Origin of the sequence: Petrotoga sp. 8T1HF07.NaAc.6.1 (assembly GCF_016772115.1) — a bacterium.
In the GTDB taxonomy this organism is placed as follows: domain Bacteria; phylum Thermotogota; class Thermotogae; order Petrotogales; family Petrotogaceae; genus Petrotoga; species Petrotoga mobilis.
Genome location: NZ_AUPG01000001.1, coordinates 1 through 115,343, shown reverse-complemented (window position 1 = coordinate 115,343; position 115,343 = coordinate 1). Strand labels below are relative to the sequence as shown.

Genomic DNA, 115,343 nt, shown 5'->3' with positions numbered 1-115,343 from the left:
CAAACCAAACTCCTTCTCTTAGATCTCCAACGTCAACCATATAGATGACTTTAGATCTCTTGTTGAACTTAGAAGAAACGTTCCCCAATCTCTTAGTGATTTCTAAGTCACTCACTAAAGTATAATCAACATAATTTGCGACGTCATCAAGTTCAGAAATCATAGGTATTCGAAGTAACATAAAAGGTCCTTTTATACCAGAATTACTCATTTTCTTTATGTTTTGAATCCTTGAATCACCCAGTATTTCAATTCCAGATTCTTTAAGTGCACGAGCAATTGTAGGTTCACCACAAACTACTTTAGTGACACCTACCATTTCTACACCTGAATCATCACACAATGATTTTAAAAATCTTGCATTTTCTTGAATCCTTTCTAAGTAAGCGTAAACCTTTGGATACAAGGAAAATCCTCCTTTATTTAAAATTGCGGGCAATCTTGGCCCGCAATTATGAAAATTTTACTTACGTTAAAACGTCTAAATTTTGACCCTGATACAGTTCACCAACGGTTCTAACTAATTTCATCGAAATTCCAGTTTGTTTGTAAATTACAAAAGATAAAAGTTTTTCCATCTCTTCCTTGGACATTGTAGGACTCTGGTTAATGTTTTGACTACTCGTGTGAGGAAGTTGATCACTTCCATAATCAAAACTACTTAGATAAAGTGGCTTGTATTGTTGAGAGGATATAGGATCGATCAATTTGATCCCCCCTTTTTAATTCTGTTTTAGTACTTTTAAAATTTTAGAATCGTCTTCCCCGCTTTCTTCATATATTTTGTTCAATTCGTCAACAGACATCTTAGATATTTTCTCCAAAAGTTCTGGGACACCTTGAGATTTGCCAGGAACACAACCGTCTTTTCCAACCTCACCTTTGACAAACGCCTTTGCGAAGGCTGCACATCCAGGATAACCACAAGATCCACAGTCATTACCTGGCAATACGGCTTTAACAATAGCTTCTCTTGGATCTTCCTTTACTTCAAATTTTTTTGCAGCAAATGCTAAAAAAGTACCGGAAGCAAACCCTAAAATCCCTAATAATAACACCGAATAAACTATTGTGAGCACTGCAAAAAACACCTCCAAAGAAATTCTTTCTAATATTATTATATCACATATTAGTTATATGTTAATTTAAAAGTGTCGACAGTATTTCACTTATTTTCTTTCCATCGGCCCTTCCTTGAACCTTTTGAATTACTAATTTCATAACTTTGCCAAAATCTTTTTTTGATGTTGCATTAACTTCGTTTATAGTTTCTTCTATTATTTTTCTCAATTCTTCGTCAGAAAGCTGCTCAGGAAGGTAATCTTGCAAGATCTCAACTTCTTTTCTTTCTTTTTCAGCAAGATCTTTCCTATCTGCTTTTTCGAATTGTTCAATGGAATCTTCTCTCATTTTTATTTGTTTTTTTATCAACTGGACTATTTCTTCCTCTGTTAATTCAGAACCTTTTTCAACCTCTTTATTCTTAATCTCTGATATTATCGATCTAACCGCATTTAAAGCAAGGGTATTTTTTTCTTTCATATATTTTTTTAAATCATTATTTAATATATCTTTTAACATTTATCGTTCCTCCTTATTCAATGCTTCATTTCTTTTTTTTCTTAGATACCTCAATTCTAAAAAGAATATGATTATGCTTAGTATACCAAAGATTATAACATAAATATTTAAATTTATTTCAGAAAATTCACCCGCAAGCATAGTGAACAAAATATCCAAGATTTCATAAGCTAAAAGAAATAGACCGATAAAAGAAGAAACTATTATATGAGCAGATTTATGATACCATATTCTATTATCATTAGAAAAACCGTAGATCGAAATTAAGAATATAACAAAAAAAGAAAAGACGTAGAAAAAGTTTTTCTGTATATTTAGCAACATGAAAATAATCGATAATATTGCTATCAAAGAAAGTGTCAAGTTTTTGTGCTTCATAGGAAAATACCTCCCACAAAAAACACCAAATTAGCTATAAGATAAGCAACGACAGTGGTGTAAATAAAACTAAAAATAGCCCATTTCCACCCATTTGTCTCCGCTTTAATCGTGGCTAACGTTGCAAAACAAGGAATATAAGCCATAACGAAGAATATGAGTGCTAAAGCAGATGCTGGGGTTAATGCATTTTGTAAGGCATAGGTTAAAGAGCCTTCTCCAACATTAAAAATTGTGGCATAGGAAGACACAACTATTTCTTTTGCAGCGACACCAAAAATCAAGCCGGTGTTTATTCTCCAATCCCATCCCAAGTGATTGGTTAAAGGTTCAAACACTCTCCCTATAGAAGCGGCAAAACTACTGTTTATATCTGTTCCAAAATTAGGGAAGAAAGATAAAAGCCAAATTAGTACGGTGGCTATTAAAATTATGCCTCCAGCTTTTTGTAAAAAGTGCTTTCCTCTGTTCCATGTATAAATGGATAAATTTTTTAAAGTAGGCATCCTAAACCTCGGCAGTTCTATGATGAAGGGGATATCTTCTGATTGGGTAATGAATCTTTGTAAAAATTTTGAGGATATTAAGACTAACGCTATACTCGATAAATAGACTAGCAGCATTATAGTGGCTGCATGTGTTGAAAAGAATGCACTTATTAAAAGAATGTAAACGGGTAACCTTGCACTACACGATGCAAAGGGAAGGCTAAGAATTAAAGCCAATCTTTCTTTTTTATTGGCAATCGTTTTAGTAGAGATAATGGCTGGAACGTTACAACCAAAACCTAAAATAATAGACATAAAAGATCTACCACTTAATCCAAAATTCCTGGCAATTCTGTCAACTAAAAAGGCCGCCCTTGGTAAATATCCCGATTCTTCCAAGAATCCTAAGAAGAAAAATAAGATAAAAATCTGTGGAATAAAAACTAAAACACCACCAACGCCAGCTATAACCCCATCAACTAGTAGTGATTCCAACCAAGGAATAGTTACAAATTCGCTGATAGAATTACCCAAAAAAGTAAAAGCCGAATCCAGCAAATCCGATAACGGTTGAGCGAGGCTGAATGTTAGAGAAAACACTGCAAACAAAGCAAAAACATATATCAATATTCCCAAAATCTTATGTGTAAAAACGTGGTCTAAAATATCTCTCAAAGACCAGTCTATACCCTCTTTTATTATCGAAGAACTAACTAGATAAGAAATGAAATTAAACTTCCAATTTAAATATTTGTTTTTAAGATCTTCTATATCAAAATTTTCTTTTAACTCAGTCAAAAAATCTTGGGGAAGTTCTAAATCTTCACTTCCAAACTCTAAAAAATATATTGGTAACCAACTACTATCTATATAATTTTGATATTTTGAACTTATTTTAGGATACTTTGAAACTTTGTCTTGAAAAAAATTGATAAAATTCTCTATTTCTTCTGGATACATTATTTTCTTTTTTGTAAGATTTTTTTCTTTTGAAAGCTTATATGCTTCTTCTAAAAGTTCTTCCTTACCTTCACCTGTCTTGGCGGAAGTCAATATGACAGGGATGTTTAAAGTTTTGGAAATAGGGGATGGATCGATGATTCGTCCTTTTTCTCGAGCTTCATCTACGGAGTTTATAACCAAAATAGTCTTCACGCCTATTTCTATAAGTTGAAACAATAAAAACATAGAACTTTCCAAGTTCAAGGCATCTGCTACGACAATTACTATCTCTGAAGTATTACTTATTAAGTAATCTTTAGCAACTCTTTCATCTTCACTTTTAGCTGAAAGGGTGTAAACACCTGGAAGATCAACTAATTTAAAGGTTTTACCTTTATACTTAAAACTTCCTATTTTCTTCTCTACTGTAACCCCTGGCCAATTGGCAACATATTGTTTTGTGCCCGTTAAAAGGTTGAATAGAGAAGTCTTTCCAACGTTAGGATTTCCAATTATTGAAATCTCAGCTTCCTTGTCAACGGTTTCAACGTTATCTTTGAGGGTATCCTTGCTCATTCAAGCTCCTCCCTGTATTAAATTTGTTTTGTAGAGTTATTATTATAATAACAGTTATTTAACAGGCCTTTTCCACATTTATCTGACAATGGACAACTTTTACATACAGGTTCTATTTTATTTATTTTTTTAATTTCAACATCCATTATTCTTAAAAAAGGAATCAAAATATTAGTTTCACTTTGATTTAAGTGAAATTTCTCTTTTAATTCCAAAATATCTACTTCTTTATTATTTCTTACGTATTCTTCTATAAGCGATATATTCATTAATTATTCCACCTTTTTACAAAATATCTTGGAAGCTCTTCCCCTGCCCAATTCGTATTTTTTCCCATCAACATCTATAATTATCCTATTCCCAAGCTTATTAACTAAATTAATATTAACTCCTTTATACAACCCCATACTTTTCATTTCTTCTACAAAATTCCTTCCGCCTTTAATATCGATAATTTCATATTTCCCAATTTCACTTTCCAAAAGGTTGAATACTTTGTAAGGAACATCTACAATGATCCTAGAAGCTTCGCTCCTTCTTAAAACTACTTTTTTTTCGCCAATTTTAAATACTAAAGGATCCCCAAAAGGAGAAACATGGGCTAATTCTATAAATTTACCTGGAGTAATTCCCATTGCGATAAGACGATTTTTAGTACTTACTTCTTCAATGTTTAAACTCATTATCTTTCCCTTTTGTCCAATAAACAGGTTGTGTAAAGGAATTAGCAAATTATAATCACCTCTTTCAGTTATTTCATATCAATTATAACATTTTTTAAAAGAGTTAGCTGTGCCTAAAATTAACAATAAAATGAATTATTATAACGTAATAGTTAAATTATATACGGATATATGGTTTGTAGCAACTTCACTGATATTATTAGACAATTTATTATTTCTCAATTTTTTATTAGTCTTCACTTCGATTCAAAAATATGATAAAATCAATTATGGAATAATAAGAATTCGGGGCGTAGCGCAGTTGGTAGCGCGTTGGTTTCGGGAACCAAAGGTCGCTGGTTCAAGTCCAGTCGTCCCGACCATTACCAAACTTTTCTTTCTTTGAAAGCTCAAAAATCTTTTTTCGGATTTTTGAGCTTTTTGTTTTTTATTTAAAAATTATTGGTAGAATGCGTTAACTTGACTTTATAATATTTCTATGGCATGATTGAAATAAAAATTATAATCATAGAAAAGGAGAAGAAGAATTTTGCTTACCCTCATAAAGAATGCAACGGTTTACTCACCGAAAGCTTTAGGGAAAAAAGATATATTAATTGGTGGAGAAAAAATCTTAGAACTAGTCGATTCGATAGAATTAAATTCTAATCTTAAAGTTGAGATTATCGATGCTGAGGATTATATAGTAGTTCCAGGTTTTATAGACTCTCACGTTCATATAGCAGGAGGAGGTGGAGAAGGAGGATACAACACAAGAACCCCAGAGATATTTGCTTCTAAGATAGTAAGTTCTGGAATTACTACCGTAGTAGGTGTTTTGGGAACCGACAACGCAACTCGAAGTATGCAAAACTTAATCGCAAAAGCAAAAGCATTAAAACAAGAAGGAATAAGCTGCTACACGTATACGGGTTCTTATCATTTTCCTATAAAAACTTTTACCGGCAGAATTATAGACGATTTGGTTTTCATTGAAGAAATAATAGGTGTTGGAGAAGTCGCTATTTCAGACCATAGAGGTTCCCAACCAACCTTAGAAGAACTGATAAGATTAACTTCAGAAGCTCGAGTGGGTGGAATTTTATCAAAAAAGGCAGGGATAGTAAATATTCATGTTGGAAGAGGAGAAAAATTCATTCAGATATTGATAGATGTTGTTGAAAATTCAGAATTACCTATTACACAGTTCCTTCCAACTCACATGAACAAGGGAGAAAAAGCTCTTAAAACATGTAAAAATTTTATAGAAATGGGTGGAAGGATAGATTTCACAACTAGTTCGTCAAAAAAGAAAGACAAAGAGGATCCATCAAAACCATCTAAAGCCTTGAAACTTTTGTTGGAAGATGGGGTAAATATTGACAATATATCATTCTCATCCGATGGACAGGGGAGTTTACCACAGTTCGATGACAAAGGGAATTATTTAGGTTTAACAGTTGCGGATGTAGCTACACTCTTTGAAGAGGTTAAGGATTGTGTAATACAAGAAGATATCCCTTTAGAAGAAGCTTTGAAGGTTATCACTATCAATCCTGCTAATTTTCTTAAATTAGAAAACAAAGGCCAAATAAATGAAAACTTTGATGCAGATATAGTGTTCTTAGATAAAAGTACTCTGGAAATAAAAAAAGTTATGGTAAAGGGTCGCACCATTTAAAAATCTAATGGAGGGCAGAGAAATGAAAATAACAGATTTAAAATTTGAAAAAATCAAAATTAAACTCAAAAAACCTTTTGTTATTTCGCGAGGAGCAACGGAGTATTGTGAATCGGTGCTTGTAAAAATAACTACTGATGAAGGATACTACGGTTTTGGAGAAGCTACTCCTTCTCGTTCGGTAACGGGGGAAAGCATCGATAGTGTAACATTTGTTCTTAAAACATTCAAAGAAATATTAATAGGACAGGATCCACTCGCTATAGAAAGAATCCATTATATATTGAACAAAGCAATCGCAGGAAATACAGCAGCAAAAGCAGCGGTTGATATCGCTCTCTACGATATAAAAGGAAAAGTGATGCAAGAACCTCTTTATAAGCTTCTTGGTGGATTTGAAAACAAAGTACAGACAGATATTACGATAGGGATTGGTGCGCCACAAGAAATGGCAAATGAAGCCAAAGAGAGCGTAGATAAAGGATTTAATATATTAAAAATCAAAACTGGCGTTGATCTTAAAAAAGACGTTGAAGCTATCAGGCTAATAAGAAATAGCGTGGGAGATAAAGTAAGATTGAAAATAGATGCCAACCAGGGATGGAATGTACACGATACGTTAACCGCAATCAAGATGATGGAAAATTACAACGTTGAAGCCGTTGAACAGCCGTTAGCCGATTGGGATTTTGATGGGTCTGCACTTTTGCGAAAAAAGGCTGATATGAAGATAATTTTAGATGAATCAATTCATAACGCTCATGATGCAATACATGCAATGAAAAAAGATAGTGCCGATATGATCAACATAAAACTGATGAAAAGTGGAGGGCTTTACGAAGCTGAAAAGATTGACGCAATTGCAGAATCTGCTGGAATTAATTGTATGGTTGGATGTATGGTAGAAACAAAGGTGGCCCTTACTGCGGGAGCAAGCTTAGTTGCAGCTAAAAGAAATATAACAGATGCTGATTTAGATTCTTTCATGTATTATGAAGAATTCGAAGGAATAAAAGGAGGATTTGAAGTAAAAGGAGATACAATAATTCTTTCGGACAAACCTGGTTTAGGAATAGAAATCAATATGTGAAAAAGAAGAGGGGGGTAGATCTTGATTGTGACAAGATCTAGATTGACTGTATATCCCCCTCCATTTCTAACGTTGAAAAATCGATTGGAAATTTCACAGGTCTGTCCAAAAGGGCAGACTTGTAAATTCCTAAAACAGCTTCTACAGCCTTTTTCCCTTCTTCACCGTTAATAAAGGGATCTCGATCTTCTTCTATCGATTGATAAAAATCTCTGTAAAGTGGAATGTGCCCGCTCCCATAAACCGTATCAGGATCTGGGAGATTTTGAAATGGATGTCCATCTTCTCCTTCAAATCTCCAATGTTTTATCTTATTCACCGCTAAGCCACCGATAACCACTGTGCCTTTTTCTCCAAATATCGATAGAGTTTCTTCCAAGTTTTTTGGATATATATTTGCTGATCCTTCTATAATTCCTACAGAACCGTTTTTAAATTTTACTATTGCCCCTCCAAAATCCTCGGCTTCTATATAAGGATGCGTGAAGTTCTTAATAACACCGTATATTTCATCTATTTCAGAGCCCATATTCCACAATAGCAAGTCTATATTGTGCGTACATTGGTTCATCAACGTGCCCCCGTCGTATTCCCAAGTGCCCCTCCATTTTGCCTGCTTATAATATTCTTCGTTTCTATTCCACCTAATGGAAGCTTGACCATGGAGAATCCTTCCAAATGAATCTGTTGTAATTTTTTTTCTTAATTCTTGTATAGGTGGATTGAACCGATTTTGAAAACAAACCCCTAACTTTAAATTTTTCCTTTTTGCAAACTCTATCATCTCGTTCATATGTTTTGTTGATAGGGCCATTGGTTTTTCCACTAACACATGTTTGTTGTTTTGCAGGGCTTCCATGGTGATTTCATAGTGATTTCCACTTTCGGTGGCTATTGCCACGGCATCTATATCGGTTCTTTTCAATAATTTACTGTAATCCGTGTATATTTCTGGTTTGTTTAATCCAGAATTTTCTACCTTACTGGCAAATTGTTTTGCTCTTTCTTCTTTTAAATCGCAAACAGCCACGTTTTCAATAATATCAGAATTTTTTATGATCGCTTCTGTGTGTTTTTTTTGAGCAATTCTTCCACAACCTATTACAGCCAATTTAAGCACGGAATATCACCTACTTTTAAACTTTTTATAATAGAGAAACTTTTTCTGGATACTTCTCTCTAAGTCCTTTTGTGATATTTTTTGTATCAAAAACTATATCGGCATTTTCCAAAACAAAATTGTAATCCACCTTTTTATGTCCGGTAGTAATTAAGACCGCATCTGATTCCTCTAACAATTCTTTTGTTAAATCTACCGTTTTATACTCTATTCCTTTGTGAGAAAAATTTTTTATATAAGGATCATGAATTTTCACTTCTGCTCCCTTTTTTTCTAAAAGCTCCAGAATTTTCAACGCAGGAGACTCTCTTAAATCGTCGATATCGTTTTTATAACTCACCCCTAACATCAATATTTTGGAACCATTCAAACACTTTTTATTTTCGTTTAAAATGTCCATTAGTCTTTCGATTACGTACTCGGGCATATAATCGTTTATTTCCCCTGCCAATTCTATTATCCTTGTGTGATAGTCAAACTCTCTAGCTTTATACGTTAAATAAAAAGGATCTATTGGAATACAATGGCCGCCCACACCTGGTCCGGGATAAAAAGGCATGAACCCAAAAGGCTTTGTAGCAGCTGCGTCTATTACCTGCCAGATATTTATTCCCATTTTCTTTGCTAAAATAGCCATTTCATTGATGAGACCAATATTCACTATTCTAAAGGTATTTTCCAGAATTTTTGACATCTCTGCTTCCTTAGGGGACGATACGGTGAAAACACCAGCGTTTAATACGTTTTCATAGAGGGTTTTTGCATGTAAAGTACATTTTTCGGTAACTCCACCGACTACTTTTGGTGTATTTTTGGTCTTGTAAATCAAATTTCCTGGATCTACCCTCTCTGGGCTAAAAGCTAAATAAAAATCTTTTCCAACCTTAAACCCATATTCTTGTAATAATGGCAGAATTACTTCTTCGGTGGTTCCTGGATATGTAGTGCTTTCTAAAACAATCAACATTTCTGGGTGAAGCCTTTTTGCTACCTCTTTTGTTGAATCAACAACAAAACTTAAATCAGGTTGTTTGTATTTATTCAAAGGAGTTGGAACACATATCATAACACAATCGCATTCCCTTATTCTATCATAATCAGTTGTGGCGCTTAGATAACCATCTTCAACTAGCTTTTCTAACTCTGAATTTACAATATCTCCAATATAATTTATTCCTTTGTTGACCTTTTCAACCTTTTCTTTTTGAATATCGAACCCTAAAACATGGTACCCTGCCTTTGCCTTTTCTACCGCAAGAGGTAAACCCACATAACCTAAACCTATTACCCCTACCTTTGCCGTTTTATCTTTTATTTTGTCTAGTAATGCCATTTTTCAGTCCTCCCCTTTCTAAAATAACACTGTTTTTATGAATTCTAAAACTATTTTGAAAAAAACTCTTTAATACATTTAACTACGTATTCCTGCTCTTTTTTGGTGAGCTCTGGAAACATCGGCAAAGCTATCGTCGATTTAGATGCCTTTTCAGCTACAGGGAAGTTCCCTTCTTTATAACCCAAGTTCTCAAAACACTTTTGAAGGTGCAAACCCAGGGGATAGTATATCGATGTTCCAACGCCTTTATTTTCTAAAAATTTCTTCAATTTATCCCTATCTTTGGGGTTATTCAAAGTAACAACGTATTGGTGATAAACATGGGTTCTATCATTAAAATAAGCAGGATAACTTAAATCTTCGTTGAGGTTATGTAATTCAAATAATTCTTCATAATTTTTTGCCTTTTTTATTCTTTTATCAATGTATTCATCTAAATTGTTTAGTTTTATTCTCAATATTGAGGCTTGAACTTCGTCTAATCTTGAATTGTAACCAACTTCATCGTGATAATATTTTTTTGCTGCACCATGGACTCTTAGTTTTCTGACCCTATCTGCCAAATCCGCGTCGTTTGTAACAACCATTCCACCATCACCATAACCACCCAGATTTTTTGTTGGGAAGAAAGAAAAAATACCCAAATCTCCTATACTACCACTAAATTTTCTTTCGCCATTCTTATACTGCCATACAGACCCAATAGATTGAGCGGCATCTTCTATGATTTTTACGTTGTAATTCTCTCTTATTTTTTCCAATCTCTCTAAATCAACGGTTTTTCCAAAAAGGTGTACAGGAATAATTGCTTTAATTTTTTCTTTTTCCGGATGATTTTCAAGCAAATCTTCGACTTTATCCAAATCAAGGTTGTAGTATTTATCTTCTACATCCACGAATATAGGAGTGGCTCCATTCAGTACAATTGCACTTGCAGTTGCAAAAAAAGTATATGGTGTGGTGATGACATAATCCCCTTCTTTTATACCCAGAGCTTGAACCGATATTCTTAGGGCATCAGAACCATTGGCAACACCGATAGCATACTTTACGTTTATATACTTCGCAATTTCCTCTTCTAAGGCTTTTACATTACTTCCCATAACCACGTTTCCAGAAGTGAAAACAGCATCCAACTTCTTCAGAACATCTTTTCTCAATTTTTCATATTGCCTTGTTAAATCAAAAAGAGGAACCTCCATCTTATCTTTCATTTCATATCCCCCTCCAAAGAAATATTGCCTTCCTCATCTATCTTAAAAACGTACAATTTTTCCAAATTTCTTTCCGTTGCCTTTTCCAATATTTTTTCTGACTTCCTGAACGAAGCTATTATGAGGGCATCATAGGTTAACTCTTTGGCTTTTTCCGGCGGGTAAATATCTATTCCTTGAAGCTTATCTCCTTGCTTTGAAGGAGAATCATCCAAAAATCCAATTATATTAATATTTTCATCCTTCAAAACCTTTAGTACAATCCCTCCAACAACCCCTGCACCATACAAAAGAATATCCTTTAAATTATCTTTTTTAAGAGTTTGAAAAACTTTTTTGAAGGAGTCTTTGGTTTCTGTGTACAGCTCAGAAACCTCATCAACGAAACTAAGGGTTAAAAATTGCAACCTCTTTTTTCCCGCCTCTGTAAGTTCATAACTCATATTACGTTTGTTTTCACCGCTTTTTATAATATTTCCATTCTCTTCAAAATCCTTTAAATACTTGTTTATCATCGATGGGACAACCCCTACTTTTTTCGCCATCGTTTCTTGAGAAATATCGTTTTCTTGAGAAATTAACTTTAAGATCATCATTTCTCGAAAGTTTGGAGAGGGGTTGAAAAAAATGTAATTTTGAATATTTAGCATTGGGAAGATCACCTCTAATCATTTCATTCATACACCAAGTGAATAATCATAATTAATTATAACAATTATTTTTTTAAAAGTCAATTGAAGTTTTAAATTCAAAAAAAATAAAGACGCACAATTTGTGCGCCTTCAAAAATTTTCAAAAGTTTCTTAAAGCCGATATTGTACTCCTTGAGTTTATTCTCCAAAATATCAACCAAAAAGCTTTTTTGCTATTTCAGCTACTCTTCTTCCCTGACTTTTGGCAATATTAAGTTCTATTTCATTAGGTCTATTTTCATCGCTCTGGGTGATAATTGCCGAGGCGCCATACGGTGAACCCCCATGAATATTCGATACATCGCTCAGATCTGGCTCAGTAAAGGGAATTCCAACAATAATCATTCCATGGTGCAATAACGTTGTGTGAAAATTTAAAATAGTAGATTCTTGACCTCCATGTTGAGTGCTACTAGAAGTAAAGACACTACCTATTTTTCCAACCAAACTTCCCTTTGCCCAAAGTGGACCTGTTGTATCAAGGAATTGCCTCATTTGCGCCGCCATCATGCCAAATCTGGTGGGAGTACCAAAAATTATCGCATCAGCTTCAACTAGAGAATCCATATTTGCTATTGGAATATGTGAAAATTGTTCTTGTGCCTTTTTAGCTCCAGATTGGATTAGAATATCTTCAGGAACGGTTTCAGGCACTCTGTAGATCTTGACATCCGTTCCTTCTACTTCTTTTGCGCCTTCCGCTTCGGCTTTAGCCATTTGATAGATATGGCCATACATACTGTAGAATATAACGTTGACTTTTGCCATCTAAAGTCCTCCTTCAATTAGGATAAATTTAGTCCCTTTTATTATACAAGTAATTTATTAACAAGATTTGAATAATATTATAAATCTGCCATTTCACGTTAGCATTTCATTGCCTTAGATCATATTAGATGTCGCATTGTTAAAGTCGATTAGAGGCGATTAGGAATTAAAAGCTTAAAAATTCTTAATTTTTCATTTTTTTGCTAAAATTTCAAAAAAATGGAAAAATAGACGATAATATAGAAGCTTTAGAGATTAAACAATTAGCATCGCTAAAGAGAGTAATCGATTATAAAAAAGGAGTTTGAAATTTTGAGATGATATCTAAGCGTGAAATATTCGAAAAGTTATCAAACCATATAGTACAGGTCAATGAAACGATAAATCCAGAAGTAAAAACTTACATAGACGGATACAATGGTCCGTTTTCTCAAGCGCTAAAAGAAAATTATAAGATTGCAGAAGCTGAAAAATTACCCCTCTGTCAAGATACAGGCATTGTTGAATTTTTTGTTTTTCTAGGGAACGAAGTTATTCTTGAAGACCCGATATTTTCCACGTTAAGTGAGGTGGTTGAAAAGGTATATACGGAAAATCCCTTCCGATTTTCACTGGTGAGTGATCCCCTTTTTGAAAGAAAAAACACTAAAAACAACACTCCACCTGTGGTACACATATTCCAAGTCTCTGGGAAGAGTTTAGAGATCAAATTTTTGGTGAAAGGCGGGGGAAGTGAAAATCTCTCAGCCTTGTTCATGTTAAAGCCATCAATCGGGGTCCAAGAATTAAAAGATGTAATAATTGGGCATGTGAAAGAAAACGGAGCAAAAGGTTGTCCGCCTTTACATGTTGGAATAGGAATAGGTGGAACTTCTGATAAAGCAATGGTTTTATCCAAATTAGCATTGACCAAGAGTTTCAAAGAAAGAAATCAAAACCCTGTATATGCGGATTTTGAGGAAGCGCTTTTGAAAGATTTAAATACTTTAAAAATAGGATTTCAAGGACTAAAAGAAGGGGTTTCGGTTTTTTCTGTACATGTAGAATATGCTCCCACCCATATTGCAACACTTCCGGTTGGGGTTTCTTTAGATTGTTACCTTTGTAGAAAAGGTGTGATAAAATTTGAAGATAGATGAAATTGAAAAATTAAGAATCGGAGAACTCTTACAATACACTGGTGAATTGATAGTTATGAGGGATGCTGCACACCAAAAACTTTTAGAATTACTTTCAAAAAATTCGCAGCTTCCTGTAGATTTAAATGAAAAAATTGTATTTTATGCAGGCCCTGCAAATCCTCCAAAGAACTCTAAGATAGGTGCTATAGGTCCGACAACGAGTGAAAGAATGGATAAATATCTTGAAATGATCTTTAAATTAGGTGTGCTAGGAACTGTTGGAAAGGGAAAAAGAAGTGATTTGGCAGTAAAGTTATGTATAAAATACAAGCGAGTTTATTTTATAACTCCAAGTGGTGCAGCTGCGTACCTTTCTAAGTGTGTGAAGGATATAAAGATTCTAGCCTTCCCAGAATTAGGCCCCGAAGCTATTTACAACATAAACGTGGAGGATTTTCCTTTAATGGTGGCAATAGATACAAACGGCAGTCAGATATTCTAACTTTTAAGGAGAGTTAATCTTGGACGCAAAAGAATTACACAAAATACTCAGAGGAAAAATCAAGACAATTTCAAATGTTGACAATTTGAACAAAGAATCGTTATCCCTACTATACACTCCAGGTGTAGCAGATGTTGCAGAAGAATGCTCTAAAGATCCAGAAAACACATTTTTATACACAAGACGTTGGAACACCGTTGGTATCATTTCAGACGGGAGTGCCGTATTAGGGCTTGGTAATATAGGCCCATATGGTGCGCTTCCTGTTATGGAAGGTAAAGCCTTGCTTTTTAATCTTTTTGGTCAACTTGATGCCTTCCCAATTTGCCTTAATACACAGGATCCAGAAGAAATTGTTTCAATTGTGAAAAACTTGGAACCTTCTTTTGGAGGTATAAACTTAGAAGACATCTCTGCTCCCAGATGTTTTCAAATATTAGAAGAATTGAATAAAACAATGAATATTCCGGTTTTTCATGATGATCAGCAGGGGACTGCTGTCGTAGTGACTGCCGGATTGTTGAATGCATTGAAATTAACGGGGAAAGAAGCAAAAAATATTAAAGTTGTTATTAATGGTATAGGGGCAGCGGGATACAATATAGCCAAGTTTTTAATGGATTTTGGGGTCATAAATCTTGTTTTAGTTGACAAAAATGGGGTCTTGAATAAAAATGTTCCAGAAAGTTGTTTACATGAATATCATCAAGAATTAGCAAAGATAACGAATCCAGAGAATATAAGTGGGGATCTCTCAGATGCTCTTTTTGGTGCAGATGTGTTCATAGGAGTATCCAGGGGGAATATTTTGAACGAAGAGATGGTAAAAAAGATGAATAAAAATCCTATAATATTTGCACTTGCCAACCCTTTACCGGAAATAGATCCAATATTAGCAAAAAGCTTCGGGGCAAGTATAGTGGCAACTGGCAGATCAGATTATCCTAACCAAATCAACAATCTCATAGCCTTTCCAGGAATAATGAAAGGAGCGATAGAGGAAAAATCAAAAATAACTAAAAAAATGCTCCATTCTGCAATACTTGCAATTTCAAATTCATGTATTCCTACACCTAACAGAATTTTACCCGAAGCTTATGATAAAAGATTACATTTAAACGTATACGAAGCGGTTAAAAATGCTTCTAGTTCGAACTAAATGTTTCTATAATCCGTTTATGACTTCACTTTCTAATTTCTTTTGGACTTAGCTTGTACTACAAGTGGTCTTTTTCTATTTGATTTTTGCTTAAATATCTCTATTATTGCTTCAGCTTGTTCAGAAGGAACCGTTACAAAAGAAAATTTTTCCATTACTTGTATATCTTTTATTTTTTTAATGGTTACACCAGTTTCCCTTTCGATGAATTCAGCAAGCTTTTTCGGTGTCATTTTGCTTGAACTACCTAATGCAACAAACAATCGTTGGTCCTTGCTTTTTGAAGAATTTTTAACTTCCTTTATTTTGTTATAATTTTCTTCTTTCAAGATTCCGCCATAAAAATACTTTAAAATAGAAGCAATTATTTGGCTAGGCTCTTGATCAGTTTCTTCTAAGATTGTTTCCGCCAAGATTTCATAAATGGGATCTATATCTTTGGCAAGATTAGATTTGATCTCATCTTTTATTTTTTCAACTTTTGCGTTAACAATATCTTTGGCTTGTGGTATTTTAGCTTCTTCTATTATGGCTTTTGAAGAATGCTTGATAAACATAAATCTTCTGTACTCTGTTGGTGTGACAAAAGTAATAGCTGTACCCTCATTCCCAGCCCTCGCAGTTCTTCCTATACGGTGTATGTAATTTTCTGGATTTTGTGGAAGAGAATAATTGATCACGTATTTAAGATTGTCTATATCTATACCTCTGGCTGCAACATCTGTGGATATTAAAATTTTTATTCGTTTGCTCTTAAATCTATCCATTATTCTTTCTCTTTGATTTTGAGAGACATCTCCATTTAAAGCTTCTGCTTCGTAACCTTTTTTGATTAATTCATTTGCAATTTCTTCTGATTGGACTTTTGTTTTAGTAAATACAAGACCGTAAAAATTAGTGTCTATATCTATAAGCCTACTCAAAAGTTCTATTTTATTAGACTCAGAAATCATGTAATAAATTTGTTTTGCCTTCTTTACAGTTATGTCCTCTTTGTTTTCTTGAACTGTTGTTACCGTTTCAAAATTCCCCATATGCTTTCTAGCGAGGGTAACAATCCTTTGAGGCATCGTGGCTGAAAACATCAAAATCTGCTTTTCTTTATTAGTTTTTGAGAGAATCATCTCCACATCTTCTATAAAACCCATATCTAACATTTCATCGGCTTCATCAATGACTAAATACTTGATTTTAGTAATATCTAAAGTACCTCTGTTCAAATGGTCTATTATTCTTCCAGGTGTACCTACTACTAAATCTACTCTTCTCTTAAGGGCTCTAATTTGATTTCCAATTGAGACCCCTCCATACACAGGAAGAAGATTCAATCTTTTGTTTCCTTTCAATGAGTCGATTTCGTTACAAACCTGCAAAGCTAACTCTCTCGTGGGTGTTAATACTAAAGCTTGAACGTCGTTTGCTTTTTCGTCTAATCTTTCAATTAGAGGTATACCAAATGCTGCAGTTTTTCCTGTACCAGTTTGAGCCTGACCGATTACATTATTCTTACCAGATAAAAGAAGGGGGATAACCTTTTCTTGGATAGGAGTTGGTTCTTCGTACCCTTTTCTATCAATCGCGCTGAGTATGTTATCAGAAAGGCCCATTTGTTGAAATTTTGTCATGTTTTTACTCCTTTTTTATTTTTTTGGGCCAAAATAACCTTTTAGATTATACCATAAGTTTCGTGAACAAATGATATTTGTTTAAGAATTTAAATAACAATTACCTTAAAAATCTTTATCTTCACAGTGAGCTGAAGGGTTTAGGTATTATTATCAGCAATTTGCTAAAATTATTCCTATTTATTTTTAAAATACTAAGAAAATGAGGGTTATTTGTCTTTAATTGAAAATAATCGTATATAATTACCCATAATCACAACTGTTGAAAGTTGACAATTTTTGTTATTTGTTGTAGAATTTTGTAGAATATTGTTGTTTTTTAATTTTGGATCTATAAGTAAGAACAATTTTCATAAGGGGAGGTCATTAAAATGAAAAAAGTGGTAAGTATTTTATTTGTTTTATTAGTCGTTTTAGGTATCTCTGTTTTTAGTCAAGTTGAAATTACTATGTGGTTTCACTCTGGAAGAGGTGAAGAAAGAGAAGTTATAGAAGATCAAGTGAAACGATTTAATGCCATGCAGAACGAAGTTAAAGTTGTTGCTGTTCAATTGCCCGAAGGTAGTTACAACGATCAAGTGAACGCCGCTGCTTTGGCTGGAGATTTACCGGATATATTAGATCTGGATGGACCATTTGTTTCAAATTATGCGTGGGCGGGTTATTTGAGACCTTTAGATGAATTTATGTCCTCAGAGTTGAAACAAGATTTCTTACCCTCTATTATTGCCCAAGGGACTTACAATGGAAAAATATACGCGTTGGGAACCTTTGACTCAGGTTTAGCCTTGTGGGGAAATAAAGCCTTGCTGGAAAAAGCCAATGTAAGAATCCCAAAAAACGTAGAAGATGCCTGGACATTTATCGAATTTATGGATATACTAAGAAGATTGAAAGAATTACCAGAAGTTACTTATTCATTAGACCTTAAAGCCAACGATAGAGGCGAATGGTACACTTACGGATTATCGCCATTTTTCCAAGGATTTGGAGCTGATTTAATAAATAGAGAAACCTACATGAGTGCAGAAGGAGTATTAAACGGTCCTGAAGCTGTTGCGGCTGCATCTTGGTTACAGGCTCTGTTTGAACAAGGATTTGTCAATTCAAATCCTCCAGGATATAATGTAGAATTTTTGAACGGTGAAATCCCATTGGAATGGGCTGGGCACTGGGAATATCCACAAGGTAAAGCAGCGTTGGGAGATGATCTTGTTTTAATTCCTGCTCCAAAATTTTTCAAACATGTTAGTGGTATGGGATCTTGGGCATGGGCAATAACAACCAACTCTAAAAATCCTCAAGCCGCATGGAAATTCTTGGAATTCCTCTTGAAACCAGAAGAAATTGTTAAAATGTCCAATGCTAATGGAGCTGTCCCATCTAGATTTTCAGCAATTGAACTTTCTGAGCTATACAAAGAGGGAGGGCCACTCAACATTTATGCTCAACAATTAAATACAATAGCCGTTCCTCGACCAGTTACTCCTGCTTACCCAGCTATTACTTTAGCGTTCCAAGACATGATAGGAGATTTAATCAGAGGTGCAGATGTCCAAGAAATTCTGGACAGAGCAGTTAGGGTGATAGATCAGGATATCGAATCTAACCAAGGTTACCCCATATATTAAATGTTACAAACTTCATGAACAGGGTGAGAAAACTCACCCTGTTTTTAAAATTGTTGGGAAACTTTTCAATTGAGAAGAGGATAAAGAGGTGAATAAAGTTGAAAAAAGTAGAAAAAAGTATTAAAAAAGGTTATAAACAAAGAGGGTTTAAACAGGCTTTACCTTTTTTATTACCTGCAAGTATTTTACTGATCATATTTTTAATAGTTCCTTTCTTTTTTGCTTTTTATTTATCCTTTACGAATACTCGTTTAATTTCTCCTATTCCACCTAGATTTGTTGGATTTAGCAATTATGTTAGAATGTTAGGCGATGACCTTTTTGGAAAAGCCCTATTAAATAATTTTTATTTTGTAGCCATAGTTGTTCCTCTTCAAACCATTTTTGCCTTGTTTTTAGCGATACTCGTAAACCAAAAAATAAAGGGGAGTACAACGTTTAGGACTATATACTTTTTACCTACGGTAACCACGATGGTAGTTGTTGCAGTAATATGGACATTTTTATATCATCCTCAGGGGACGATAAACGCCATCCTTTCTTTCATTACATTTGGGAACTGGGAGCCTATAGATTTTCTTAACACCGAAAGAATCGCTTTTCCGGCAATAATGTTGTTATCTGTTTGGCAAGGGGTAGGTTTTCAAATGCTGATATTTCTTGCTGGATTGCAAGAAATTCCCGAGTCATTGTATGAAGCGGCAACGATAGATGGGGCAAACAAATGGAAACAATTTATATATATCACTCTTCCCCAACTAAAAAATACGAGTATCTTTGTAATTATCTCTACCACAATACTCGCTTTCAAATTATTCGATCAAGTATACATTATGACAAGCGGTGGTCCAAATTATTCCACATATACAGTAATGTTACATATATATAATCAAGGATTTAGGATGCAAAACGTTGGTTATGCATCTTCTTTAACGGTTGTATTTTTTCTCATTATTTTAGGGGTTTCTTTAATTCAAAGAATTCTCCTGAGAGAGGAAAGAGAGGTGTTTTGATGAGGCAAAGAAGTAGAAAAAGAATGATAATTATTAATAGAATTATTAGTTATATTTTAATGATAATTCTTGCCATCTTTTTTTTTATTTCCTCTTTTGTACATGATCTCGGTGTCTCTTAATCCCAGTGAGATAGACATAGTCAATCAAATGTCATCAATAAAAGGTTTCATCCCCACTACGATTAGTATAGAAAATTTCAAAGATGTTTTTGATCGGATGCCTTTTCAAAGATTCTTATTCAATTCTGTGTTGATCGTTGGTACAACTATAGTTGCAGGTTTAATTGTGAACAGCATGATGGCGTATGGACTTGCCAGGTTCTCTTTCAAAGGTAGAAAAATGCTAGTTTCAATAATTGTAGCCCTAATTATTATTCCCTTTGAAGCGATTGCTATTCCTTTATTGCTCATAACTAACAAAATGGGGTGGTTGGATAGTTACCAAGTTCAAATAATTCCATTTATTGCTAATCCCCTTTATATCTTTCTTCTTTATCAATTTTTCATAAATTTTCCCAAGGATTTGGAAGAAGCAGCTCTAATAGATGGAGCGGGTTGGTTTAAAATTTATTGGAAAATCGTTTTACCTCTTTCTAGACCAGTTTTGGCAAGTGTAGCAATTCTTCATTTTCTTATGCAATGGGGTTCTTTTTTGTGGCCATTGATGGTTACGAGGGGATACACATATAGGCCTTTAACGGTTGCAATGCAAACGTTCTTTGGACAGGCTCCAATCTACTGGGGAGATATCATGGCTTTTGCTACGATGATGACTATTCCAGTTATAATATTATTTATTTTCCTACAAAACCAGTTTGTGAAAAGCGTTGCTACCACGGGAATAAAGTAGGAGGTATGTTTTATGGTGAAAAATTCATCATGCTTTAAATTGAAAAACAAATACATATGGGATCTCTGGTTTTTCAAGGACAAAGAAGGTAGTTGGTTCAAATATTTTTTAGAATCCCCTAGCACAAAAGACCCTGAAGACAGACATTTTCATTCTTCAATAGGTTTAGCCAAAAGCAGAGATTTAATTAATTGGGAATATGAAGGTATTATATTGTCCGCAAATCAAAACAAATGGGACGATACCTCTATTTGGACGGGAAGTACATTTTATTACAACAACGAATACTATCTATTTTACACTTCAAGAAACAGTAAAAAGCCTAAAGAGCAACTCATAGGATTAATAACTTCAAAATCCCCTGACTTCAAAAACTATACAAGAATTTCAGACAACGAACCACTTTTAAGAATAGATCCAAATCTTTATGAAACTAATTCTTACGATGGTATGACACATTTCAGAGACCCATATGTTTTTCAAGAAGGTTCTGATTTTTACATGCTTTTCTGTAGTAGAAGAAAGGATGGGGAGATCAAAGCAAGAGGAACTGTAGGAATAGCTACCTCTAAAAACTTGATAGATTGGAAAATTCTCGAACCGTTATCTATACCTAAATGGTTTGACAATACCGAATGTCCATATATTATTAAAAAAGATGGCATATATTATTTGCATTTTTGTTCTAATTCATTTTCGGATAACTTCAAGGAACTAACAAAATCCGATCCTATTCCTGGAGATTATTTCTTAGTAAGCGAAAATTTAAAAGGGCCATACACAAAGACCGCAAATGGACCAGCACTGTTTAAACCGCAAATCGAAAAAATTGCCTACAATACGCAAATTGTTTCGCAAAAAAACGATAATTTTATCTTTTTTTGGCAAAAAAGTGAATCAGAGTTATGTCCAATATTTTCACACAGGGGACCTTACAAAATATGGTACAATAATTATGAAATATCTATCGAGAAAGAGGAGTTTATTAAATGAAAACAAATAGTACTAAATTAATTCCAGAAGAAAGGCGAAGAAGAATACTTCAATTGCTTGAAAAAGAGGGAAGCATCACAGTTTTTGATCTCTCTCAAATATTAAAAGTTTCCTTTTCCACAGTTCGAAATGATTTAAATTATTTGGAAAGGGAGGGACTTATAAAAAGAACGCATGGTGGAGCCATTGCTAAAGAAAGGTTTAATCCTCTATTTCAAAAAGAAATTGCAGGACATTCAAAAGAAAAATTGGAAATTGCAAAGTATGCGGTTCAATTTGTAGAAAACGATGACACAATATTTATCGATGCGGGAAGCACCACCCTTGCTTTTACTGAAGAGTTAATCAACTCTAATAAAAAATGCCACATAGTTACGAACTCATTATATATTATAAACACCCTTTCTAATTCCACTGAAATCAACGTACACGTTTTAGGCGGAGAATTTATCCGCAGTAATATGAACTTTATTGATTTAGAGCAAAACTTCGAAAAATATAAGTTTAAAAAAGCCTTTATGGGAATTAACGGATTCAACGAGGAGGGCTTCTATGTCCATGAACTGAGTGAAGCAAATTTTAAAAAGAAAATTATAAAATCAGCAAAAGTTGCATATATCCTAGCAGACCATTCCAAATACAGTAAAATCTGTGCTAACTTGGTTGAAAAATGGAAACAAAATTATGTTTTAGTTACAGATGATAGAAAAATAGAAATATAAGAGAGTTAATCACCCGTTTAACCAATCTTTTTTACAGACATTCAATATGATCGAATGCTGAGGATTAAGATAATAAATATGATATAATTAACTGAAAACAGAGTTACAACATGAAAGAGGTGAAAAAGAGTTGAAAGGATTTTTAGAAATCCTCCTTCCATTTGCAATAATTCTTTTGCTTTTTGGTTTTTCTTCACAAAAAGCCTCGACAACAGCTCAGCCATCTCCCTCAACAGCCCCAGAAATACCTTCATTTTCAGAAGAAGATGAAAATTTGTTCGAGGTCACTTTTATAATCACTTCCGTTCCAGAAGATACACCAGAAGATGCTTCAATTTATATGATGGGAAACTTCAACAATTGGTTGGTGGGAGATGAAAATTATAGGTTTGATAAAATGGATGACGGAACGTACCAATTAACTATAAAAATGCCTCCAAATACTGAAATAGAATACAAATATAACCTTGGCAACTATGATTATATAGAGAAGGATTTCTTTGGGAACGAAAGAGAAAATAGGACTTACAAATTTGAATACAACTTCGATGAAGTGAGAAACGAAATAGAAAGCTGGTAGAAAAAATGAAAAAGGTCTATTTATTTGACTTAAATCCTGAACATTTTAAAAACGTTGGAGATCTTATACTTCCTTTTTACAACGAAGACCCTCTGAACTTTTTGTTTCTAGGGCCTTCTGGTTTTTATGTGAAGCAAGTGGCTGAATATATTGCATCACAAACAAAAAAAACTATAAATCGTGATGCCTTCAGGGTTATAAACCAATATGTGACTGAGACGCTAAAAACATACCAACCACAATCTGTAATACTGGATAGAGATTTTTTGAAGGTATACATCGAAAATGAGATAATGGATTTAATAGAAGAAGAGAAAAAAGACGAAGAATTTTCTGAATATCTAAACGTTATATCCAAATCTCAAAAATCAGTGGAGTACATATTAGATATTTTCGAGAAAAAATGGGAAATTTCAAGGGTTGAAGATGAAAAAATCGTTGAATCCTCTGAAGAATACAAGTTGCTTGATGATTCTATAGATAACAATTCCAATTTGTACATACTTTACACTAAATTAGAAAAAAAACTCGAAGATATTTTAGAAACGAAGTTCGATATGTCTATTAAATACCAAAGAAATTACGATCCCGTTAGTGTGTACAAATGGTTTTATGAGATTTTACCTAACAGATTGAAAGAAGAGGGGAAAAAATATATAGGGAAAAGGGTCGTTATTTCCGGATTTTTTGATATTTCTCCAGCCGTTAATAAAACACTTAAAGCTTTCTTTGATCTCTTTGAAGAGGTCCATTTTATTACTTGGGTCAACATAGAAGACAGAAGTTTTGATTCAATAACTAACATACACAACTTTTTAAAAAATGAAGGGTTTGAGTTCCAATCGAAAAGGAAAGGTTTAAAACGGATTTTTGAAAATACTAATATTGAAATCTTTCCCATGAACAACGATGTTTCTGAAATAGAAATCCTTACAAAAGAAATAAAAAGAAGATTGATAAGTGAAAATCTTTCGCCTGATGATTTGGGGATCGTTGTTCCCAATAATTCAACTGCAAAATTATTGGCGGATTATATGGAAGATGCCAAGATACCTTACAGGTTCAAAAATGATGTTTCGTTAAACGAAAGCCAAATAGTTTTGATTCTTCTTCAACCAATTAAAACACTGGTCAGAGGTTGCGAAGTTGAAGATATTTTGGCGATGATTGAAAGTGGTTACGGAGGAGTAACTGAGCTGACAATGGAGCAGATAGAAAATTATCTAAAGCATTTAAACTTATTCTATGACATACAAAAATCCTCACTCAAAAACCGAAAAGAAAAATGGCTGAATACTATTGAGAAAGAAATAGAAAAAAGAAATTCTCAACTTAAAGGCACAGAAGAAATAGAAAGGATAAGCGAAGAACTCAAAGACTTAAGGGAATTAAAAAAATGTCTGGGAAACATATTTTCTCTTTTAGAAGATATCCAAAAAAGCAAAGATCGAAAAAGGTACTTCAGTGTTTCTGATTACAGAGAGTTGGTGAAAGAATGGATAGATACTTACCTATCTCATTTCAACATACTGAAAACATACGAGGATGTAATCCCCATTGAGAGTCAATTAAATGCATTAAAAGCCTTCGAAGCACTAGTATTCAACGTTGAAGAAAATTTGGGAAAAATTCTAAAGTCAGATAAAAATTTAGGAATTGAAAAGTTCTACAAAATACTTTCTTCTCTAATTCAAATTGAAACGTATAGAGAATCCGAAAGGTACGATAATACGGTAGAAATAATGAGCCTTGAGGACTCAAGATTTGTAAAGAAAAAATACAAATATTTTGTCGGCTTTACCGAAGAAAACTATCCTTCAATAAAGGTCAATCCTTTCATCACATCTATGAGTAACGAAGGGACCTTAATCGCCAGACATTCAGAAAAGATTAGTAGAAGAAACTTGTTTATCTCCATGATTTTCGCTGATAATATTATATTTACATATCCAAACGCTAAACTAAGTGGAGAACCAATACTACCCTCTCCATACGAAAAAGAGTTTAGGAACAACTTTAAAAACGTTAAATATTCCAGTGAGTTTCTCTCTAAAAAAGAGATCCTACCAACAGATCCAGAAAATATATTCTCTGATACAGAAGCTACTATTTATTACATATTGAACGGGAAGAAAGAATTTTTACAGAGTAAACACTACACTGATATTGAGAGATTAAAAAAAGAGATAACTAATCCAAGCTGGCAATTGTATAAAAATACCGATCTTGGACGGTTAAGCCATACAAAAATTACTACTTATGTGGATTGCCCGTTTAAGTATTACCTAGGTATAGAAGGTCGATTAAATGGAGATAAAGATTTTGGGAAGTTTTTCGATGGACTTATAAAGCACAGGGTGATGAAAGAGATATTTTCCAAATACAAAAATTATGAAGTTATGTCCCAAAAAATTCTCAACAAAGAAGAATTGAAAGAAGAAATAAAAAATATCATTGAAGATATTTGGGAAGAGTATACAGACGATTTTTTACAAACCTATCAAGCTATAAAAGATGTGGAAAGTGAAATAATAACAGAAGATATTTTAGATAGTATAGAAGACATACATCGAAATTATATCCATTTCAAAAAAGGTATAGATCTCACTTATTCTCAAGTTATAGCTACAGAGTTGGAGGTAAATTCAAAGATAAATATCGGAAATTTTCATGATGTAGACTTAACATCGAGAATAGACAGGTAGATCTTTTAAACGGTAACTACGCATACCTTCTTGATGAATTCGACGAACAACTATTGCCAGGAACGTACTCAATTATGGATTACAAAAGATCAAAAAATTTCCAAAGTGAACAATTGCTAATTTATTACCTAACCTTATTAAATAGCGAAGAATGGAAAAACAAATTAACAAATTCTGATGTATATCTAAAATTTCAAGTAGTATCAAAGAAAAAAGATCATAAAAATGATAATTTTATAAAAATACAGAAAGGCCAGATTATATATAAAGAGCACAAGTCTAAAGCAAAATACGTATCTTTTGATATTAAAGAATTCTACACATGGCTAGAAAAAGTTTTTCAAAACATCAACAGATCTAATTTCACTCCTATAGCAGTAAAAGAAAGAGAAATACGAAGGTTCTTAGAAGAAATGCATGATAAATACAACAACGCAAAAACAGGGGAAAAATATTACGACTGCTCTTCTTGCCAATTCAGAAGTTTATGCGAGTTGATGCTGTACAAAAAGGATTTTAATATTAACATAAAAAAATACCTTTGAAATAAGTCAGCCATATGGTAGAATATTTTGCATAGAACAAAATAAAGGGGCGCTAAAAAGGCTTTTAGAATTTCTAAACACAGTAAAAAAATAACTAAAAATTGGAGGATGGAAATGGAAGAAGAAAGAGAACTAACCTTTTCAGACATACTCAGAATTTTTAAAAGAAGAAAATGGACTTTTCTAATTATTTTCCTCTTAACTATCTTTTTAACAGCGTTTTATCTGTTTTTCGTTGCAACTCCCACGTATGAAGCAAAGCAGGTTATAGAGTACAAATCAAGTTCTTCACAACCAAGTGTCTCTTTAGGGTCTATGTCTTCTGCAGCAAACTTGTTAGGAATCAGCCAACCCTCTGATTCAGGTTTAACTACCGAAATTGAAAGGATGAAAGCCGATTGGGTGTTAGCAAACGTTGTAAAAGAGCTCAACCTTGTAGAAAAAGCAAACGAAAACAAAGGGCTAATTGCTACATTGAGAGGTACAGAAGTAACAGAAAGAGACCTCATTGATTCACTAAAAGAAGGTATAAATATACAAAATGTTCAAGATACTAATATGATAGAAATAAGTTATCAAAGTTCTGATCCAACTATGGCTGCTTCGGTTGTCTCACTTGTGTATTCTTACTACACCGATTATGCAAAAAACCTTTATTTTGAGGATTCACAGTCTTATTTGAATCAAGTTGAAACGTTATTTGAAGATGTATCTCAGCAATATGATCAGATAAATAAAGAGGTTTTGGATTTCCAAACTAAAAATAAATTATTAGCCTCTTCCTCCACTTCATCTCAAACATTTGATAGTTTAATTAGTTATTATTCAGAAACCTATATGAATATACTAAAATTAGACGCCGATAAAAACCAATTAGAAATCAGGAAGCAGGCTATTGAAAATAATATTTTCAAACTGAGTCCAGAAACTAAAGAGTTTATACTAACAAACACAGAAAAAGACACACCTGTTAAGGATATAAAATCTAAATTAGTAAGTGACAGAATAGAATTAGAAACTTTAAAGTTAAATTCCCCTAGTTCTCCTAAAATTGGTGCTTTGGAAGCTGAAATAACCGTTTTAGAAAATGAATTGGAAAATAACCTTGAAGCAATTTTTTCCAACGATTTAAACTTTCTTGCATCTATCGATATGGGAACTTTTAATGAATACACTGGGATAATTACACAATTACAACTGTTTGATGTAACCAAGCAGGTGTATGAAAACATGCTTCAAGTTATAGATGATGAGATCTCGAAAAGCTCTCCCATTCTTTACGAATATTTTCTTTTAAAACAACAGCAAACTATCCTTCAAGCTAGATATAATACATTATTAAGTGCCTTAGAGCAAGAAAGGATGAAGGCATCACTGTACGATAACAAATTCAAAGTAATAACCTCAGCCTACATACCAGAAAATCCTGTATCACCAAATACTACCCTCACTTTAGCTATTGGAGGGGTATTGGCAATATTCTTGGGAATTTTGGGTGTTTTTGTGAAGGAAGCAAACGACAAAACAGTGAAAGATCTATACGAATTTGAAAGTTTATTTGGGGTTCCTGACATCATTTTAGATGATTCAAACGATGCTGAGAAAATAGTTAATTATGTTTATAAAAAAGATTTTAAAAAGTTCGGGTTGCTATTTTTGGGAAATTTCTCAGTTGCCCAGAACCTATCTCAAAGAATTTACAACATCTTAAATACCGTAAAACCTAATAAAACAGAGTATTTTACTTCAAAGGAAAACGAAGATTACAAAGAAAAGTTTGAAAAGTTTGAAAAGTTTAAAAACACTAATGAGGCTTTTATTATGTTTGACAATTTCAACAACAGTGATTATATACTATACAGAGATGATTTAGAAAAAATTATTATATTTATAGAAGAAAAAACAACCAATTTGGAAGATATAAAGGAGATTTTAAAAAAAGAAAAGGATCCCACCGTTGTTTATGTGAAAAAGAAAAGATAACATCCTTTGGAGGTGTCGGTAACGAAGCTCGAATTGATGAGCAAAGAAGAGTTTGAAATATACAAAAAGAAAATGTATGAAGAATATGCAAAAGTTTTGGCTGAGAATTTGTTGATTCCATACGAGGAAGCCTTGGCAAGAGCTGAGGATCAAATCGATACCATCTGGAACGAAGATATTAAAAAAGGGAAAAACTGTGGCTATAATGTTATAACTGGTAATAACGAACACGTCGGAAGAATATGGGTTTTTGTTAATTATAGTTCTAAAAAGGCGTTTATCTACGATATTAGGATTTTTCCACAGTATCAAAAAAAGGGACTTGCAAAGAGTGCTATAAAAGAATTAGAAGAAACATTAAAGAAAGAAAACGTAAAATCTCTTGAATTGAATGTCTTTGGGAACAACAAAGTTGCGTATAATTTGTATAAAAATCTTGGATTCACCGAGACATACATTAATCTGATGAAAGGCTTTCAAAAACAGAGAATTGTAACTTTGCCAAAATTTTTGAAATTTTTAGAAACTCTCTTTTTAAAATCAGGGTATAGAATAGTCGCTATCGAAATGAGAAAAAAATTAAAATAAAAAACCTCCGTAAGGAGGTTTTTAAGTTATTTTGTTTACTTTTAAATTAGAATTGTACGCCTGCGTAAACCTTGAATTTTGGTCTCAACTGGAACTCACTCTTATAAATTTCGTCGTAATCCTCAGCTACTGTTGGTTTTTCAAATAAGACATCTGCGCCTACATTCATATTGAGGTTTTGAACTACGAAGTTTGCTCCAGCACCACCACCGAAATCCAAACTGCTTGCTACAACCTTAGCATCTCCTAATCCCATTGAATAGTTAAACAAGCCTTGTACATACATTCCGAATGGTAAGTCTGGCAAGAAAGCATTTAAGCTCTGTCTGTAACCAACGTTGAGACCTAAACTCATTTGAGTTAAATTTGTAGCGCTGAGAGTTTCATCAACAAATTCTTGTTCAAAATAATAATCAAAAGAACCGCCGACTAACAACGCTCCACCTTCTACACCTAATTCATCGTACAGATAGTTTGCGCCAACACTAACCCCATGCATTGTTACATTTTCTACATTGTCTGGATCAGCAGCCTCTAAAGAAGCATTTACATAACCACCTGTAACTTCAAATGCAGCGAAACTAAATACAGCTAACATACCTACCAACAATGTTGCGAAAACCTTTTTCATCTTTATTCCCTCCTCTCTGAGATTTTGTAGAAATTATGATAAAAAACTAAGTAATATCCTGTTTTTATTGTATCATGCTTAATTTGTAATTCTATGAAAAAATAAATACATTTTGTTGAATTTCGATGAAATCTGGTGTACTTTGTTTAAAAAGATTAAGAGAAACTATGTAATCTAACCTACTGTTTTTTTGAACAAACTTGTTTGTTAAATCGTTTTTATAAGAGTAATCGTTTTTATAATTTTTGTTTTTGACGTTTAGATCTGATTTGATAAATTTGTCAGAATGACTTTTAGATCGGTTGTGTGATGTACTTGCCATTGCATTAAAAGCTGAATTATAGTCTTGGTGATAGTTGAGATCAGTTAACTCTTTAATTTTCATTGTGTAATCATCAGTAGAAGCTAAATGATAGACCCCTATAGTAATCGTTGATTTCTCATTTTGATCCATTTCTGACTCGCCAATCAATTCCATTAAATTGAGATTACCGTGAATAGAAGAAACTAAAGACAAATTATCCAAATCTGTGAATCGATTGTAAGACGTATTACTTGCGAAAGACGAAAATATAAACAATAGAAAAATTAATAGAATGCTAGTGAATTTCGTAGCTTTTATCATAATTACTTCACCTCCTGAAATTAACCCGTTATATCGTCATAAAAAATCTGTATCTACGCCCCTTTAATTTGTTTGCTTTCAATGGTATAATAGACTACGTTCCTTAAAATTAGATTAAAAGAAAGGGGTAGTTCAGATGTTTGATCCATTAAAATTTGCTTATCCATCAAGAAGGATCCCCATTTATGCGAAAAACGGGATGGTAACAACAACAAACCCATTAGCTTCTGAGATAGGTATAGATATTTTAAAAAAAGGTGGTAATGCCTTCGATGCGGCTGTTGCAGTGGCAGCAGGCTTGACCGTCTTGGAACCTACTTCCAACGGTATAGGTAGCGATGCCTTCGCTATACTTTACAAAGACGGTAAACTATATGGATTGAATTCCAGCGGATACGCTCCAAAAAATCTCACCTTGGAACTAATGAAAGAAAAAGGGTTTGAAAAAATACCTCCGTTTGGTTGGGAATCAGTAACTGTTCCAGGTGCTCCGGCTGCTTGGGCAACTTTGTCTGATAGATTTGGTGTCCTTCCTTTTGAAGACTTATTAGAACCATCCATAAAATATGCAAATGAAGGTTTCCCCGTTTCGCCTGTGACAGCAAAATCATGGCAGAGTGCTTTTAAAAGGTATAAAAAAGAGTTTAAGGGAGAAATTTTTAAAACATGGTTTGAAGTATTTGCCGCGAATGGGAAGGCACCTGATGTTGGAGAAATTTGGAAATCAACTTATCACGCAAAGACTCTAAAATTAATTGCTGAGACAAAAGCAAAAAGTTTTTATTCTGGAAAGTTGGCACAAAGGATGGTTACATTTTCAAAAAAGACGGGGGGCTACTTTTGCCAAGAAGATTTAGAAAGTTTTGAACCTATATGGGTAGAACCACTTAGTGTAAATTACAGAGGATTTGACGTATGGGAATTACCACCAAATGGACAAGGTATAATTGTTTTGATGGCTTTGAACATACTAAAAGGGTTTGAAATGAGATGTAAAGAAGATCCAGAAAGTTACCACAAACAAATAGAAGCCTTAAAGTTGGCTTTTAGCGATGGTTTAAAATATATTACGGATATAGAAGAGATGAAAATATCAGTAGAATCGCTTTTATCAGAAGAATATGCAAACCAACGAAGGAATCTTATTGGTGAATATGCACTGTTACCACAAGCAGGAGATCCATATTCCGGAGGAACGGTTTACTTTGCAACTGCGGATAAAGATGGAAATATGGTTTCTTACATTCAAAGTAACTATATGGGATTTGGCTCTGGAATAGTGGTTCCGAATACAGGGATAAGCCTTCAAAACCGAGGAACAAGCTTTTCTTTGAATGAAGAGGATCACAACTGTTTAAAACCATTAAAAAGGCCATACCATACCATTATCCCGGGCTTTATAACAAAAGAGAACAAAGCGATAGGGCCTTTTGGAGTTATGGGAGGATACATGCAACCACAGGGCCATATACAATTCCTTAATAATTTTATCGATTTTCATTTAAATCCTCAGTCAGCTTTGGATGCGCCAAGATGGCAATGGATGAAAGGCAAAGAAATCATGGTAGAAAATGAATTTCCAAAGTATATCCTTGAGTCTTTAATAGATAAAGGTCATCAAATAGAAGTTTCACTAAATTCTTCTAATTTTGGAAGGGGACAATTTATATATAGAAGCGACGATGGTGTTCTGATAGGAGGCACCGAACCAAGAGCGGATAGTAACATATCTTGCTTTTAAAAGAAATTTAATGTAAATTCCAAAAAGATTCTAAAAAATGGTGGTACAATATAGTTAGATAAGCTAACTATATTGAGGTGAGTAAACTGACGCAAAAGGTTATTAATCTGCTTATTTTTTCGTCCATAAGTAGCTCTTTTTGGGCAATTTATAGGGTTGTTTTTAATTTATTTTTAAGAGATTTGGGTTATACAAATCAGTTCATTGGTCGAATGACCTCTTTAGAGATGTTGGGTGCTGCCATTCTAGGGATCTTAATAGGGATCCTGGGGGATAGAATCGGAAAGAAAAAAATGATAATTATATCTTCCATAAGTTTTGGCATTCTATTATTGATCAGAAGTACGTTTCCCTATAAAAATATTTTATTAATCCTTGGATTTTTGAATGGTGGATTCATGACCTCTAGGAGATTACTTTTGGATTCTTACCTGATGGATGTTACAGATAGTTCAATCCGAGGGGCTGCTTTTGGATACAATTTTGCTATTTTTATGGCTAGCGGTGTTTTAGGGAATTTCGTAGGTGGTTTTATGGGAGAATATCTGGGTTTAGGGTTGACTCTTTACATAACAGGGATATGTTATGCCATATCACCCATATTATTAAGAAAATTACCCGAAAGCGTTAGAGATAAAAGAGTCACCCTTCAAAAAGTTTTAGACTTTTCCCAATACAACAAAGAAGAAAAATACATTTTAAAGTACTATCTTTTAAGAACGGCAGCAATATCTTTTGGAGCGGGATTGTTTGTCAATTTTGGGAATATTATATACAAAGACCTCTTCAACATGTCTCCTTCCTTGATAGGTATATCTCTGTCAATTGCACAATTTGGGGCGGCTGCTGGCTCTGCCCTTTCACCAGTACTTGGTAAAAGATTTGGTCCTTTTAAATATACATTCATTTTAAATGGTATAGTTATTCCGTTGATTATATGTTTAGGTTTCATCCGAAATCCTTTTGTTTTTGTTGTTATTTATGCACTAAGATTTACTTTCACAAATATGACCAACCCTGTGGAAACATCCTCTGTTTTGAGTGCTCTACCAAAGAATAGAGTCACATCGATATATAGCCTTAGAAACGCCGCCAATTTTTTGACAAGGTCTTTGGCTGCATTTATATTTGGAATCGTAAGTGTATTACCAAGTGGTTATACTTACTTGTTCTTAATTAGTTCAGTGTTTTATACGCTCGCACTAATTTTCATGTATAAATTATTCGTTCCTTTGAGGAAAAACGGTGTTTTGCATCAATTGTACAGTAATAATTCATAAAAAGCGTTTTAATACTTCTTCCTTTTTAGGGATTGAAGACTGAGCTCCTTTTCTTTCAACAGAAATTGCGGCGGCGGTATTGGCAAAGTTAAGGCTTTTCTTTAAATCTTTTGTTTCTGAAAAAGCTACGGCAAATGCTCCATTAAAGATGTCTCCTGCACCGGTACTATCAACAGCTTTTACTTTTAGAGGTTTAATTTTCGCTAAGTTTTCATCTTCATCAATGTATATAACGCCTTTATCTCCCATCTTTACAATCAAATTTTTTACCTTGCTAATTCTTTTAAATTCAAGCATTGATTTGTCGAGGTTGTTTTCGTCGAAATCTATCTTTTCTTTTTCACAAAGGAACATAAACTCTTTAATATTGGGAGTTAAAAAATCTATACCGTTTAAACTTTCTATCTTTGTATTTCCAACAGGGGCAGGATCGTAAATAATAGTTATCCTTTTTTCTTTTAACTTAGAAATAGCGTACTCAACGCTTTGCATGGGAATTTCATTCTGCAATAAACAAATATCTATTTCATCACCATATTGATCAAAAAACTTATCTATTTTCTCTTTGTCCACATTATCGTTGGCACCCGAGAAGATAATTATTCTATTTTCTCCGTTTTTATCAACCTCTATATAAGCCCTACCTGTTTTTTCATTCTTTTGCACGTAATAACCTTCTGTTTTATACTTTTTAAAGTTTTGAGAAATTTGATTCCCATATTCGTCATCACCTAGGCAGCTACAAAAGTAAACAGGCTTTTCAGATAACTTAGCGGCTGCAACTGCTTGATTTGCCCCTTTGCCCCCAAAATAAAAGTCCAAGGAAAGGGCTTTTTGGGTTTCTCCAGGAAGTGTAAAATGTTCAACGTTGAATACAATATCCATGTTACTGCTACCAATTACAGCGATCATTGGGCTATCTCTCCTTTGGATAGTTTCAGTAAAAGGGGCATAAAGCCCCTTTTTAAGTTATTTTGTTACCAATTGAAGTGGAACGGGGAAGTAAATTGTCTCTGTGGTCAAATATTCATAAGCTTTTTCAACTGCCAGTTCCCCCATTGTGTAAGGTTGTTGAGCTATTGTTGCACTAAGTTCACCACTTTCAACAGAAGCTAATGCATCGGGAGTGGCATCAAACCCAACAACGATTATATCCTGTAATTTCCCAGCAGCCTTTATTGCTTCCAATGCACCTAAAGCCATTTCATCGTTATGAGCAAAAACGGCGTCTACATCAGGATAGGCCTGAAGTAGGTTTTCCATAACGGTTAGCCCTTCAGCCCTGTTGTAGTTTGCTGTTTGTCTGGCTACTACTTCAATACCAGGATATTTCGATATTTCTTCGTTGAAACCTTGACCTCTTTCTCTTGCGGAAGAAGTTCCAGGAACTCCGACCAATTCTATAACCTTTCCTTCTCCTCCTAATTGTTCAGCAATAAAACTACCTGCCATCATTCCTCCAGCAACGTTGTCTGAAGCTATATGGAGCAAAACTTTTCCACCATTGGCACTTCTATCAACAGTTATTACTGGGATTTTAGCATCGTTTGCTTCTTCAATAGCTGATACAATAGCGTCGCTGTCCGTGGGATTTACTAAAATCATGTCGACTCTCTGTAATATCAGATCTTCTATGTCGTTTAGTTGTTTTGCTGGATCGTCTCGGGCATCAACTACCAACAGTTCTACCCCTAATTCATTTGCTTTATCTTCAGCACCGTTTGCTAAGTCAACAAAAAATGGGTTGTTCAATGTTGAAACCGATAAACCTATCTTTACTCCAAAACTAAACGTTGAAACAAACAACACTAACAATACAAATACTAATACCTTTCTCATCTTTCTCTACCTCCTTTGATATGTTTTTCTCAGCGCCCTTCCCCCGCTCCCCACCCAAAAGGAAAGGGAAAGCATTATCCCTTCGCCTATCGAAAAATGTTTTTATTCCTCTTTTTCTGAAAGAACAGCTAACAGTATTATGACTCCTTTAACTAAATCTTGATAAAATGGGGAAATATTCATCAAGTTCATTCCGTTGTTAATTGTTCCCAGAAGAAGGGCACCAAACAACGTTCCTAACACTCCACCTTTTCCTCCAGCTAAACTTGCTCCACCCAAAACGACTGTTGCTATTGCGTCAAGTTCATACCCTTGCCCAAAAGTGGCTTGAGCGCTGTTCAATCTTGCTGTCAAGATTATTGCGCTGATCGCACTAAAAAGTCCACTCAACATATAAACAACGGTTTTATATCTATCTACGTTTACTCCACTGAGTTTCGTGGCTTCCTCATTTCCTCCAATTGCGTATATATACAATCCCAATTTTGTTTTTTTCAGTATGTAAAGGGAAAGAAAAAATATACCTAACATAATCAAAATGGGGACTGGTATACCAAATATATCCCCTCTACCCAAAAATCTAAAACTATCTGGGAAAAGTGAGATGGGGATTCCTTCAGTGTATGCTAAGGTTAAGCTCCTTCCTATAGCCATTGTAGCTAATGTTACAATGAAAGGTTGGATTTTGCCTTTCGATATGACAATTCCATTAAATGCCCCTATCGCTGCGCCAATTAATAAGCCTACAATTATTCCTAATAGGACTCTTCCATCTTTGACTATGGAAGCCATAACAACAGCACTAAAAGCAAAGGTTGAACCAACAGATAGATCTATTCCTCCAGAAATTATTACAAGTGTCATTCCGAAACCGAGGATAGCCATTATTGAAACTTGTCTAATGACATTAACGATATTATAGAGATTAAAAAAGCTGTCTGTAAAAATTGAAAGTACCACAAACAAAATGATAAAACCAACAAGGGCAGGATTTTTTCTCATAAAAACTAAGAGAGTTTTAAACAATTTCAACCAACCCCATTCCAGCTTTTAGTATATTTTCTGGTGTCATTTCTTCCTTTTCCAATAAAGCTGTTTTCTTTCCTCTGTGCATTATCAGAGTTCTGTCACATAACCCCAAAATTTCCGGAATCTCTGAAGTCACTAATATCACTCCCATTCCTCTATTAGCTAAATCGTTTATGAGCTTATAAACTTCAATTTTAGCTCCAACATCTATTCCCCGAGTAGGTTCTACAAGGATGGCAATTTTTGGTTGTTTTAATAAGAATTTTGCTAATACAACCTTCTGTTGGTTACCGCCAGATAAGTTTTTCACCTTTTGTTTGTTAGACGATACTTTTATATTATATTTTTGGACCTGATTTTTAGTTTCTTCTATAGCTTTTTTCCAATCAATATTGAAAATAGGAGCAAATTCTTCAGCATTGGGAATGGTTATGTTCTCAACAACAGTCAATAGCTGAACTAGCCCTTGGGTTTTTCTATCCTCAGGAACCAAAACTATACCCCTTTTCAAAGCTTGAGAGGGAGACTTGAGCTCTTCTACCTTTTGGTTTTCTACAATAAGGTTTTTGAAAGTTGATTTGTATGCCCCAAAAAGTCCTAATGCCAGTTCTGATTTTCCACAACCAACCAATCCTGTTATTCCAAATATTTCCCCTTCCCTAACTTCAAAAGAAAGTGGGTAGACCTTTCCAGGAATTTCAAATTCCTCAACTTTTAGGGCAATTTTGTCTCTTACCTTATTAAACTTGGGGAACATATCTTTTATTTCTCTTCCTACCATCATCTTTATCAGGTCATCTTGGTTTAGTTCTTCTAAATTTCCAGAACCAACCAATTTACCATCTCTAAGAACGGTTACTCTATCGGCAATTTGATAAACTTCCTCGAGTTTGTGGGTTATAAAAATAATAGAAATCCCCTTTTCTTTAAGATCCCGCATAACCTTAAATAAAGTACGTGTCTCGTGCTCGGTAATTGTAGCAGTAGGTTCGTCCATAACGATAATTTTGGCTTGTGATGCTATAGCTTTAGCAATTTCTACCAACTGTTTTTCTGATACGTTTAGATTAGAAACCTTTATTTTTGGGTCAATATCAAAATCAAGCATATTTAGATATTTTTTTGCTTCGATAGCCATAGATTTAAAATCGATATTCAAGAAATTACCTTTCTCTTTTCCTAAAAATATATTTTCTGCAATCGATAAATTTTCAGCCAGCATTAATTCTTGATGTATTATAGATATTCCTCTTTTTTTGGCTTCTATTGGGGAACGAAAGGTTATTTTTTCCCCACTTAAAATTATCTCACCGTTATCTGGCTGATAAATTCCACCAAGTATTTTGATTAACGTACTTTTGCCAGCCCCATTTTCTCCAAGTAAGGCGTGTATTTCTTTTTCTTTTAAATTGAAACTGACTTTGTCAAGCGCTAAAACCCCTGGAAAGGTTTTGGTAATATCTACCATCTCTAATAACATTAAAAAATCACCCCTGAAACCAATATAATGTTTGAAAAGGGGGTACATTCTCCAGTTCTTATAAAAAATTTGGAATTTTTTGCTATATCTTTAAACTCTTCATGTGATTTTTTCTCTATCTCAATATTTGAAAATATATCGAGCACTTTTTGATAATTTTTAAGATTATTTACTTCCATCTCACCAGCAATAATAACTTTCTCAACTTCTAATTCGTATAAAACCATTTTTATGGTATCGATAAAATTTGGTATACCTTTATCAAAAACCAAGTCAACAAATGTGACATCTTTTGGTATTGGATAACCCATGTCAACTATACTTAACATATCTTTATGCCCCATCGATGCAACAAAATATGATATCTGAGAATTAAATATGCCTTGCTTTTTCAAATTAGTTTCTCCTCCTCGTACTTTCTCGAATTATTATCTCGTTCTCAAACTGTTTCACAGGAATGTGATCGATTGTTTTTGAAAGTATTGTAAAGATCATTTCTCCGGCCGTTTTTCCCATTTCATATATTGGTTGTTTCACAGTGGTTAAAGGTGGCGAGAACATTTTACTAAAGGCGATGTCATCGTAGCCTGTGACGCTTACATCTTTTGGAACTTTCAAACCTTTTGTTTTAAAATGTTCTATAACTCCATAAGCCAACAAGTCATTTGCACATACCACAACGTCGGGAAGACTTTTAATCTTTTTAGCCACCGAAATCCCCGATTCATGAGTGTACTCTCCCTCAAATATTTTGTAATCTATCTTGTATTCATTTGCAAAATCTTGGAAGGCTCTTAGTCTCTCGGCTGCACTGAATATTTCTCTCTTGCCGCTTATAAATATGAATTTTCTGTGATTTGAATTGTATAGATATTCAAGTAATTTATACATTCCATTGTAGTTGTTTGAACAAACGTAAGAAAATTTATTGTTTTTAATGACTCTGTCTATGAAAACGGTTTTTATATTCCTATTGATGAGACTTTCAACATGGTCACCAATGCCTGAGTATAAAATCCCGTCGACTTTCTTTTCGATCAATGTTTTAAATAATTTTTTTTCTTCAGCAATGTTGTTATCAGAATTGCATATAATCAAAGAAAAGCCTTTTGATCTTAGAAAATCTTCTGCTCCTCTTACTATAGTTGCAAAAAAAGGGTTGGCAATATTTGGAATGATAATACCTATTGTCTTGGTGTATCCAACTCTTAAACTCCTGGCGAGAGAATCGGGATAATAATTCAACTTTTCAATTGCCTTTAAGACTTTTTCTTTTGTTTCTTTTTTTACCGGTAAGGAACTGTTTACTACCCTTGAAACAGTTGATATGGAAACCCCTGCTTCTTTTGCTATATCTTTTATGGTTATTTGCTTATTCATAAAAAACCACCTTGTTACAATTATTATGCAAACGTTTTCGGAACTGCTCATTCATAGTATATCCCTAAATAATTTAAATTGCAAACTTGATTATGGGGGATTAGAGGAGATTAGACGGAATTATAGTCAATTAACTCAATTTTTCTTCTGTTTTCTTAATTTTATTCATTTTTTTCTTTGCTTTTGTTGGAACTGTATAAGAATAAGACCACCAGAGTAATTACATAAGGTAACATGGAAGTGATTTGTGGTGGGATATTGAAGTTTTGAAGAGTGAAAGTCACACTTTCAAAAAATCCGAACAGCAAAGACATTAAAAGTATTCCTAAAGGACGACCTTTTACCAAGATTATTATAGCCAAAGATATCCATCCTCTACCGTTTGACATATTTTCGCTGAAAAGGGTAACGTAGCCTAAGGATAAGTATGTTCCAGCCATGGAAGAAAGTATACCTGAAAGTAGTATAGAGGTAAACTTCATTTTATTAGGGCTAATGCCTAAAGATCTTGTGGTTTCTGGATCTTCCCCTGTTGCCCTAAGTCTGAGACCAAATTTCGTGTGAAATATTATAACTTCTAACAACAAGGCTAAAAGTATTGTTATGTAAACAATAAAAGGATGATTGTTCAATATTTGTGAAAGAATAGGAATTTGATTTAAAATGGGTATGTCCCATGTTGGAAGAGATTCTATCCTTGGGGATATGAAGGCGCCTTTTACTTCGAAAATGTTCCTTAAAAGATACGTAGTTCCACCCAAAGCGAGCATATTTATACCGATTCCTGTCAAGAATTCGTCTGTTTTAAGGGACAATGCAAATGCCGAAAAAATCAGGGCAACAACAGCTCCGGAAATCACTGCAAACAACATGCCCATTGCCCAACTTTGAAAAAGATAGCTTCCCAAAACTCCGAAGAAAGCCCCGATAAGCATCATACCTTCCATAGCGATGTTGAATACGTTAGCGTAATAGGTAAAAGTGCCCCCCAACGCTGCAAGAAGTATAGGAGTTGCACTGCTAAAGCTGTCCCTAATTAATAAAGAAATTATATCAGTCAGAGGATTTCACCACTCTTTTTGCTTTCAGAGAAGCCTTGATTTTATCGCTGTAGTAAGATATCGTACTCCTTGTTGCAACAACCAATAAAACGATTATAGCCTGAAGAACCATTGTGAATTCAGAAGGTATTGATACCTCGAATTCCATACCTATTCCACCTGCTTTAAGAAACCCGAAGAATATGGCAAAAACTGATGTTTCAACTACTCCGTTACCTCCCACTATGGCAAGCATTACTCCATCCCAGCCATAGTTTGCTCCTATCCCTTTAATAAACCTATGTTGAGTTCCACCCAATATCAATAAAGCGCCCGCTAAGCCGGAAAGGAACCCTGTGTAAAACATAACCCAGATTAAATTTTCTTCATTTTTACATCCACCTATCTTTGAAAAATCATAATTATGTCCCATCATACGCCATTCGTAACCTTTTTTTAGATAAGTCACAACAAAAAATGAAACAAAGACCATAAAAATCGCTATGAAGAAACTGATATTTATTCCGTTTATAGTGGGAAGAAAAAATTCTCTTTTTATCATATGAGTGGCGGGGACGTAGGATTTTTCATCCAAAAATGGGTAGGTCGCCAAGTACAAAGTCAAGTAATCAGCTATAAAATTCAGCATTAAAGTGGTTATAAATTCATCCATTTTATAATACTTTTTTAGTACACCAGCCAAGCCGCCATATAAGCCCCCAACGATACCAGAAATTACCAAAATAACAAATATCCCCAAGATTCCTGGTATGGGTAGATAGTATCCTAAAAGCGCAGCGGTCAAAGCTCCAACAATTAGTTGTCCTGGTTCTCCAAGGTTCACCACGTTTGAACTGAATGCTATTGCTGCAGCCATACCCGTTAATATCAATGGGGTAGCGTTGTTTAAAGTTGAAGAAAGAGAAAACCATGAAGCTAATCCGTAATTAAATAATGCTCGATAAGCTTCGATAGGGGAATTTCCCTGGAGTTTTATCAAAACCGCAGCTGCAAGAAAAGACAAGGCTATACCAATGATTCCTGTTAATATTTTATTTAAACTTTTCATAGTTTAGCCCCCAACATGTATTCGCCCACTTCTTCTTTTGAGTGAATTTTGGGGTCTAATTCAGCCACTATTTCTCCTTTTCGTACCACGTACAACCTATCGCACATAGATAAAAGTTCATCCAGATCTGCAGAGATCATCAGAATCCCTTTCCCTTTTTCTCTCATTTCAAGGATAACGTTATGAACATATTCGATTGAACCAACATCTAATCCTCTGGTTGGTTGGTCCAAAAGCAAAAAAGGCGCATCGAGGCTGAATTCACGTGCAACTATTAATTTCTGCTGATTTCCTCCGGAAAGACTTTTAGGAACATCGTTTATACTTCTTGAAAGGATGTTGTATTGATTGATCAAATCTTTCGCAAATTTTTTAGCCTTTTTCCAATCCATGATGTATTTGAATTTTGATAATCTTTCACCTAAGTGGTGAGTCATTGAAAGATTTTCTACTAAAACAGCGTTCAAAGCTAATCCAAATCTTTTTCTATCGGCAGGAATATAACTTATTAGTCTTCTTCTTTTTCTAATAGGGAACTCTGTGATATTTTGATCTTCTATAAAAATTTTTCCGTGATCCGGATAAATTTCACCGATTATTGTTTGTACAATCTCGTATTGACCGTTGCCTTCGACACCTGCTAAACCAACTATCTCACCTGATCTAATAACAATATTGATGTTTGACAATAGGTTTATCTTTGTTTTATTCGAAGCAACGGTCAAATTTTCACATTTAAAAACCTCTTTACCTGGTTCTTTTGGGACCTTCTTCACTGTTAGCATGACCTCTTTACCCACCATCATTTTTGCCAATTCACCTTTTGAAAGGTTATCGTTCTTTAAAGTTGAGATAATTTTTCCTCTTCTCATAACTGTTATGATGTCTGAGATTTCCAATACTTCTTCCAATTTATGACTGATAAAAACAATGGTTTTACCGGTATCTCTAATATTTCTTATCTCTTTGAATAGTTGCTGAGTTTCTTGAGGTGTTAATACCGCTGTTGGTTCATCAAAAATCAATGTGTCAACCTTTCTGTACAACAATTTTAGAATCTCCACTTTTTGTTGGGCTGCGACAGAGAGGTTAGAAGTAGTTGCTTGTAAATCAACAGCCAAACTAAACTTTTTGGTAATCTCTTCTAACTCATTTAATATTTTTTCTTTATCTAAGAAGCCGAAATTTTTTGTCTTTTCCATACCCAGAACAACGTTCTCGTATACCTTAAAAGAAGGAACGAGCATAAATTCTTGGTGAACCATACCTATCCCAAGTTTAATAGCTACGTTTGGGTTAGTTATTTTTTGTTCTTGACTATTGATAAAGATCTCCCCACTGGATGGAGGTACCATACCGTATAAGATCTTCATCAACGTGCTTTTTCCGGCTCCGTTTTCGCCAATAATAGAGTGAATTTCTCCTTTTTCTAAGGAGAAATTCACTCCTTCCAAGGCTAAAACATCAGGTGGGTATACTTTATAAATATCTTTTATTTGTATATATGACATTTAGAACCACCTATGGATTATTATTATCTATACTCTTTGACCACAATCTTTCCATCCGCTACATCTTGCTGGATCTGTAATATTTTTTCTACAGTTTCTTGAGGAAGAATCTGATATGTATATTCATCGATAGCCAATCCTACCGCTCCGGCTTTTAATCCGAGCTTGTACAACGTACCGGGTTCATATCTCCCCTCTACTATGTCTTTAAATACTAGTTCAATGGATTTTCCAACTTCTTTAAGATCGCTGGTGATCACGTGGCCTGGGGCAAGGCCATTTTGATTTGAATCTACGCCAATAGCATATTTCCCTTCTTCCTGGGCGGCTTGTAATACACCAGTACCGGTTAAACTTGCGATTTGAAATATTATATCCACACCCTGAGAATAAAGTTGTAAAGCGGCTTGTTTCCCTTTGGCAGGGTCATCCCAACTTCCCACGTATATCGTTCTTACTTCAATTTCCGGATCTATGTAATGTGCCCCTTGTTCATAACCATATACAAAGGATCTGATGACTATATCGTCATCTCCGCCTACAGCCCCTATTAGTTTTTGGGGATTTATCCCTTCCAATTCAGTCATTGTTGTAACGATACCTGCTACAACTCCAGCCATGAAAGCCCCTTCTTCTTCAACGTAATCAACGTTTGATATTATACCCTGTTTATCTTCAACTACGGTGTCAATATTAACGAATATCTTATTGGGAAATTGTGCTGCTATGGTTTTTAATTCTTCTTCAAAACCATAAGAGATTACGAATATAACATCTGCCCAATTTGCGGCTGTGAGTAAACTTTGATAATAGAGCGAAGGATCAAAGTTGCATTCAATTACCCTTGTTTGAACCCCATAATCAGTTTCAAGTTGTTTTATGCCAGCGTAACCAGAGTCATAAAAGGATTGGTCCCCAAGGGAACCGTTTATTACGTATGCTACCCTTTGTGGTACGGCAAAAGCTGTGAAAGAAAAGAGAATAACAATGAACACAAAAAATGTGAATCTTTTCATATTTTACACCTCCCCATACGATTTATTATACTATTTTTATGAACTTTGCTATCTGCTTTAGCGCCCCCTTCGCCCCGCTGTCCACCCATAATCTTTACGATCTATTAATTCCCTTTTGTACTTAATTTAAATGTCCATTGTGCTAATGTAGAGATTTTTATCTTTGAAAAATCTGGTAAATAGGTTTCCAACGTGTCTTTCAAAGGGTCTGACCAATAAGAAGGGAAATCGTTTGCACCATACATGATCCCCAATATCGTACCTACCTCACCAGCATTACAATCAACGTCGTAACCGAAAGAAGATACGATCTTCATTGTTTTATCAAAATCCCCTTCTCCAAACCACAGAGAAGTCAAAACAGAGGCGGTATTGGGATACAGATGTACCCAATTATACCTTTGGAAATTGTCCTCTGTTTTTCTGAGGACGTTGATCCAATCATTATTTGCTTGACAATATTTTACTACATTATCTACGACTTTTTTAAATTCGGTATTTTTGGGGATATAATCCAATGACTTTTCTATTATTTTTCTTGGATCTTTTTCAGAAAAAGCCAAAGATGTCATAACCGCACTATGTATGCCACCGTATATACCGTTACCACTATGGGATACTTGTGAATCTATAAACGATAACTTTGCGGCATTATATGGATCGCCAGGTTGCAATAAACCATGAACCATGCATCTCATCTGTGCTCCTATCCATTCTTGAAATGGGTTATTAAAAAATCCTGATTCGGGTGGGAATATTCCTCTTTTAATATTTTCAAGGGCTATCAACTCAGCACTCCATCCAAATGGTATGTACGATATCCAATTTTTTGCTAAATCCTTTGAAGTGATCCTTCCCCACTTCTCTTCGTAAGTTTTGAGAAAAATTAATTCATAGGTCACATCGTCGTTGATCGTTGAAACCTCACCTATGTAAGTACCCAATTGGTCAGAATATGTTTCTTCCAACGCATCGTGGGTATACCCTTCAAGTTTGGTTCCCATAGATCCACCTGCAAGTTGGCCTAACCAACCACCATGAATCTTGTCTTTTAGATTATCAATATTGTTAAATTTTTGCTTAGGAAAAGAGTTAGAGATATCTTCCCAGTCCAAAGGTCTATCATACTTTTCGTATGCGTTATTGTCCAATGAATCGGCTTTAGAAAGAGAAAAGAAAATTTCTGAAGTTATAGCCTTTAATTTAGAGTAATCTTTATTTTTTAATGCTTCGAATCCTTTATCCAGCAGTAACTCCGCTTGGTTTACGTTTTTACCCATATTTTCTACAGATTGGACTGCACCAACGATGAGAGATTCCGGGGCGTTAGAACCTGGAACTTTACTATCCCAAAGGGTTACCAATATCTCTTTTGGGAAAACATTCATTTTTTCTACATCTTCCCATTTTTCGATGTGATCTTTTTTTGGTTTGGCGTTTCTTCTTCTATTAAATTCGTTTTCCCATGCCTTCATAATTTTTCTCCTTTCTTGAAACAAGAGGAGCTCTAATGATATAATTATTTTATCACATCTGTCGGTTAGGAGGATGATTAAAAAATTATGAATGAATTTGTAATTTTAGGGCATAGGGGTTACAGGGCAAAATTTGTCGAAAATACGATCGAAGCCTTTAAAAAAGCCAGAGAATATGGTGCCGATGGTATTGAGTATGACTCGAGATTAACTAAAGATGGGACGTTAGTTGTTCTTCACGACGATAGTATTGAAAACAGAAAGTTGAAGGAACTAACTTACGATGAGTTAAAACAAATACATTTTAAAAATGGAGAGACCGTTCCAACAGTCGAAGAAGTTATATCTATTTTAGATGAGCGAGCTATTCTTAATTTAGAAATCAAAGAGGTTGAGGCGGCTGTTCCTTCCTACGAAATAACTAAAAGAATAAATGCAGTTGATAGAACCCTATTTTCTTCTTTCAAAATTGACGCTTTGAGAAAGGTCAGAAGTTTAGATAAAAGTGCAAAAGTTGGATTACTCAGTGAATATAATACTTTAAAATACGTAGATGAATTGAATAACGAGATCGGTCTTTATTCTTTGAATCTTTGGATTGATGCTTTAAAAGAAAATATAGAACTTTCTAAAGAGCTAATGCATAAATGGAAAGAAAAAGGTTTAAAAATATTTTTATGGACGGTGAATGATCCTAAATATTTGCACACATTCAAGGGTTTGTACGATGGTATAATTACCGATGAGGTTGAAAAAATAGTTGAGGCACGAAAACAAATCACAAAAGAGAAACGTTAGAGATTGATGTGTCGAGGTATGGGGATGTTATATGGTTCTTCCGTTGGTTTTTCATTGTAAAAAGGACGTGTACACCATGGACATCCTGAGGTTTTTTTAGCTTCTTCCATATCCACCTTCACTTCGGGCAATTTTTGAAGGTTACCGTTTGAATCAAAAAGAAAATCGGTTTTTTCTACATCGTGTTGTAAGATGATTTCTCTAGCGATCTGGATTTTTCTGTACCTAGATAAAGAAGGTGGTAAAAGGTTTTCAAACCTTGTCCCCTTTATGGGGGTAAAAGAAAATAAACTTACCAATATCTTAAACTTTTTCATTTTTAATAAAAACTCTATAATATTTTCGTCTGTTTCTCCCAATCCAACGATTATATGTGTTGTAATTCTGTTGGGGAAATCATTTGAAGCGTTTATGAGCATATTTTCATAGACTTCGTATCTACCGCCCCTGATTTTTGAGAAAAGTTCTTTGTTTGCTACATCTATAGCCATTCCAACCCTATCAACGTTGTACTTTTTAAACAAGGTTCTAACTTCTTCAATATTTCTTGGCCTTATAGAAACAGAGATAGGTATTTCTGTTTCTTTCAATAAAGATAATAATTCGTTTAATTCGTTCCAGTAATCTAAAGAAGAAACAACTTGTACACAAATACGTTTGAATTTTGTTGGGATGAAGATACTTTTAAAAGTTTCTAGAGATATTTCAGGCCATTTGATTCTTGATAATAGATCTGCGTTACTTTCAGCCTTCCTAGCTTGTGCACAATAAGCACAGTTGAAAAGGCACTTTTCCCCGATCATGAGATAAGCTGTGTAGTTTGGGAAGTCAATTTTTCCTTTTTTTAAACCGAGTTCTACAGCTGTAGCATAGGATAAACGCAATTTAAATATTCCTCCATTCACCTATTGTTTCGATATATTTGTTACTTAGCGTGTATTTTCGATGTATACGAAGTCATATCCCTTATATTCAAAAACATGAATAGTCGCTTCTTTCGTTGTTGTCGATATTGTTTGTTTAATTTCATAACTATTCAAAAACTCTTGAGGCGTTAACGCAAAGATTTCTTCCACTTCATTTATTAATTCAAAGGCTTCTGTGATTTCCTTTTCTTTCAAATTTCTGTATTCAAGGATCCGATAGGTATATTCATATGAAAGCACAGAAAAGATCAACGTTGGGATCATAATAACAAAAGTCAACACTACTTTCAAATTAGAACGACCCCAGTAGTATAATAATTAAGATTATCAAAAGTATACCTATTATTGAGAAACCAGCTATTATCAGTACATCTAATGAACCTATTTTTTTATCAATAGGTATACTTTTATCATTTTTCATTTGGACGTATAAATCTCCGATAGTTTTTGTTTCGTTTTCGTGTTCAGTTTTTTCTTGAGACTTTCTTAAAATTTGAAGTCGATTTTGGTCTACTGAAACCTTTAACTCTCTATGAACTACCGCTTTACCCAAAACCCCATTCCCTAGATCTACTTTTAAAAATATATAGTCGCTTGAAGGAATCAACTCTTTAGATATAATTTTTCCCTCTACTACTTCTCCCATTTTTTTTTTCGCCTTCATTTTTATTTTCAATTGGTAAAACTATTATAGGTTCACCTATATCCAATTTAGAAACGGAATAACCTTCTATGGGGTCTATTATTGGATAGATTTCGGTTGCATTTTTAACGTCTTCTCTAGTTAAGTATTCTTTTAAACCTTCTTCACCTTTTTCTTTAACGGCTGTTATCCAGGTTAGATCCTTATAATCAAATTTTTGGGCTACAAGCTTGATCTTTGTATCTCCAGACCATTCACTTAAAATATCGCTCAAAATTGATTTTAAAACATAAACATCTTCATCTTCTATAGCCATAAAGATTTTTGTCCCTGTGACCTCGAATTTCATTTTTTTTAGCATGCTGTAGAAGTAGGCTTTGAACTGAGTTAAAAGGTTATTATTTTTTTCCTTAGACAATTGATAATACAGCATATCGATGTCTGATTTAAAATCGAGATAATCTTTTGTTATATCAGGAAGATCTATTTCTCTAAGTTGAGCCCTACTCAACAAAAGAACATTAAAATAAGGGGTTTGAGCCTTTTTACCAAACATATATCCCACATACGTTTCACCAGTTAAATTTGAAGTTGCTAAAAATTTTAATGCATAAAAGTCCATATTTTTTCCCCTTTTCTTGAATATACGTTTTTTCTAAAATTTTTTGTTCACTTCAATATTCCTTCCCCACTTTTTATTTCTTCCACATCATAATCATTTAAATCTATCTCGTTGTCTATTACACAATTTTTCCCTATTATCATCTTGTCTTTTATCTTCGAGTTGAAGCCTATTACAGTTATATCTGAATTATAGATCTTTTTATCGACTTTTGATTCTGAAAATTTGCCTTTTCCTATCTCAACCGAATCACCGATAATAGTGTTTTCAGCAATAATTGTTTTTTCTATATACGAATTTTTACCGATAAATACGTTATTCATTATTATGGAATCTTTTACATAAGTTCCCTCTGAAACGGTTACCCCCTGGAAAATTACTGAATTTTCAACTGTACCATATATTTCTGATCCTTCACTAACAAAGCTTTTTATTACACTAGATCCCTTTGCAATGAAAGCAGGTGGTAACTCTTCCGATTGAGTGTATATTTTCCAATTTTCATCATGAAGGTCTAACGGAGGCAAGGGAGAAATTATCTCAAGATTACAGTCAAGATAAGATTCTAAAGTTCCAACGTCTCTCCAATACCCTTCAAAGTTGAAAGCATACAGTTGAGAATTTTCTACTAGCGATTTGGGAATAATATTTTTTCCAAAATCATGTTCAGAAGTATTATCTTTGGCATCTCTTATTAGAGCATCTTTTAGAAAATTCCATTTGAATACATATATACCCAAAGAAGCCAAGGTTCCTCTTGGTTCTTTGGGCTTTTCTTGAAATTCGATTATTCTATCGAAAGGGTCAGTGACCATTATACCAAATCTATGTGCTTCGCTCACTGGTACTTCCATACAGGCTATAGTACCATCGGCATCTTTTTCTATATGATAATCTATTATATCGTTGTAATCCATTTTATATACATGATCCCCTGACAACAGTAACACAAAATCAGGTTTATACCTTTCTATGAATTCTATGTTTTGATAAACCGCATCGGCTGTTCCTTGGTACCAAGAAGTTCCTGATCTGCTTAGATAAGGGGGCAAAATATGTAAACCTCCGCCTTTTATGTCCAAGTCCCAGGGTTTTCCTATCCCCAAATGTTCTACCAGCCTATGTGGCATATATTGAGTGACAACACCTACTGTATTTATATTTGAATTAACGCAATTACTTAAAGTGAAATCGATCATACGATATTTTCCACCGAAGGGTACGGCGGGCTTTGCTAAATTGTTTGTAATTACCCCAAGTCTTGTTCCTTGACCTCCAGCTAAAATGATAGCTAAAACACGCATTTCAATGCCTCCTTTATAGAACAGCCCCTTTTTCTATAACGTTGATCTCGTTACCTATGCCTTCCAACTTTCTCCCTGATCTTATCCTTACGTTTTTATCAATTATTGTCTTTCTAATTACACTTCCTTCCTCTAAATAACTTCCTTGAAGTACTATACAATTTTCTATTACTGAACCCGCTCCAACGTACACATCCCTAGAAAGGACAGAATTTCTAACAACTCCATTTATTATACAACCATCAGATATAAATGAATTGGAGACTTCGGCGTTAACGTTAATCTTCGGTGGAGCCGAATCTTTGAGCTTAGTATATATTTTTCTTTCTGGTGAATAAAACAATTCATTTCTGACCTCTTCTTTTAGAATATCCATATTAATATTATAATAATCTTCCACAGATTTTTTTATATTTTTCCAATAACCATCAAAATCGTAAGAAAAAACTCTCATCCTGGATAAATTGGGAATGATTATATCTTTTAATAGATCGAATTTACCGTTTGATACGTTGGCATATAGAATTTCCATCAAAAACGCTTTGTTTATAAAATAAACACCCAAAAAAATCTTATCAGAGCGATATTGGGAGTCCTTTTCATAGATTTGTGTGATTCTGTTATTTTCGTCTGTAATGACTTGTCCATATTGGCTAAAATTTACTCCCTCTTCTACAGTTTTTGTTAGCAACGTAATATCTGCGCCGTTTTTTACATGGTATTTGAAAAGCGGTCTAAAATCAATATTATATATATGATCTCCAGAACCAATTAAAACAAAATCTTCGTATGATCTTCTCAAAAAGGTCAAATTTTGAAATATTGCATCCGCTGTTCCTTCATAGTACATTTTATGACTTTGAGGGCTTATAAATGGCTGAAGTATGAATAATCCCCCTCTTTTTCTATCCAAGTTCCATTCTTTACCGCTTCCCAAATGATCCATGAGAGACCTAGGATTGTATTGAGTAAATACTCCTACGTTTGTGATGCCAGAATTTACCATATTGCTTAACGTAAAATCTATCGCTCTGTACTTACCAAAAACAGGAACGGCTGCGCTAGTTCTTTTTAAAGTTAATTTATCTAAATTATCTTTGGTGGATCCAGAAAGAATAAGACCTACAACCCTCATAAACCTCACCTCTTTGATGTTTACAACTCGTTTTCAAACCCGCATAGATATTCAAAAATCTCATTTTCTTCAAAGAAAATTTTCCACTCTTGTTCAGCACTTTGAATCGAATCTGAGGCATGTACAATGTTCTTTCTGACACTTATCCCAAATTCTCCACGAATGCTTCCTGCTTGAGCTTTTAGGGGATCCGTTTCACCGTTTATACTTCTAACAGCTTCAATAACCCTTGGGCCTTCTATAATCATAACAACCACAGGTCCAGATAGTATGAATTCTATCAATGGTTGATAAAAATCCTTACCTTGGTGTACTTTGTAGAGCTCTTCAGCTTGTGCTTTTTTCATCTTTATCATCTTCATAGCAACTACTTTTAGGCCTTTTTGTTCATATCTTTTGATTATTTCACCAATTAGTCCTCTTTTAACAGCGTTAGGTTTTATCATCACAAATGCTTTTTCCGCCAAATTAAGCTCCCCCTTCTATTCATCTTTTAAAGATTCGACAATATTGAAGCTCGCTGCTCGCCTTGATGCGACATAACTAAAAAAAATGGATACAAAACTGTTTATTAAAAAGGCTATCAAAAAAGAGCTGGCTGTTATCTTAATGGGTAAATATTCCACATAAAAGAGGCCTTCGGGTAATGGGATCTTTAAAATAATTAGAAACCAGCAGGTTAAAACACCGGCAATAACTCCAAGTACAAATCCTACTAGAGATATTAAAAAAGTTTCTAAGATAAAAATAGTAGTTACTTGTCTTCTTTGAAAACCAAGAGCCCTTAAAATAGCTATCTCTTTCTTTCTAGTAAAGACAGAGAAAGAAACCGAGTTTGATATACTGAATCCAGAAATCAAAAGAATGAAAAAAGTTATCATAAAAGCTATCAAGCTATCAAATTGGACTGCCTTAGCCAAAGTTTCATTGGACTCTTCCCAAGTGAGGGCGGAGTAACTAGAAAGATATTTTTCTTTAAATTGTTGAGCCTTGTTTGGATTTTTTAAAAAAATGCCGGTATATTCTTTTGGGTTTGAATTTTGAGACAATATGAAAGTTGAATCGTACGAATATACCCCAGAATCGAATATTCCTGTAATGGTACTTTCTTGGAAAATCGGTAATAGGCCCTTTGTTCTAACAGTTATTATGGTATCACCAATTTCAACATTGAGATTATTCGCTAATTTATTTCCTAATATAAGGCCTTCGGTACCCTTTTCCTCATTTATAAATCCTTCATAGATTGATAGATCATCCAATTCCATAAGTTGAGAGAAGGCAATTTTAGATTGGTTTATAATTGCAACAGATGTGATGTTGAAATTTACAATTTTGTCTATTTCTGATGAGGTTTGAGTGTAATTTCCTCTAACAACTAGATGAGGATAAAAATTAGTTATTGAATCTATTAACAAGCTATCGAAACCATTTATTATTGAAGTAACTACTATAATACCCCATACCCCTATTATCATAGCGATGAGTGAGAATTTAAAGTTTTTTTTCGACCTTGTGAAAAAAGAAATAGCCAAAAGTAAAACCGGATTATTTCTTTTACCACCTTTCATTGAGAACCACCAGAGCATCGTAATCCGTTGGATCGTTCAAATTTTCTGAAATAAAATCTATCAACTGGAAATATTTGTACTTATCTTCTATTTCGATGAAATTTGTTCCGAACGTCTCTTTCAAATCTGCCTTTATCTTTTCCTTAGTTTCTTCTTCGACGTTCCTAAAAAAAACATATGAATATTGGTCACTTAAACCATCAAAAGTTTCATCCAACACCTTAATCTGATACCCCGGTTTTTTCCATACGTCAAAAACATATGTATAAAAATTATATAATTTACTAGAAAAATTTTTGGTTATGAGAATTTTTGGTTTATCATTGCTTTGGTCAGAATATGTTTCAAAGGTTTTCAACTTGTATTGAATTTGGGGTATTTTACTTTCATCAACAACTACATAGCTATCTTTGATTAGATAGGGGAATGAGATAAATTCCATCTGGGCATCCTTCGCTTGGTTATACAAAAAAAGTAGATCTTGGATTTCAAAAGAATTAATCGTGTCAGATAAACCTATATTAATAGCTTCAAGGAGTTTATTTATTCCAGCAGATTGAACTTCATCCAATAAAGCCAATACAACATTTTTTTGACGTTCCATCCTTCCTAAATCTCCCGATGTATCTCTATACCTTACATAATATAACAATTCTTCACCGTTTAACTTATTATACCCTTTTTTAAAATCTATGTGTAAATTTTGATGGTAATCTGAGTAACTCATATCTGATTCTATGTATATATCTATTGGAGCAAACAAGTCACCAATACTTTTAAATATAGAATAATCAAAAATTATGTAATCTGAAATCTGAACACCGCTTAATTTTTCGACCTCTTCTTTTAGCCTGTCTATGCCGTAAATTTCATAAACAGAGTTAATTCTTCTTTCACTTTGATCGATACTGATCAAAAGATCCCTTGGTATGGGTAGAAAAACGATTTTTCCTTTATCGATTCCCCCTAAGATTATGACATCAGTTCTTGTTGAACTTTCGATGTTCTCGTCCATTCCCAGGACTAAGAAATAGTAAGGAAATTCTATGGGGGATAAATCTAATTGAATATTCTTACGTAAAGGTATTATAAAACTGAGTGTCAAAAAAATCAGAAAAATGAAAGATAATATTCTTAAGATATGTATTTTCAAATAATAATCACTCCACGATCTCTTTGACCCTTTCAAAAGCCTCTACATCCGCGTATTTTCTTTCGATTGTTTGATTTGCTATATTGATTTGAATAGGTTCATTTAAAAGGAGTGGAACGGTTAATTTATCGTAATTGGTAATAGAGTACTTTGAAAAGCCATCAATGAGGGCATAAATACCTTCTTCGTCTAAATTGGTCGACCTATCGTAATTTTTGACTATATCTACGTATCCTCCCAAACTGAAAACTTGCCAAAATCTTATCTCACTATTCTTCAAAACGTCAAAAAATCCATCGATACCTTTTAAGTTGCTGCCTCCTAATTTACTTATAAACTCGTTGGCAACTTCATCATTTAGGTAGAAATAGTAATTAAAATTTGAGTTAAGATCAAACAACTCCAAAAAATCGTTTGTCACTTTATCTAAATTTTCAGAAGATAGAGTAATGTAAGACTCTGGAAATGTAGTTCCATCTTCTACTTTGACTATCATTATCTTTCTGTTATCGTTCAGAACCCTTATAAAATATAGCCCATTGTCATAAGATGCTGTATAAGTTACACTGCTCGAAGCTGCTACAGGATTGTTGATGAATTGGTTGTATCTATATAACATGAAGCCTAAAAAAGCCGCGATTATAGCGATAATTATTATCAAGATAAGCCATATTCTTCTGCCTCTTTTTCTTTTTCCTCCAACATACACATTTGCCACAAAACACACCTCCAACATGCGAATTCCTTAGATAATTTAGAAATTAAAAAACATCAACGAGAGATGCTCTCAATGAGCATCTCTCAATCATTTTATTTATTTTCTAAAAAATTACTTAAAACTTCTTCTAAATCAGGTTTACCGATTTCTTGCAACTCGTAAGTTACCCTAACTGTAGGTTTTTTTATGTCCATAATTCTTGTTAGATCAATTGGTGTACCTATAACCACAACTTCGGCATCGGATTTATTGATGCTTTCTTCCAGTTCTTTTATCTGTTTTTTTCCATAACCCATTGCGGGAAGTATTTTATCAAGATGAGTATATTTCTTATAAGTATTTACTATTGAACCAACTGCATAAGGTCTTGGGTCAATTATTTCAGAAGCTCCAAACTTTTTGGCAGCTATGAAACCGGCTCCATAGGTCATTTCGCCGTGAGTTAAGGTTGGACCATCTTCAATAACAAGGCATCTCTTTCCTCTTATAATAGAAGGATTTTTGACGAACAAAGGAGATGCGGCATCAATCACTGTTGCGTTTGGATTCCATTTTTCTATATTTGCTCTTACTTTTTCAATGCCTTCCAATGTTGCTGTTTCTTCTTTATTGATAACTAGAACATCTGCCATAATAAGATTCGTCATTCCAGGGAAATAGGATACTTCATGACCGGCTCTGTGTGGATCGACTACAACGATAGATAAATCGGGTTTATAGAATGAAAAATCGTTGTTTCCACCATCCCATAATATAACATCGGGATTTTCTTCTTCCGCCTGTCTCAATATCTCTTCATAATCAACACCTGCATAGATGACAGAGTTCCTATCTATATGAGGTTCATACTCCTCTCTTTCTTCAATTGTACATTCGTGTTTATCTAGATCTTCGTAAGTGGCAAACCTTTGTACCTTTTGCTTTACTAGGTTCCCATATGGCATTGGATGTCTGATTGAAACTACTTTTAAACCTTTATTTTTTAGAATATCCAAAACTCTCCTCGTTGTTTGACTTTTTCCTGAACCGGTTCTAACGGCACAAATCGAGATAATAGGTTTTTTGGATTTCAACATAGAATTATTGGGGCCCAGAAGTTTAAAATCTGCGCCACTAGCAAGCACCAAAGAAGCCTTTTCCATTACATACGAAAACGGCAAATCGCTGTAGGATAACACAACTTCGTCGATGTTGTTTTCTTTGATAAGATTGACTAGGTTTGCTTCTGATTCTATGGGTATCCCATTGGGATACAACTCTCCAGCGAGTTCTTTGGGATAAAGCCTTCCTTCGATATCAGGAATCTGTGTGGCTGTGAAGCAAACAACTTCGTAGTCAGGATTATCGCGATAATAAACGTTGAAATTGTGAAAATCTCTACCTGCTGCTCCCATTATCAAAACTTTTTTTCTCAAGAGTATCTCCTCCTTATAAGTGGCATACTAGCGCACCTAGGGCCTCCCCTTCCTCTAGATAATTCACTGGACGGTATGGTTAAAACTTCTATCCCCGATTTTTCTAATTCTCTGTTGGTGATGTAATTTCGATCGTAGGTGATAACCTTTCCAGGTTCTATTGCCAAACTGTTGGAGCCATCATTCCACTGTTCCCTGTGTGATGCTATTATATCAGCGTTTCCACATTTAATAATTTCGACATGATCTAAATTAAGATGTTTTTTTAATATGTTTTCCAAACTTTCTTCTTCTTCATAAAAATCAAATCCCTCTTTAGACTTAGTAATAATGAAAGTATCTATATCTTCTTTTAAATTTGCATGTACTAGAAATTTATCGTAATCAACCATTGTGAATATGGTGTCTAAATGCATATAAGCCCTATTATCAGGTATTATAAAAGCAATTATCTTCTCAAAGGTATCTTTATTTTCTTTTAGAAACTTCTTAGCTAGGATTTCAACAGCTTCTGGTGAGGTTCTTTGAGAAATCCCTACCGCTAAAACTTTTTCGCTTAACACTAAGATATCCCCACCCTCTATTGGATAAGGGTAATCTTTCTCGTAATACAATGGGGTGCCTTCAAATTTTGTGTTGTATTTTATGACATATTCCATAAGCATAACTTCTCTTCTTCTTGCTGAGGTTTTCATTCTGTTCACGCAGGCACCTTTTCCCAAAATCGCCACAGGATCCCTTTGAAAATATAAGTTTGGCATAGGGGGAAGGAAAAAAGGTAACTCTATATCCGCTCTTCTAACCCTCAAGGAGAAGATGTTTCTGTTAATTTCTAGTTCATCAGAACGTATACCCGATATTATAGTATCCACCATTTCTTTGGTATCTAGGGAAAACAAATAATCTTTTAAAAGAGCATAAATGAAGCTATTGTATATTTCTGAGAATTGTAAAAACTCTTTGACAAATTTTTCTTTTAAATCCAAATCATTAAGCGTTTCCGTCAACAATTCTGTAAGATACAAAACTTCTACACCATTCTCTCTTAAAACATTTGCAAAGTAATCATGTTCTTCTTGCGCTTTATACAAAAAGGAATATCGTCAAATAACAGATCAGAAAGATAATGAGGAGATAAATTTTCTAACTCTTTTCCCGGTCTATGTAGAAGGATTTTTTCTAATTTTCCGATTTCTGAATACACAGATAAATTCATGACTTTTAAGCACCAACCTTTTCCTTTCTAATATTATACAACAAAAACTCTTCTAAAAAATCTCATAGCTTTGTAAAAGTGTTGGGGCGTTCAAAGTATCAAGCACTTTTTCTAAAAGTATGCCTTCCCTTTGGGGATATTTATAACCATAACTAGCTTTTAAACACGTAGACACGAATTGAGTAGCCCTGTCTATTGCCATTGGTACACTGTCTCCGTTTAAAAGACTACCAACGATAACGCTTGCAAAGGAGTCCCCTGTACCAGGGTATAAGGCTTTTATATAGTTATTGGTGATTTTCCAAAACCTATTATTTGTCCTTTCATAAGCTAATACCCCTATTTTTGATTTAGATTCATCAGGAACACTTGTTATAATAACGACTTCTGGGCCCATGTCTGACAAACGTTTTAACCAGCTTTTCAACATCTCTTCACTAATATCTTGGTCGTACTTTTCATCCAAAAGAAAACAAGCTTCCGTTAAATTTGGTGTTATTACATGAGACTTGGAAACTAGTTTTTTCATATCTTTGACCATGCCTTCAGTAATGGTAGCGTAAAGTCTCCCGTCATCCCCCATTACTGGATCAACGACTACTAGAGTTTCATTTTTCTGTGAAAAATATTGTATAAATTCCATTACAATATCGATCTGTTTTTCTGAACCTAAAAAACCACTATAAATGGCATCAAAACTCAGGTCTAATTTTTTCCAATGCGATATTATATCTTTCATATTGTCTGTTAGATCCAAAAAAGAGTAATCCTCAAACCCCCCTGTATGGGTTGATAGTATGGCAGTGGGAAGTGGGCAGACTTGAATCTCCATAGAAGATAATATAGGAATTACAACGGTTAAAGAAGCTTTTCCAAAACCTGAAAGATCGTGAATTGCCGCAACTCTTTTGATGGGTTTCTCTTTCAAATACATCATTCCTTTCCCCTAAGATAGGATGTTAAACTCTTTTGCTATTTCTGCACCAAGTTGGGCATTGTTGTAGACTAATTCAATATTTGCTTTTAAACTTTCCCCTTTTGTTAATTCGTTTATTTTTGAAAGTAGAAAGGGGGTTAATTCCTTACCTTTTATTTTTCGCCTTTTAGCCTCTTCTATTGCGTTTTCTATTGTTTTATCTATTTCCTCAAAATCCAGTGAATACTCTTTAGGAATAGGATTTGCAATAAAAATGCCCCCTTGTAGGCCCAAGTCCCACTTTGTCTTCATTATTGATGCGATTTCTTTAGGAGTTTCAACTCTATAAGGTACATTTATCCCACTTTCCCTCGAAAAAAAGCATGGAAGTTCGTCTGTTTGATAGCCAATCACTGGGACACCGAAAGTTTCCAAATATTCTTTGGTTAATTGAAGATCTAATATAGCTTTAGGTCCAGCAGATATCACCGCCACGTTGGTTTTCGCAAGCTCTTGCAGGTCTGCGGAGATATCAAAAGTTTCTTGAGCGTTTCTATGTACACCTCCTATTCCTCCCGTTACGAAGACCTTTATTCCAGCAAGTTCAGCTATAATCATAGTTGCTGCAACCGTGGTAGCGGCGTTAAAACCTTTTGCAAGGATAACGGGGAGATCCATCCTGCTTGCTTTCAATATGTTTTTGGAGGTGGCCATGAATTCTAATTCTTCTTTTGATAATCCTACTTTCATTTTGCCATCTATTATTGCGATAGTTGCTGGAACTGCTCCCCTTTCTCTTATTGTTTCTTCTACATTTTTTGCCACTTCTACATTTTGTGGATAAGGCATTCCATGAGAAATTATAGTTGATTCCAAGGCAACGATAGGTCTATTTTCTTTCAAAGCTTGGTACACTTCTTCTTTTATTTCTAAATATAGGGTTGTATTCATATTAGTTTTCCTCCAAAAGCTGTATTTTTATTGTTTTACAAACTTTCTATAGCGCCACTTTGCCCGGCAGCCCTTTTAATTAATCAAAAATTTTAGAAGATAACTCATCTGCCACTGTTTTTGGACTTTTTAGGGTAATTTGAGAGGCTTTTATTCCGTATTCAATGCTTTTTTCTATATCAGCATCTTTGTAAATGCCGTAGATAAATCCAGCGGTGAAAGCATCTCCGGCACCATTGGAATCGACTATTTCGGAGTCTTCGACTTCATCTACAGAAAAGAAATCTGCTTTTTTAATGCGATTGTTTAAAAGGAGAACCCCCTCTTCCCCGTTTGTTACAATTAAATTAAAAATATTGGGGAATTTTTCTGAAAAAGTCTTTTGTATACTTTTATAATCAAAAAAATTCAAGTTTTCTTGTTCTCTTAAGGATTTCAATTCTGAGAAGTTTAGGGTCAGATAATCTATTTTTCCAGTTATATTTTTTTAATTTTTTTACTTTTAGATTTGATACGGCGTTAAAAACTGTGTAAACATTCGTGTTTTCAAGGATTTTAAGTATATATTCTATCGTCTGAGGTTCTAAATTTGCTTCAAGAAAGACAATTTTTGATTGGAGTAACGTATCTTTGTGTTTTTTTATATAATTTATATTTATCTCATTAATAATATCCATGTCTGATATAGAGACAAACATATCTTTTTTTTCGTCTAAAATAGCCAGGTAAACACCCGTTCTGCTATTATCACAAATCTTGATAAAATTAGTATTTACCTTTAGATTATTTAATTCGGCTAAAATTATTTCACCAAATACATCGTTCCCAACTGCTCCAAATAAATTAACAGGGACTTCTAATTTGCATAAATTGTGGGCAACGTTCCTAGCTACACCTCCTGAAGAATAAAAGATACGTCCAGGGTTTGAAGTCTTGAGAGATAATTTTTCGTAAGAAGATCCTTTGAAATCTGTATTTATTCCTCCTATTACTGATACATACATAAAATTTCTCCTCAAATGTTTTTAGGGTTAAAAACTTTTCCTAGATCTTCACAACTTTTTCGCAAATTTTCTTCTTCTTCTATATCAAGTGGTGTGAATTCGTCTGCTGCTTTTATTAACCATTCTAAAAGGTTTATGTGGCTAGAGCATAATATAGAGGTTATTGGCTTAGTAAGAGAAAATCTTATCGTTGTCTTCACTTCTTCATAACTTTCAGAAGGAATATAAAGAAGGTCCGATATCCCTTTTTCTGCATTTATCTTCGTTATCTTTTTTATAAGATTTTGTTTACTTATTACGCCAGTTCCTTTTTCCTTGGCTTTAGAAATTACTTTTCTTCCATAACCAGTGTACCAATTCATCCAATCTATGGGAAAGGTAATCGAATCAAAATCATAACTTTCTAAAAGTTGTAAAGCTATGCTTTCTTTGTTTGTTGAAAAACCTATGTATTTTACTAAGCCCAAATTTTTAGCGGCAAAGAATCCCTCTAACGCGCCTTCAGGACCTAGAATTCTATGAATATCCTCTTGGGTATTTGCAACAATTTGGATCAAGTCTAGATATTGAAGATTGAATTTAGCTAAGAGTTCTTTTATGTCCAGTTGTATCTCATCACTGCTTTTGGAGAAAGACTTACCCGCAATAAAAAGTTTATCCCTATGCAAATTTATTGGAAAAATAGTCGCTTCGTCTTTAGGTTCCAATGTAGGCGAAATTTCAAAGAAATTTACACCACCTAGAATAAACTTTTCTAAAAACCTTTTAATTTCATAATTATATTCGCTTACGAGCAGCTTTTCCAAATCCAAACCTATGATAGAGAGTTCTTCTTGCGTCTTACCTAAAATCCTTCTCTCCATATCTTGTTCCTCCTTTCAATGGTACCCCCTGGAAGGTGATCAACACTTAAAAAAGATATGAAAAATTGCATATTCAATTATACCATAAAAAATAAATACTATAGAAAATTAGCGATTAGGAATAATTAGAGGTAATTAAGGACGATTAAAAACGATTAGAAAGTTGTTTTTTGATTTTGAAATTATACCAATTACTGGTATAATGTATGGGTATATTATTTATATTGTGTCAAGTATGAGTTTTTTTTCACAAACTATATAAAGTGGAGGGATTGTTGTGAAGAAGTTTGTTTCAACTTTTGTTGTTCTTCTAGTAATTTGGCTGTTTTTGACTTCTTTTAACCTTTCTGAATTGATCGTAGGGTTCTTAGTTTCAATTGTTTTAGCAGGAGTCATTGCAGGTCTTGTGGATTATGAGTTTGATCTTTCCATTGTTTACAAACTACCTTTGTTTGTGGTTGTATACGTACCTGTTTTCGTCTACAAAATGTTTTTATCAAATATCGATGTTGCAAGGAGGGTTTTAACACCAAAAATACCTTTAAACCCAGGTTTTGTGAAAATTCCTATTGATTTGAAGGGAGATGTTGGTAAGTTAACTTTAGCCAATTCCGTTACTTTAACCCCTGGGACACTAGCAATTGATGCTGATGATGAAAACCTATACATCCATTGGATAGATATAAAAGGTGAAAACGAAAAAGATTACAAAAAGCATGTTACAGGGACTTTCGAAAAAATTTTGGGGAGGATATACAAATGATAGAGATTGTCGTATTTAGCCTCATTGGAATAGGTGTGTTTTTTTCGATCTTGAGAATGATAATTGGTCCTGAAGTAACAGATAGAATCGTCTCTTTGGATACTATGAACGTAATGATCACAGGAATTATTGTTTTGCTGTCGCATATTTTTAAAAATGAAATTTATTTGGATATTGCAATAGTTTACGGAGTTCTGTCCTTTTTGGAAACGGTTGTTCTTTCCAGATATTTGGAGGCGAAAAAATGAAGGTGATCGGAGACGTTTTAATAATAATTGGAGGGATTTTCTATCTATTGGGAGGTTTAGGTATATTCAGAATGCCGGATGTTTTCAATAGAATACAGGCAGGTACGAAAGCCACGACTTTAGGTGCGTTTTCTTTAATTTTAGGAGTTGGATTTTTAAACCCAACGTGGTTTTTGAAGTCACTAATCTTAGTCGTTTTTATGACTATCACCAATCCCGTTGGAAGTTCCGTTTTAGCTCGCGCCTCCTACTTACATGGTGCAAAAATAGCAAAATTGCAAAAAGATGATTTAAAAAGTTTGTATGAGAAAGAGGAGATGAGCCAAGATGATTGAAATAATAGCTGTAATCATTGGTTTTACAATGATTCTCTTCGCTTTGATGGCAATTGAATCGAAAAAGTTGTTGAATTCCATCGTTTTTTTATCTATAACGTCTTTGCTCTCAGTTGTGGAATTCATAATCATGAAAGCTCCGGATGTTGCTATAACTCAAGCTGTTATAGGTTCGGGTTTGATGACCTCGCTCTTCGTTTTTACTTTGATGACTATGAAAAAGAGTGGTGAAAAATAATGAAGAAGTTTATTTCAGCTTTAATGACGCTTGCCCTTGCCTTTTTTTATTTTTTCATTATTGTACGATTCGGAAAGTTTCTTTCCAAAGTACGGTGAGAGAGATTTAAATAACACCGTTTCACAAGGATACATAGAGAAAAACGTCGATGAAACCAGACCTTATCCGGAAACAGGATCGGCTAATATTGTTACTTCTGTAGTCGTTAATTACAGAGGATTTGATACCTTAGGAGAATTAACAGTCCTTTTTATTTCGGCAATGGGGGTAGCCTTGCTTTTAAATGTAGGGAAAGAAAGGATTATCTTTCGAGTAAAACCAAATTTCATTCTCAAAGCTGGTGTTCGAATTATAACAGGCATTATATTGATCGTTGGGATTTATATCTTCGTTCACGGTCATCTAACCCCAGGTGGAGGATTCCCGGGTGGTGCAATGATAGCCTCATCGGTTTTATTGATGTACATAAGCGATGATAAATTTAAAGAGAAGATGAAAGCCTTCAATGTACTTGAAGGCACCTCGGGAGTTTTGGTTATAGTCTTAGGGTTAATAGGACTTTTTGCTTTTAATTCATTTTTATACAACTTTTTGCCTTCGGGCGAGATTGGTCAACTTTTCAGCGCAGGATTGACACCTATACTATACGTTTTGATAGGTTTAAAAGTTGGTTCTGAATTATCAAATATCATTGGCAACTTTTTAACACAGGGGGGAGAAGAATGATTCAGTATTTATTTTTAGCACTGTTTTTTGTTGGAATCTACGGCTTACTCTCATCGAAGAATTTGATTAAGATGCTTATTTCACTGAACCTTTTAGAATTAGGTTTGAATCTTTTCATTATATCTGTTGGATACATTAAAGGTGGTAACGCACCGATTATAACTCCTGAATCTGTTTCAAATTATGTTGATCCACTCCCTCAAGCGTTGGTATTAACAGCCATTGTTATCGGTTTTGGGACTACCGCTTTAGGCTTGGCTTTTATTAGAAAGGTATACTTTGAAAAGGGTTCTATCGAAATAGATGAAATTAGAGGTGGTTCAGATGATTAATCCAGTACTTTTAATAGTTATCCCTCTACTTCTAGCGTTCGTTGGGGTAATGTTTAAAAACCTTTCAAAATCTCTTTTGTTTTTTGGGTTGATTTTAAACACCATCTTTGCTTTTTTTGTACAAAAAGGAAGTTACGAACTTGGAGGCTGGCAACCGCCATTTGGTATTAACATGTTGGTGGATAATTATTCTTTATTTGGGATAGTATTAATTAATGTTTTGTTTCTCGTTTCCTCTCTGATTGGAATAAGGAAGATTGAAAAATATTCATTGCCTCTGTTAATATCTTTAGCCGGTTTAAATGGAATGGTGTTAACTAATGATTTATTCAACTTCTACGTTTTCTTTGAAATAGCCACTATTTCAGCTTATATAATATCAACGTTACATGGAAAGTACCATCATACGTTTAATTATTTGGTTTTAGGTTCCGTGGGATCTAGTTTGTATTTACTTGGAATAATTATTGTATACGCCGTTGTTGGAAGTCTTAACATGTCTGATTTGTCCATGCATTTTTCGGAACTTTCAGCAAATATTCAACTGATAGTTTCCATTTTAATTTTTTCAGGTTTAGCGGTTGAGGCAAAACTTATACCTTTTAATAGTTGGGTTAGAGGTATTTATTCTAATGTGAACACCTTGACTGCCCCATTATTTTCTGCTGTTTATGCGTCAACAGTTTTTTTGGTATTTGGAAGGTTCTTTTCCAATTTAATTACCATTAGTGGGCCTTTGTTTAATATTTTTATCGCGATTACTTTCATCACCTTTATATTTGCCGAAGCTTCTGCGACCGCCACAAAGAATATGAGAGAAATACTTACTTTCTCAAGTATTGGACAGGCAGGATTGATCACTGGACTATTTTTAATAGGTGGGGGGTACGCAGCAATTTTACAAATTATAAACAATGCTTTTGCTAAGATAGTTATGTTTTCTACTGCCGCGAACGTTTATGAGAATAATTCAAGTGATTCTATCGATCAGGCTGCGGGGATATTTAGAAAGTATCCTCTAATAGGTTTTGGATTTACTGTTTCTGCTTTGTCTTTGATAGGTCTTCCTTTGTTCTTCGGTTTTTATGCGAAATTCAATATTATAAACACTGCTTTCAATACCAACTGGATTATTCCATTAGTAATATTGTTGGGAAGTTTGTTGGAAGGTGTTTATTATATAAGGATGCTAGTTAAACTATGGGTACCAGGTGAAGAACACGAGGAGGCAACTGAAAAATTGACCACCAAATTTTCCATGAACAAATTATTTGTTATAAGTGTCGTAGCGGTAGTTGTTGGATTCTTATTCATTATTGGAGGAATCTACCCAGAATTACTCGGAGATTTTGTACAGAATGTATCTGAACCTTTGAAGGAATCCTTATCTTATTTGTCAGTGGGAGTGATGTAGATGGCGTTAAACTCTCTGTTAATTACAGGTTTGTTGTTATCGATTTTGACTTTTTTCTTAACAAAGATAAACAAAAAGTTGGGTAGCTACTTTACCATTTTTTCAACATTGTTTGTTTTAGTTTTTTTGTTTGGATATATGAACGATGTTGGAACAGTATTTAACCTTTGGTCTTTTGGAGGATTTTCATTGCAATTGGTGAGTTCTAATTATGGTTGGTTCTTTTCCATAATAATGGTTTTAACTTATTTTCTTGTGTCTTTTTTTAATCCATATTGGATAGAAAAAATGGTTAATCCTGCTTCATACAACATGCTCTACGTGTTTTCTGTAGTTTCTACGTTGGGGGTTTTCTTTGCCAAGGATTTTCTTACGTTATTCATATTTTGGGAGATGGTAGTTTGGTCTTCCTTGTTCATAATTCCCCTTGGTAAATCAAGGAAGGCCTCTGTAGTTTATTACGCAATCAGTACGATCGGTTCTTTTTCAATGTTTTTTGCTGTGATGTATTTATACTCATTGTATCAAACTTTTGATATAGAAAGTATCTCACAGAATTTAATTAGCAGTCCCAATACAGCCGTGATGGCTTATTTTGTAATTATTATCGCAGGACTAGCAAAACTCGGAATTTTCCCATTTCACACGTGGCTCCCCATTGCCCATGGGAACGCTCCTCATACTTTTTCTCCAGTTCTTTCGGGAGGATTAGTTAAAATGGGGGCATTTATAGCGTTGTTGGTTAGCGCAATTATACCCACTTCGCAGATTTTTTCTAACCATATTCATATAATCGGTGTTCCTTATGAAAATTATATAATCATGGTTTTAGGAGCAATAAGCATTATAGTTGGAACCCTTATGGCAATAAAACAAGAAGACGCTAAAAGATTGATAGCTTATTCCACCGTTGCAAATGGTGGATACATATTGATCGGTATCTCGCTTTTAGATCAAGTAGGATTCGCGGGTGGAATGATGCATATTTTCAATCACGCAATGGCATCAGCCGCTATGTTTTTAACTATTGGAGCGGTTGCTTATAGGACTGGTACAACAAATATGAGTGAACTGGGTGGGTTGATAAAGAAAATGCCTGTAACCTTTGCCGCTTATTTAGTTGCCATAATTTCCATTGCGGGGATACCACCCACGAGTGGATTCGCATCAAAGTGGTTGATCTTCCAAGGTTTAGCGAGCAAAGGACTTATGTTTATAGCTTTTGCCACCTTTTTTGGAAGTATAGGGTCTTTCATGTACGTATTTAGGCCTCTTGCTACCGTATTTTTAGGTCAATTGTCACCTAAACACAACGATGTGAAAGAAGTTCCCTTTATGATGCAGATTCCAATGCTTGTGATGTCTTTACTTACAATATATTTTGGCGTGTTTCCTTCTCACATGTTAGGATTTATTTCTAAGATTCAGGCTTCTCTGAATCTTGTTCCAATCAGTGTAGAAGGTTCTAAGATATACTCCTTCAGTGGCATGTGGGATTCTTTAGTGATTACGGCCGTCTTCGTAATAGGTTTCATTATAGCCGCATTGATTTTTTATACACATAAAAAGGCTCAGCCCGTTGATCAAATGAACACTTACACTGCTGGCGAATTTATATACGATCCTGAATCGTATCATTATGCCAAAAACTATTACGCTCCTTTTGAAAGATTGTATAAGAATCATCCATCAGTGGAAAAATTTTATGATGCCATAGCTTTAAGAGTAAACGAATTTGGCCGTCTTGTCAGAAGTTGGTTCTTTTCTTCAAACGCTTCTGTAGGTGTCTTTTGGATTTCTGTGATAATAACAATAGCCTTTTTCTGGGGTGATAAAATATGAGTTATTTGATAGCCTTGATGATAGTTTTCATGGGATTTTTATGGCAGGTATCTCTTGATGGTATTCAAAGAAAAGTTACCGCTAAAGTTCACAGAAGAGTAGGACCACCCTGGTATCAAACTTTTATGGATATTTTTAAAGCTTTATCAAAATCATCTATAACACATGGTTTTATTTATGATTTTGGTGTGATGATGGCTTTGGGAGGAACGATAGCCACTTTTATGTTCTTACCTTTTGGCAATATCGTGGCTTTTAATGGTCTTGATAATTTCTTTGTAGTTGTCTATTTATTAGCAATAGGTTCTCTTGGGATGGCTATGAGTGCTTCTGGTTCAGGAAACGCCTGGGCAGGAATAGGTATTATGAGGGCGTTGACTCAGATGGTTGCTTATGAAGTCCCATTTATGATAGTTGTATTCGGTATGATACACGTTTATGGTACTTCTTCACTTAGTGAATTGGCACATGTACAACAAATGAATGGGATTTTTGGATGGCATATTTTTACTATGCCCTTAGGAGCCATAGTAGCTTTTATATCTTTACTCGGTATGCTTAATAAGGTACCATTTGATACGCCCATCGCACCAGCAGAAATAGCCTCTGGACCTATGGTTGAGTATGGTGGAAAACATTTCGGTATGTTGATGTTGCAGCACGAGTTTGCAACTTTAGTTGAAGTTGGTTTGTTCGTGAACCTGTTTTTAGGAGGAGGAAATTTAATTGAATACTTAATAAAGTACTTTTTTGTTTATACCTTAGTCACACTGATATACGCTGTTTCGGCTCGTTTTAGAATAGAGAATGTTGTAACATTCTTCTATGGAGTTCCAATAGTACTGTCACTTGTTCAAGCTGCGATAGTAATTTTTACAGGACTGGGGGTGAACGTATGACAAATGAAGAGAAAATAGAGCAGATGAATATCTTCGAAGAAGATTTAAACGATACCATAACTTTTTGGGAAAAGATAAAAAATATCTTCAGAGGCAAATCTTTATGGATGCTTCATTATTGCACAGGTTGTGGCGCGGTAGAACTTCCGCCAACAATGACAGCAAGATTCGACATGGAAAGATTGGGTATGGGACCTATGGCAACACCTCGTCAAGCAGATGTTCTGCTGATAACAGGTTATTTAAGCGTTAAAACTTTAAGAAGAGTTATATACACTTATGAACAAATGATGACTCCAAAATATCTTGTAGGGTTTGGGTCTTGTACTTTAAACGGGGGAATCTACTATGATTCCTATGCGGTGATCAACAGGCTGGATTATTATCTTCCAGTTGATCTCTACCTTGCCGGATGTATGCCAAGGCCTGAAGCTATAATGAATACTTTCAAAACGCTTGAAAACATGATAACAAAAGGCGAAGCCAACGGATGGAAAAAATATGTTGAGAATTACGATTGGTATCGAAATAATCAAATCCGTTCTTTAGGGGAGGTGTATGTAAAGGATGAATTCCACGAATGATGCCAAAGAGATGATAAGCATTCTTGAGAAAAATTTCGATATAAAAGATTTCACCACGCCAAAGAAAAATGAAATAAGTTTAGTTGTTGATCAAAATAATGTACCAATGATATTGACTTATTTAAAGGACAAAGGTTGGAAACAGTTAAGTTTGATAACCTGTATTGATTGGATTGAAGAAAACAAATTTGAACTAGCTTATGTTTTGTTCAACTGGACAAATGGAATTACTTTTTTAGTAAAAACAAAGATAGATAGAAAAAATCCGGAATATATCAGTATCATAGATATTTTCCCTGGAGCCAGATACTACGAAAGGGATATCCATGAGTTCTTCGGAGTAAAATTTGAAGGTAATTCAGATTCTGAAAAACCGTTGTTCTTAGAATTATGGGATGATAAACCACCTATGAGAAAAGATTTTGATCCGTTAGAGTATTCTAAGCGTAAATTCCCTGATAGAAAGTATGATGTGGAACTTTCCAAGAACGCAGTAAAAGAAGTCATAAAAGAAGGTGGAATAAATGAAAGAACTTAAATTATACTTGGGGCCAAATCATCCGGGAATGCACGGAAATTTCAGTGTACATATGTATGTTGATGGAGATACCATCGTCAGGGCAAGGCCTATGCCTGGTATGTTGCATAGAGGATTTGAAAAACTTATGGAAAGAAGACTTTGGATGAATAATCTTGCACTCATACCAAGGATTTGCGTACCAGAACCTGATATTAATGAGATGGTTTACGCCATGGCGATAGAGGAGTTAGCAGGAATTGAAGTCCCTGAAAAAGCTCATTGGATAAGGATGATAATCTTAGAACTAGCAAGAATCGCAAACCATCTAATGTCGCTTGGAGGAATAGGAGGACCTGTTGGACTCTATACTGGACCCAATTGGGGACTCGCAGATAGAGATCTTATATTGGATATCTTTGAAGAGATAACAGGGGCAAGAGTTTACCATATGTATATCGTACCAGGTGGCGTAAGAAAGGATTTGAGTGAAGAAACTATTGAGAAAATAAAGAGTTTTCTCGATTATTTAGAAAATCGACTTCCAGAATACGAAGATTTGATTCTCAAGAACTCCCTCTTTCAAAGAAGAACCAAAGATAAGTTGTTGTTACCTGCAGAGGTTGTTTGGGAGTTAGGAGTTACTGGGATAGGCATGAGATCAGCTGTGGGAGAAGCATACGATATTAGAAAAGTAGACCCATATGCAAGGTATGACCAAGTAGAATTCTCTGTCCCAACCGCAAACTACTCAGATGGATATACAAGGGTGTATTTCAAATACCTCGAAACGTATCAGAGCATAAAAATAATAAGACAGGTAATTGAAAAAATGCCCAAAAAAGGTAAAGTATGGAACAAAATATCTAGTGGAAGTGCTTTAAGGTGGCGTGTTCCAAAGGGTCAAGTTTACACTCATATCGAGTGCACAAGAGGAGAATATGGTTATTATATGGTTTCAGAAGGAGAAGATAAACCCTATAGAGTTGCTGTTAGAGGAGCATCCTATCCACAAGGTTTATTGGGGGTAGAAAAATATTTGCCCGGTACAAGGATAGAGGATGCAGCGCTTTGGATGGATACAATGGGTGTCTGTGCTCCTGAAATAGATAGATAAAAATTAAAGGAAGAGGTGAATATGATGAATACACCTGAAAAAAGTTTTTTTGCTCCAGCAAGGGCCTGGAAATACCTTACTAAAAAGCCTGTTAGTGTTCCTATGGAAGATATCTTAATGACACCTCGAGAGGCTTCGGATAGATATAGAGGTTTTCATATAAACGACTGGGAAAAATGTATCGGTTGTGGTACTTGTTCAAAAATATGTCCGACGGATGCTATAACAATGATAGATTTCGAAGAGCTCCCAGATGTAGAAGGCTCTAAACCACAAAGGCCTGCCATAGATTATGGAAGATGCAGCTTTTGTGGTCTATGTGTGGATATATGTACCACTGGCTCATTGCAGATGACCAAAGAATATGTACATATATCTAAAGATCCAAACACCTTCTTTTTTATTCCCACGGATGACGGGATCCATGGAATTAAAAAGCCTTTAGGTTATGTTAGAGATGAAGATTCAGACCTACTTGACTTAGAAAGAAAAGAGATGGAAATTGATCCACCAGAAATCAGAAAAACCTCATTCATAGAGATGGTTAAAGGATTTTCAAAAGAACAAGCTGTAAAAGAGGCTTCAAGATGTGTGGGGTGTAGTATTTGTGAAAAGACATGTCCAGCACACATGAACATAGCAGATTACATAAAAGATATATATGATGATGATCTTCAAACTGGGTTGAAAGATCTTTATAAAACGAATCCTTTGTCCGCGGTATGCGGTAGAATTTGTACTCATCGATGTGAAACAGCTTGTACTATAGGTCACAGAGGAGAACCTATAGCTATAAGATGGTTGAAAAGATATATCGTGGATAACGTTCCACAGGATAAATATCCAGAGATTTTAGATCAGGAGATTATAAAAAAGGCTAACGCTAAGGTTGCCATCGTTGGAGCTGGACCTGCCGGACTTTCTGCAGCTTATTTCTTATCCTTAATGGGTTATGAAATAACTGTTTATGAGGAAAAGAACAGGCCTGGTGGTGTTCTTAATTATGGAGGTCCTGTTTATAGGCTTCCAGACACGGCTTTTGACCAAGATGTAAATTACATAAAATCACTGGGAGTAAAGATAATAACAAATACAAAAGTTGGTAAAGACATTACATTAGAAGAATTAAAAGCAAAAAACGATGTAATATTTGTTTCAACTGGATTCAACAAAGGTAGAAAGCTTCCGATCGAAGGATCTGATCATGAAAAAGTCTTTGATTCTTTGACAATTTTAGAAGAAATGAAAAATTATGTTAGAGGAGAGGGTCCAAAACCATATATCCCGAAGTCCCTTGTGGTCATAGGGGGAGGAAATGTTGCCATGGATGTTGCAAGGTCCATGCTCAGACTCCAAAACATGGAATATAATAAATCTGAAGTGCATGTCCTCAGTTTAGAGAGAAACTTTGATGAGATGCCTGCTGATGAAGACGAGATTGTTGAAGGCGGAGAAGAAGGGGTAATTTTTCATCCAGGATGGGGCCCTGTAAAGGTGATAGTTGAAAATGGAGAAGTGAAAGGTGTATTGTTTAGGAAATGTGTGGAAGTATTCGACGAAGACGGAAGATTCAACCCAAAATACGATGAAAGTAACACTATTATTGTAAATGCAGATATGGTAGTAATGACTGTTGGGCAGGCTCCAGATTACAGCTATCTGCCGGAAGAGATCCAAAAGAACATGAAGATAGAAAGAGGAAAGATAAAAACAAACGAGTACGGACAAGTAGAAGGTGTACCATGGCTGTTTGCAGGTGGGGATATAGTGCATGGGCCAGATGTAATTCACGGAGTTGCAGACGGACACAAAGCTGCTCAAGGAATAGACCAATACATAATGGAGAAAAAATTTTCAAAATAAAAAGATAGCGAGGGAAAGGTACCTTCTTTCCCTCATCATCCTGTTACTATTTTAGCATTAGAGTATCTCTATGCAAAAGAAATAGTGAAAAAGAGCAAAAAACCGATTTTTAGTACCTTTTTTCAGGTTTCACATCATGCATATTATAGAGGGAGAAGGGAGGTGTTTTATAAAAATCTCTTTTCAAAATTATGTTTTATAATTTCTTAAGTTGGTAAATGTTTGATTCCAAAAGGAGGGATTCATAGTATGGCAAGAAGATTGGAAGGAAAAGTTGCTATCATTACCGGATCGGCAAGAGGAATGGGGAGAGCTGAAGCTGAACTCTTCGCGAAAGAAGGGGCAAAGGTTGTCGTTGCAGACGTTTTAGAGGATCAAGCAAAAGAGGTAGCAGATAAAATCAACAAAGATGGACATGAAGCAATTGCGGTAAAACTTGACGTTACCAAAGCTGATGAATGGAAAAAAGTAGTTGATCAGGCAACAGAGAAATGGGGTAAAGTTGATGTTTTAGTAAACAACGCAGGTATTGCAACCATGAATGGAATAGAGGATGCAACAGAAGAAGAATGGGATCGTGTAATAAACACAAACGCAAAGAGCCAATTTTTGGGTATAAAATATGTGTTACCAGCAATGAAGAAGGCAACAAAGGGCTCTATAATCAACATTTCTTCTATTGCTGGAATTATAGCCTTTCCAAATATGCCAGTCTACTCTGCTTCAAAAGGTGCTACAAGACTGTTAACAAAGACAGTTGCTGTTGAACTCGCTAAATACAATATTAGAGTAAATTCCATACATCCTGGTATAATACGAACAGCTATGGCCAAAGATATTTTAGATGATGAACAATCAGCTAAACAAGTCCTTAGTGCTGTACCGTTGGGTAGGCCTGCTGAACCTGAAGAAGTTGCCTATGGAGCATTATTCTTAGCTTCTGACGAATCCTCGTACATGACAGGTTCTGAATTAGTTATTGATGGAGGATATATTGCGTTATAATAAAGAACCATATCCTAAAAGCATCCACTTTATGTGGATGCTTTTAGGATCCACCCACCATGCCCAACACCTAAGCGATGAAAGTTCGCTGGGGGCAAACTCCTACCCGAGCGATTAAAATAATAATTGAATTAGAAATAACACTGTAAGTGAAATAATTCCAGAAATCATAGGTGTTCCTACCCAACCAAAAATTACTTTCATTATAGTAGTAGTATCAAAAGTTCTAGTACCTGCCGCTAATCCAACACCCACAATAGCACCTATTGTAGCCTGTGCAGCACTGATAGGGACACCAACTAAGGAGTAGATCCACAGGGTAACCCCTGCCCCCAAAATCGATACGGATGAAGAAAAATGATCCAATTCGACAATCCCTTTCCCTATGGTATACAAAACCTTTTTATTGGTAGTTAAAATTCCAATTGCTATTGAAGTACCACCTATAATGAGTAAAAGAAAAGGGGTAAATAAAACCTTTGCAAATACTCCAGTGACGTTTGCAACGTTGTTAGCTCCTAATGAGTATGCACTATAACAAATGACGATCCATGTTAGCACTTTTAAGAATCTATCTTGGGCTGTGATCCCCAAAAATTTTCTAAATGTTAGAGCCAAAAGTCTATATAATATGAAAGCGAAGACCAAGGCACCAATAGGAGTAAGTATCCACGAAACGAAAATTCTTGTTAAAATAGATGAGTTGAAATCTCCTTTTAGAATACTTAAACCAATCAGGGAGCCCACAACAGCCTGGGTAGCAGATGCGGGAAGCCCAATCAAACTCATAAAAATCATGGTTAAAAAAGCACAAAATAAGGCTAATGATAGTAGTTCAACACTTAAATTAGTCAAAGCCCCCAAGGTGTTTAACCCATTTCTCCCCCCAACTACTGAGCCGACAAAAACAAAAAATGCAGATACTATAATAGCTTTTTTGTATGGAACTAATCCAGAAGCCACAGCTGGTCCAAATACATTGGAAGAATTGTTGGAACCTAAAGACCATCCTAACAATATAGCTGGGATTAAATAAAATAGATTCATATTAAAAATATTCCCCCGTTTTTAGAAGATTTTAAAAAATTAAAGCCCATTTTCACCATATTGGCAATCATAGGCTTTTCTGAGAAGAGATTTTTCTATTTTAACACCAATTTTAATAGATGTCAATGATTAGAAAAATCAAAATAAGAGAAGGTAAATTTAGGGATTTTTAATTATTTTTTTACTAGATAAAAATTATCATGTGGTATAATAATTTCGTATTCTTTATTAACCTGTTGAATCAGTAAGGGGGAGGACAGCTTTTGGGCAGTCTTAAAAGAGCGGCTGTATTTTTTACTATCTCAATTTTGGCTGTATTAGCCTTTTCGTCGTATTCTATCGTTGAGCATCAGATTCAAAGAAACGAAACATTGTATAGTATTTCAGTTCAATACAACCTATCCATTTCAACTATTTTAGACTGGAATCCTAATTTATGTCCCAGCAATTTAAAAATTGGACAAATAATATTGATTCCTCAACCAGAAGGGTATATCTATGAAGTTAAAAAAGGGGATAATCTAACTTATATTGCTAAATTGTTCTTTACAAGCGTTTCTGATATAGTTAAAGCGAACAATCTCGATACAACAACTATTTTTGTTAATCAAAAACTTTTTATCCCTAAAAGTGTTGTAGGAAAAGGGTTTAATAATGAAAGAAGTATAATATGGCCTGTTTATGGTACTATCTCTTCTCTTTATGGATATAGGATTCACCCTATAACTAAAGAGTATTCTTTTCATAAAGGGATAGATCTTGCGGCACCTATTGGCACACCCGTTTTTTGTGTTGAAGCGGGAAAAGTGAAATTTGTTGGCGAAAATGGAGGATATGGTTTAATGGTTGAAATAGAATCTTCGAATGGTTCTTATGTTTACGGTCATCTTTCTCAAATGAATGTGTATGAGGGTCAATATGTCGAAAAAGGCGAAATAATTGCGAGAGTAGGGAATACAGGTTTAAGTACAGGTCCCCATCTTCACTTCGAAGTTAAAAAAGCTGATACAAATTACGACCCGTTAGTATTCTTGCCTTCCAGTAATAGAATTTATGTGTTGAATAATACAGAAAACGAATATGGCTTAGGTGGAAATTGATACAAATCCTCAAATTTGACACAGTGCGTTCCATGTCTTATATGTATCTTCCAATATGTATCTCTCTTTAGCTAATGCATAGCTTATTTTGTTTTTAATCGCTAATTTGTACCCTTCATTCAAAGATATGATTGATACCTTTCTTAGTTCTTCAACGCCTTCAAAATTCTTGTCATCTCCTGCTGAATCGGAAATAACAAGCGCTTTTCCTATATCTCCCATTTTTTCATAACCGCTCGTGTGATAATATATCGCTTGGTATATATCATCGTCAATAAGGAATTTCCTTGCCAAAAATTCCGCACTTACTTTTCCATGCAAGAGAATGGGGCGATTTTTATCGAATTTATCAAGTGGAATTTTATAAAACTCCGCCAATTTTATTAACCTGCCTGGATCTACATCTCGAAACAAATCGTGTCCTAACGAGGCGACTTCCACTTTTCTTTCTGGAAGTTTGTGGATTTGGGCTAATTTTATGGAGAAATTGACAACGTTGTAGATATGTTCTAATCTTTTTTTAGATTTAATAGTTGCTTTTAAATACATTTTTAATTCTTCTATAATTCTGGTTAAATCCAAATTATAACCTCCTAACTATGCGGTCATATAACAATTAAAAAATTGTGTAATCTTCCCTTTCAACTTCTAAACCATAATTAAGTTCGATGTCATCCTCAATCTGTTCAATAAGGTTTAGTAAATAATCTCTGCTTTGACTTAACGACGATACGAATATTCCCAAGTAATTTTTCGAGTCGTTATAATTCCCTTCTAGAGCACACACATTGTACTTTTTTCTAAGTGAGTTTATAAGTGTTTTCACTACCGATCTTTTGTCTTTCAAAGAACCAATTCCAAACAACCTAATTTTCAATTCTAATTTGATGCAGAACATTTTAATTCCCTCACCATTTTTTGAATTCAATTTTATCTTCTATGTACTCTTCAAAACGAGCTAATACAAATAACAGATCAGATAATCTATTTGCATATTTTTTTAATGGCTCTGATACAGGTTCTTTTTTGTCTAAAGCGATAATTCGTCTTTCTGCTCTTCGAGCTATAGTTCTACAAATATCTAACTTTGCAGATTGCAAAGTTCTTCCGGGTATTACAAATCCCTTTAAATCTAACCTGTTTTCAAATTCATAAACATAATTCGTAATTTTAAGGGCATCTTCTTCTTGAATGGGATATTTATATTTTTGACTTTTGGAAGCTAATTCTCCTGCTACTTTAAATAAATTATTCTGTACTTCGTTAATTATTTTTTTTACTTCATGAGATTTTAAATAGTGGCTTGCTTCGGAAAGGAATGAGTTTAATTCATCTACGGTACCGTAGGCTTCAACCCTTAGGTCGTCTTTTGATACTCTTTCTCCACTCCAAAGAGAAGTTTCACCCTTATCACCTGTTTTTGTTGTAATAGACACCATACATCTCTCCTTTTTATTTATTTGTCCTGTGACCCTTTTAAAATGAAAATCTTAGTTTTGAAGTGCCACAGTTTGCACAATGCGGCAAACTTAAAAAACCATTTTGCACAAAGCTGCAAAAGATATATAAAAATGGGGCATAGCCCCATTTTATTTTTGTAATTCTTCTTCCTTTTTTCTTTCTTCTATTATTTTGTTTTGTATATCAGGGCTGACTTCTGAATAATGGGAAAATTTCATGGTAAAATAACCCTTTCCTGAGGAGATAGAACTGAGACGAGGTGAAAAATCCAGCATTTCAGCCAATGGAATTTCAGCCACTATCTTATCGTATCCTTTCCCGGCTGATTCCATTCCTAAAGGCCTTCCCCTTTTAGCTGTAACTTCACCGATAACATCTCCTGTGTTTTCAGTGGGTAAGAATATTTCAACATGCATAATTGGTTCTAAAATAACCGGTGTGTCGCTTTCCATAGCTATTTTAAATGCGTGCCTTGCAGCTATTTGAAATGAAATATCTGAAGAGTCAACTTCATGGTAAGAGCCATCAAAAAGAGTGACCCTAATATCAACAACAGGAAAACCAGCCAAAACACCTTTTTTGATAGCTTCTCTGATACCTTTGTCTACGGATGGTATAAAATTTTTTGGGATAACTCCTCCAACGATTTTATCAACAAATTCATAGCCTTTTCCTCTTTCTAGCGGTTCAATTTCTATTTTAACGTGACCGTATTGACCATGACCTCCGGTTTGTTTTTTGTGTTTGTATTCTGCCTGGGATTTATTTCTTATGGTTTCCTTGTAAGCAATTTTTGGTTTTCCTACCTCAAAATCAATGCCGAAATTCTTCTTCAATTTCTCTATCATTATTTCTAAGTGAATGGTTCCCATTCCACTTATGACCGTTTCTCCAGTTTCCGCATCGAATTCCCATTTAAATGTTGGGTCTGACTCTGCAATTTTTGCCAACGATTCAGTAATTTTGTCTATTTCATTTTTAGAATTAGGGGCTATAGACTTAGATATCATCGGTTCTGGAAATTCTGGTAATTTCAGCCTATTTGACGTTTCTTCACTGGATAAGGTTTGATTTATTTTACTCGATTTTAGCTTAGGTATAACTAAGATATCACCAACACCCGCGACTTCGACTTCTTCGTTCTTATCAAATCTAGGTATGTTGATATGGGAAATCTTTTCTCTTGTGGATTCTTCAACAATATAGATACTAGAACCGGCTTTTAAAGAACCGCTAATAACCCTTAGATAGGTGAGTTTTCCAACGAACGGGTCTACTTCATTTTTAACGATGATACCTAAAAACTGACCATCTTCTTGGGAAGAAATCTCACTGCCTTCTTCAGTGTAAAACTTTCTTTCAAGCGGGGTCATTCCGAAACTCATTAAAGCCTTTATCAATTGATCAAAACCAATGTTTTTTAAAGCAGATCCAATGAATACAGGAATTATTTTATCTTCATCATACGCTTTATGAAGTGAGGAAATCAATTCTTCTTGACTTAATCCTTCTTCGCCGGATTCAAAATATTTTTCCATTAGTTCTTCGTTGGTTTCAACAATATCTTCTATTATTTCAGAATGAAATCTTTCCAAATAATCTTTAGCATTATCAGGGATTTCACTCTGTTTGGAGGATTTGCCTGTCCCTTCTTCATATATAAATACGTCATTTGATAAAAGATTTATAACTCCTTTAAAATCTGAGCCTTCGCCTATGGGAACCTGGAAAGGAACTATTCTTATTTCGTCCTCAAAACTTTCTTTGAGTTCTTGCATTAAGTTTCCGAAGTTAACTTCTTCTTTATCCATTTGGTTTACATAAAATACGATAGGCTTGTTTAATTCTCTCGCCATATTCCAAATTCTTTCTGTTGTTACTTCCACACCAGCAGAAGCGTTTATTACAATAACTACGTTGTCCACAGCGTTTAAAGCTATTTGTATATCTCCTATAAAGTCTAAAGATCCCGGTGTATCAAAAAAGTACATTCTTGAATCATCTAAATCGAACGAGAAAATGTGGTTAGAAAAGGTTGCTCCTTTTTCTTTTTCAACAGGATCCTTGTCTAAATGTCTTTGACCTATTCTATCAGTTAATCCAAGATTTACAAGTACATCGTCCATAAGGGTAGTTTTGCCACATCCATGATGTCCAAAGAATCCTATGATCCTCTTTTTTTCAGCGTTATATTCACTCACTATTACCCTCCATTCTAAATCTATTTCTTAACTACGGGATTTTTTTATAAACACTTAGAAGCACGGGAATATAATTACGAGTTTTTTCGTTTTTGAAATTTTGTATTTCACCCTCGTAATAAACTATAGAAGAACTACCACCATCTAGCATCATCGCAACTTCAAACTCACCAATTTTAAATAGCAGGTTTCTTGTTTCGTCGTATGTAAGACCTGTTTCTGGATTATCAAGTCCTTCAATTACCATTAAATTGATATTTTGTTCTTTATCTATCGCTACTACAGTTCTAGGGGCTTTACCATAAATTATTCCATTGGAGTAACTTTTCTTTTCTGCATCTAGTTGTTCTTGCGTATATTTGGAATGTATCAATATGGGCCCACCCTCTAAAAGTAAAGTAGGATCGTTTGTCAAATTTTCGCTTTTATTAAGTGTGAAATCGACTTTTTGTCCCAAAGATATATTTTCTAGATATTTTTCGTATTTTTTATCTATAAGTATTAGTTTTTCACCTTCAGAAGGAGTTGTTTTATTTTTTGATATAATTCGGTTATTTTCATCAATTAAGAAAAAAACATAATTCTCTTCTGTTTCCGTTATGTTTCCCTTATAATGATGAGTATATAATTTAACGTCTCCTTTCCAGGTAGAATTAATGGATTTTATCCAAAAAAGCAGATTATCAATATTTAATTGGTATTCTAATTTGATATAGTCGATGTCTAGAAAATTTGGTCCTATAATTAATGCAGGCCGAGAATAAGAGCTCAAATGTAATAATGCGCCGTCGGATATGATATTTCCCACTGGTTCCAAAGTTTGAGGATCGAAAAAAGAAGCGTTAACAGAAAAGATCGGATTTTTCTCTTTTAAAAAAGAATATACATCGGAGCGTGTTCCTAAATTATTCAAATCGACTTTTATTTGATATATTTTTGGATCGACGATTAATTGGTAAATTTTTAACCTTTGTCCGTTTAATTCTTCGGTTTTTTCAATGTATTGAAGACCTTCGTTTTCAGATGTGGATTTATCTGTATCAGTAATGCTTGAAATAGCTTTTTTATCGATGATAATAGATAAATTTTTCCCATTTAAATTAACTTCATAGTTGAAATCACTCTTGAACTTTAAGTAAGCGGTATTGTTTGAGTATGAATAGTCGAGGTTATTTGGAATACTTTCCATAGGTGCGACAGGTTTTATGCTCAATAAGTAATCTCCATCTTTTGTTATTCTAGTCAAAGTTATCGAATCTTCTGAGAGATATGAATTAAATTCAATTTTGATTTCACTTGTACTAACATTACAGGTAGTTATTTTAGGAATTTCTGAGTAGAAGAAAATATTGTCAATATCTTTAAAATTATTCAATTGTAAGAATGTAGATAAGACATCTTCCCTTATGTATACATTTTCATCGATAATAAGTACGGAATTATTGTATTTGTTTATAAAGTTAATTTTAGAGTAATAATCGTTCAAACTAATTTCTAAAACATTTTTATTGTATATTATATACATTATTCTGGAAGTGCGATTCATTACCATGCTATCATATTTGGAAAGATAATCAACATTAATATAAAAATAATCTTGATTTTTGATAGCTTCCATATTCACAGGAGGATTTTTTTGAGATATAAAAATAGCTTCTTCAGAAAATAAATTTATTGCTAGAATTATTAGCAAGAAGAGAAAGATAAGCTTTTTCATCAATGAATGATCCTCCATCCAATCAACTTTTCTCATTGGAAAATAAAACATCAAGAATTACATTTTTATTTATGTTTTTAGGTTTTTCTTTACTAATGTTGTAAGCCGCATTTAAAAGGTTTAGAGAGGCATCAACGTCGCTCTTGTCACTGACAAACAACTTAGCTATTGTCTCCCCTTCTTCAACTTTATCACCAAGTTTTTTGTTAATTGTTAAACCAACACTTTTATCGATAATATCTTCTTTTTTTTGTCTGCCGGCTCCTAATACCATTGATGCTAAACCTATTTTTTCGGTATCAATAAAGGTTATATACCCTTGTTCCTTTGCCTTGAATTCTAAAGTTTTTGAGGATATATTAAGATACTTAGTGGGATCATCAACTACTTCTTCTTTTCCGCCCTGAGCTTTTATCCATTCTTTCATTTTTTCTTTTACTATACCGCGTTCTATGTTTTCTATTAATTTTTTCTTCGCTTCTTCATAGGTTATTATACCAGATAAAGAAGCCATATAAGAAGAGATTTCTAAACATAACTCAGAAAAATCTTTTGGGCCTTTTCCTTTGACTGTATCTATTGCTTCCATTACCTCCAAAGCGTTTCCAACGTTATCTCCCAAAGGTTGATCCATATTGGTAATTAAAGCAACAGTATTTTTATCGTATCTTTTTGCGATCTTTAGCATGATTCTACCTAACTCTTTGGCATCTTCAATGTTTTTCATGAACGCCCCTGAACCCACTTTGATGTCCAAAAGGATTCCGTCACTATTTATGGCGAGTTTTTTACTCATTATACTTGAAGCTATTAAGGATAATTCCTCAACAGTTGCGGTAGAATCCCTTAAGGAATACAACTTTTTATCTGCTGGGGCAATATTTCCAGTCTGTCCAGCCACAACAATCCCTACGTTGTTCGCTATTTCAAAGAATTCTTCAGTGGTTAGAGAGGTTTTAAAACCAGGAATAGATTCAAGCTTGTCTATAGTTCCTCCAGTGTGCCCTAAAGATCTGCCCGATAATTTGGCTATTTTAACCCCTAATGAAGCAACCATAGGTGCTATGGCTATTGTAGTTTTGTCACCAACGCCTCCAGTAGAGTGTTTGTCGATTTTTTTACCTGTGATCCTTGATAAGTCTATAATATCTCCACTTTTAAGCATTACATCCGTTAGATTATAACTTTCTTCCTCTGTTAAATGGTTGAAGAAAATAGCCATTAACCAGGAAGAAACTTGATAGTCTGGAATACGGTTTTCTAAATAGCCATTGATCATAAATTCTATTTCTTCTCTTGTATTTTCTTTAGCATCTCTTTTATTTTTTATAATATCGTATGCTCTCAACTTTAAACCTCCGTTTCATTATTTGTTTTGATAGGAAGGATGACTTGAAACAATGTACCGTTGTTTTCTTCACTGTCTAAATATATTCTTGCATTGTGGTTATCCAAAACAGTTTTGACTATGTACAAACCAATCCCCAAGCCTGGTACTTGCCTGCTTCTCGATTTGTCTACTCTGTAAAATAGATCGAAAATCCTTTTTAATTCTTTTGAAGGTATGCCTATTCCTGTATCTTCAATTTCCAAAATTATAGTATTGTCATTTTCGTACAATCTTAACCATACTTTCTTTTCGCCTTTTTCTTTTAAAGCTGTGAATTTAAAAGAATTGTCTAAAATATTATACACTACCTGAAGGAGTCTATCTTCATTACCGAAAACGTATAGATCATCTTCTATTTGTTCTTCAAACTCAATGGACATCTTATCAGCAACAATTTTAAAGAAATCAAAGGCTCTCTTTACCGTATTAGAAAAATTGAAATATACAAATCTTTTTTCTTCGCCTATATTTTTTTCCAATCTCTCTATATCTAAAAGATCGTTAAACATTCTGGTTAATCTCGATATTTCTTCTTCTATTTTTTTTAGTGGTTGATAAATTTCTTCGTCCAAATTAGGTTCGTGCAATATCGTTTCTAAGTATCCGCTTATAACAGATAAAGGTGTCCGCATTTCATGCGACATGATGGTTAAGAATTCCCTTCTTAGATCTTCTAAATTTTTTTCTTTCGTGATATCTAACAAAATAATAACTCTATAATTTTCAACATTTATTGATTTAACTTGACATCTGAAGTATTTTTTTTCTGGATAATAGAATGAAGTTTCTTCTTCCAAATCTTTATTAGTTTTAAAACTTTTTAAAGTCAATTCAATGAGATTGTGATTGTCAACTACCTCTGTTAATGACCTACCGACAAAATTTTCTGTTGTGAAAATATTTTTGGCAAAAGAATTAGCGAAATCCACCCTGATAATTTCATTTTGATTATAAGAAACCAATATTATTCCTTCGGAAAGGGTATCTAGAATCGAAAATATGTTCCTTCTTTTGTATTTTTCGGATTTGTATTTTTCTTCTAAATTTTTAATATACAAAGTTAGTTGATGCAAAAGAAAATCATCAACAGGATTTTTTATGTTTATATTTATGCTTTTTGCAATCTCATTTTTAAACCGTTGATGAGCCTTTTCTTCTTTTCTCTTTCTTGAATAAGCATATATAAATAAAATATTTGTGATAATAAGCAATAAAATAACGATAATATATATATTGACCAATATTTTCACCTAGTTTATTAATAAAATCCAATTGGAAAAAAGGCAGAGGTATTACCCTCTGCCATTGAATATTTAGTAGTTTCTTTCCTTTCCAGGATCTCTGAATTTGTATCCTTTCCCTCTTACTGTAATTATGTATTTTGGATTAGAAGGATCTTCTTCGATCTTTGTTCTCAACCTTCTGATATGAACGTCTACTGTTCTTGTATCTCCGTAGTAGTCATAACCCCACAATTTATCCAACAATACATCTCGACTAAAGACTTTTCCTTCATTTTTAGCAAGAAAAACTAACAAATCGAACTCCAACGGGGTAAGGCTGACTGGATTTCCCCCTACCCAAACTTCTAATCTTTCAGTGTCGATAATTAAATCTTTGGCTGTAATTTTTTTGGGTCCTTCTTCTTTCATTTGAGCTGATGCAGCTTGTCTCCTAAATATGCTTTTAATTCTTGCAATTAGTTCTCTTACATTAAAAGGTTTAGTGACATAATCATCGCTACCAAGTTCTAACCCAGCTACTTTATCAGCAGCATCATCTTTGGCACTCAATATGAGTACGGGCGTATTGCGATAATCTTCGCTGGATTTCAAGATTCTAATTAAATCAAATCCATCCATTGAACCTGGTAACATAATATCCACTATGAAAAAGTCGGTATCTTTTTCCTCTAATTTCTTTAAAGCCTCATCAGCAGACACAGCCGTTATTACTTCGTAACCTTCTTTGGTCAAGTTCAAAGATAACATTTCAGAGATCGCCGGATCGTCTTCTACTATCATAATACTTTTTTTTGCCACTTTTCTTTCCCCCCTTTGGGATATTTTTTTGGTTAACTTATTTAACTAAGACTCATCTTCATGTGTAACGCTCAGAAATTTGTCCTGACAAATTTATACTCTCCATTTTTTGATTTAAGTTTTTTCTCAGGATCTTTTTAGAAACAATATTTCGAGTTAATTCAAAAGTTGCGATTTTGTTAATTTCATCAAAGGCTTCTCCCTGAAAATGCACTTTGTTGTAGGAAACATCTGTTATTTTTAACTTTATGAATACCTTAAAAGAATAAGGTGTAGAGGACAGATGGTCTATGCAACTATGTGAAACTACAGAAACTTGATCTTTTTCCAAAAGATCTTTTAAAATATTATACGTACATTTATGTATTTCTTCTAAAAGAGAAGAGGTGCTTAAAGCATGAAAACTTATAACTTCTTTATCTTCTGACCATAAATAACTTTCATCTTTTACTTTAAAGGAGTAATTAAATTCCTTTCCTTTCAATGAGATTATTTTCTCTAGAAAGGTACTCATAGTTTACCACCTTTGCTTCTTCTTGAGTTGAGGATACTCCAAGATTTTCAAAATATTCCTTTAGGTCATCTGTATCTTTCTGTAATAAGTCTCTTAGTTCCTGTCCTGAGATAGTTTCCTTTTTTAAAAGATATTGAGCAATGAATTGTAGCTTCTCCTTGTTCTCTAACAACACTGATTTAGCCTTTTCATAGCTTTTATTTATTATTTGCTTTACCTCAGAATCCAGTTCTTTTGCAGTTTCATCCGAATAGTTTTTTTCTCTAAATAGTTCACGTGCTAAAAACGTTTCTTCACTTTCGCTAGCCCAAGCTACAGGACCTATTTTTTCGCTCATACCAAAACTTTCTACCATCCTTCTTGCCATTTCTGTAGCTCGCTTTAAATCATTTTCGGCTCCGCTGGTAATTTCATCGAATATTATTTCTTCTGCGGCTCTACCAGCTAACATTACCGCAATATCATCGAGTATTTCAGATTTATTCATCAGATACCTGTCTTCAGAAGGTAACTGTAAGGTGTACCCTAAGGCCGCGTAACCTCTAGGAATAATTGTTACTTTGTGTACAGGGTCAGCATTTGGTAAGATAGTTCCTAAAATAGCATGACCTAGTTCATGATATGCAACGACTTCTTTTTCTTGTTCGGAAAGCACTCTCGTTTTCCTCTCGGGACCAACTATAACCCTTTCGATAGCTTCTTCGCAATCCTTCATTGTTATGAACTTTTCCCCGTTTCTTGCTGCCAAAAGCGCCGCTTCGTTGACTAAATTTTCTAAATCTGCTCCGACAAATCCAGGAGTAGCTCTGGCTAACACCTCTAAATCAACATCGGGGGCTATTTTCTTGCCTCTAAAGTGAATCTTTAATATATCCTTCCTTCCTTCGGCATCAGGTCTATCAATTACCACTTTTTTATCAAATCTTCCAGGTCTTAGCAAAGCTTTGTCTAGAACATCAGGCCTATTTGTAGCTGCCATAACTATTATTCCAATACTTGGATCGAATCCATCCATTTCTACTAATATGGAGTTAAGGGTCTGCTCCCTTTCATCATGACCTCCTCCAAGACCCGATCCTCTTTGCCTACCAACTGCATCTATTTCATCAATAAAAATGATAGCAGGTGCGTTTGCCTTAGCTTGATTGAAAAGATCTCGAACTCTTGCGGCTCCTACCCCAACAAAAAGTTCCACAAAATCAGAACCACTAATATAAAAAAATGGTACACCTGCCTCTCCAGCCACTGCTCTAGCAAGTAAAGTTTTACCTGTGCCTGGTTCCCCTACTAAAAGCACACCCTTTGGCATTCTAGCGCCTAGCCTATTAAAAACCTTTGGATCTTTCAAAAATTTTACTACGTCTGTTAATTCTTCTTTCGCTTCCTTAACCCCTGCAACGTCATTAAAAGTGGTGCGGGTTTTTTTGGGGTCATATTTTTTAGCAGGACTTTTTATAAAATTCATACCTTGATTTGCTCCACCCCCGCTTGATCGAAACAAAAAGGTGAAAAGAAAAATAAGTAAGAAAACAGGCAAAAGAAACGTTAAAATAGAGAACCACCAACTGTTTTCTAAGCTTCTGACATATTTAATCTCTATTCCTTGATTTGCAAGTCCATAAACATATTGTTGGTCTGATAAAAGAGTTGGGGCATATGTTTCATAATAAAGTCCTCTATTATCTCTTGCTCTGGCATAGCCAGAATCTTCTATTTCTAGAGAGACAATCTTTTTATCTTCCAACATTTGAACTAACTCACTATATTCTATTTTCGAAACATCTGGAGTACCGATAAGGCTGTTAACTCCAACATATATAAAAATACCTATTGTTATATATATTAATAATAGCCAAAGAACTCTAGATTGGTTTCTTTTATTTTGCAAGACTAGACCTCCTCTTTTCTCAATTCTATAAGTTTATTAAATTTTAACTAGCAGAGAATCACTTTTTTTTGTTATACTTAACCCATTTATCTTTCTTACTCCACCCTTGCGCATTTTTATGATTTTCTCTGTTTCCTCCATATTTGGAGGATATTTACCAAACTTCAAAAAGGCAATTCTTATTATTTCGCCATCGAAAAAGTCATTTTCTAATCTTAATTTTAATGAGTCTTTACTGATCTCACTTCTTTCTTCAAATTTCCTTTTAACTTCTTCCCTGTAACTCCAAATGATTTTTGCAAGTCTAAAGAAACTTTCTTTGTACCTTGGATTGATCTTCTCAAATAAAGGAGTAAATTCATATCTTATCTTATTTCTGGCATAATCCAAAGAATAATTGTACTTATCTTCCACATACTCTATATTATTAATTGTAACATAATTTTTGATTTCTTCCAAGTCTATACATAACATTGGTTTTGTTATTTCTTCTTCTATAGGGATTAAGCCGCCTAATCCATATATACCTGTTCCTCTCAAAATTCTGTAAATCATCGTTTCAAATAAATCATCCATATGATGGGCGGTCGCTATTTTATTATAACTTAATCTTCTTAATGTTTCATAAAAAAACTCATATCTTAAATTTCTTCCCGCTACTTCTACGCCTACCTTGTTTTCTTTTGAATATGTAAAGACATCCGCTTTTTTAGAAAAAAAAGGTACATTTAATTTCCAACAAGCTTGTCTCACAAAAGCTTCGTCATTATCAGCTTCTTCTCTCATACCATGGTTTAAATGGGCTACAGCTATTTCAAATCCCATAATTTTAGATAATTTAAACATTACATGAAGCAAAGACATTGAATCTTTTCCACCGGAAACTCCTAATAGAATTTTATCATATTTGTTAAAAATTTTATAGTCTCTTATAAATTTAAATATTTTTTTCTCAAAATCTTGGAGTATCACTTCCTCTTCTCCTTTCAGTTAACACTCTGACAGTGCCTAGAAAAACAAAACAGCGTCTCAAGACGCTTTGACTACTAAAAATATGGTGGAGCCGGTGAAGGGATTTGAACCCCCAACCTACTCATTACGAATGAGCCGCTCTACCGTTGAGCTACACCGGCAACTTAATCCGTTATTGACAATACATACAAAAAACCCCTATTTGGGGTCAAAAATGGAGGGCCTGATTATCAAAAAATATAATATCCGACCTTAATGCGGAATTTCGCACTATTAAAGTGCCAAGCACCATTACGTGCACGAGATTCTTTAGGCCCTCCATTGCTTATTTTACTATATAATTTCAAAAATGTCAACTGTGCGCAGAGGTCCCATTTCCTTTTTTGGGTGGGCTGCGGGGCAAAGGAGCGCTAAAACTCATTATACAGGAGTTGTGTGATAAGATAACACATCTTCCAAAAGATATGGTATAATCAAATTATCAATGAAAGCACTTCCTCCATGAGGTTGGAAGGAAGCGCTTTTTTTGAATATTTGCCAAAGTATTGAATAAATAATGAATATGAGCTTCAAAAATAAATTTGAAAATAGGGGGTAGTAGATATATGCAAGAGATTCCAGCAAATATATCATTGGGTTTAACCATGGGAACGATTGCAGCGGCACTTTTTTTCATCGCTAATCTTTATGTATTTTTTCATCTTATTAATCAATTGGTTTCACCAAAAAAGCACTGGAAATGGCTAGACAAAATGAGAAATAGATGGCACTATGTGCATTATTTAGGAAATGTTGCCGCATTTATTGCAGCTTTAGCACATGGTGTTTTAATGTTGCAGTATGCTTCAGTATTTCACTGGATACTTATAGCTGTGATGGGCTGGATGGTCTTTGCAGGTTTTACCATGAGGTTTACAAAATCAAGTCCAAAGTTTAAAAAGACCCTTAGGATGTTTCATGCAAAATGGTATATGTTTGTTATTGTACTGGTACTGCTGATAGTAGCTCATATTGCTTCGCTTGGATCCTTCCCGTATTCCTTAGGGTAAATAAATTTTTAGGATGAATAAATTTATAAATAGTTACTGATTCTTTCTAATTTTAAAAAGATACAAAAAGGGGAATAATCTATTTAGAGGTGTTGATATGAGTAAACTTTTCACTCCATTTAAACTAAAAAACCTTGAAGTTAACAATCGTATCATGATGTCGCCCATGTGCATGTATTCTGCTAGTGATGATGGCAAGTCAACTGACTGGCACTTTGTCCACTATGGAACCAGAGCACTGGGAGGTGTAGGCCTTCTCATGCAAGAGGCTACAGCCGTGGAAAGGCGAGGTAGAATTACTGGCAATGATTTAGGATTGTGGGATGATAGTCAAATGGATCCTCTGAAAAAAATGGTGGACTTTGTGCATTCTGTAGGAGGCAAAATCGGTGTTCAATTGGCTCATGCAGGAAGAAAGTGTGAGGCGAAAAACGAAAAGGTTGTTGCTCCTTCTAGTATTAAGTGGAGTGACGAATACTCCATTCCATCAGAGCTTACTAAAAATGAGATGAAAGATATAATTAAGGCTTTCGGTATTGCCACGGCAAGAGCGGTTAAAATTGGTTATGACACTGTAGAAGTCCACGCAGCTCATGGTTATCTCATTCATGAATTTTTGTCACCACTTTCTAACAAAAGAAGTGATGAATATGGAGGCAAAATAGAGAACAGAGTAAGATTTTTGCGGGACGTATTAATTGAGGTAAAGAAAAATATACCCGATGATATGCCGGTTTTTATGCGTATATCCGCCACTGACTTTGTGGACGGAGGCATCGACATAAAAGAAACGATAGAGATAGTAAAACTTGTGAAAGACCTTGTAGATATTGTGGATTGCAGTTCGGGTGGTCTCTTATCACCGAGAATAGATTTTTATCCAGGCTATCAGATAATTTATGCAGAAGCTGTAAAAAGAGAAACAGGGGTACCATCTGTGGCTGTGGGTTTAATAACCAGTCCAGAAATGGCGGAAGAGATAATAGGGAACGAAAGGGCGGATATGGTTGCACTGGGGAGAGTGCTTTTGAGGCAGCCGTACTGGCCTGTATATGCCGCCCATGAGCTCAAGGATAGAGATATTATAGTAAGGCAGTATTACAGAGGAAGATATACATAAAAGAGTAATCTTTGTGGGGGCTTTACAAAGTGAAAATTTTGTGATAAAATAATTGAGCAGAAGATGGGGACGTGGTGAAGTTGGTTATCATGCCGGTCTGTCACACCGGTGGCCGCGGGTTCGAGTCCCGTCGTCCCCGCCATATTTTGAAAAGACGAACATTAAATGTTCGTCTTTTTTTAAGTTATTTTTAAAGTTTAGGGCATATTGTTATTTTTGAACAATTAATACTCTATTTGTTTAATTTGTGATACAATAGAAGTGACAGAAGGTTTACAAAATTAATGGGGGGGATTATACTAAAATGCAAAAAGAAATAGATAAAGAATCTTTTATGGAAACTTTTCAAGAAATGGTAGATCTTTTGCAGGAAATAAATTGGGACGAAAGTGAGAATGATTTTCTAACAAAGCTTTTAAAAATTGCTATAAAGATCATACCCGAAGCAGAATACGGTTCTATTTGGTTAATTAGGGGAGCATTATATGAAGCCATAGTTGGAATTGGTTACGATGAAGATCTAATTAAAGAAATGGTTGTTCCGTTCAACGAGTCATATGTAAGTAACTATATGGACAGAGATTTAATAGAGATTCAGAATATTTTGGATTACAATTCCCCTGAAACCGATTTGTACAAAATCAGTAAAAAATTACATAAAGAAACGAATCAAATGGTAACTTTGATTTCAGCTTTAAAAAATAAAGACAGTGTAATTGGGCATATATATATTGACAGCTTCCATGTTGACTCTTTCGATGATAATTCAAAAAAAATGCTTAGAATGTTCAGTAATTTAGCATCTATTTTTTTGACTTTGAAAATCCTACGGGATTCAGAAAAAGAAACAGTAGAGACAAATTCTAATTATTTGAGTTTTATTAGTCATGAATTGAGAACACCTTTGACTTCAATTATAGGATTTGCCGAAACAATATTGAACAATGAGGATTTAAAAAAAGATGAGATAAAAAGTATCATAAGAAAGATACTATTTTCTGCTAAACATATGAACTCACTTTTAGACGATATTTCAACTTTCAACAAATTAAATAGAGAGAAGAGATTGAATTTAGAAAAATTAAATTTAAAAAAGTTATTATATGAGGTTTTATCGATGTTAGAGCCGACAGCATCCCCTGATGTTGAAATAAATCTTGATTTTCCCGTTGATATACCAGTAGATATTGAAACAGATGAGACTAAATTAAATCAAGTCCTTGTAAACGTAATAGGGAACGCAATGAAATACACCACAGAAGGTTCAATAGATATCCGTGTAGGTTACGAAAGTCATACAAAACATTTTCTAATCGAGGTAAAAGATACGGGACCTGGAATTCCAGAAGATAAATTAAAAGACATATTTAGACCATTTTTTAGAGTTTCTAAAGATAAACCTGGAAGCGGATTGGGTCTAGCAATTGTAAAAAAGAATCTTGAAATGCTCAAAGGTAGTGTAGAGGTAAAATCAAAATTAGGCAAGGGAACTACGTTCCTGATAAAAATACCCCAATCCATAAGTGGTATTGTAGATAAGTGTCAATAATAGTTACGCTGAACATATTTTTTCAAAAAAATTTGGGAAGAGTACTTTAGGGTCACCGCCTGTTTTTAAGGATCTATCTAATTCTTCTATATCTATTATTATTTTTTCTATAGAAGTAAGGAAGTAGAGTTTCTCAACATTGATTTTTTTTACTTTGTCGTTTTTAAAATTGAAACCTAAAAAAGAAGCTACTCGTTGTTGTGAAACCATGCTATCTTTGCTGACTTTCATGACTTCAGACCAATTGTAATTGGTCTTTCTTTCGCCGTTTAATATCACCGCATATAGATCCAAAAAGTACTTATATAAATAATTTGCTAGGGCAATTGGGGAGAATGAAGAAGATTTTACAATTGACTGCAGCTTTATTAGTGAATTTGATAATTTCTTTGTTACTAAATCATAGCAGAGTTCTTCGTAATTAGCCGAAGAAAAATAAGTAGAAACATCTTCCACGTCTTTTATAGATATAATTTCCGTATTGGAGTATATGCAAAGCTTCTTAATTTCCTCATACAACAAATCCTCATTTTTCCCCACAAATTGTATTATTTTCTCGGCTGTTTCATCACTTAATTGTTTGTTTAACTTGCTTGCAAAATCCTTAAGCATTTCTATCCACAGTTCATCTTTCCAAGGGGGAGGAATCATTGCCTCTATTTTTTTATCGAAAGTTATTTCTTTTAGATATTTATTTTCTTTTTGAATATCCAAAATGAGTGTACCTTCAAAGGGGCTTTCGCAATGTTTCAGTAAGGTAGACATCTTTTCTTGATAGGGTATTTTGAAAGAGTCAAAATCTGAAATTATTATGATTCTGTTTGTTGAAAAGATACTTCCCATGGTGAAAATATTGTTGATCTCTTCATCTACATAATTTTCCGGCGATAACGTAACTATTTCAGCATTTGGAGATTTTTTAATAATTTCTTCGATTCTGATTCTTTTTTGTATAGTTGAATTTCCCAAAATTAATATTTTTTGCAACCTTACCTCTCCTTCAGTCGCTTGTATGAAGTTGAATGATTTCGTGATCTTTTAGGAATTTATCTGGTGGAACAGATTGCGAAACAACGGTGTTACCATTACCAGTGATTATTACGTTTTTTTCTTTTATTCCTAAGTTCAACAGGATGTTGTAAGCTTCGGTTATAGGATAACCAGTCAAATTAGGCATAATATCTTGATAAAAAACTTTTTGATTTTGGATTGTGTTACTTTCTTTGGCATATCTATAAAAAATGTTAGTTAAAACTGGTGCAGCTACTTCTCCACCATAAAATTCTTCTTTAGGATTATCTATTATAACAACAGCAGTATATATGGGATCAACAACCGGATAAAAACCAACAAACAATGAATAATAGCTACCTTCAACGTATCCTACGCCACTTTCTGCCTTTTGAGCGGTGCCGGTTTTCCCACCGATTCTCAACCCTTCCTTATAGGCTTTTTGGGCTGTTCCTTCTATGACTGTATAACTCAGCCACTCTTTTACCATCTTAGCGGTAGGTTCAGATATAACTTGTCTTTCTGAGATTTCTTTTTCTTTTAAAAAAGTTGGTTGTACATACGTCCCGCCGTTTGGAATTATGTTAAAAGCTGATATTAATTGTATAGGTGTGATACCTATTCCTTGACCCAGAGCAATCTGAAAAGGGGTTATTTCATACCAATCATCCGGATAAGGGACTACCCCATTGACTTCGCCTTTGAATTCTATCCCTGTTTTTTCCCCAAAACCATAGGTTAAAAGCTTTTGATAGAGCCATTGATTAGAAAATTCTTCGAGGATTTTTTCCATCATCTGTGCTATCGCTATATTTGACGAGTATGATAGAGTTTCCTTCAGCCCGATTTCTCCCATTCCATAACCTTGAGATTCGGTCACTTTAAAGTTTTTTTTGCCTGTAGGGTAGTATTCGTATCCTGAATAAAATTTATCATTAGCATTAATTATATGTTCATCTAGTGCTGTAGAAATTAATAATGGTTTAAGTGTGGAACCTGGTTCTATATACCCCATATAAGCAATATTCCATGGATAAAGTGAAACACTCGATTTAATCTTACCTGTTTTACTCTCCATAACAACAATAACTCCGCCTTCTGCGGATTCTTTTTTTACAGTATTTAGAAGTTCTTCATATGCTATTTGTTGCATTTTCAAATCTATACTTAAACTTGTTGTTTTTTGACTGTTTAATACCCCATTATCTAATAAAAAAGGTTCGATTCCGTAAGAGGTTTTATTCGCTTTTCCAACTAGTAAATCAAGAGAGAATAATTCATTGTAAATACGTTGAGTAACAGGGTATATTCTAGAATATTTGTTTAAAATTCCCAGATCGATATAAGCTTCTTCATAGGTATCATAAGTTCCCCATTTTAAAAATTTTATGTTTTCTATTTGATCATCACTAAACCTTTGATTCAATATATATTTATTTCTTTTAAAGTCGTTTTGTAATTTCATAAAGCCTAAATCGATCCAAGCTTCATATTTTTGTTGGTTGTATACAATCAAATTTCCATTGGAATCCACAAGTTCTGAATATTTGTTATTTTCTAATGAAGCTGAAAATTCGTTAAAATCCTTTGCCAAAGGGTTATTATACACAAAGGTGAGGATAATTAGAAAAACATATCCTGAAAGAAAAAAGAAGGTGAAGAATAACCATTTGTGTTTCATGGCTGAATTATTTCTCCATGATATTTAAGATCTCTATGTATCTGTCAATTTGGTTATCCAAGGCAGATATCTGTGACTCCATATTATTAAGCTCCATCTGAGATTGGGATATTATGGATTTATAATTTTCAATATTTTTGCCAAAGTTAAGAAAGATGGTAAGCCAAATGCTAACGGTTAAAAAGGCTAAGAAAACTAAAATGATTATAACAATATCCAGAGACTTGACTTTAGATTTAGTCTTTTCAATTCCTTTACTTTTTGCGTACACATTTTTTTCCATAAAAACTCCCCCTAACTCTTGTCATTTGTTAAATCCCTATATACTCAGCCACCCTCAATTTGGCACTTCTGCTTCTTAGGTTACGTTTTATTTCCTCTTGCGAAGGTAAAGTAGGTTTGGGAGTGAGAAAATTATATCTTTCATTGTTTTTGAAAAAATTTTTAACGATCCTGTCTTCCAGCGAATGAAAAGTTATTACCGTTACCCTTGCTCCTACCTTTAAAAAGTTTTCCAATTTAGAAAGGGTTTCTTCGATATTTTTTAATTCTTCATTAACTTCTATTCTCAGAGCTTGGAAAGTTTTAGTGGCAAAATGTCTGTGCCTTTCGTGAACTTGCGAACTGGGTAGTCCTTTTCTAATGGCGTTTACTAATTCTAGTGTCGTGTTTATAGGCCTGTTTTTTACAATGCTTTTGGAAATACTGTGAGCAAACCTTTTTTCTTCTCCATACTCAAAAATGATGCGCCTGAGCTCTTCTTCTGAATAATTGTTAACTATGTACGCTGCATCTTTTTCCGATTGAACATCCATTCTCATGTCTAAAGGTTCGTCTTTAGTAAAAGAAAATCCCCTATTTTCACCTTTTAGCTGAAAGGTAGAAACCCCTAAATCCATTAAAAAACCGTCAACTTTGTCAATATCTAAACCTCTCAAAATCATGTCTATATCTTTATAAGAAGATTTAATCAATACCACATTATCCGATAGATCTTTTAACCTTTGTTCTGCAATTTCCAAGACCTCGTAATCTACATCTATGCCGATTACCTTAGCCATATTATCGGTGTATTCTAAAATAGCTTTTATATGTCCACCTTCGCCTGCGGTACAATCCACATAAATGCCGTCTTTGTTGGTTATCAAATAGGATAAGACTTCCTCAACCATTACACTTTTATGAAAATCGTCGTATTTTCTTACTATTATTATACACCTCTTTTGCAGAAAAACAAATTAATTTTTTTACTTATATTTCGCAAAGAATAACAGTTCTTCTTCTATGAATTCGTCTATTTCTCCATCCAAGACTGCTTGAGCATTAGAGGTTTCATACTCTGTTCTTAGATCTTTAACTAAGGTATATGGATACAAAACATATGATCTAATCTGATTTCCCCATGAAATATCTTTTACCTCACCACGTAATCTTAACTTTTCTTCTAACTTTTTTTGATGTTCTAACTCATATAATTTTGCCTTTAAAATTTTTAAAGCCGTAGCTTTGTTTTGATGTTGTGAGCGCTCGTTTTGCACCGCTACCACTATACCTGTAGGTAAATGAGTAATCCTAACTGCTGAATCGGTTTTGTTAACATGTTGACCGCCTGCTCCGCCTGATCTATACGTATCTATTTTCAGATCGTCTGGATTTATTTCTATCTCAACATTTTCATCAAATTCAGGCATCACAGATATTGAGGCGAAAGAAGTATGCCTTCTTCCATTGGCGTCAAATGGAGAAATTCTGACTAATCTATGTACCCCACTTTCGTATTTTAATTTACCGTAGGCATAGGGACCGGAAATTTTGATAGTTGCGCTTTTTATTCCCGCCTCGTCTCCTTCCTGAAAGTCTATAGTTTCAATGTCATAATTATTTTTATCTGCCCATCGAGTGTACATCCTCAACAGCATAGATGCCCAATCCTGTGATTCTGTTCCACCCGCACCAGGATGCAGGCTAAGAAATGCATTTGCATCATCGTATTCTTCTGATAAAAGCATTCTTAATCGAAAAGAACCGATCTTTTTTTCAATAACTTTTAAAATTGCTTCAACTTGGGCGGTCATCGACGGATCATCCTCTGATAATTCAACTGCTATTTCTAATTCCTCAAAATCGTTCTCCAATTTTTTAAATTCATCTATTTCATCTTTTAAATTTTGTGCCATTTTGGAGACCTTTTTTGCCCTGTTTTGATCGTTCCAAAAGTTTGGTTCCATCATTTCTTTGTCAAGTTTTTTAACTTCTTCTTCTACTTTATCTATATTAAAAACTTCTTTTAAATCTTCGAAATTTTCTTTTAATTCGTCTATTTTAACTTTCGTTTCGTATTCTATCATCTGATCACCTCTTAAAAATGGTTTCAATAATTATTTCTTAACTTTATACCTTTTTTTGATCTTGGTTGATTGTTTAGCGATATTTTTACTTTTAGCTTCTCCACCATCATTCGATTCGTCGACCGCTGATACGTTGTTATGTACAAAGTTCAAACTGGCATATATTTTTTTTGCTTCCCTTTCTTCTTTTTCTGGAACTATTTTTGCTATTCTCATTAAATAATTGACTATATCGTCGTATATACTGTCAACCATCTGGTCAAAAAGAAGGTAAGATTCTTTTTTAAATTCCATAACAGGATCTTTTTGCCCATAAGATCTTAATCCTACAGCTTCTTTTAGCGCTTCGATCGCATCTAAATGATGCCTCCACTTTTCATCTATTATTCTTAACATAACAAATTTTGCGACTTTGTTAAAATCTTCTCCAAATTCTTCTTTTTTGTATTGATATCTCTTCCAAAGTAGATCAAAGATTTCATTTTCTATTTCCTCACGCGTGTTCCCCTTTATGTCAGAAATTATTAAATATTGTTTCAATTTTTCTGAAATATTGCTTTTGTCGTATTTTTCTTCGGTTTCATCCCATGAGGATTCCACTATTCTTTCCACAACATCCATAAAGATTTCTTTTATATGATCATCATAGTTACCTTGTTCAAGGATCCAATCCCTATGATTGTATATTACAGATCTTTGTTTGTCCATTACTGAATCAAATTCGTACAATCTTTTTCTTATCGAGAAGTGTATTCCTTCAATTTTCTTTTGGGCATCCCGAATAACTCTACTCAGCATTTTATGTTCTATGGGCTGACCTTCTTCTATTTTTAAAGCGGTCATTAGATTCTTCATTCTGTCTCCACCGAACAATCGTAAAACGTCATCTTCAAAAGAGATAATAAATCTTGATTCACCAGGATCCCCTTGCCTACCAGATCTCCCTATTAATTGGTTATCTATTCTTCTGCTTTCATGCCTTTCCGTACCTAAAACAAAAAGTCCTCCAAGCTCTTTGACCCCTTCTCCCAACTTAATATCGGTACCTCTACCCGCCATATTCGTAGCAATGGTAACGGCGTATTTTTCTCCTGCCTGAGAGATAATTTCTGCTTCCCTCTCATGATATTTAGCGTTCAAAACTTCATGTTGTATTCCTCTTTTTTTCAGCATCTCACTTATGGTTTCGCTATTTTCAATGGATGTTGTTCCCACCAATACAGGTTGGCCCTTTTGGTTACGTTTTACTATTTCATCTATTATTGCTTGATATTTTTCTTTTTCGGTTTTAAAAATTAAATCATTTTTGTCTTCCCTAATAACAGGTTCGTTGGTAGGGATAACAATAACTTCTGTGTTGTAGATCGCTTTGAACTCGTCTTCCTCAGTTTTTGCAGTTCCCGTCATACCTGATAATTTTTTGTACATCCTAAAATAATTTTGGAAAGTTATTGTGGCAAAAGTTACACTCTCTTCTTTGATTTTTACTCCTTCTTTTGCTTCTATAGCTTGGTGCAATCCTTCAGAATACCTTCTTCCAGCTAACAATCTTCCTGTAAATTCATCGACGATGACAACTTCTCCATCGTGAACGATGTAATCTTTATCTCTTTTGAAAAAATTTATCGCTTTTAAGGCGTTCAAAAGATGGAACAAATACTTAATGTTGCTCGGATCGTATAAGTTATCGACAGATAATAGTTTCTCTGCTTTGCTTATTCCTTCTTCTGTTAACGCTAAAGTCTTTTGTTTTTCATCGATAGTGTAATCTTTTTCAACTATAAATTTTTTCGCCAAAGATGCAAATCTTCTGTAAAGTTCGGAAGGAGTATCCGAAGGGCCCGAAATGATTAACGGTGTCCTAGCTTCATCTATCAAAATGGAGTCAGCTTCATCAACTATTGCAAAGTAATGGCCTCTTTGTACTTTGTCAGTATTTTCGTAAACTAAATTGTCTCTTAAATAATCAAATCCAAACTCATTTGCAGTTCCGTAAGTTATATCAGCTTGATATGCTTTTTTTCTCTCTTCTTTGTCCATGTTGGCTTGAATGTATCCTACGCTCAAACCTAGATATTCGTAAACTGGTCCCATCCAATTCGCATCTCTTTTAGCCAGATAATCATTATGTGTAGCCAGATGAACATTTTCTTCTGTTAGGGCATTTAGATATATAGGAAGTGTTGCAACTAAGGTCTTTCCTTCCCCTGTTTTCATTTCGGTTATCTTACCCTCATGTAAAGCGATGCCTCCCATTAACTGTACATCGAAATGCCGCATCCCTATCGTTCTTTGTGAGGCTTCTCGTACGACAGCAAAGGCTTCGGGTAAGATATCGTCTAAACTCTCACCTTGTTTTAACCTTTTTTTAAATTCCAAGGTCTTTCCAGATAATTCAGTGTCGCTGAGAGATTTCATACTTTTTTCTAATTCGTTTATTTTATTTGCGATTTTTGAATATTTTTTTAGTAAACTTTTATTCTTGTCTATAAGTCCAAAAAGCATAAATAATGCACTCCTTTCGAATCAAAATTTCTTAGCTATAATTTTTATCTTATTTTTATTTCTATTGTATACAAGCCGTTATTATCGTATTCTTCTTTTATTACCCAACTATCTAACGAACTATAAAAATTTACTGATAAATAATTTGAAATATCTAAAATTAACAGACTGTTGAGACTTTCTTTTCTTTCAATTTCTTCATAATATTTAGTGTTTTTGAATCGTTGTATTTCTGACAAATACACATTCATCTTATCGGGTAAAACGTTTGAAAATATGAATTCCTCTTCTATAAAATAAAGGTAAACTTGGTTTTCCACACTTTGATTAGACCAAAGATAATAATTGTAAGTTCCAATATTTCCTTCTTCCATATTTCTTGCTTCTGCAAATTCTCTGAGTTTATAAGTATCAATCGATGCTTCAAAGAATAAGTTAAGCTCATTATTACTTATACTTTGTGAACTAACGGCTATAAACTCCTCTTCTTTGATACTATTGACTATAAATCCTATAACATTTTTGCTTTCATCGTCCAAAGGGGTTAAAAAGTTTTCAAAATACGATGGGAAATTGGTTTTGTCTAACTTTTGTATGTTCAAAACTTCTCCAAACAATTTCTTGTTTTCCAAAAGTGTCAAATCAAAATTTTTCTGGGCACCTCTGTAATCTTTAGACTCAAATGTTGCCTTTAAGGTTCTCGAATCAACGGTAACGTAAAAATCCCAAAGGTTATTTTCATTTAAAACATTTTCTAGAGACCCCGATACTAAAGCATTTGAATTGTTATCATAGGTTGTCGGTTCCATGTTCAAAAAGATACCCACTTCATTTTTTTGAATAGCAAAATTTTTTTCTTCTAAGGTGTATAGATCATTGCTCACTTTATTAGCACCAAAAATCTTTGTAAAAATCTCATTGAAGACGTCATATTCGGTAGAGTATATGGCGATACTTTTCGAATTAACCATCAGGTCAAATAAAAGGTTAAAATAGTTCGGATTAAATAATTCGCCAAACGAATAGTCTTTATCCGAATAAAATACCATCGGAGCATTTAAAAAATTTTGAATGTTTGTATTTGTAGATTCTAATGTCGTTGAAAGTAATTCTTTGATATAATCTTGCCCTATCCCTTCAGTTGAGTTTACAAATCGATAAAAAGGTACCGTTTCATAGATTTCAGTATAAACAGCTAAAGGACTTTTTATCCCTATCGTTGTTTCTCCAAAGGTGAATAATGCAATTAAAATCAAAAAGATGAGGATAATTGATAACTTCTTTATTTTATTTCCTCCCTATTATTCAACACTCATTTTGAATTTTGAAATGGCTGAATTGAGATTTTGAGAAAGTTTTTCTAATTCTTGAGCTCTTTCACTAAGTGAGCCAGCGTTTTCAGACTGATTTTGCATCAACATCTTAATTTCTTTAATTTTTTCGCTGGTTTCATTCACTGTTCTAGCTATTCTTTCCATTGAAGAACTCATTTCTTGCGTACTTGCACTTTGTTCTTGCGAACTAGCAGTTACGTTTTCCACCCCTGAAATCATTCCATTTATCTCATTTAATATGCCTTCAAATTGTTCTCGAACCTTGAGGGCTTCATCGTTTATTTCTGCAATAGTATTTACGGTTTTATTGGTTACGTCGTTTACATTGTTGGTACTTTTTTTCAGATCCTCTAAAATGTTGCCGATTTCGTCCGTTGCTTTACCGCTTTCTTCTGCTAATTTTCTTATTTCATCGGCTACAACGGCAAATCCTCTTCCCGCTTCTCCCGCTCTTGCAGCTTCTATTGCTGCGTTCAGTGCTAACAGATTCGTCTGTTCAGTTATGGAATTTATAGTTTGAATAATATTTCCAATATTTTCTGCTTTTTCCAAAAGTTTTGAAACATTTTCTTCTGCTTCTTTGGATTGCTCTACACCAACTTCTATTTTCTTTACTATATTGTGAATACTTTCCATTCCTTTGTTAGCTTGGCTTTGTGTCATTTCAGCTGAATTGGATAACTCTTGTGCAGCAGAAGATAAACTTTGTGCTGAAGAGGCAATTTCTTCAATACCGGATGTGATCTCTTCGACAGATGAGGCACTATCTTCCGAAATTAACTCTATATTTTTTGCTTCGTCGAGAACTTCTTCTGCCGACTTTTTGAATTTTTGTGAGGCTTCTTTTAATTCCTTTGAAGATGTTTCAACTCTTTCAGAAACATCTTTTATACTTTCAATCGTTTCTTTTAAGTTATCTCGCATCTTACTAAACGATTTAGCCATTTCTCCCACTTCGTCTTTGGATTTACTTTCGAATTCTACATCCAAATTCCCTTCTCCGAATTTCAATAATACGTTTGAAAAATCTTTTATTGGTTTTGAGATACCTTTTCCAACAAAGTAGGCAACTACAATTGCTATAACAACTCCCACAACGGTTATTAGGATTATAAGAAGCGTTAAACTATTTATCTCACTGTATATTTCACTCTCGGGTAAATTTAGGAACAAAATCCAGCCATTGGATAGCTTAGAATAACTCGTTAAGAACCCTTCACCATTTAATCTTTCTACAAAAGTCCCTTCTGTAATTGAGCTTATGGTTTCTAAGTAATCCGTTATTTCATCTTCTATACTCTTTCCAGAGTCATAAAGAGGATGGAAAATTACATTAAAATTATCATCCACTAAGTACGCATATGCTTTTTGGTATCCTAAATCTTCTTGAATGAGGTTGGCAAAATATTCCAAGGGAAAACTCATCCCAGCAACACCAACAAAAGTTCCATCTTCTGGATCGTAATAAGGAACAGAATAAGTGATTACATTTGTCTGTAAATATTCATCAAAGTATATATCGGTCCAAACACCTTCACCTTTGTCTCTTGCTTCAAAAAACCACTGATATTTTTTATTTTCTGGGTTAAAAGTATCGTCTAATTTTATATATTCATTTTCTAAACTTTTATCTTCACCCTCAATGTAGTAAAGGGAATACAATTCTTTTGTCCTTAACATATCTGGATTGAAAACTATAAAAGAAGTTGCATTACCTTCTATTTTTTGCGAAAAATTTTGGGGTACATCCTTAGCTCTATCTAAAAACTTTATCACTTCAGCATTTGAAAAACTCGCTATAAAAGGATCAAATCCCAAAAAGGCAGAATCGCTATAATTATCCACTACTATTTCAATAATACTTATTTGTGAACCTAGATCAGATGCAACGCTCGCAGTTAAATTTTCCACTCCGTTTAGTGAATATTCTTCTAAAAGAGCAGTGGATCTGAAAATTGATACAAGACTTATAACGGTTACCACTGCAATCACTAACAAAGCAGAAGATAAAATAATCTTGGTACTGATTCTTTTCAATGCAAACTCCCCCTTTAAAATATGTATCGAATTAAATTGAAACGCCCAAGGTGATTCTAACGAGGAAACCTATAAAAAACGTTAATCCTGCAACACCCAAACTTATACCCGCCATTTCAAGAAATCTACTTTTGAAGCTTAAATCTTTGGCTACAGAAATATAAAAATTGAAAACCAATATTATTATAACAGCTATTATTAAAGTTATAATTAAACTTAAAAAATATTTATTTGGCATTAACAAATAAGGAAGAATTAAAAAAAATACCGTAATTATATATGCAATCCCGGTGTAAGCTGCGGATTTTAAAGCTCTCTCATCGTTTTCGGCTCTTTTTGATAGATACTCGGATGCCGCCATTGACAATGATGCGGCTATCCCAGTTATTAATCCAGATGTAGCTATTATTATTCCGTTTTGAAGGGCAAAAGTCAAACCTGCTAATGCACCAGTCAATTCGACTAACGCATCGTTTAAACCAAGCACAATCGAGCCAACATAATTCAATCTTTCTTCTTCTATCATTCCTAAAAGTTCCCGTTCATGCTTATCTTCTTCTTCTTCAATTTGTTTTGCTTCAGGAACTACACTGGAAATATCCTCGTAGGAAATCTGAGCCCTTTCTTCACCATTTTCCATGAGCTTCAAACTGAAGGTTAACCCAAGTATTTTAGAAAGGATGAAATAGAATAAAACTTTTAAGTAATTCGGCTTCACTTTTTCCTTCGTATAACTTTTCCAAAAATCATGATGTTTTAATTCTTCATTTGCTATGCTTTCTAAGACTTTTTTATTTTTGGTATCTTTAGTGGATTCAGCTAACCTTTTATAAATCATGTGTTCCGTTAACTCAGCCTTTTGAAAATTTAATAAATGCTTTTTTGTTTTTGAGTCGATTTTTGATTTTTCCATTTTAGCACCTCCAATTAAAATTTGTTTTTTATTCTTCGTATTTTTTATACATTTCCTCTATTTCTTTTTCGTATTTTTTCAAGATTTCTAAGAGTCTTGGGTTAAAATGATCTGGTTTTGTCCTGTTATCCCCGTGTAACAATATTTCAATCGCTTCCTTATGTGAAAAAGCTTCTTTATAACTTCTTTTTGATCTTAAAGCATCGTATACATCTACTAAGCCAACAATCTGAGCTTCAATGGGGATCTGTTCACCCCTTAATCTGAAAGGATACCCAGAGCCATCGTAATGTTCGTGATGATAAAGGGCAATTTTTCTTGCTGTTTCAAAATATGGATCATCCAACAAATTATCAGCATATAGCGGATGTTTCCTTACTTCTTCCCATTCTTTTTCGTTTAGTTTACCAGGTTTGTTTAGTATCTCGGCAGGAACAAAAAGTTTCCCCACATCGTGAAGTGGTGAAAAATCTCTTATCTTTTCAACTTGTTCTTTGGGTAAACCTAATTTTTCGGCAAAAAACGCAGATAATTCACTTACACGGTAAATATGTTTCTTACTGTTTTCATCGTGTGATTCTGCTAATATAGAAAGCTTGCTTGCAAAGGTTGCATAAGCATTTTTAACCTCTTGCGTTCTTATCCTATTGACAAAAAACATTTTTGCCACATTTAGCAAGGAATCAAAAAATCTTACCGATTGTTCTGAAAAATTCTCATCGCTACCTTTTTTAATATCAAGAGAAACGTCTAAATATCTATTTTCATCTATTTTCATTGTTTTCAGTAGAGAGGATTTTATTGGTTTGGTAAATTTGTACATTAAATTGGCTACATCTTTAGGCATTCTTTCTTCATCCAATGAAATTATGTTATCAAGTACCGTAGATTCTTCAGCAATAAAAGCATAACTTTTTTTTAAGATTTAAACTTTTTAAACCATTAATTTCATGACCCAACGCAGTTAAAAATCTCCAATTATCGCCCTCTATTATAGAGACACTCCCATAATCAGCTTCTGGGATTTCTATGATCAAAGTATTTAAAAATTTCTGAAAGAAATCTTCCTCTTTTAACTCTTCATTTCCTAATTCGGATATAATTTCCAACAGATGAATTATTTTATTATTCAGTTGTTCTATTTCCTGATAATTACTTTCTATTTCCTCATTTTGTGATATCAATTCTTCGTTGTAGGAAGTTAATTGTTCATTTGCTGCGGTAAGTTCTTCATTATAACTTTGGGCCTCTTCCTTTGCCTTATTTAATTCATTCAAAAGAGAGCTAAGTTTTAAATTTTCTTCTCTTAGAACATATATAAATACAATAGAAAAAGGTACTAGAATCATTATTATCCAAAAAATAACAGGGTAATTTTCATAAAAAGAAGGAGGTTTATTCTGGATTGTTGAATCTGCTGGTAGTCTATTGATTGAAATACCAAATCTTTCCAAGGCAGGAAAGTTAAAAACGTATTTATTATCAGGGAAGTAAGTTCTTGGCAGCTCTGTAATATCAACTCCACTTAATAAGTTTATTGCTATCTCCCCAGCTTTACGTCCTTGATCGTATGCACTGGTAATTTTACCTCCTACAACGTTATTGCCCATATACACGCTTGAGGTAGTATAAATAGGAAGTTTATCAAATTGATCCATATGTACAGCTATTTCTGTATAATCATAAAAATTCCCATAAATATCTTTACTAAAAGCCAAAAGGAGCACTATTGAGTTTTGTAATGGTGCATCGAGCTCTTGCTTTATTTGATCCAATGAATCGCTTAAAAAGATAAAATTAGTATTCTCAAAATTAGGTACTACATCATTTTCCACTTCTTGCTTGAAAAGTTCCCCGGTTTTAGTCTGATTATCAACAATTACATAAACATTCTCTGTGGCTGGATGGAGATTTAGTGCTAATTCTAACGTTTCTTTTATATCATGAATCTCTACAACGCCACTGACAAATTCTAATTCACTCAAATCGTATTCTTGATAGTAGTTGATCCCCGCATACACAATAGGAGTTTCCAAAAAAAGTGAATCATAATTTGATAAAACAAAATCAAAGGCGTTATTATCCAGAGCGATAATTACATCGAATTTAAAATTACTAAATTTTCTTTCAAAGTACTCTTTGAATATGTTTAAGCTGGTATCATCGCCAAACCTTTTGCTATCAAGATATTCTACATATATATTTATACTTTCTTCATTTTCTAAAACTGAATATATCCCTTCTAATTCCTTATCTGACCAAGACAAGCCTGGATTATACGAATTTAAAATTAGGACAGTAGAAGCTAAAGAATAAATCCCAGACAAGATAAATAGTAAAAACAAAAAAAGAACTTTATTATAATTTTTCACAAGTGGACCTCCTAAATATAATGAGATCAGATTTGCATTTTTATCCTACTTTGATATTGTATCACAAATAAGAAGACTTTAAAAGTAGAATAATTTTCGTTGTTAAATTAAAATTATTTAAATGTTTTTATATTCGTAACATATATATCTTATCATTTTGTTGGTGTTTAAGCCGATAAATTTGTTCGACTTTTATTTTCTAACGAGGTTATTTTTAAATTTATCGGCTAATTTTGTGTAAAGTTGAGTGTATAAGGAGGGGATAGTATGTCTAAACCATGGTTGATAGTTGTTGGAATTTACCTTGTGATAATGGCTATTGCTGGGTTTAGTGTTGCAACTATGCCAACATGGCATGCCTGGATAGACATCATCGTTGGTATTATTTCTTTGATAGTTGGTTTTATGGATAGAGGAAAGAAAAGCTCAGCAGCGTAGAATTTTAATTTCATAAATTTGTACAAAACACAAAAGAGGCATAGATTGTTTTGCCTCTTTTGTGTTCTTATTGCAGCCTTGTGCAAAAAGGTCTTTTTTCGTAATGTTTTTGAATAACTTTCCTAATCTCATTTGCTTAGCTTTTGCCGTTTTATGCAAAACGCTTGTTGCTGATTTATGCAAAATGGTTTGTTTGAAATGCTTTAGAAATGTTTTCCAAAATCTCGTTTGCTACGCAAACGATGTTATGCGAATTTGGGGTTCTTAAGGGGCTTCGCCCCTTAAAGATTATGGGTGGGGAGCGGGGCGAAGGGGCGCTATATTGTAAATATAAACGAGGTGTCTTGCTTGCCTTTTGATGGTTTGGTATTACATAAAGTATTAAAAGAAATAAAAGACAACATTGTGGGGGATAGAATAAAAAATATATATCAACCTATCAAACCCCAAGTGTTAATTCAGTTCTCTCAAAGTTTTGTGCTTCTTTCGTTAAAAAGCCCTTCCTATGTTATTTTACTTTCTCAAAAACCAAACGTACCAATACAGCCAGCGAACTTTGCACAGTTTTTAAGAAAAAAAATAAGAAACGGAAGAGTGGTAAATGTTGAACAGTTAGGTTTAGATAGGATAGGTTACTTTGAAATTGAAAGCTATGATCAAGAAACCTCCACTCTGCGTCAATATAAGCTATTTTTCGAATTAATGGGAAGAAATTCCAATGTAATACTCGTTAACGAAGATAATAAAGTAGAAGAATCTTTAAAAAGGATTTATGACGAATTTAGACCCATAATTCCAGGAGTTAAATACATACCTTACTACGATGATTCTCAAACAAATATATTGAGAGAAAACATAGAATACGAAGAAAATATTGATTATGATAGATTGATGGGATTTTCTAAAAAATCAAAAGAGTTTTTGAAAGAAATAGGTATCCAAAGAGCTGTACAAGACCTCAAAAAACCTCATCTTTATTACTTCAATGAGGCAAACACATATGACTTCTCCGCTATTACTCCCAATAATTTTGAATATGAGGAATTAAAACCATCAGAGGCATTGCTCAAAGTCTTTCAAGAAAAGGCTGATCAATCACGATTATTGGAAATAAAAAAGGATTTAGAAAAAAGGGTAAAAAATGAAATCGACAGACTAGAAAAGACAAAAGAACAAATATTACAAGATTTAAATGAAGAAAAAAATCTAAAAGATTTAGAAAAAAAGGGAGAGCTTCTTCAAACTTATCTTTACAAAATAAAAAAAGGTGAAAGATACTTTACAGTAAACGATTGGAATACCGGTGAGGAAGTTACAATCGAGATAGATCCCCTTTTATCCCCAACGCAAAACCTGGAAAAATTGTATAAAAATATAAAAAGAACAAAGTCAAAAGTCGAATATGCTAAAAAAAGAATAAAAAAGATTAATAATGAGCTTGAATATTTTAATCAGTTATTTGAAACAATATCTTCCGCAGAAGAAATTGACACCTTAATAGAGATAAAAGAAGAGATGAAAGATATAGGGCTGATAAGTGAAAACAAAAAATCTAAAAGGGAAAGAAAAGTAAAAACAACCTTTAGGAATTTTAATTACAAAGGCTTTGAAATACTAGTTGGGAAAAATAACAAACAGAACGATGAATTAACAAGATTAGCCGCACAAGCCGACATCTGGCTTCATACACATGAGATCCCAGGTTCTCATACAATAATAAAATCTTCTGGTAAAGAAATACCAGAAGAAGTAATAGATTACGCAGCAAGAATTGCTGCAACATTTTCTAAAGCAAAAATGTCCTCCAATGTAGCGGTTGATTACACTCAAAGAAAAAACGTATGGAAACCAAAAGGAGCAAAACCAGGAATGTGGTTGTATAAAAATTATGAAACCATTATCGTTGAACCTTTTAGAGAACTTTAGATTTTTTCTTCAACTTTAAGTTCTTTAACATGTTTTTCTATATGGTTTGCAACGTTTTGATGGTATTCATTTTGGTATTTTGTAAGAATCTCAAAAAACTTTTCTCCGAAATCGTATTGAGGGTTCAAAACGAACATATATGAAACATGCAGTGTCTGCCTTGCATCTGGGTTTTTGAGGTACTCTGTTGGGGATAGATCTTTTGGAACAGAGAATGGGTCAGAGGAAAGATGGTAGTATTTATCCATCTTTTCTCTTTTATCAAGGCATGTTTGCCAGATTTTTTTGAAGATTCCAGGATCTTTTTCAGCTATAACCTTAATAGCTTCGAGATAGCTGGTTCCAGATGTTTTTAGGTGGTAATTCCCTTGAGTAACTTCACCTATTATGGGATAAATGGAGAATTTATCGCTACCAGAATGAATGGAAAGCCTGTATCCAAAGTATTTGGCAATTTTGTCTTGTTTGATAAGAGACTTTTTAAACTCTTGTATATTTCCTATATAGTCAATAGCTTTTTGAAACTCCCCGGGGAAACGTGGGGCTAATGTATCTATTTTTACCCCTTCATCGTAGATATATTTAGAGATCAAAAAATGTGTTTTTTCGTCTGTTGGAACATCTGTCTCGTCAACTGAAACTTCAAAAGATACCTCTTTTTTATTCACCTTCGGGAATTTGTTCCATACATCTATGACTCTTTCGATAACGCCGGCATAAATTGAAACGACTTTATTCAAATCGTTTTTATCTGAATATTCTATGGGCATATCGTTTACAAAAAAGCTTTTGTTATAAAATTGATCAAATATGCTTTCTTTTACAGAAGAATCTTTATTCATATGTTCTGAACAATCCAAAGTCAACATTGTAATTCCCGAATCTAAAGCATACTGAATCTCCTCATCGCTTTTCAAATGATCTCCATCAAATCCACTGTTTCCAATGTAATTTTCTTCAACAAGTGCATTTAGTACGTCTTTTCGCACGTCACTGAACGTTCTTCCTGTAAAGTTTAATTCCCTAATGCTTTGTTGTGCGAAAACAGGGAAGAAGTTGTATTTTTTTGCAACTTTTATATGGCCCTGGGTTGCAATCCCTATTCTATCTCCAAGACCCAAAGAAATTCCTTTCTTTGGTAATATTGTAAACATTTAAATTTTCCTCCTCATGGAATTAATTCTTCTCTTACATATTTTTCGAAGGCATACGTTGCAGCTCCACAAGCTGTTAGGTATTCACCTATAGAAGAAACTTCAACGGTTACATCTTTGTTTGCGTAAAATATATGCTGGTTGTAACTTTCTTCTGTAGAGCCTTTAAGAAATTCCCACCCATTTGACACGCCACCTGCTATATAGACCTTTTCTGGATTTAAAATATTGACTAAAGTGGCAATGCCAATGCCTAAATATTTTCCTGCTCTTTCAAACGCTTTTATAGCTTTTTCATCACCTTTTTTGGCTAATTCATATACCAATTTCGATTCACAACTTCCTTCACACTCTAATTTTTTTCCAGATATTTCTTCGTAATTTCTAACAATCGCCTTACTGGAACTTTCTGTTTCCAAACAACCATTTTTACCGCAGTTACACTTTCTTCCTTCGGGGTTAACCGTGACATGGCCTAACTCTCCTGCAGCGTTCTTGTAACCCCTCAATATCTTTCCGTTACTTACTATCCCTACTCCTATACCTGGACCAATGTTGATTACACAAAAATCTTTCTCTTTGTGGGAATTGTTAGAAATTAAGCTTCGCGCCATCATTATTGTGTTGTGGTCCACGTAAGCAGGTAGATTGAACTCTTTTTTCATCACCTTTTTAACCTCAAAGTTCGATATATCAATATTATGGGATCTTATAACCTCTCCTTTTTCGGGATCTATATAACCAGGAAAAGCCATCCCTATACCTATTATGTTGAATTCTTTTTTAACTATTTTTATATTTTCATAAATCTGTTTCAACAATTTATCGTTCTTTTCTGAGGCGAATCTTTTGGAATATAAGATGTCACCCTTCCCGTTTGAGACAATAACCCTTGAATATGCAGAGCCCACGTCATATCCAATAAACAAGAAGTCGTCGTAGTTTATATCAAGCAAAATACCCTTTTTCCCAACACGAGAAACATCTTCACTTCCAACTTCTTTCAATACCTTTTTATGAATTAAAAGGTTCGTAATATAACTCACAGTTGAAGGCATGAGACGTGTTTCTCTTGCGATTTCGGCTCTTGTCATAGGGCCTTTAATTCTTAATGATTGAAAAATAAGTGCGGCGTTGTTTTCTTTTAAAGAAGATAAGGATGCTTTTTTCATCGAATTAGTACCTCCGAGTTCAATAATTTTAGTCTAAATTTTTTCAAAGAACAACCTTTTTGGTCTGAAATAACTAATATCACTCACCAAATCAAATGCTTCCCTGATAGGCATTTGACCTTTTTCTACCATTTCACCCACAACGTTAGATAACTCTCTTCTGAACATCTCTGTTCGTGAACCATAGGATATTAACTTTCTTGAATCTGTTACCCAGCCAGCTAAGTCGCTAAGAAGGTCTACAGTAGCTATATATTTCAAATACATCTCCATTCCAAAAGGGCTGTCGTTGAACCACCAAGGTGCTCCAAGGCTAACGTTTGGGAAAGCCCTTGCTATTGTGGCGACGGTTGGAAATAGCGAAGGGTCCAAACAGTACAAAACGACTTTCAATTTTTCATCAAATTGGTTCAAAAAGTATCTTAACCCATTTGCCAAGTCAACGTTGCTGGTTGAAATATCCCCTCCTGTATCTGGCCCCAAAGTATTATATAACTTGTCTCTGTAATCTCGCATAGCGCCAATATGTAATTGCATAACCCAATTGCTTTCAGCGTTCATTGACCCAAATTCATAAAACATAAAGGACTTGAAGTCTGAAATTTCTTGTTTCGTTAACTCTTTTTTTGAAAGTGCTTTTTCATATATTTCTTTTACTCTTTGTTTTTCAACTGGGTATGAAATCGGTTCAAATATCCCATGGTCACTCGAAACACCACCGAGTTCTTCAAATTTTGTGTGTGTCTTGTAAAGAGCATTTAAAAACCCCTCAAAACGTTCAACATTTTCTTTTGTTATTTCTCCTAACTTTTCTACAAAATCTTTCCAATTTTCTTTTTCAATGTTCATAGCTTTGTCTGGTCTCCAAGTGGGGAGAATCTTTATTCCTTCAATATCTTTAGCTTTTTCATGGAATAAGAGATCCTCTGTTGGGTCATTTGTTGTACACATTATTTCTACGTTCATTTCTTTTAGTAATCGTTGAGGTTTCATACTTTCGCTTTTTAGTAATAAAGAAGTATCTTGCCATATTTTCTCAGCTGTATACTTTGAAATGTTATCCTCTATTTTAAACCTTCTTTTTAGATCGAGGTGTACCCATTCGTAGGTAGGATTGCCAACGAACTCAGGGAAAACTTCAGCCAATGCCATCCACTTTTCCTTATTTGAAGCATTTCCAGTTATTTTTTCTTCGGGGACCCCTCTCTTTCTCATTAATTCCCACACATAATGATCTGTCGCTCCTTCAACTTGCCAGATGTCATCCCAACCTTTGTCCTCAACGATCTCTTTCACATCCCCGTGATTGTGAGCATCTAAGATCGGGAGATCTTTAATTGAATTATACAACATCTTCGAAGTGTTGTTTTGTAGTAAATAATTTTCGTCTAAAAAAGACATTTTTCTAACCTCCATCATTCTAAGTTAAATACAATCTGCTTTAGCTCCCCTTCGCTCAAATGTTAAGGGGTAAACCCCTTAAGATCCCCAAGTTCAAAATCAAAGTTTATTTTAAGAAAACTTTTTTGCACAAATCAGCAAAAGTGCTCCCCCCTGTAACTCTTTTAAAATCAAAATCTAATTTTTGAATATTATTTTATTTTCTAAAGTTACTATTAAACACGTTTTTAACTTCTATAATGTTCCTTCATTTCCTTGTTAAATGGTAGATCGAATATCTCATCCCACAACTTAGGAATATCATCATAATTTTTGGTTCTTGGATCTCTTACTAAAACTTCTTCTAAGATATTTCTGTTTCCAGTTATAAAGGCTTCTAATGCCATTTCCATTCTTGTGATTCTGGGGATTATATAGTAATTTTTAATCTTTTCTGGTAGATCTGGCTGTATCTTTTCAGGGAATATTCCATTTTTGTTAACTTTTACAGGCACTTCTACAACTACATCGTTAGGAATGTTTTTTATCGTTCCATCATTCAAAACATTCAGGAATAATCTTGCTTCAACATCATTAGTTAAAGCGTTTATAAAAGGCACTTGTTGTTCGCCACTCATTTTTTCTTTCGGGAACTCTTCAGGCCAGTATTCTGTTATTTTGATACTTGGATCTTTCGAAACTTGAATTATCAATCTTTTTATTTGACGTAGTTCTTCATAGAACTTCGGCCTTTCAACTTCGTTGTCTATTGCCCCGAACTTTCCATACCATTTCTTTTTTGCTTGTAAACTATGATGATGTTTCCAAGTGCTGTTTCTAGTTGTGTCTCCTATGGGTAATAATCCATAGAATTTGTACATATCGATAACTGCCGGAGCTAAATGGGTATCCCAAGGATCTTTTGGTTCCCAATTGCTTGATTCTTCTTCTATCCATTTGTCTAAGATTTGGTAGCCATCTTCGCCTTTGTATAGAAATCTGTTCAACCATATTCCATGGTTTACACCAGCTACCTGCCAATCAGTTTCTTTTTCTTCTAATCCTAAAGTTTTTAGTACTTCGTGGATACCTCCAACCCCATGACAAAAGCCTACTACTTTTACGTTGGTCAGCCTTTTAATCAATTGTGTAATTTCAAAGACGGGGTTAGCGGTTTGTATAAGCCATGCATTCGGACAAATTTTTTCAATCGATTTGGCTATATCTAATGATAATTTCAGATGGTTATAGTTTGTGAATGTATAATAATCCGATACCATGTTGAACTCTTGACTATCTATTCCTCTGTAATAACCATATTTTTCTGCCACATCTCTCATGATTTCATAACTTACATAACCATCTTCATGGCCCGGTGCTCTGTATAATGCTGTGTTTATAACAAAGTCTGCATCTTTTAAAGATTCTTCACGGTTGGTAGTCTTCTCAAATTTAAGATTTCCACCTATTTCTTCTGTGTATCTTTTAGCGAGGTTATCTACGGCATTTAATCGTTCTTCGTCTATGTCCATGAAAGAGATTAAACTTCCATTTAATTCCTTTGTTTTTGCTAAATCCCCTACTAATTTCACTGTGTATCTAACACTACCTGCTCCTATAAAAGAAATTTTAACTGGCATATTTTTCTGACCCCTTTAATTAATTCATTCTAAAATCGAATTTATTCGTATCCATTTTAAATCAAAATAAACAAAAAGTCAAACTTGATTTTACCTGATTATAGTCAATGTAACCCAATTAAATCCAAATATTTTTGATTAGGTTGGTTTTTCTTATTTTTTCTAAGAATTTAGTAAATGGAGTATAATGAAAAATAAGAGGTGATCGAGATGAGATTTTTAATCTCGTTGATTGCGAGTTATCTTATCGGTTCGATACCGACGATGGCTCCAATAGCAGCCTTTTTCATGTGGGTCGTCAACATTTAAAAAGTTATTTTTTTCATAAAAGTTTAATTTAAAAGTCAGAAAATTGGTTGTGATAGAATATTAATTATCGAGGTGAATAGTATGAAAATCCTTGTTGTTGAAGATGAAGAAAAACTTGCTAATATAGTCAACTACCCCCGTCTAAAGACGGTGGCTTGTGATAAACAAGCCCTAGTTGATTAGCCTCAGCCACCAGCAATCGGCTATTACTAGCGAATGTTGAAGGGGCTACGTTATATCGGAATGGCGTATGCCAAATAGGTACCATAGGATGCTCCACAAGTTCTATGCTCTACGGTCAGTGATTAAACATCTCTGAGGGGTAGGAGAAGTGTTGCTGACGACAAACCCGGTATAACATTGGCGATGTGGACCTACCAGATGGAAGTTTGACTTATCAAACAGAAATCTGATTTATTTCCGAAAGGAGATTCAAAAATGACATATGTTATTGCTAAAGATGGAACTCCATTAATGCCTACTGAAAGACGTGGAAAAGTTAGACATTTACTTAGAGAAGGTAAAGCAAAAGTAGTTAGAAACAAACCGTTTACTATACAATTGACCTACGAAACAACACATTACACTCAACCTATAACGCTTGGTGTAGATAGCGGTCACAAACATATAGGTTTTTCTGCTGTAACAGAAAAAGAAGAAGTATTATCAGGCGAAGTTGAACTTCGGGATGATGTAAGTGAGCTTATCAAAGAAAAGGGTATGTATCGCAGAATCAGACGAAATAGATTAAGATATAGAGAACCAAAGTTTGACAACAGAATATCTTCTAGGAAGGAAACACTCCGAAAGGGGATCAAGGAAAGTTGGTTAGCACCATCAATCAAACATAAGTTAGATACTCATATTCGGTTTATAAAATTCATTAAGAAGATACTTCCTATAACTGAGATAATAATTGAAGTAGCAAAATTCGATACTCAGAAGATTAAAAATCCTAACATAGAAGGTATAGAGTACCAACAAGGTGAGCAACAAAACTTTTACAACCTTCGTGAGTATATATTGTACAGAGACAATTATACTTGTCAATTATGCGGTAAGATTAATGTCCCACTTGAAGTACATCATATAGGCTACTGGAAAGGTGAAAGAACCAATAGACCAAGCAATTTAATTACGTTATGTACTAAATGCCATGATCCTAAAAACCACTTAAAAGGTGGTAAACTTTACGGTATGAAACCTGTACAAAAACCATTGAAAGAAGCTACCTTTATGTCTACTGTTAGATGGAAGTTAGTTAATGCTTTAGGTTGTAAATATACATACGGTTATATAACCAAATCGAAGAGAATAAAGCTTAACCTCGATAAAACTCATTATAACGATGCATTTTGCATTGCAGGTGGAACTAGGCAAAGGAGAATAGAACCTATATACTTTGAACAGATTAGGAGAAACAATCGTTCGTTAGAAAAGTTTTATGACGCAAAGTATATAGACACAAGAGATGGTTCGACTAAGAAAGGGCAAGAACTGTTTAATGGCAGAACTACGCGTAATAAGAACTACAATACACAGAACCTTAAAAAGTTTAGAGGGCAGAAAGTGTCCAAAGGTAGAAGGAGTATACGTACTCAAAGGTATTTTTATCAACCAAAGGATATAGTAATATACGAAGGTAAAAAGTATACTGTGAAAGGTATACAAAATAAGGGAAGTTATATTAAACTTGCAGGGCTTTCAAAACCAGTTAAGACAGAAATTGTTGAACCATACATATTTAGAAAGGGATTGTGTGTAGTATGAATAATAAAACAGCTCTCATCTCTCCAATGAATTGGAGAGTGTCCCCGTTGTATTTCATAAAAAGAGGACTTACGGAAGAAGGATACTGTATTGATGTTGTTTATGACGGAGAAGAAGCGGAAAACTATGCAAAATATTCTTCATACGATTTGATAATTTTAGATATAATGCTACCAAAAAAAGATGGAATAACCGTTTGTCAAAATTTAAGAAAAGAAAACATCAATACCCCAATATTGATGCTAACAGCAAAAGATAGTGTGGGAGACAGAGTTAAGGGTTTAGATTCCGGAGCAGATGATTATTTGATAAAACCTTTTGATTTCGATGAATTATTTGCAAGGGTTAGATCTTTGCTAAGAAGAGAAAGTTTCACTCGTAACCCAGTTCTTAAAGTGGGAGATTTAACTTTAAACACCTTAACAAGAGAGGTTTGGATGGGGGAGAAAAAATTGAAATTAACCCCGAAGGAATACAATATCTTGGAGTATTTTATGAGGAATCCAAAAATAGTAGTTACCAGAACTATTCTTGAGGAGAAAATGTGGGATATCGACTGGTGTTTTAGTAATGATTCTTGCGGGGATAGGGGGATTTTTTTATGCCGATAGTTCTCTTCGACCTGTTGAAAAAATTATAGATACCGCAAAAAATATCGAGGAAAATAATTTGAATGAAAGGATAAAAGTAAAGTCACAAGATGAGTTAGGAAGGCTAGCCTCCACATTGAATCAAATGATTTCTAGACTTGAAAAAGCCTTTGAACAACAGAAGCAATTCACCGCAGATGTTTCTCATGATTTGAGAACGCCACTTTCTGTAATTCAAGCTGAAAGTAGTTTGTCTTTGAAAAAAGACAGATCGGTAGAAGAGTATAAAAAATCTTTAGAGTCGATCTTAGAAGAAACTTCTTATATGTCAGAAATTATCGATAAATTGCTTTTTTTAGCTAGGAGTGATAACAAAACTCAATTTTACAATTTTACGAAAACTAATTTGAAATCTTTGTTGGAGGAAGTTATAAAAAAAGTAAGTCCTTTGTACCACAACAAAGGTTTAACTTTGCAAGTTGAAAAATTGGAAGAGCTATATATCAGAGCAGATAAAGATAAATTAAAAGAAGCTCTTATAAATATTTTAGATAATTCTTTAAAGTATACGGATGAAGGAAAAGTTACTATTTCTACTGTTAAAAGAGGTAATTTTGCTAAAATATCGATAGAAGACACCGGTAGAGGTATTCCTCAAGGAGATTTACATAGAATATTCGATCGTTTCTATAGGGGAGATAAAGCAAGGACAAGCAGTGAAAAAAGTACCGGCTTAGGGCTAGCAATTGTTAAAGAGATCGTTAATGCTCATGATGGAAGAATAGAAGTCAAGAGCGAAGTTGGAAAAGGAACTGTGTTATCTTTGTTTTTACCTGTTGAAAAATAAGGCCAAAAGGCCCTTATTAACTCCTTGCAAGATATGTTGTGTGCAACAATTCATGAGATTTCTCGCTTAATGGTTCTCCTAAAAA

Annotated in this window: 112 protein-coding genes, 3 tRNA genes and 1 pseudogene (1 of these 116 running past the window's edge); 43 read left to right on the top strand and 73 right to left on the bottom strand. The window is 34.1% G+C overall.

Features of this window, described 5'->3' with window-relative positions; all coding sequences use genetic code 11:
- From NAAC61_RS00580 to NAAC61_RS00545, 8 genes are all read right to left on the bottom strand, one after another.
- Positions 1 to 406, bottom strand: partial view of an alanine/ornithine racemase family PLP-dependent enzyme gene (locus NAAC61_RS00580; protein ID WP_202694927.1) — the beginning only. 659 nt of this gene lie to the left of the window's left edge; 406 of the gene's 1,065 nt are visible here — the first part of the coding sequence; the start codon lies at positions 404 to 406; its stop codon lies off the left edge, out of view.
- A gap of 61 nt (positions 407 to 467) precedes the next feature.
- Positions 468 to 707 carry a hypothetical protein gene (locus NAAC61_RS00575; RefSeq protein ID WP_103064957.1) on the bottom strand — a complete coding sequence of 80 codons (240 nt, stop codon included), beginning with the start codon at positions 705 to 707 and terminating at the stop codon, positions 468 to 470.
- 15 nt (positions 708 to 722) lie between these two features.
- Positions 723 to 1,079 carry an RnfABCDGE type electron transport complex subunit B gene (locus NAAC61_RS00570; RefSeq protein ID WP_012208794.1) on the bottom strand — a complete coding sequence of 119 codons (357 nt, stop codon included), beginning with the start codon at positions 1,077 to 1,079 and terminating at the stop codon, positions 723 to 725.
- Between the two features lie 61 nt (positions 1,080 to 1,140).
- On the bottom strand, positions 1,141 to 1,581 hold the full coding sequence (locus NAAC61_RS00565; protein ID WP_202694926.1) for a GatB/YqeY domain-containing protein: 441 nt from the start codon (positions 1,579 to 1,581) through the stop codon (positions 1,141 to 1,143).
- Positions 1,582 to 1,959 (bottom strand): hypothetical protein, encoded by a 378-nt coding sequence (locus tag NAAC61_RS00560; RefSeq protein WP_103064954.1) that lies wholly within the window; start codon positions 1,957 to 1,959, stop codon positions 1,582 to 1,584. It abuts the gene before it with no gap.
- Entirely contained in the window at positions 1,956 to 3,965 is a 2,010-nt protein-coding gene (feoB, locus tag NAAC61_RS00555; protein ID WP_103064953.1) for a ferrous iron transport protein B, read from the bottom strand. Before feoB ends, NAAC61_RS00560 begins: the two co-directional genes overlap by 4 nt.
- Before the next feature lie 17 nt (positions 3,966 to 3,982).
- A complete protein-coding gene (locus NAAC61_RS00550) occupies positions 3,983 to 4,234 on the bottom strand; it encodes a hypothetical protein (RefSeq protein WP_103078150.1) in 252 nt (83 codons plus the stop codon).
- 3 nt (positions 4,235 to 4,237) lie between these two features.
- Positions 4,238 to 4,696 (bottom strand): FeoA family protein, encoded by a 459-nt coding sequence (locus NAAC61_RS00545; RefSeq protein WP_273542550.1) that lies wholly within the window; start codon positions 4,694 to 4,696, stop codon positions 4,238 to 4,240.
- A gap of 238 nt (positions 4,697 to 4,934) precedes the next feature.
- Here NAAC61_RS00545 and NAAC61_RS00540 point away from each other — a divergent pair.
- The 3 genes from NAAC61_RS00540 to NAAC61_RS00530 all read left to right on the top strand — a co-directional run bounded on the left by NAAC61_RS00540 (position 4,935) and on the right by NAAC61_RS00530 (position 7,398).
- Positions 4,935 to 5,010 (top strand) — tRNA-Pro (locus NAAC61_RS00540).
- 167 nt (positions 5,011 to 5,177) lie between these two features.
- Positions 5,178 to 6,308 carry a beta-aspartyl-peptidase gene (gene iadA / locus NAAC61_RS00535; RefSeq protein ID WP_103898580.1) on the top strand — a complete coding sequence of 377 codons (1,131 nt, stop codon included), beginning with the start codon at positions 5,178 to 5,180 and terminating at the stop codon, positions 6,306 to 6,308.
- 22 nt (positions 6,309 to 6,330) lie between these two features.
- Positions 6,331 to 7,398, top strand: coding sequence for a mandelate racemase/muconate lactonizing enzyme family protein (locus NAAC61_RS00530; protein WP_202694924.1), 1,068 nt, complete (start codon positions 6,331 to 6,333; stop codon positions 7,396 to 7,398).
- A gap of 37 nt (positions 7,399 to 7,435) precedes the next feature.
- On the opposite strand, the gene NAAC61_RS00525 is transcribed toward NAAC61_RS00530, so the two are convergent.
- From NAAC61_RS00525 to wrbA, 5 genes are all read right to left on the bottom strand, one after another.
- Entirely contained in the window at positions 7,436 to 8,518 is a 1,083-nt protein-coding gene (locus tag NAAC61_RS00525) for a Gfo/Idh/MocA family protein (RefSeq protein WP_103078147.1), read from the bottom strand.
- Between the two features lie 25 nt (positions 8,519 to 8,543).
- The gene (locus tag NAAC61_RS00520) at positions 8,544 to 9,851 is read right to left on the bottom strand and encodes a nucleotide sugar dehydrogenase (RefSeq protein WP_103064947.1); all 1,308 of its coding nucleotides are present in this window, start codon (positions 9,849 to 9,851) and stop codon (positions 8,544 to 8,546) included.
- Between the two features lie 50 nt (positions 9,852 to 9,901).
- The gene (locus tag NAAC61_RS00515) at positions 9,902 to 11,068 is read right to left on the bottom strand and encodes a DegT/DnrJ/EryC1/StrS family aminotransferase (RefSeq protein WP_103064946.1); all 1,167 of its coding nucleotides are present in this window, start codon (positions 11,066 to 11,068) and stop codon (positions 9,902 to 9,904) included.
- Positions 11,065 to 11,718 carry a winged helix-turn-helix transcriptional regulator gene (locus tag NAAC61_RS00510; protein WP_103064945.1) on the bottom strand — a complete coding sequence of 218 codons (654 nt, stop codon included), beginning with the start codon at positions 11,716 to 11,718 and terminating at the stop codon, positions 11,065 to 11,067. Before NAAC61_RS00510 ends, NAAC61_RS00515 begins: the two co-directional genes overlap by 4 nt.
- Before the next feature lie 195 nt (positions 11,719 to 11,913).
- Complete coding sequence (gene wrbA / locus NAAC61_RS00505; protein ID WP_202694923.1) at positions 11,914 to 12,528, bottom strand: NAD(P)H:quinone oxidoreductase; 615 nt, start codon at positions 12,526 to 12,528, stop codon at positions 11,914 to 11,916.
- A 317-nt stretch (positions 12,529 to 12,845) separates the two neighbouring features.
- On the opposite strand from wrbA, the gene NAAC61_RS00500 reads away from it, so the two are divergent.
- The 3 genes from NAAC61_RS00500 to NAAC61_RS00490 are packed head-to-tail and all read left to right on the top strand — an operon-like array spanning position 12,846 to position 15,310.
- Entirely contained in the window at positions 12,846 to 13,667 is an 822-nt protein-coding gene (locus NAAC61_RS00500) for a fumarate hydratase (RefSeq protein ID WP_202694922.1), read from the top strand.
- On the top strand, positions 13,654 to 14,151 hold the full coding sequence (locus tag NAAC61_RS00495) for a FumA C-terminus/TtdB family hydratase beta subunit (RefSeq protein ID WP_202694921.1): 498 nt from the start codon (positions 13,654 to 13,656) through the stop codon (positions 14,149 to 14,151). The genes NAAC61_RS00500 and NAAC61_RS00495 overlap by 14 nt, the downstream gene beginning before the upstream one ends.
- A 19-nt stretch (positions 14,152 to 14,170) precedes the next feature.
- Positions 14,171 to 15,310: an NAD(P)-dependent malic enzyme gene (locus tag NAAC61_RS00490; RefSeq protein ID WP_202694920.1), complete on the top strand. Its 1,140-nt coding sequence runs from the start codon at positions 14,171 to 14,173 to the stop codon at positions 15,308 to 15,310.
- A gap of 32 nt (positions 15,311 to 15,342) precedes the next feature.
- Here the strand turns inward: NAAC61_RS00490 and NAAC61_RS00485 are convergent, their stop codons facing one another.
- Complete coding sequence (locus NAAC61_RS00485; protein WP_202694919.1) at positions 15,343 to 16,935, bottom strand: DEAD/DEAH box helicase; 1,593 nt, start codon at positions 16,933 to 16,935, stop codon at positions 15,343 to 15,345.
- Positions 16,936 to 17,306: 371 nt separating this feature from the next.
- Here NAAC61_RS00485 and NAAC61_RS00480 point away from each other — a divergent pair, with 371 nt between their 5' ends.
- From NAAC61_RS00480 to NAAC61_RS00435, 10 genes are all read left to right on the top strand, one after another.
- Positions 17,307 to 18,566 (top strand): ABC transporter substrate-binding protein, encoded by a 1,260-nt coding sequence (locus tag NAAC61_RS00480; protein WP_202694918.1) that lies wholly within the window; start codon positions 17,307 to 17,309, stop codon positions 18,564 to 18,566.
- Between the two features lie 98 nt (positions 18,567 to 18,664).
- Positions 18,665 to 19,579, top strand: a complete 915-nt coding sequence (locus NAAC61_RS00475; protein WP_202694917.1) for a carbohydrate ABC transporter permease — start codon at positions 18,665 to 18,667, stop codon at positions 19,577 to 19,579.
- A gap of 102 nt (positions 19,580 to 19,681) precedes the next feature.
- The gene (locus NAAC61_RS00470) at positions 19,682 to 20,431 is read left to right on the top strand and encodes a carbohydrate ABC transporter permease (RefSeq protein WP_443146875.1); all 750 of its coding nucleotides are present in this window, start codon (positions 19,682 to 19,684) and stop codon (positions 20,429 to 20,431) included.
- A 12-nt stretch (positions 20,432 to 20,443) separates the two neighbouring features.
- On the top strand, positions 20,444 to 21,424 hold the full coding sequence (locus tag NAAC61_RS00465; RefSeq protein ID WP_202694915.1) for a family 43 glycosylhydrolase: 981 nt from the start codon (positions 20,444 to 20,446) through the stop codon (positions 21,422 to 21,424).
- Complete coding sequence (locus NAAC61_RS00460; protein ID WP_202694914.1) at positions 21,421 to 22,146, top strand: DeoR/GlpR family DNA-binding transcription regulator; 726 nt, start codon at positions 21,421 to 21,423, stop codon at positions 22,144 to 22,146. The genes NAAC61_RS00465 and NAAC61_RS00460 overlap by 4 nt, the downstream gene beginning before the upstream one ends.
- Before the next feature lie 130 nt (positions 22,147 to 22,276).
- Positions 22,277 to 22,726, top strand: a complete 450-nt coding sequence (locus NAAC61_RS00455) for a hypothetical protein (RefSeq protein WP_202694913.1) — start codon at positions 22,277 to 22,279, stop codon at positions 22,724 to 22,726.
- Between the two features lie 5 nt (positions 22,727 to 22,731).
- Positions 22,732 to 25,431, top strand: coding sequence for a PD-(D/E)XK nuclease family protein (locus NAAC61_RS10930; protein ID WP_202694912.1), 2,700 nt, complete (start codon positions 22,732 to 22,734; stop codon positions 25,429 to 25,431).
- A gap of 53 nt (positions 25,432 to 25,484) precedes the next feature.
- Complete coding sequence (locus NAAC61_RS10925) at positions 25,485 to 25,976, top strand: PD-(D/E)XK nuclease family protein (protein WP_337919673.1); 492 nt, start codon at positions 25,485 to 25,487, stop codon at positions 25,974 to 25,976.
- Between the two features lie 114 nt (positions 25,977 to 26,090).
- Complete coding sequence (locus NAAC61_RS00440; RefSeq protein ID WP_202694910.1) at positions 26,091 to 27,959, top strand: GumC family protein; 1,869 nt, start codon at positions 26,091 to 26,093, stop codon at positions 27,957 to 27,959.
- Positions 27,960 to 27,995: 36 nt separating this feature from the next.
- Entirely contained in the window at positions 27,996 to 28,547 is a 552-nt protein-coding gene (locus tag NAAC61_RS00435; protein WP_202694909.1) for a GNAT family N-acetyltransferase, read from the top strand.
- A gap of 46 nt (positions 28,548 to 28,593) precedes the next feature.
- On the opposite strand, the gene NAAC61_RS00430 is transcribed toward NAAC61_RS00435, so the two are convergent.
- Positions 28,594 to 29,178: an outer membrane beta-barrel protein gene (locus tag NAAC61_RS00430; protein ID WP_202694908.1), complete on the bottom strand. Its 585-nt coding sequence runs from the start codon at positions 29,176 to 29,178 to the stop codon at positions 28,594 to 28,596.
- Between the two features lie 91 nt (positions 29,179 to 29,269).
- Positions 29,270 to 29,803, bottom strand: coding sequence for a hypothetical protein (locus NAAC61_RS00425; RefSeq protein WP_202694907.1), 534 nt, complete (start codon positions 29,801 to 29,803; stop codon positions 29,270 to 29,272).
- 136 nt (positions 29,804 to 29,939) lie between these two features.
- Here NAAC61_RS00425 and NAAC61_RS00420 point away from each other — a divergent pair, with 136 nt between their 5' ends.
- Entirely contained in the window at positions 29,940 to 31,544 is a 1,605-nt protein-coding gene (locus NAAC61_RS00420) for a gamma-glutamyltransferase family protein (protein WP_202694906.1), read from the top strand.
- A gap of 77 nt (positions 31,545 to 31,621) precedes the next feature.
- Positions 31,622 to 32,824: an MFS transporter gene (locus tag NAAC61_RS00415; RefSeq protein WP_202694905.1), complete on the top strand. Its 1,203-nt coding sequence runs from the start codon at positions 31,622 to 31,624 to the stop codon at positions 32,822 to 32,824.
- On the opposite strand, the gene rbsK is transcribed toward NAAC61_RS00415, so the two are convergent.
- The 11 genes from rbsK to NAAC61_RS00360 all read right to left on the bottom strand — a co-directional run bounded on the left by rbsK (position 32,819) and on the right by NAAC61_RS00360 (position 44,663).
- A complete protein-coding gene (gene rbsK / locus NAAC61_RS00410; protein ID WP_202694904.1) occupies positions 32,819 to 33,736 on the bottom strand; it encodes a ribokinase in 918 nt (305 codons plus the stop codon). The two genes, NAAC61_RS00415 and rbsK, sit on opposite strands and share 6 nt — an antisense overlap.
- A 57-nt stretch (positions 33,737 to 33,793) precedes the next feature.
- The gene (gene rbsB, locus NAAC61_RS00405; RefSeq protein ID WP_012208749.1) at positions 33,794 to 34,663 is read right to left on the bottom strand and encodes a ribose ABC transporter substrate-binding protein RbsB; all 870 of its coding nucleotides are present in this window, start codon (positions 34,661 to 34,663) and stop codon (positions 33,794 to 33,796) included.
- Between the two features lie 102 nt (positions 34,664 to 34,765).
- The gene (locus NAAC61_RS00400; protein WP_041534308.1) at positions 34,766 to 35,665 is read right to left on the bottom strand and encodes an ABC transporter permease; all 900 of its coding nucleotides are present in this window, start codon (positions 35,663 to 35,665) and stop codon (positions 34,766 to 34,768) included.
- Positions 35,666 to 35,681: 16 nt separating this feature from the next.
- A complete protein-coding gene (locus tag NAAC61_RS00395) occupies positions 35,682 to 37,172 on the bottom strand; it encodes a sugar ABC transporter ATP-binding protein (RefSeq protein WP_202694903.1) in 1,491 nt (496 codons plus the stop codon).
- Positions 37,172 to 37,567, bottom strand: a complete 396-nt coding sequence (rbsD, locus tag NAAC61_RS00390; RefSeq protein ID WP_121959460.1) for a D-ribose pyranase — start codon at positions 37,565 to 37,567, stop codon at positions 37,172 to 37,174. The genes NAAC61_RS00395 and rbsD overlap by 1 nt, the downstream gene beginning before the upstream one ends.
- Before the next feature lies 1 nt (position 37,568).
- The gene (locus NAAC61_RS00385; protein ID WP_202694902.1) at positions 37,569 to 38,552 is read right to left on the bottom strand and encodes a LacI family DNA-binding transcriptional regulator; all 984 of its coding nucleotides are present in this window, start codon (positions 38,550 to 38,552) and stop codon (positions 37,569 to 37,571) included.
- 161 nt (positions 38,553 to 38,713) lie between these two features.
- Complete coding sequence (locus tag NAAC61_RS00380) at positions 38,714 to 39,589, bottom strand: ABC transporter permease subunit (protein WP_202695028.1); 876 nt, start codon at positions 39,587 to 39,589, stop codon at positions 38,714 to 38,716.
- 16 nt (positions 39,590 to 39,605) lie between these two features.
- Positions 39,606 to 40,661 (bottom strand): ABC transporter permease, encoded by a 1,056-nt coding sequence (locus tag NAAC61_RS00375; protein ID WP_012208743.1) that lies wholly within the window; start codon positions 40,659 to 40,661, stop codon positions 39,606 to 39,608.
- Positions 40,658 to 42,172, bottom strand: a complete 1,515-nt coding sequence (locus tag NAAC61_RS00370; protein WP_121514959.1) for an ABC transporter ATP-binding protein — start codon at positions 42,170 to 42,172, stop codon at positions 40,658 to 40,660. The genes NAAC61_RS00375 and NAAC61_RS00370 overlap by 4 nt, the downstream gene beginning before the upstream one ends.
- Positions 42,173 to 42,195: 23 nt before the next feature.
- Entirely contained in the window at positions 42,196 to 43,188 is a 993-nt protein-coding gene (locus NAAC61_RS00365; RefSeq protein ID WP_121514958.1) for a BMP family ABC transporter substrate-binding protein, read from the bottom strand.
- A gap of 104 nt (positions 43,189 to 43,292) precedes the next feature.
- Positions 43,293 to 44,663: an ADP-ribosylglycohydrolase family protein gene (locus NAAC61_RS00360; protein ID WP_202694901.1), complete on the bottom strand. Its 1,371-nt coding sequence runs from the start codon at positions 44,661 to 44,663 to the stop codon at positions 43,293 to 43,295.
- A gap of 87 nt (positions 44,664 to 44,750) precedes the next feature.
- Here NAAC61_RS00360 and NAAC61_RS00355 point away from each other — a divergent pair, with 87 nt between their 5' ends.
- The gene (locus tag NAAC61_RS00355; protein WP_202694900.1) at positions 44,751 to 45,461 is read left to right on the top strand and encodes a glycerophosphodiester phosphodiesterase family protein; all 711 of its coding nucleotides are present in this window, start codon (positions 44,751 to 44,753) and stop codon (positions 45,459 to 45,461) included.
- Here the strand turns inward: NAAC61_RS00355 and NAAC61_RS00350 are convergent.
- From NAAC61_RS00350 to NAAC61_RS00270, 17 genes and pseudogenes are all read right to left on the bottom strand, one after another.
- Positions 45,458 to 46,345 (bottom strand): radical SAM protein, encoded by an 888-nt coding sequence (locus NAAC61_RS00350; protein ID WP_202694899.1) that lies wholly within the window; start codon positions 46,343 to 46,345, stop codon positions 45,458 to 45,460. The two genes, NAAC61_RS00355 and NAAC61_RS00350, sit on opposite strands and share 4 nt — an antisense overlap.
- A 45-nt stretch (positions 46,346 to 46,390) precedes the next feature.
- Positions 46,391 to 46,678: a hypothetical protein gene (locus NAAC61_RS00345; protein ID WP_103064921.1), complete on the bottom strand. Its 288-nt coding sequence runs from the start codon at positions 46,676 to 46,678 to the stop codon at positions 46,391 to 46,393.
- Between the two features lies 1 nt (position 46,679).
- On the bottom strand, positions 46,680 to 47,033 hold the full coding sequence (locus NAAC61_RS10920; RefSeq protein ID WP_202694898.1) for a DUF4899 domain-containing protein: 354 nt from the start codon (positions 47,031 to 47,033) through the stop codon (positions 46,680 to 46,682).
- On the bottom strand, positions 46,999 to 47,652 hold the full coding sequence (locus NAAC61_RS00335) for a DUF4899 domain-containing protein (protein WP_202694897.1): 654 nt from the start codon (positions 47,650 to 47,652) through the stop codon (positions 46,999 to 47,001). Before NAAC61_RS00335 ends, NAAC61_RS10920 begins: the two co-directional genes overlap by 35 nt.
- A gap of 47 nt (positions 47,653 to 47,699) precedes the next feature.
- A complete protein-coding gene (locus NAAC61_RS00330; RefSeq protein ID WP_103064919.1) occupies positions 47,700 to 48,956 on the bottom strand; it encodes a glucose-1-phosphate adenylyltransferase in 1,257 nt (418 codons plus the stop codon).
- Between the two features lie 13 nt (positions 48,957 to 48,969).
- Positions 48,970 to 50,091, bottom strand: coding sequence for a glucose-1-phosphate adenylyltransferase subunit GlgD (gene glgD, locus NAAC61_RS00325; RefSeq protein WP_103064918.1), 1,122 nt, complete (start codon positions 50,089 to 50,091; stop codon positions 48,970 to 48,972).
- 20 nt (positions 50,092 to 50,111) lie between these two features.
- A complete protein-coding gene (ndk, locus tag NAAC61_RS00320; RefSeq protein WP_012208733.1) occupies positions 50,112 to 50,558 on the bottom strand; it encodes a nucleoside-diphosphate kinase in 447 nt (148 codons plus the stop codon).
- A 15-nt stretch (positions 50,559 to 50,573) separates the two neighbouring features.
- Positions 50,574 to 51,662 carry an ABC transporter permease gene (locus tag NAAC61_RS00315; protein WP_158245182.1) on the bottom strand — a complete coding sequence of 363 codons (1,089 nt, stop codon included), beginning with the start codon at positions 51,660 to 51,662 and terminating at the stop codon, positions 50,574 to 50,576.
- On the bottom strand, positions 51,649 to 52,815 hold the full coding sequence (locus NAAC61_RS00310; RefSeq protein ID WP_103064916.1) for an LCP family protein: 1,167 nt from the start codon (positions 52,813 to 52,815) through the stop codon (positions 51,649 to 51,651). The genes NAAC61_RS00315 and NAAC61_RS00310 overlap by 14 nt, the downstream gene beginning before the upstream one ends.
- Before the next feature lie 7 nt (positions 52,816 to 52,822).
- The gene (locus tag NAAC61_RS00305; RefSeq protein WP_103064915.1) at positions 52,823 to 53,533 is read right to left on the bottom strand and encodes a hypothetical protein; all 711 of its coding nucleotides are present in this window, start codon (positions 53,531 to 53,533) and stop codon (positions 52,823 to 52,825) included.
- 92 nt (positions 53,534 to 53,625) lie between these two features.
- The gene (locus NAAC61_RS00300) at positions 53,626 to 54,927 is read right to left on the bottom strand and encodes a cyclic 2,3-diphosphoglycerate synthase (protein ID WP_103064978.1); all 1,302 of its coding nucleotides are present in this window, start codon (positions 54,925 to 54,927) and stop codon (positions 53,626 to 53,628) included.
- 17 nt (positions 54,928 to 54,944) lie between these two features.
- Positions 54,945 to 56,164 (bottom strand): annotated as a pseudogene (locus NAAC61_RS00295) (arginine deiminase).
- Between the two features lie 52 nt (positions 56,165 to 56,216).
- Complete coding sequence (locus tag NAAC61_RS00290; RefSeq protein WP_103064914.1) at positions 56,217 to 57,098, bottom strand: pyridoxamine kinase; 882 nt, start codon at positions 57,096 to 57,098, stop codon at positions 56,217 to 56,219.
- 12 nt (positions 57,099 to 57,110) lie between these two features.
- Positions 57,111 to 58,031: a pseudouridine-5'-phosphate glycosidase gene (locus NAAC61_RS00285; RefSeq protein ID WP_103064913.1), complete on the bottom strand. Its 921-nt coding sequence runs from the start codon at positions 58,029 to 58,031 to the stop codon at positions 57,111 to 57,113.
- Between the two features lie 79 nt (positions 58,032 to 58,110).
- The gene (locus tag NAAC61_RS00280) at positions 58,111 to 58,470 is read right to left on the bottom strand and encodes a PfkB family carbohydrate kinase (protein WP_202694896.1); all 360 of its coding nucleotides are present in this window, start codon (positions 58,468 to 58,470) and stop codon (positions 58,111 to 58,113) included.
- Positions 58,430 to 59,035 (bottom strand): PfkB family carbohydrate kinase, encoded by a 606-nt coding sequence (locus NAAC61_RS00275; RefSeq protein WP_202694895.1) that lies wholly within the window; start codon positions 59,033 to 59,035, stop codon positions 58,430 to 58,432. The genes NAAC61_RS00280 and NAAC61_RS00275 overlap by 41 nt, the downstream gene beginning before the upstream one ends.
- A gap of 11 nt (positions 59,036 to 59,046) precedes the next feature.
- Positions 59,047 to 59,898, bottom strand: a complete 852-nt coding sequence (locus NAAC61_RS00270) for a hypothetical protein (RefSeq protein ID WP_103064911.1) — start codon at positions 59,896 to 59,898, stop codon at positions 59,047 to 59,049.
- A 277-nt stretch (positions 59,899 to 60,175) separates the two neighbouring features.
- Between NAAC61_RS00270 and NAAC61_RS00265 the strand changes: the two genes are divergently transcribed.
- The 14 genes from NAAC61_RS00265 to NAAC61_RS00200 all read left to right on the top strand — a co-directional run bounded on the left by NAAC61_RS00265 (position 60,176) and on the right by NAAC61_RS00200 (position 71,781).
- Positions 60,176 to 60,661, top strand: coding sequence for a Na+/H+ antiporter subunit E (locus tag NAAC61_RS00265; protein ID WP_012208723.1), 486 nt, complete (start codon positions 60,176 to 60,178; stop codon positions 60,659 to 60,661).
- Positions 60,658 to 60,909, top strand: coding sequence for a monovalent cation/H+ antiporter complex subunit F (locus NAAC61_RS00260; protein WP_041534061.1), 252 nt, complete (start codon positions 60,658 to 60,660; stop codon positions 60,907 to 60,909). Before NAAC61_RS00265 ends, NAAC61_RS00260 begins: the two co-directional genes overlap by 4 nt.
- Positions 60,906 to 61,244 carry a monovalent cation/H(+) antiporter subunit G gene (gene mnhG / locus NAAC61_RS00255; RefSeq protein WP_012208721.1) on the top strand — a complete coding sequence of 113 codons (339 nt, stop codon included), beginning with the start codon at positions 60,906 to 60,908 and terminating at the stop codon, positions 61,242 to 61,244. The genes NAAC61_RS00260 and mnhG overlap by 4 nt, the downstream gene beginning before the upstream one ends.
- Complete coding sequence (locus NAAC61_RS00250) at positions 61,237 to 61,482, top strand: Na(+)/H(+) antiporter subunit B (protein WP_012208720.1); 246 nt, start codon at positions 61,237 to 61,239, stop codon at positions 61,480 to 61,482. The genes mnhG and NAAC61_RS00250 overlap by 8 nt, the downstream gene beginning before the upstream one ends.
- A 36-nt stretch (positions 61,483 to 61,518) precedes the next feature.
- On the top strand, positions 61,519 to 62,208 hold the full coding sequence (locus tag NAAC61_RS00245) for a Na(+)/H(+) antiporter subunit B (RefSeq protein ID WP_237729674.1): 690 nt from the start codon (positions 61,519 to 61,521) through the stop codon (positions 62,206 to 62,208).
- Positions 62,205 to 62,540: a sodium:proton antiporter gene (locus NAAC61_RS00240; RefSeq protein WP_012208718.1), complete on the top strand. Its 336-nt coding sequence runs from the start codon at positions 62,205 to 62,207 to the stop codon at positions 62,538 to 62,540. The genes NAAC61_RS00245 and NAAC61_RS00240 overlap by 4 nt, the downstream gene beginning before the upstream one ends.
- Positions 62,533 to 63,954: a complex I subunit 5 family protein gene (locus NAAC61_RS00235; protein ID WP_103064909.1), complete on the top strand. Its 1,422-nt coding sequence runs from the start codon at positions 62,533 to 62,535 to the stop codon at positions 63,952 to 63,954. Before NAAC61_RS00240 ends, NAAC61_RS00235 begins: the two co-directional genes overlap by 8 nt.
- Positions 63,955 to 65,796 (top strand): proton-conducting transporter transmembrane domain-containing protein, encoded by a 1,842-nt coding sequence (locus tag NAAC61_RS00230; protein WP_103064908.1) that lies wholly within the window; start codon positions 63,955 to 63,957, stop codon positions 65,794 to 65,796.
- Complete coding sequence (locus NAAC61_RS00225; RefSeq protein ID WP_103064907.1) at positions 65,793 to 66,695, top strand: respiratory chain complex I subunit 1 family protein; 903 nt, start codon at positions 65,793 to 65,795, stop codon at positions 66,693 to 66,695. Before NAAC61_RS00230 ends, NAAC61_RS00225 begins: the two co-directional genes overlap by 4 nt.
- A 23-nt stretch (positions 66,696 to 66,718) precedes the next feature.
- Positions 66,719 to 67,279, top strand: a complete 561-nt coding sequence (locus NAAC61_RS00220) for an NADH-quinone oxidoreductase subunit NuoB (protein ID WP_103064976.1) — start codon at positions 66,719 to 66,721, stop codon at positions 67,277 to 67,279.
- Positions 67,263 to 67,817: an NADH-quinone oxidoreductase subunit C gene (locus tag NAAC61_RS00215; protein WP_103064906.1), complete on the top strand. Its 555-nt coding sequence runs from the start codon at positions 67,263 to 67,265 to the stop codon at positions 67,815 to 67,817. Before NAAC61_RS00220 ends, NAAC61_RS00215 begins: the two co-directional genes overlap by 17 nt.
- Positions 67,804 to 68,913: an NADH-quinone oxidoreductase subunit D gene (locus NAAC61_RS00210; RefSeq protein WP_103064905.1), complete on the top strand. Its 1,110-nt coding sequence runs from the start codon at positions 67,804 to 67,806 to the stop codon at positions 68,911 to 68,913. Before NAAC61_RS00215 ends, NAAC61_RS00210 begins: the two co-directional genes overlap by 14 nt.
- A 24-nt stretch (positions 68,914 to 68,937) precedes the next feature.
- Complete coding sequence (locus tag NAAC61_RS00205; protein WP_202694894.1) at positions 68,938 to 70,776, top strand: FAD-dependent oxidoreductase; 1,839 nt, start codon at positions 68,938 to 68,940, stop codon at positions 70,774 to 70,776.
- Between the two features lie 249 nt (positions 70,777 to 71,025).
- Complete coding sequence (locus NAAC61_RS00200; RefSeq protein ID WP_202694893.1) at positions 71,026 to 71,781, top strand: SDR family NAD(P)-dependent oxidoreductase; 756 nt, start codon at positions 71,026 to 71,028, stop codon at positions 71,779 to 71,781.
- Positions 71,782 to 71,895: 114 nt separating this feature from the next.
- Here NAAC61_RS00200 and NAAC61_RS00195 read toward each other — a convergent pair whose 3' ends face one another.
- Positions 71,896 to 72,828, bottom strand: a complete 933-nt coding sequence (locus NAAC61_RS00195) for an inorganic phosphate transporter (protein WP_202694892.1) — start codon at positions 72,826 to 72,828, stop codon at positions 71,896 to 71,898.
- A gap of 263 nt (positions 72,829 to 73,091) precedes the next feature.
- On the opposite strand from NAAC61_RS00195, the gene NAAC61_RS00190 reads away from it, so the two are divergent.
- Positions 73,092 to 73,928 (top strand): M23 family metallopeptidase, encoded by an 837-nt coding sequence (locus tag NAAC61_RS00190; RefSeq protein ID WP_202694891.1) that lies wholly within the window; start codon positions 73,092 to 73,094, stop codon positions 73,926 to 73,928.
- Positions 73,929 to 73,937: 9 nt separating this feature from the next.
- Here the strand turns inward: NAAC61_RS00190 and yqeK are convergent, their stop codons facing one another.
- From yqeK to NAAC61_RS00130, 12 genes are all read right to left on the bottom strand, one after another.
- Positions 73,938 to 74,510 carry a bis(5'-nucleosyl)-tetraphosphatase (symmetrical) YqeK gene (gene yqeK, locus NAAC61_RS00185; RefSeq protein ID WP_103064901.1) on the bottom strand — a complete coding sequence of 191 codons (573 nt, stop codon included), beginning with the start codon at positions 74,508 to 74,510 and terminating at the stop codon, positions 73,938 to 73,940.
- Positions 74,511 to 74,544: 34 nt separating this feature from the next.
- Positions 74,545 to 74,826, bottom strand: coding sequence for a DUF503 domain-containing protein (locus NAAC61_RS00180; protein ID WP_012208707.1), 282 nt, complete (start codon positions 74,824 to 74,826; stop codon positions 74,545 to 74,547).
- A 10-nt stretch (positions 74,827 to 74,836) separates the two neighbouring features.
- Positions 74,837 to 75,364, bottom strand: a complete 528-nt coding sequence (locus NAAC61_RS00175) for a cob(I)yrinic acid a,c-diamide adenosyltransferase (RefSeq protein ID WP_443146874.1) — start codon at positions 75,362 to 75,364, stop codon at positions 74,837 to 74,839.
- A 153-nt stretch (positions 75,365 to 75,517) separates the two neighbouring features.
- Positions 75,518 to 77,590, bottom strand: coding sequence for an elongation factor G (gene fusA / locus NAAC61_RS00170; protein ID WP_202694889.1), 2,073 nt, complete (start codon positions 77,588 to 77,590; stop codon positions 75,518 to 75,520).
- A 31-nt stretch (positions 77,591 to 77,621) separates the two neighbouring features.
- Positions 77,622 to 79,307 carry a phosphodiester glycosidase family protein gene (locus NAAC61_RS00165; RefSeq protein ID WP_237729692.1) on the bottom strand — a complete coding sequence of 562 codons (1,686 nt, stop codon included), beginning with the start codon at positions 79,305 to 79,307 and terminating at the stop codon, positions 77,622 to 77,624.
- Positions 79,308 to 79,329: 22 nt separating this feature from the next.
- Complete coding sequence (locus NAAC61_RS00160) at positions 79,330 to 80,655, bottom strand: thymidine phosphorylase (RefSeq protein WP_121514934.1); 1,326 nt, start codon at positions 80,653 to 80,655, stop codon at positions 79,330 to 79,332.
- A 2-nt stretch (positions 80,656 to 80,657) separates the two neighbouring features.
- Positions 80,658 to 81,938, bottom strand: coding sequence for a sensor histidine kinase (locus tag NAAC61_RS00155; RefSeq protein WP_103064896.1), 1,281 nt, complete (start codon positions 81,936 to 81,938; stop codon positions 80,658 to 80,660).
- A 72-nt stretch (positions 81,939 to 82,010) separates the two neighbouring features.
- A complete protein-coding gene (locus NAAC61_RS00150) occupies positions 82,011 to 82,739 on the bottom strand; it encodes a response regulator transcription factor (protein WP_012208701.1) in 729 nt (242 codons plus the stop codon).
- A gap of 58 nt (positions 82,740 to 82,797) precedes the next feature.
- Positions 82,798 to 83,253: a thioesterase family protein gene (locus NAAC61_RS00145; RefSeq protein WP_103064895.1), complete on the bottom strand. Its 456-nt coding sequence runs from the start codon at positions 83,251 to 83,253 to the stop codon at positions 82,798 to 82,800.
- Positions 83,204 to 85,141 (bottom strand): ATP-dependent zinc metalloprotease FtsH, encoded by a 1,938-nt coding sequence (gene ftsH, locus NAAC61_RS00140; protein WP_103064894.1) that lies wholly within the window; start codon positions 85,139 to 85,141, stop codon positions 83,204 to 83,206. The genes NAAC61_RS00145 and ftsH overlap by 50 nt, the downstream gene beginning before the upstream one ends.
- A 36-nt stretch (positions 85,142 to 85,177) precedes the next feature.
- Complete coding sequence (gene tilS, locus NAAC61_RS00135; protein WP_202694887.1) at positions 85,178 to 86,113, bottom strand: tRNA lysidine(34) synthetase TilS; 936 nt, start codon at positions 86,111 to 86,113, stop codon at positions 85,178 to 85,180.
- Between the two features lie 86 nt (positions 86,114 to 86,199).
- Positions 86,200 to 86,274: transfer RNA gene (locus NAAC61_RS00130), tRNA-Thr, on the bottom strand.
- Between the two features lie 444 nt (positions 86,275 to 86,718).
- Between NAAC61_RS00130 and NAAC61_RS00125 the strand changes: the two genes are divergently transcribed.
- The 4 genes from NAAC61_RS00125 to NAAC61_RS00110 all read left to right on the top strand — a co-directional run bounded on the left by NAAC61_RS00125 (position 86,719) and on the right by NAAC61_RS00110 (position 89,831).
- Positions 86,719 to 87,162, top strand: a complete 444-nt coding sequence (locus NAAC61_RS00125) for a hypothetical protein (protein ID WP_237729673.1) — start codon at positions 86,719 to 86,721, stop codon at positions 87,160 to 87,162.
- 97 nt (positions 87,163 to 87,259) lie between these two features.
- Positions 87,260 to 88,282, top strand: a complete 1,023-nt coding sequence (gene namA / locus NAAC61_RS00120) for an NADPH dehydrogenase NamA (RefSeq protein ID WP_202694885.1) — start codon at positions 87,260 to 87,262, stop codon at positions 88,280 to 88,282.
- A 65-nt stretch (positions 88,283 to 88,347) separates the two neighbouring features.
- Positions 88,348 to 88,424: transfer RNA gene (locus NAAC61_RS00115), tRNA-Asp, on the top strand.
- Positions 88,425 to 88,586: 162 nt separating this feature from the next.
- Positions 88,587 to 89,831 (top strand): GAF domain-containing sensor histidine kinase, encoded by a 1,245-nt coding sequence (locus NAAC61_RS00110; RefSeq protein WP_121514928.1) that lies wholly within the window; start codon positions 88,587 to 88,589, stop codon positions 89,829 to 89,831.
- 3 nt (positions 89,832 to 89,834) lie between these two features.
- On the opposite strand, the gene NAAC61_RS00105 is transcribed toward NAAC61_RS00110, so the two are convergent.
- The 11 genes from NAAC61_RS00105 to NAAC61_RS00055 are packed head-to-tail and all read right to left on the bottom strand — an operon-like array spanning position 89,835 to position 104,032.
- A complete protein-coding gene (locus NAAC61_RS00105; RefSeq protein WP_202694884.1) occupies positions 89,835 to 90,818 on the bottom strand; it encodes a DNA polymerase III subunit delta in 984 nt (327 codons plus the stop codon).
- A 13-nt stretch (positions 90,819 to 90,831) separates the two neighbouring features.
- Positions 90,832 to 92,523, bottom strand: coding sequence for a penicillin-binding transpeptidase domain-containing protein (locus NAAC61_RS00100; protein ID WP_103064666.1), 1,692 nt, complete (start codon positions 92,521 to 92,523; stop codon positions 90,832 to 90,834).
- Positions 92,524 to 92,530: 7 nt separating this feature from the next.
- A complete protein-coding gene (locus NAAC61_RS00095; protein WP_103064665.1) occupies positions 92,531 to 92,806 on the bottom strand; it encodes a hypothetical protein in 276 nt (91 codons plus the stop codon).
- A gap of 28 nt (positions 92,807 to 92,834) precedes the next feature.
- Positions 92,835 to 93,731 carry a 16S rRNA (cytosine(1402)-N(4))-methyltransferase RsmH gene (gene rsmH / locus NAAC61_RS00090; RefSeq protein WP_103064664.1) on the bottom strand — a complete coding sequence of 299 codons (897 nt, stop codon included), beginning with the start codon at positions 93,729 to 93,731 and terminating at the stop codon, positions 92,835 to 92,837.
- 39 nt (positions 93,732 to 93,770) lie between these two features.
- Positions 93,771 to 94,871 carry a peptide chain release factor 2 gene (prfB, locus tag NAAC61_RS00085; protein ID WP_202694883.1) on the bottom strand — a complete coding sequence of 367 codons (1,101 nt, stop codon included), beginning with the start codon at positions 94,869 to 94,871 and terminating at the stop codon, positions 93,771 to 93,773.
- Positions 94,872 to 94,901: 30 nt separating this feature from the next.
- Complete coding sequence (gene secA / locus NAAC61_RS00080) at positions 94,902 to 97,376, bottom strand: preprotein translocase subunit SecA (protein WP_103064662.1); 2,475 nt, start codon at positions 97,374 to 97,376, stop codon at positions 94,902 to 94,904.
- A 44-nt stretch (positions 97,377 to 97,420) separates the two neighbouring features.
- A complete protein-coding gene (locus NAAC61_RS00075; RefSeq protein WP_103064661.1) occupies positions 97,421 to 98,632 on the bottom strand; it encodes a hypothetical protein in 1,212 nt (403 codons plus the stop codon).
- Between the two features lie 45 nt (positions 98,633 to 98,677).
- Positions 98,678 to 100,747, bottom strand: coding sequence for a methyl-accepting chemotaxis protein (locus tag NAAC61_RS00070; RefSeq protein ID WP_202694882.1), 2,070 nt, complete (start codon positions 100,745 to 100,747; stop codon positions 98,678 to 98,680).
- Positions 100,748 to 100,778: 31 nt separating this feature from the next.
- Positions 100,779 to 101,660 carry a VIT1/CCC1 transporter family protein gene (locus tag NAAC61_RS00065; protein WP_202694881.1) on the bottom strand — a complete coding sequence of 294 codons (882 nt, stop codon included), beginning with the start codon at positions 101,658 to 101,660 and terminating at the stop codon, positions 100,779 to 100,781.
- A 28-nt stretch (positions 101,661 to 101,688) separates the two neighbouring features.
- Positions 101,689 to 102,507 (bottom strand): HD-GYP domain-containing protein, encoded by an 819-nt coding sequence (locus NAAC61_RS00060; RefSeq protein WP_202694880.1) that lies wholly within the window; start codon positions 102,505 to 102,507, stop codon positions 101,689 to 101,691.
- Between the two features lie 46 nt (positions 102,508 to 102,553).
- A complete protein-coding gene (locus tag NAAC61_RS00055; protein WP_202694879.1) occupies positions 102,554 to 104,032 on the bottom strand; it encodes an ABC transporter substrate binding protein in 1,479 nt (492 codons plus the stop codon).
- A 267-nt stretch (positions 104,033 to 104,299) separates the two neighbouring features.
- Between NAAC61_RS00055 and NAAC61_RS00050 the strand changes: the two genes are divergently transcribed.
- Positions 104,300 to 104,470, top strand: coding sequence for a hypothetical protein (locus NAAC61_RS00050; protein WP_158245428.1), 171 nt, complete (start codon positions 104,300 to 104,302; stop codon positions 104,468 to 104,470).
- Positions 104,471 to 104,818: 348 nt separating this feature from the next.
- Complete coding sequence (locus tag NAAC61_RS00045; RefSeq protein ID WP_202694878.1) at positions 104,819 to 106,396, top strand: Rqc2 family fibronectin-binding protein; 1,578 nt, start codon at positions 104,819 to 104,821, stop codon at positions 106,394 to 106,396.
- On the opposite strand, the gene NAAC61_RS00040 is transcribed toward NAAC61_RS00045, so the two are convergent.
- The 4 genes from NAAC61_RS00040 to aglA form a co-directional block, all read right to left on the bottom strand.
- Positions 106,393 to 107,550: a tagaturonate epimerase family protein gene (locus NAAC61_RS00040; RefSeq protein ID WP_202694877.1), complete on the bottom strand. Its 1,158-nt coding sequence runs from the start codon at positions 107,548 to 107,550 to the stop codon at positions 106,393 to 106,395. The genes NAAC61_RS00045 and NAAC61_RS00040 overlap by 4 nt on opposite strands.
- A 14-nt stretch (positions 107,551 to 107,564) precedes the next feature.
- Positions 107,565 to 108,722: an ROK family transcriptional regulator gene (locus tag NAAC61_RS00035; protein ID WP_202694876.1), complete on the bottom strand. Its 1,158-nt coding sequence runs from the start codon at positions 108,720 to 108,722 to the stop codon at positions 107,565 to 107,567.
- 33 nt (positions 108,723 to 108,755) lie between these two features.
- Positions 108,756 to 110,123 (bottom strand): glucuronate isomerase, encoded by a 1,368-nt coding sequence (uxaC, locus tag NAAC61_RS00030; RefSeq protein ID WP_202694875.1) that lies wholly within the window; start codon positions 110,121 to 110,123, stop codon positions 108,756 to 108,758.
- A 227-nt stretch (positions 110,124 to 110,350) separates the two neighbouring features.
- Positions 110,351 to 111,742, bottom strand: coding sequence for an alpha-glucosidase AglA (gene aglA, locus NAAC61_RS00025; protein ID WP_202694874.1), 1,392 nt, complete (start codon positions 111,740 to 111,742; stop codon positions 110,351 to 110,353).
- Positions 111,743 to 112,489: 747 nt separating this feature from the next.
- On the opposite strand from aglA, the gene iscB reads away from it, so the two are divergent.
- Genes iscB through NAAC61_RS00010 form a run of 3 tightly spaced genes read left to right on the top strand, consistent with a single transcriptional unit; the run spans position 112,490 to position 115,258 of the window.
- Entirely contained in the window at positions 112,490 to 113,821 is a 1,332-nt protein-coding gene (iscB, locus tag NAAC61_RS00020) for an RNA-guided endonuclease IscB (RefSeq protein ID WP_202694873.1), read from the top strand.
- A gap of 47 nt (positions 113,822 to 113,868) precedes the next feature.
- The gene (locus NAAC61_RS00015) at positions 113,869 to 114,432 is read left to right on the top strand and encodes a response regulator transcription factor (RefSeq protein ID WP_237729671.1); all 564 of its coding nucleotides are present in this window, start codon (positions 113,869 to 113,871) and stop codon (positions 114,430 to 114,432) included.
- The gene (locus tag NAAC61_RS00010; protein ID WP_202694872.1) at positions 114,392 to 115,258 is read left to right on the top strand and encodes a sensor histidine kinase; all 867 of its coding nucleotides are present in this window, start codon (positions 114,392 to 114,394) and stop codon (positions 115,256 to 115,258) included. Before NAAC61_RS00015 ends, NAAC61_RS00010 begins: the two co-directional genes overlap by 41 nt.
- Before the next feature lie 16 nt (positions 115,259 to 115,274).
- Here NAAC61_RS00010 and NAAC61_RS11260 read toward each other — a convergent pair.
- Positions 115,275 to 115,343: iron hydrogenase small subunit (locus tag NAAC61_RS11260; RefSeq protein WP_202695027.1), on the bottom strand; the 69-nt coding region annotated here is incomplete at its 5' end.

What these genes read in the sequence shown, in the direction of transcription:
- NAAC61_RS00095 (WP_103064665.1), bottom strand. Translation starts at nt 92,806, where the DNA reads ATGGAAAAAAATGTGTACGCAAAAAGTAAAGGAATTGAAAAGACTAAA.
- NAAC61_RS00100 (WP_103064666.1), bottom strand. Translation starts at nt 92,523, where the DNA reads ATGAAACACAAATGGTTATTCTTCACCTTCTTTTTTCTTTCAGGATAT.
- wrbA (WP_202694923.1), bottom strand. Translation starts at nt 12,528, where the DNA reads ATGGCAAAAGTCAACGTTATATTCTACAGTATGTATGGCCATATCTAT.
- NAAC61_RS00550 (WP_103078150.1), bottom strand. Translation starts at nt 4,234, where the DNA reads ATGAATATATCGCTTATAGAAGAATACGTAAGAAATAATAAAGAAGTA.
- aglA (WP_202694874.1), bottom strand. Translation starts at nt 111,742, where the DNA reads ATGCCAGTTAAAATTTCTTTTATAGGAGCAGGTAGTGTTAGATACACA.
- NAAC61_RS00530 (WP_202694924.1), top strand. Translation starts at nt 6,331, where the DNA reads ATGAAAATAACAGATTTAAAATTTGAAAAAATCAAAATTAAACTCAAA.
- NAAC61_RS00465 (WP_202694915.1), top strand. Translation starts at nt 20,444, where the DNA reads ATGGTGAAAAATTCATCATGCTTTAAATTGAAAAACAAATACATATGG.
- NAAC61_RS00300 (WP_103064978.1), bottom strand. Translation starts at nt 54,927, where the DNA reads ATGGGAGCAGCAGGTAGAGATTTTCACAATTTCAACGTTTATTATCGC.
- NAAC61_RS10930 (WP_202694912.1), top strand. Translation starts at nt 22,732, where the DNA reads ATGAAAAAGGTCTATTTATTTGACTTAAATCCTGAACATTTTAAAAAC.
- NAAC61_RS00050 (WP_158245428.1), top strand. Translation starts at nt 104,300, where the DNA reads ATGTCTAAACCATGGTTGATAGTTGTTGGAATTTACCTTGTGATAATG.
- NAAC61_RS00420 (WP_202694906.1), top strand. Translation starts at nt 29,940, where the DNA reads ATGTTTGATCCATTAAAATTTGCTTATCCATCAAGAAGGATCCCCATT.
- NAAC61_RS00520 (WP_103064947.1), bottom strand. Translation starts at nt 9,851, where the DNA reads ATGGCATTACTAGACAAAATAAAAGATAAAACGGCAAAGGTAGGGGTA.
- mnhG (WP_012208721.1), top strand. Translation starts at nt 60,906, where the DNA reads ATGAAGGTGATCGGAGACGTTTTAATAATAATTGGAGGGATTTTCTAT.
- NAAC61_RS00010 (WP_202694872.1), top strand. Translation starts at nt 114,392, where the DNA reads ATGATTCTTGCGGGGATAGGGGGATTTTTTTATGCCGATAGTTCTCTT.
- secA (WP_103064662.1), bottom strand. Translation starts at nt 97,376, where the DNA reads ATGCTTTTTGGACTTATAGACAAGAATAAAAGTTTACTAAAAAAATAT.
- NAAC61_RS00440 (WP_202694910.1), top strand. Translation starts at nt 26,091, where the DNA reads ATGGAAGAAGAAAGAGAACTAACCTTTTCAGACATACTCAGAATTTTT.
- NAAC61_RS00400 (WP_041534308.1), bottom strand. Translation starts at nt 35,665, where the DNA reads ATGAGAAAAAATCCTGCCCTTGTTGGTTTTATCATTTTGTTTGTGGTA.
- glgD (WP_103064918.1), bottom strand. Translation starts at nt 50,091, where the DNA reads ATGAGGGTTGTAGGTCTTATTCTTTCTGGATCCACCAAAGATAATTTA.
- NAAC61_RS00195 (WP_202694892.1), bottom strand. Translation starts at nt 72,828, where the DNA reads ATGAATCTATTTTATTTAATCCCAGCTATATTGTTAGGATGGTCTTTA.
- NAAC61_RS00040 (WP_202694877.1), bottom strand. Translation starts at nt 107,550, where the DNA reads ATGTTTACAATATTACCAAAGAAAGGAATTTCTTTGGGTCTTGGAGAT.
- NAAC61_RS00165 (WP_237729692.1), bottom strand. Translation starts at nt 79,307, where the DNA reads ATGAAAAAGCTTATCTTTCTCTTCTTGCTAATAATTCTAGCAATAAAT.
- NAAC61_RS00485 (WP_202694919.1), bottom strand. Translation starts at nt 16,935, where the DNA reads ATGACAAAATTTCAACAAATGGGCCTTTCTGATAACATACTCAGCGCG.
- NAAC61_RS00560 (WP_103064954.1), bottom strand. Translation starts at nt 1,959, where the DNA reads ATGAAGCACAAAAACTTGACACTTTCTTTGATAGCAATATTATCGATT.
- NAAC61_RS00285 (WP_103064913.1), bottom strand. Translation starts at nt 58,031, where the DNA reads ATGAATACAACCCTATATTTAGAAATAAAAGAAGAAGTGTACCAAGCT.
- NAAC61_RS00225 (WP_103064907.1), top strand. Translation starts at nt 65,793, where the DNA reads ATGAGTTATTTGATAGCCTTGATGATAGTTTTCATGGGATTTTTATGG.
- NAAC61_RS00230 (WP_103064908.1), top strand. Translation starts at nt 63,955, where the DNA reads ATGGCGTTAAACTCTCTGTTAATTACAGGTTTGTTGTTATCGATTTTG.
- NAAC61_RS00110 (WP_121514928.1), top strand. Translation starts at nt 88,587, where the DNA reads ATGCAAAAAGAAATAGATAAAGAATCTTTTATGGAAACTTTTCAAGAA.
- NAAC61_RS00260 (WP_041534061.1), top strand. Translation starts at nt 60,658, where the DNA reads ATGATAGAGATTGTCGTATTTAGCCTCATTGGAATAGGTGTGTTTTTT.
- rbsB (WP_012208749.1), bottom strand. Translation starts at nt 34,663, where the DNA reads ATGAGAAAGGTATTAGTATTTGTATTGTTAGTGTTGTTTGTTTCAACG.
- NAAC61_RS00460 (WP_202694914.1), top strand. Translation starts at nt 21,421, where the DNA reads ATGAAAACAAATAGTACTAAATTAATTCCAGAAGAAAGGCGAAGAAGA.
- NAAC61_RS00145 (WP_103064895.1), bottom strand. Translation starts at nt 83,253, where the DNA reads ATGAGTACCTTTCTAGAGAAAATAATCTCATTGAAAGGAAAGGAATTT.
- NAAC61_RS00215 (WP_103064906.1), top strand. Translation starts at nt 67,263, where the DNA reads ATGAATTCCACGAATGATGCCAAAGAGATGATAAGCATTCTTGAGAAA.
- prfB (WP_202694883.1), bottom strand. Translation starts at nt 94,871, where the DNA reads ATGATAGAATACGAAACGAAAGTTAAAATAGACGAATTAAAAGAAAAT.
- NAAC61_RS00125 (WP_237729673.1), top strand. Translation starts at nt 86,719, where the DNA reads ATGCAAGAGATTCCAGCAAATATATCATTGGGTTTAACCATGGGAACG.
- NAAC61_RS00510 (WP_103064945.1), bottom strand. Translation starts at nt 11,718, where the DNA reads ATGCTAAATATTCAAAATTACATTTTTTTCAACCCCTCTCCAAACTTT.
- NAAC61_RS00385 (WP_202694902.1), bottom strand. Translation starts at nt 38,552, where the DNA reads ATGAATAAGCAAATAACCATAAAAGATATAGCAAAAGAAGCAGGGGTT.
- NAAC61_RS00290 (WP_103064914.1), bottom strand. Translation starts at nt 57,098, where the DNA reads ATGTATTTGAAAGAGAAACCCATCAAAAGAGTTGCGGCAATTCACGAT.
- NAAC61_RS00220 (WP_103064976.1), top strand. Translation starts at nt 66,719, where the DNA reads ATGAATATCTTCGAAGAAGATTTAAACGATACCATAACTTTTTGGGAA.
- NAAC61_RS00210 (WP_103064905.1), top strand. Translation starts at nt 67,804, where the DNA reads ATGAAAGAACTTAAATTATACTTGGGGCCAAATCATCCGGGAATGCAC.
- NAAC61_RS00035 (WP_202694876.1), bottom strand. Translation starts at nt 108,722, where the DNA reads ATGAAAAAAGCATCCTTATCTTCTTTAAAAGAAAACAACGCCGCACTT.
- uxaC (WP_202694875.1), bottom strand. Translation starts at nt 110,123, where the DNA reads ATGTCTTTTTTAGACGAAAATTATTTACTACAAAACAACACTTCGAAG.
- rbsK (WP_202694904.1), bottom strand. Translation starts at nt 33,736, where the DNA reads ATGATCGCTGTAATTGGTAGCAGTAACATGGATATTGTATTCAACGTT.
- NAAC61_RS00425 (WP_202694907.1), bottom strand. Translation starts at nt 29,803, where the DNA reads ATGATAAAAGCTACGAAATTCACTAGCATTCTATTAATTTTTCTATTG.
- NAAC61_RS00480 (WP_202694918.1), top strand. Translation starts at nt 17,307, where the DNA reads ATGAAAAAAGTGGTAAGTATTTTATTTGTTTTATTAGTCGTTTTAGGT.
- NAAC61_RS00180 (WP_012208707.1), bottom strand. Translation starts at nt 74,826, where the DNA reads ATGTTCTGCATCAAATTAGAATTGAAAATTAGGTTGTTTGGAATTGGT.
- NAAC61_RS00355 (WP_202694900.1), top strand. Translation starts at nt 44,751, where the DNA reads ATGAATGAATTTGTAATTTTAGGGCATAGGGGTTACAGGGCAAAATTT.
- NAAC61_RS00235 (WP_103064909.1), top strand. Translation starts at nt 62,533, where the DNA reads ATGATTAATCCAGTACTTTTAATAGTTATCCCTCTACTTCTAGCGTTC.
- NAAC61_RS00360 (WP_202694901.1), bottom strand. Translation starts at nt 44,663, where the DNA reads ATGAAGGCATGGGAAAACGAATTTAATAGAAGAAGAAACGCCAAACCA.
- NAAC61_RS00515 (WP_103064946.1), bottom strand. Translation starts at nt 11,068, where the DNA reads ATGAAAGATAAGATGGAGGTTCCTCTTTTTGATTTAACAAGGCAATAT.
- NAAC61_RS00240 (WP_012208718.1), top strand. Translation starts at nt 62,205, where the DNA reads ATGATTCAGTATTTATTTTTAGCACTGTTTTTTGTTGGAATCTACGGC.
- feoB (WP_103064953.1), bottom strand. Translation starts at nt 3,965, where the DNA reads ATGAGCAAGGATACCCTCAAAGATAACGTTGAAACCGTTGACAAGGAA.
- NAAC61_RS00365 (WP_121514958.1), bottom strand. Translation starts at nt 43,188, where the DNA reads ATGAAAAGATTCACATTTTTTGTGTTCATTGTTATTCTCTTTTCTTTC.
- NAAC61_RS00275 (WP_202694895.1), bottom strand. Translation starts at nt 59,035, where the DNA reads ATGTATGTATCAGTAATAGGAGGAATAAATACAGATTTCAAAGGATCT.
- NAAC61_RS00375 (WP_012208743.1), bottom strand. Translation starts at nt 40,661, where the DNA reads ATGAAAAGTTTAAATAAAATATTAACAGGAATCATTGGTATAGCCTTG.
- NAAC61_RS00060 (WP_202694880.1), bottom strand. Translation starts at nt 102,507, where the DNA reads ATGCCTAAAGATGTAGCCAATTTAATGTACAAATTTACCAAACCAATA.
- NAAC61_RS00500 (WP_202694922.1), top strand. Translation starts at nt 12,846, where the DNA reads ATGATATCTAAGCGTGAAATATTCGAAAAGTTATCAAACCATATAGTA.
- NAAC61_RS00470 (WP_443146875.1), top strand. Translation starts at nt 19,682, where the DNA reads ATGATCTCGGTGTCTCTTAATCCCAGTGAGATAGACATAGTCAATCAA.
- NAAC61_RS00435 (WP_202694909.1), top strand. Translation starts at nt 27,996, where the DNA reads ATGAGCAAAGAAGAGTTTGAAATATACAAAAAGAAAATGTATGAAGAA.
- NAAC61_RS00270 (WP_103064911.1), bottom strand. Translation starts at nt 59,898, where the DNA reads ATGGAGAGAAGGATTTTAGGTAAGACGCAAGAAGAACTCTCTATCATA.
- NAAC61_RS00565 (WP_202694926.1), bottom strand. Translation starts at nt 1,581, where the DNA reads ATGTTAAAAGATATATTAAATAATGATTTAAAAAAATATATGAAAGAA.
- NAAC61_RS00065 (WP_202694881.1), bottom strand. Translation starts at nt 101,660, where the DNA reads ATGGAAAAATCAAAAATCGACTCAAAAACAAAAAAGCATTTATTAAAT.
- iscB (WP_202694873.1), top strand. Translation starts at nt 112,490, where the DNA reads ATGACATATGTTATTGCTAAAGATGGAACTCCATTAATGCCTACTGAA.
- namA (WP_202694885.1), top strand. Translation starts at nt 87,260, where the DNA reads ATGAGTAAACTTTTCACTCCATTTAAACTAAAAAACCTTGAAGTTAAC.
- NAAC61_RS00205 (WP_202694894.1), top strand. Translation starts at nt 68,938, where the DNA reads ATGAATACACCTGAAAAAAGTTTTTTTGCTCCAGCAAGGGCCTGGAAA.
- NAAC61_RS00330 (WP_103064919.1), bottom strand. Translation starts at nt 48,956, where the DNA reads ATGCGTGTTTTAGCTATCATTTTAGCTGGAGGTCAAGGAACAAGACTT.
- NAAC61_RS00315 (WP_158245182.1), bottom strand. Translation starts at nt 51,662, where the DNA reads ATGAAAGGTGGTAAAAGAAATAATCCGGTTTTACTTTTGGCTATTTCT.
- NAAC61_RS00370 (WP_121514959.1), bottom strand. Translation starts at nt 42,172, where the DNA reads ATGTCATATATACAAATAAAAGATATTTATAAAGTATACCCACCTGAT.
- NAAC61_RS00430 (WP_202694908.1), bottom strand. Translation starts at nt 29,178, where the DNA reads ATGAAAAAGGTTTTCGCAACATTGTTGGTAGGTATGTTAGCTGTATTT.
- NAAC61_RS00200 (WP_202694893.1), top strand. Translation starts at nt 71,026, where the DNA reads ATGGCAAGAAGATTGGAAGGAAAAGTTGCTATCATTACCGGATCGGCA.
- NAAC61_RS00335 (WP_202694897.1), bottom strand. Translation starts at nt 47,652, where the DNA reads ATGGACTTTTATGCATTAAAATTTTTAGCAACTTCAAATTTAACTGGT.
- NAAC61_RS00250 (WP_012208720.1), top strand. Translation starts at nt 61,237, where the DNA reads ATGATTGAAATAATAGCTGTAATCATTGGTTTTACAATGATTCTCTTC.
- NAAC61_RS00395 (WP_202694903.1), bottom strand. Translation starts at nt 37,172, where the DNA reads ATGTTATTAGAGATGGTAGATATTACCAAAACCTTTCCAGGGGTTTTA.
- NAAC61_RS10920 (WP_202694898.1), bottom strand. Translation starts at nt 47,033, where the DNA reads ATGGGAGAAGTAGTAGAGGGAAAAATTATATCTAAAGAGTTGATTCCT.